Genomic DNA, 110298 nt, shown 5'->3' on the forward strand with positions numbered 1-110298 from the left:
CCGAGAAGTCGGTGCCGCTGTCGACATCGCTGGCGTCGAGATCGCCGATTGCCGGCGAGGTGCCGGCCGTGCCGTTGGCAACGCCGGAGGCTTCGGTCAGCGAGCCGCTGGCATCGCCGGTGATCTCCGCCGCGTCATTGGCGCCGTTGATCGAGATGACGATGTCCTTGGTCGTGCCGTCCGAGGTCTGCACGGTGATGGTGTCGGTGAGTGCCGGATCGCCGGTGTTGAGCGCCTGGACGGCGGCGTTGTTGTCGTCGAGCGTATAGCTCCAGGTGCCGTTCGCATCGATGGAGAAGGTGCCATAGGTCTTGGCGACGGCGGCTTGTGGGTTGAAGGTCGCCGCATTGTCGACATCGGTCGCATTGAGATCGCCGAAGGCTGAGGCATCGCCTGGCGTGCCGTTGGCGACACCGCTCTTTTCCGTCACCGAGGTGTCTTCGGCACCGTTGACCGTGATCACCGCCGCGTCATTGGCGCCGTGGATGGTGATGTCGATCACCTTCTGGGTGCCGTCGGCGGTCGTGACCGTCACCAGCTCATGCAGCGTGGTGTTCGCTCCGGTGCTGTTGAGCGCCTGGACGGCCGCGTTGGTGTCGTCGAGCGTGTAGCTCCATGCACCGCTCGCATCGATGGAGAACGTGCCGTAGCTCTTGGCCACGCCGGACTGCACGGTAAACAGCGCTGAGCTGTCGACGTCGGTCGCGTTGAGATCGCCGGAAGCCGTCGCGTCGCCGGGCGTGCCATTGGCGACGCCGCTCTTTTCCGTGACGGAGGTGTCTTCAGCGCCGTTGACCGTGATCACCGCCGCGTCGTTGGCGCCGGTGAACTGAATGGTAGCCGTGGCCCAGCTTAGCGTGCCATTGCCGAGCTGAATGGCGTAGGTCACTTTGTCGGTGAGAACCTGCCCCTGCCCAAGTGCCTGCACCTGGGCGTCGATATCTGCCTTGTTGTAGTGGATCGTACCATCGGCGCTTATCCAGATGCGAGCGCCTAGAAGGCTCGTATTGGCGGTCGCGGGGAGCGCGGCGAGCGCTGCACTATCACTGGAGTATGTGATGTCGCGCACCAGTAGATCTGCCGGAGCATATGTCTTCGTTGCGGTCGACGCACTGATTGTGTCGTCGATGGAGTAGAGCTGTTTGGCCGCTCCTCCCAGATCGTTCGCCAATACATTCAGGATCAAGACGCCAGCGGCATCTTCCAAATAGGCAAGAAGATCGTCCTTCGCCTGCGGCGTGTTCGAGAACGACGTCGTGGTGCCGCCGGCACCGGTGACCTGAGTAGCCATATTTCACCCCCTGTTGTTTAACGACAGACGCCCCAACGCCTGTTTATTGACCGCCCTGAAAGACCAACTGCTCCTCATCGCACGATCGGCACACAAATTGGGGCGGAGGTGGATGTCAGCGCATCATCCAAGAAGCCGCAGCGCTACGAGCGGCCCGCCTAAGCTGGCCGTTTACAGACGGATGGCGGCTCGACGATGATGATGGCTGCGACGACATTGGTCGTCGCGCTGCGTTTCCCTACCCCACTACCCCAATTGCGTCGACCAACTCGTTGTTTTCGCATCACAAGTTTTAAGAAGACGCTAATATTAGGAGATTGTTAACTCTACCAGGAGCAAGCGTCAACGTCCAACTTGACGGAACAGTTAACAGTCCAAGTCAAAACATCCGCACGGTCCTAGGTAGCCGGCTGTATTTGCCGCTGACACTTGCTCTGTGGACTGGCCAGCGCCAGGGTGACCTGCTGCGCCTGACCTGGCAGCAGTATGACGGCAAGCTGATCCGCCTTCAGCAATCCAAAAACGGGAACGCGCGGGGTCATTCCAGTCGGCACGCCGTTGAAAAGCCGCGCTCGATGCAAAGCGCGGCAAGGCTGGCCAGGTCCTGCTCAACAGCGACGGCGTGCCCCAGAAATCGCGGCAATCACTGGTCTCAGCCTGCGCGACGTGAATGCAATTCTTGATTCCAACTATCTAAACCGCGATCCGGCGCTCGGCGAAGGCGCCATTCGCAAGCTCGAAACGGGAACAAGAATTTCCCGACCGCGCGTCCGACTGACACGAAATGTTCTAATGATGAAACGGGAAAATCGCTTTAAAATCAATTGGCTGGGGAACCTGGATTCGAACCAGGACTAACGGAGTCAGAGTCCGTGGGTCTACCGTTAACCTATTCCCCAGCAGGCGTGGTTTTTAGAAACCACGCAGGCGTGGCAGCCGACTGGCCGCGCGTGCCTTGTAGCCGCCGACGGAAAATAGTCAAGCCTGCCGAGCGTTTCAATCACCGGGTTTCGTCAGTCTGTTTCAGGTAGGCGCTTCAGGCAGTGCCTCAATCCGCAATACGCCCAAACTGTGAGCGTTCGAAGAACAGCACGATGCCGAGCGCGATCAGCAGCGGGATGATCAGGTAGAACAGCCGGAACACCAGCAATGCCGCCAGCACGCCGACCGGATCCATATGAGACAGGCCTGCCAGGAAGACGACCTCGAAGACGCCGAGCCCGCCCGGCGCATGCGAGATCTGCGCGATCGAGAACGACACCAGGAAGACGCCGAGCACTACAAAATAGCCGGGATTGCCTGCGGGTAGCGCAAAGAAGATGATCGCCGCTGCCGCCAAAAGTTCGATCGGGCCGATCAGCAATTGCCGCGCTACGATCGGCAGTGCCGGGTAGTGCAGCTGAAAACGGCCGATCGTCAGCGGCTTGAGATGCAGCCAGCTGCCGAAGATGTAGGCGCCGACCAGGATCAGCATGGCGAGGCCGGCGGCGATCGCCAGCCCATGGTGTGGGGCGCCGGAAAAGCGATCGATGATCTCGGGCTCCAGCACCAGTACGATGCCGGAGACGAAGATCGTCGACAGCATGAAGGTGATCCAGCAGATCGCCACCAGAATGCCGACATCCTGTCCGGTCAGGCCCCTGGTGCCGTAGGCGCGGTAGCGGATCACCGCGCCTGAAAACACCGAGCCGCCGATATTGTGCGACAGCGCATAGGTGGTGAAGGAGCAGAAGGTGACGAACAGCCACGAGACCTTTTTGCCGAGGTGCAGAAGCGCGATGTGGTCGTAGCCGGCGAGCGAGGCATAGGCGACCACCGAACTCAAGGCTGCCAGCACCCAGCCACGGGTGGGGATGGCGACGATGCCGGCCCAGACATCGTCGAGCGAGATGCCGCGCAATTCGTGCCAGAGCAGCAGCAGCGAAAAAATCACCGCCGCAATGCCGATGGCCGGCCAGAGATAGCGCCTCCAGTTCATGGCCCTCATGGCAGTGTCGTCATGCGTTGCAGCTCGGTTTCGGGTCGGGGCGCAAAGACGTGATCAGTTATTCACCCCTTCACTTGAGAAATGCCTTATTGAAGCCGGCTATTCAACCAGCAACACCTTGCTGCTGCCTGACGCCGGCAAAATTCGCCCCTTGCACTCTTGGTGATCCGGCCCGGCGCTGTTACTCTGGCCGCAACTTAAAACACATGAAAGCGCCTGCTGCGTCCGCCCCCCGGTTCGCGCGGTGCCGGAAGGAACTGAAGTGGAAGACCACGACACCGGCGTTGGCGCGCCGGAAGTGGGCGTGTCCAGGGCTTCGCCGCCGTCAGGCCAGGCAAGCCCATCCGCCGGGCGGCATCACGACCGCCGAGCGGGTCCCCAGTCCGGAGACGGGCAGGCAGGAGACGCCCAACATCAGAAGGGCAAGACGAGAAAGCGGCGCAAGCGCCGGCGCGGGCGCAAGGTTTTTGCGCGCGACGAAAATCAACCCGCAGGCCTCTCGGCGCCAGCCGCTATTATCGTCCCAGCCATCCAGCCGCCCGTGGCGGCCCCATTGCCTGCAACCCCGCCGGCAAGGCAGGAGCAGCGCGACTACCGGCCGCCGATGCAGGAACTGCCGGTCTTTGCCGCGCTCGATCTCGGCACCAATAATTGCCGGCTGCTGGTCGCGGTGCCGACGCGCCATGGCCAGTTCCGCGTCATTGACGCCTTCTCGCGCATCGTCAGGCTGGGCGAGGGGCTCACCGCCAATGGTCGGCTCGGCCAGCCGGCGATGGATCGTGCCGTCGAGGCGCTGAAAATCTGCGGCGACAAATTGCGCAACCGCAAGATCAGGAAGGCCAGGCTGATCGCCACCGAGGCCTGCCGCACCGCCGAAAACGGCATCGAGTTCCTCGACCGTGTCGAGCGCGAGGCCGGTCTGAAGCTCGAGATCATCGACCGCCAGACCGAGGCGCGGCTGGCGGTGTCGGGCTGCGGCTCGCTGGTCGAGCGCGACACGCAAGGTGTCGTGCTGTTCGACATTGGTGGCGGCTCATCGGAAATCGCGCTGATCGACCTTACCGGTCATCGCTCGCCACGGCTCGCCAACCACATCGTGTCGTGGACGTCGCTGCCGGTCGGCGTCGTCTCGCTGGCCGAGCGTTTTGGTGGCCGCACGGTGACGCGCGAGATCTTTGCCGCCATGGTCGAGGATGTCGCCGTGCGCCTGCGCGCCTTCGACGGCCGCGACCGGCTGGCCCACGTTCTGTCCAGCCCGAAATTCCATCTGCTCGGCACGTCCGGAACGGTGACGACGCTGGCCGGCGTTCACCTTGACCTCGAACGCTACGATCGTCGCCGCGTCGACGGGCTGTGGATGGACCGTGACAGCGTCGACCGCATGGTCGAAAAACTGGTCGGCTGGGATTTCCAGCAGCGCGTCGCCAACCCGTGCATCGGCGCCGACCGCGCCGATCTGGTGCTGGCCGGCTGCGCCATACTGGAAGCGATCCGCGCGGTGTGGCCGTCCGAGCGGCTGCGTGTCGCTGACCGAGGCTTGCGCGAAGGCATATTGAGCGAATTGATGGCCGACGACGGCGTCTGGCGCAACAGTGGGCGGGGCCGGCAATGACGAAGAAACCGGAGAAACCTGGGTCTGCCAGCATTCGCGTGCTGAAGACGCGGATCAAGAAGAAGAGCGGCCTGAAGGAATCGTCGCGCCGCTGGCTGCAGCGCCACATTAACGATCCCTATGTCCAGCGCTCCAAGGCCGACGGCTACCGCTCGCGCGCGGCCTACAAGCTGATCGAGATCGACGACAAGCATCATCTCTTGAAGCCGGGCATGAAGGTCATCGACCTCGGTGCCGCCCCCGGCGGCTGGTGCCAGGTGGCCGCGGCGCGGACAAAGTCGAGCGCCGAGAACCCGCATGTCGTCGGCATCGACTATCTCGAAATGGCCGCGGTGCCCGGCGCGCCGGTGCTGTTGATGGATTTCCTTGACCCCGAGGCGCCGCAAAAGCTTGCCGAGACGCTGGGCGGCCCACCCGACATCGTTCTGTCCGATATGGCGGCCCCGACCACCGGCCACAAAAGGACCGACCACATCCGCACCATGTATCTGTGCGAAGTGGCGGCCGATTTCGCGCTGGCTGTGCTGAAGCCGGGCGGCCATTTCCTCGCCAAGACCTTTCAGGGCGGCGCCGAAAACGAGCTGCTTTCCCTGCTCAAGCAGAATTTCCGCACGGTCCATCACGTCAAACCGCCAGCGTCGCGGGATGAGTCGGTGGAGCTGTATTTGTTAGCGAAAGATTTTAAGGGGCGAGAAGCTGGTCCGCCGCCAGGCGGATCGGAACGTCCAGTGGACGTTTCGAAAGCTTCGAGCGCCCGGAGCGATAGCGAAGGGCGGGGAGAGCCCGAAGCCTAAGCCAGCCGCATCAGTTTCCGGGCGGGCTCACCGGCTCCAGTTCCTTGGGCGTTGTCAGCCCGCCATGCCCCGACACTGCGTTGCCGGCATCGGGCGCCAGCCGCATGAACGACAGCGATGCCGCCGCCGAGACCGCCGCGACGACGAAGAAGGCGGTGTGGAAGTCGCTCAGCGTCAGCGGCCCGCCATGGACCGTCTGCGACACTTCCAGGATGCCGCCGGCCAGCGCCACGCCGAGCGCGATCGACAATTGCTGGAAGACGGCTGCGATCGGCGTCGCCTTGCTGGTGTCGGCAGCCGAAACCTCGGCGTAGGCCAGCGCGTTGACGCCGGTGAAGAACATCGAGCGGATGAAGCCGCCGGCCAGCAGCATGGCCAGGATCAGCGCATAGGGTGTGTCAGGCGTGAACAGGCCGTTGACAGCGATCGACGCCGCGGCGACCAGCGAACCGACGACGAGCACGCGACGGAAGCCGACGACCCGAAAAATCAGCGCAGTGACGAATTTCATGCCGATGGCGCCGATCGCCGAGACGAAGGTGATCATGCCCGACTGGAATGGCGTCAGCCCAAAGCCGATCTGGAACATCAGCGGCAACAGGAAGGGCACGGCACCGATGCCGATGCGGAATAGCCCGCCGCCGAGCACCGAGGAGCGGAACACCTGGTGGCGGAACAATTCGAGCGCCAGCAGCGGGTTTTTCGCATGGCGCGCATGCAGGAGGTAAAGCGCGCCCGAGGCCAGACCGACGGCGACGGTGATGAAGCCGGCCATCGGCGGCAACGCCGGCAGGCTGACGACCGACAGGCCGAAGACGACGCCTGAGGCGGCGAGCCCGCTCAGCACAAAACCGATGAAATCGAGCGGCGGCGTCTCGGTCGCTTCGGTTTGCGGCAGGAAGCGAGTGGCCAGCCAGATGCCGACCAGCCCGATCGGCACATTGATCAGGAAAATCCAGTGCCAGGTGAAATAGGTGGTGATGAAGCCGCCGATCGGTGGCCCGACCAGCGGTCCGACCAGGGCCGGAACGGTCAGCCATGACATGGCGGCGACCAGCTCGCTCTTGGGTGTCGCCCGCACCAGCACCAGGCGACCGACCGGGGTCATCATGGCGCCGCCAATGCCTTGCAGGAAGCGCGAGACCACGAAAGCCGGCAGCGAATCGGAGGCGGCGCAAGCGACCGAGCCGACGATGAACACGCCGATCGCGGCGCGAAACACGTTCTTGGCGCCGAAGCGGTCGGCCATCCAGCCACTGATTGGAATGAAGATCGCCAGCGACACCAGATAGGCGGTCAGCGCCAGCTTGAGCGCGATCGGGCTGGTATGGATGTCGATGGCGATCGCCGGCAGCGACGTCGCGATGACGGTCGAATCCATGTTTTCCATGAATAGGGCGACCGCCAGGATGAGCGGAATGGTGCGGTTCACAAAACGCGTCCGGACTTGATTCTTTGTGTCGTCGAACTTGATTCTTCGTGCCGTCGACTGGGGGCAAGCCGATATGAGGGGCGGTTATCATGGCTTAGCCCAGATGTCGCATTAAATTGCTGTCACGTTTGTGCGACCGGCAACCAGAGGTGGTGCATTTTTCGGCAAAATGTCACCTTTCCGGGAGCGTGCAATCATCGGCTTTTCATCGGCGCCGCGACGTGTTACCAGCCAGCGCCAATCCTGAAAGGGAAGAAACGAGTCGGCGCTGTCCATTGCGGTCCAGCGCTTTTTTGTATTCGAAGGACTGGCCATGGCAAAAATCATCGAAACGTCCACCGGCGCGCTGGCGCTGACCTTTGACGACGTGCTGCTGCAGCCCGGTCATTCCGAGGTCATGCCCGGCGAGACCGATATCCGCACCCGCATTGCCGGCGACATCGACCTCAACGTGCCGATCCTGTCGGCCGCCATGGACACCGTCACCGAGGCGCGGCTGGCCATCGCCATGGCCCAGGCCGGCGGTATCGGCGTCATCCACCGCAATTTCTCGCCGGCCGAACAGGCCGAGCAGGTGCGGCAGGTCAAGAAATTCGAATCCGGCATGGTGGTCAATCCGGTCACCATCGGCCCCGACGCCACGCTTGCCGACGCGCTCGGCCTGATGCGCACCTATTCGATTTCAGGCATTCCGGTGGTTGAGAATGGCGGCACAGGCGGCCAGAAAGTCGGCCGGCTGATCGGCATCCTGACCAACCGCGACGTCCGCTTTGCTTCCGACCCGGCGCAAAAAGTCTACGAGCTGATGACCCGTGAGAATTTGATCACGGTGAAGGAGAATGTCGACCAGGACGAGGCCAAGCGGCTCTTGCACCAGCACCGCATCGAAAAGCTGGTCGTGGTCGACAAATCAGGCAATTGCGTCGGCCTGATCACCGTCAAGGACATCGAGAAGTCGCAGCTCAACCCGCACGCCACCAAGGACGCGCAGGGACGCCTGCGCGCTGCCGCCGCCACCAGCGTCGGCGATGACGGTTTCGAGCGCGCCGAGCGCCTGATCGATGCCGGCGTCGACCTTCTGGTCATCGACACCGCGCATGGCCATTCGCAGCGCGTGCTCGACGCGGTGACGCGGGCGAAAAAACTGTCCAATTCGGTGCGCATCCTGGCCGGCAACGTCGCCACCGCGGAAGGCACGCTGGCGCTGATCGATGCCGGCGCCGACGCCGTCAAGGTCGGCATCGGACCCGGCTCCATCTGCACCACCCGCATCGTCGCCGGTGTCGGCGTGCCGCAGCTGTCGGCGATCATGTCGGCGGTCGAGACCGCGCATCGGTCGGGTGTCTCGGTCATCGCCGATGGCGGCATCAAATATTCCGGCGATCTCGCCAAGGCGCTCGCCGCCGGCGCCAGCGCTGCCATGATCGGCTCGCTGCTGGCCGGAACCGATGAAAGCCCGGGCGAGGTCTACCTGCATCAGGGCCGCTCCTTCAAGGCCTACCGTGGCATGGGCTCGGTCGGGGCCATGGCCCGCGGCTCGGCCGATCGCTACTTTCAGGCCGAGGTGCGCGACACGCTGAAGCTGGTTCCGGAAGGCATTGAAGGGCAGGTTCCCTACAAAGGACCTGTGTCTGGCGTGCTGCACCAGCTTGCAGGCGGCCTGAAAGCCGCTATGGGTTATGTCGGCGGCCGCGACCTTGCAGACTTTCGCGAACGCGCCACCTTTGTGCGCATATCCAATGCCGGACTTCGTGAAAGCCACGCCCATGACGTCACGATTACCCGCGAAAGCCCGAACTATCCCGGCGGAGCCTGATCAGCCCGTTCAGTATGCGCTCTGGCGCGGCCTGACGGGCATGATCCTGCGGCTGTCGCGCCATGCCGCCGCACTCTGTGTGGTTTCAGCGGCGGTCTTCATCGTCATGACCGCCATGGAGTTCTTCTATTTTCGCCGGTTGAGCGGCGGGCTGTCGTCGCTCGACCTGCGCTTTGCCGGCTTCACCCCGGACGAGGGCATGGCCTGGCTGACGGCGCTCGGCCGGCGCGGCAGCGAGATCATCCTGGTCTGGCACTATCTCACCTTCGACCTGTTGTTCCCGGCGCTGCTGTCGGTGACCATGGTCAGCCTGATCCTCGCCACCGGGCGGCGGCTGAAGAATTTTCGTGCCTTGCCGACGCAGCTGCAATCGCTGGTCGCGCTGGTTCTGGTGCTGCCCTACACGCTTGCCGACTATGCGCAGAACATCGCGGTTGCGCGGCTTTTGTCCGATTTCCTGTCGGCCAATCCGGATTCGCTGTCTTTCGCCTCGTCGCTGATCGTCACCAAATTCGCGCTTCTGGCGGTGCCGGCGATCGTCATTGCAGCTTTAACCCTGGCCGGCCAGCGGCGCCCGGCGTGAGCCAAGATCTAACAGGGCAGGGAATATTCCATGAACCAGACCGCGATCTTCTGGCCGATGCTGGCGCAGGTTCTGCTGGTCTATCTCGTCTATCTTGTGATGGCCCGGCGCCGCTACGGCGCGGTCAGATCAGGCGAGGCCAAGGTTGGTCAATACAAGGCGCGTACGACCGAGCCGGCGTCCAGCGTCACCGTCGCCAACAACCTCATCAACCAGTTCGAACTGCCGGTGCTTTTCTACGTCCTGTGCCTGGCGCTGCATCTGACCAATGGCGTCAACTACCTGACGCTGGCGCTGGTGTGGATTTTCGTGATTTCCCGCTATGCCCACGCCTGGGTGCACCTCACCAGCAACAATCTCCGCTTTCGCAGCCGCGCCTTCTATGTGGGCGCGGTGGTTCTGTTGCTGGCATGGATCTGGTTCGCGCTGCACCTGCTCGGAGCGGTTTGAGCAGTTGTTACCCTCCCCCTTGTGGGGAGGGTCGTTCCGCAGAGCGGAGCGGGGTGGGGGTTCAGTGCCTAAAGGTCGAACACCGCTATCTTGCGCTTGTCGAACTTGATGCCGATCTCGCCGCGCACCAGCTTCAGCGCGCTCTCGCCGAACACGGCGCGCCGCCAGCCCTGCAGCGCCGGCACGTCGGCGGCCTCGCCCTCGGCGGCGATGCGGTCGATATCGTCGCTGGAGGCCAGCACCTTCGAGGCGACGCCTTCCTTTTCGGCGACGATGCGCAGCAGCACTTTCAGCAGTTCGGCCGCAGCGCTTGAGCCTTCCGGCGGCTGAAAACTCTTGGGCAGCTTCGGCATCTCTTCCCTGGGCAAGGCGAGCGCCGTGGCGGTCACGCCAAGCAGCGCCGTTGCCGTCGACGAGCGTTCCCAGCCCTTCGGCGTGGTGCGCAGCTTGCCAAGGGCTGCCGCATCGCGCGGCGCCTGCTGGGCGATTTCGTAGATGGCGTCGTCCTTGAGCACCCGGCCGCGCGGCACGTTGCGTTCGCGCGCCTCGCGCTCGCGCCAGGCGGCCACCGCTTGCACGATTGCCAGCTCCTGCGGCTTGCGCAGCCGCATCTTCAGCCGCTTCCAGGCATCTTCGGGATGCGGATCGTAGGTCTCGCGCGAGGTCAGAACCTCCATCTCTTCGTTCAGCCAATGGGCGCGGTTTTCGCGCTCCAGTTCGGCGCTGAGGTGCCGGTAGACATCGATCAAATGGGTGACGTCGGCCAGCGCGTAGTCGAGCTGCTTGTCGGACAGCGGCCGGTGGCGCCAATCGGTGAAACGCGAGGACTTGTCCAGCCTGGCACCGGTGATCCGCTGCACCAACTGGTCGTAGGAGACGCTGTCGCCGAAGCCGCAGACCATCGCCGCCACCTGGGTGTCGAACACCGGATGCGGCACCAGATCGCCGAGATGGACGATGATTTCGATGTCCTGGCGCGCCGCATGGAAGACTTTGACCACCGCCTCATTGGCCATCAGCTTGAAGAAAGGCTTCAGGTCGATGTCGGGCGACAATGGATCGATCAGCGCCGTCACGCCCGGCGCCGCCATCTGGATCAGGCACAGGATCGGCCAGAAGGTCGTCTCGCGAATGAACTCGGTGTCGACGGTGACGAAATCCGCCTTTTCGAAAGCGGCGAGAACGGTCTCGAGTTCATTCTGGGTGGTGATGACGTGCATCAAATCGCTTTTGGCAAGGGTACGGTCTCTTTCAATTTCAGCCGCGCGGCCTTTCGTCAAGCCGCAGCCCCTTGATCAGGGGTCCGCGGAGCCGTCGGAATCGCCGCTGCGCCTCGCCAACCGGGCGAAAACCGTCGATGTGCGCAAAAGCGCGATGAACCGGCTGCGGTGATCGGCCGGCACGCCGGAGCGCACTTGCATGCGGTAGAGGATGACGACGATGAAGACGGCGTAGACGGTGGCGCTGAACACAAACAGCGCGCTTGGCCCGAAATATTGCATCGCCGTCGAGGCGGCGAACGGCCCGCCAATGGCGCCAAAGGAATAAAAGAGCATCAAGGCCGCGTTGATCAGCACGAACTCGCCCTTGTCGGCGCGGTCGTTGGAATGCGCCGCCGACAGCGAATAGAGCGGCATGGCAAAACAGCCGAAGATGAAGATGATGATGAAGTTCAGCGTCGGGTTGGTGCCCGCCACAAATACCAGTGCCAGCGCCGCAAACATGGCGCAGCAGGTGGTGATCAAGAGCACCCGGCGCCGGTCCCAGCGGTCGGAGAGATAGCCGAGCGGATACTGGATGATGGCGCCGCCGAAAATGCCGACGCTGACAAAGGTGACGACATCGGCGACCGACATGCCGATCTGTTCGGCATAGACCGGCGACAGCGTCCGAAAGGCGCTGTTGGTGACGCCGACGGCGATGCAGCCGAAGCAGCCGAGTGGCGAAATCCGCCAGACCCGCGCCAGGTCGAGCTTGACCTCTTCGGGCGGCGCCGGGTTGGAGCGATCACCGAGCGAGACCGGCACCAACGACAGCGTGATCATGATCGACATGATGGCGAAGATGGCAAAACCGCCGGCGCCAAAAATCGGGATGAGGAACTGCGCGCCGGTCACCGAACCGATGTCGACCATGCGGTAGATGGCCAGCACCCGTGCGCGGTCCTTGTTGGCGACCCCGGAATTAAGCCATGCCTCCATGATGGTGAACAGCCCGGCAAAACAGAAGCCGCCGGCAAAGCGCACCGCGCACCACATCACCGGATCGATGACCAGCACCAACAGCAGCGTACCGGCGGAGGCGATCGCGGCCAGCGCCGCGAAGGCACGCACATGGCCGACGGCCTTCATGATGCGGGTGACGGCGAGGCAACCGAGCAGGAAGCCGGCGAAATAGAAGGTGCCCATCAGGCCGATGGACGAGGCCGGAAACCCTTCCTGCGCGCCGCGCAGCGCGATCAAGGTGCTCTGCAACCCATTGCCGCCAAGCAGGATGCCGGCGGCGAGAAGGAGCGGGATCAGCGGGCGGATCGAGGACATGAAGGACCGCGGTTGGATGGCTATGCTTTTCTGAACCATCGGTGCGGCCATTGCCAGCGGCTTATCCGCCAACAGGGCGTCTTGTTGCGACGCCCCCGGCCTTTACCTGCGAGCCTCGTTCATGCCTCGCCGACCTCAGCCGGCATTTTCCGCCGTGCCGTGCCGGACGCCTCACCCGATGGCGTCGAGGACTTGTCCGACGGCGCCCGTCGGCCAAGCGATCCGGCGGTCAGCAGGCTGAGCACGATGAACGGGATGCCGATGGCAAAGGCCGAGCGGATGCCCCAATGCTCCGAGACGAAGCCGAGCAGCGGCGGACCGAGCAGGAAGGCGACGAAGGAGATTTGCGACAGCGCTGCGACATTGATTGCCGCGGGGCGATCCGTCCGCTGGGCCGCCGCGGAAATCGCCAGCGGAAAGAGCGCGCTGCTGCCGATGCCCAGAAGGGCAAAGCCCAGCATGGACAGGAACGGGGCAGGCGACAGGACGACCAGCAGCACGCCCGCCGCCATGCTCGCCAACAGCACGCGCGCCACGCCGCTTGGCGAGTGGCGCTCGACGAAGCTATCGGCGAAGAAGCGCGTGGTTGCCTGCGAAAAGGCAAACAGCGCCACCGTGAAGCCGGCGACGAAAGGGCCCGATTCGAAGACGGTGCGCATATAGATCGCCGACCAGTCCATGCTGGCGCCTTCCATCAGCATTGCCGACAGCGTCACCGCGACAAGGACGAGGATCGGCAGCGTCGGGCGCGCCAGCATCGGCGCCTTGTCGCCATTGCCGGCAAAGCGGCTTGGCGCAGGCTGGTAACCACCGAGAAACAGCGCCATCGATATCGCCACCATCGGCACGACCATCGCCAGGTGCAATTGTGGCGACACGCCGAGATGCGCCAGCGCCGCGCCGAACAGGCCAGCGCCGAAGAAGCCTATGCTCCAGAACGAATGCGCCCGGTTCATGATCCGACGTTTCAACAGGAATTCGGTCCTGTCGGCCTCGACATTGAGCATGATCTCGATGCTGCCGATCATCAGCCCGACCGGGAACAGCATGAGGAACAGGGAGACCGGCCCCGGCGCATGCACCGCGATGGCGTAGGCGACCGTCAGCAGCGGAACCAGACCTAGCAGCGCGCGGCGGAAGCCGATGCGCTCCAGTATCGGCGTCGCCAGCGTCAGCGCGGTCAAAGTGCCGATCGGCGTGCCGATCAGGCTGAGCCCCAGCGTGCCGTCCTGGATGTCCATGGCGTGCTTGATGTCGGGCAGCCGCGGAAAAATGTTGCCCATGCCAAACGAATAGATCGCAAACCCGGCGTAGACCCGGTGTTGGGGGGCGAGGCTGAGGCCAAAAATCATCGCGATGCTTTCAATGAAGGAGAGGCCGCCGGCTGGCTTGTCCAACCGTAGGCGCGCCTCGCTTCTTGCATAAACATGCAAAACATGCAAGAACGTGTATAAAGAAACAGGATCACGCAATGCTCACCGATGAACGGCATCAGCTTATCCGCGACCGGCTTGCGGCGCAGGGCAGGGTATTGGCCGGCGAGCTAGCAACCCGCTTCGGCGTTTCGGAGGATACGGTCCGCCGCGACCTGAGGGAGCTGGCAAAGGCCGGGCAGTGCCGCCGCGTCTATGGCGGCGCGGTCGCTCCGGCGCCCTTCGCCGCGGCGCCTGTCGGCCTGCGCGGTGGCCATGCGGTCGAGGAGAAGATGCGGTTGGCGAGCGCGGCGGTGACGCTGCTCTCCAGCGGGCAGAGCCTGTTCATCGATGGCGGCACCACCAACGCCGCGATCGCCAGGGCCATTCCGCGCGACCTCGAACTGACCATAGCCACCAATTCGCTTGGTGTCGCTTCGGCTCTCTCCGATCATCCCCTGGTCGAACTGATTGTGTTGGGCGGCAGGTTCGACCGCGAGCTTGGAACTTGCGTCGGCGGCGATACGCTGGCCGCCATCGCGCAGCTTGGCGCCGACCTGTTTTTCCTGGGTTCCTGTGGTCTCGATGCCGCACGCGGCGTGACGGCTTTCGATTCGGCGGAGGCCGAAGTGAAGCGGGCGATGGCCAGGAACAGCGCCGGCATCGTCATTGCGGTCACCAACGACAAGCTGGCCACCGCCGCACCCTACCGCGTCGCCGGGCCCGAAGCGATCCGCCATCTGGTGGTCGAAAAGACCGCGCCGGCCGCGATCCTCGCCGATTTCGAACGGCAGGGCGCTGAAATCCACTTCGCCTGAACAGGCAGCGCCCCAGTCCGCTTGCCTTGACAAAGCTGGCCTCTCATGCGCTTTTCGCGCAAATTTCGAGCCGGGCCATCGGCCCGCAACCCAGCATCCGGACTTAATCCCTATGACAATGCATCGTTACCGCAGCCATACCTGTGCCCAATTGCGAAAGAGCGACGTCGGCGCTTCCGTTCGCCTGTCGGGCTGGGTGCATCGCGTGCGCGACCATGGCGGCCTGCTGTTCATCGACCTACGCGACCATTACGGCCTGACCCAGATCGTCGCCGACCCGGATTCGCCGGCTTTCAAGATCGCCGAGACCGTTCGCGGCGAGTGGGTCATCCGCGTCGACGGCGAGGTCAAGGCGCGTTTGCCGGAGACCACCAATGCCAATTTGCCGACCGGTGAGATCGAGATTTTCGCCCGCGAGATCGAAGTGCTGTCGGCGGCCAAGGAACTGCCGCTGCCGGTGTTCGGCGAACCGGATTATCCGGAAGACATTCGCCTGAAGTATCGCTTCCTCGATCTGCGCCGCGAAACGCTGCACAAGAACATCGTGGCACGCACCAAGATCATCGCCGAAATGCGCAAGCGCATGGGCGAGGTCGGCTTCACCGAATTCTCGACGCCGATCCTGACCGCGTCGTCGCCGGAAGGCGCGCGCGACTTCCTGGTGCCGTCGCGCATCCATCCCGGCACCTTCTACGCGTTGCCGCAGGCGCCGCAGCAGTACAAGCAATTGATCATGGTGTCGGGCTTTGACCGCTACTTCCAGATCGCGCCGTGTTTCCGCGACGAGGACCCGCGCGCCGACCGTCTGCCGGGCGAATTCTACCAGCTCGATTTGGAGATGAGCTTCGTCGAGCAGGACGATGTTCTGTCGACCATGGAACCGGTGATGCGGGGCGTGTTCGAGGCTTTCGCCAACGGCAAGCCGGTGACGCAAAACTTCCAGCGCATCCCTTATGACGTGGCGATGCGCAAATACGGTTCCGACAAGCCCGACTTGCGCAACCCGATCGAGATGCAGTCCGTCTCCGATCATTTTCGCGAGTCCGGCTTCAAGGTGTTCGCCAACATCCTGGCCAACGATCCGAAGGCCGAGATCTGGGCCATTCCAGCCAAGACCGGCGGTTCACGCGCCTTCTGCGACCGCATGAATTCCTGGGCGCAAGGCGAGGGCCAGCCGGGTCTTGGCTACATCTTCTGGCGCAAGGAGGGCGAAAAGCTCGAAGGCGCCGGGCCGCTGGCCAAGAACATCGGCGAGGAACGCACCGAAGCGATCCGTCTCCAACTCGGCCTTGCCGACGGCGACGCCGCTTTCTTCGTCGCCGGCGACCCGAAGAAGTTCGTCTCCTTCGCCGGTGCCGCGCGCACGCGCACCGGCGAGGAACTGAACCTTGTCGACCGCGAGCGTTTTGAACTGTGCTGGATCGTCGACTTCCCGTTCTTCGAATGGAATGAGGACGAGAAGAAGATCGATTTCGCCCACAATCCGTTCTCCATGCCGCAGGGCGGCATCGACGCGCTCAATGGCGACGACCTGCTCGGCATCAAGGCATTCCAGTACGACATGGTCTGCAACGGCTTCGAGATCGCCTCCGGCGGTATTCGCAACCATCTGCCAGAGACCATGGTCAAGGCGTTCGAGACGGTCGGGCTGGACCGCGCAACGGTCGAGGAGCGTTTTGGCGGCCTCTACCGCGCCTTCCAGTACGGCGCGCCGCCGCATGGTGGCATGGCGGCGGGTGTCGACCGCGTCGTCATGCTGCTGGTCGGGGCCAAGAACCTGCGCGAAATCACCATGTTCCCGATGAACCAGCAGGCTTACGATTTGCTGATGAACGCGCCCTCGGAGGCGAGCCCGCAGCAGCTTCGCGACTTGTCGCTGCGCGTCGCCGTGGCCAAGAAAGAGGTTTAAAAACCTCGCACAAGCGATTCTATTGATTCGCAAAAGCAGTATTCGATCCACAAAAAAGCCCGGCATCGCTGCCGGGCTTTTTGCATTTGAAAGCGCGCGTCTATCAGTCTTCGTTCGCCTTGACGTGGACGCCGAGCGTCTTCGGCAGGTCGTACGGGTTGGACATGGCGCCCGCCATGATCAGCGCGAACGGCACCGATGCCGGCGGCTCGGCCGAAATCTCGATGCTCTGCGGATCGTCGAGATATTTGTTCACGGCGGCCGACACCTCAGCCGTCAGCTCGGGATTGTTGAGCTGCGCCATGCCGAAGGGCACGATCGCCTTGGCCTGGTTGGCGATGTCCTTGCCGGACATGCCTTGCTGCTTGCCGAAATAATCCAGCAGCTTGCCGGTCAGCGAATCGTCGTCGAAGCGGATCGAGGTGCTGTTGAACGAAAGCTGCTGCAACAGGCCGAGCATGGCCATGCCTTGCGCCGAATTGTCGGCGCCTTCGGGCTGCGCCGCCATCTTCTTCTGCATTTCCTGCATCGACTTGACGAAATCGAGCGTGTAGCCGCCGAGATCGAAGGTGAAGCCGAGCGTGCCGGCATTGTCGACGGAGATATCGGATTTCGACAGTTCCATCTTGCCGTCGGCAGGCTGCCAGGTGCCGGCCATTTCGATATTGCCTGATATGTTCTGGTAGCCCAGCGCTTCGATCGCTGCCTTGGACTGGGCATCGTCGACGAGGGAGAGGTCGCCGTTGAATTTTTCCGTGGTCATGGAGAATTCCATGGCCTTGCCGTCGGCCGGCGGGGTCATTTCGACAGCGAGCCCGTCCATCGAGAAGGCTGTCTTGTCGGCGACTTTCACCGTCATGTTGGCGAGTTCGGCCGATTTGTACATCATCAGCGAACCCAGCGGGCCGGTGGCGCCGTCGGCCGGAACGGACATGTCGTGGATCACGAAGGGGCTGAGATCGAGCGTGACACCATCCTTGCTGTGCGTGAACGCCGAGGTCGAGACGGTCCCGATATCGAAGCCGCCATTGGCCTCGGTCACGCCTTCAAGTTTGACGTCGCCAATCGGCAGCGCTTCCTTTTCTGCCGCCGGTTTCACGGAGACGCCCTGCAGCACCATGTTTGAGTCGTCGCCGGTCACGCCGGTCCAGGTGATGTCGACGCCCTGGGCGGCGGCCAACGCTTTCAGCCGGTCGGCGACCGCCGTGTTCTGTGCAAGGGCCGCGTTCAGAGGCAGCGTCAGCAGGAAGGTCGAAAGAGCGAGTTTGTAAAATGAGCGTTGGATTGTCATTGCAAGTCCCCTGAGATGTCCTGGAAAGAATGGTTTCATTCGTTGCGCCGTCACCATTCCGTGACGAACTGGACCGGATAAAGGCATTTGTCCATTAGAATGGCCGAAAATCACGGCGAAACGCAAACCCGATCCTCAGCCTTTGCGTGATGCGGTGAATTTGTCATGAAGATCGGGCTCCGCGTCGTCGCGTCATGCCTTAGACAGCGCGTGTAACAGGTTGATGTTGGCAGGCGCCCGCACCGCTTCCGATGCTGTTGCACATCGTCGGCAAATTGGAGTGCCCGCGCCGGCAAATCAGTGAAATCCATCACACTGGGTGGTGGAATGGCGGTGCTGCCGTGCCGGAACCTGGCCTTGTATGCCGTTTAGGGTCGCGCCCATGCGGATTCCCACACCGGTGCCTTGCCGCGAATCACCCGCTCGGCTAGTTCCAGCCCATGGGAAAAAGGCTTTTGCCGCCTCAAGATGGCGGCGGCGATCACATTGAACCGGTCGATCTGAAGAAGGCGCTGGAAGAGCGCTACCTCGCCTATGCGCTGTCGACCATCATGCATCGCGCGCTGCCGGATGTCCGCGACGGGCTGAAGCCGGTGCATCGCCGCATCATGCATGCCATGCGGCTGCTGCGGCTCAATCCCGACCAGGGCTTTGCCAAATGCGCCCGCATCGTCGGCGAGGTGATGGGCAAGTTCCACCCGCATGGCGACCAGTCGATCTACGACGCGCTGGTGCGGTTGGCGCAGGATTTTTCGATGCGCTATCCCCTCGTCGACGGGCAGGGCAATTTCGGCAACATCGACGGCGATAACGCCGCCGCCATGCGCTACACCGAAGCGCGCATGACCGATGTGGCGACCGAGCTTTTGTCCGGCATCACCGAGGATGCGGTCGATTTCCGCGCTACCTACAATGAGGAGGACGAGGAGCCGGTTGTCCTGCCCGGCGCCTTCCCGAACCTGCTTGCCAACGGCTCGTCCGGCATTGCTGTCGGCATGGCGACGTCGATTCCGCCGCACAACGCCGCCGAGCTCTGCGACGCTGCCTTGCATCTGATCGAGCATCCCGATGCACCGGTCACCAAGCTGATGGACTTTGTCCAGGGACCGGATTTCCCGACCGGCGGCATCATCGTCGACAGCCGCGCCTCGATCCTCGAAGCCTACGAAACCGGACGCGGCGGTTTTCGCGTCAGGTCGAAGTGGAGCCAGGAGGACCAGGGCAGGGGCACCTGGAGCATCGTCGTCACCGAAATCCCCTATGGCGTCCAGAAGGCCAGGCTGATCGAAAAGATCGCCGAGCTGTTGATAGCGCGCAAACTGCCGCTGCTCGAAGACATCCGCGACGAAAGTGCGGAAGACATCCGCGTCGTGCTGGTGCCGAAGAGCCGTTCGGTCGATCCCGGCATTTTGATGGAATCGCTGTTCAAGCTGACCGAGCTCGAAAGCCGCTTTCCGCTCAACATGAACGTGCTGTCGCGCGGCAAGGTGCCGAACGTCCTTTCGCTGAAGGGCGTGCTCAAGGAATGGCTGGAGCATCGCCGCGAGGTGCTGGTCCGTCGCTCGAAGCATCGCCTCGGCGAGATCGAAAGACGGCTGGAGATCCTCGGCGGCTATCTGATCGCCTACCTCAACATCGACGAGGTGATCAGGATCATCCGCGAGGAGGATGAGCCCAAGCAAGTGATGATGGCGCGTTGGTCGCTCACCGACACGCAGGCCGAAGCCATCCTCAACATGCGGCTGCGCGCCTTGCGCAAGCTGGAAGAATTCGAGATCCGCAAGGAATTCGACGGCCTCTCCACCGAGAAGAAGCAGATCGAGGCGCTGCTTGCCTCCGACGCCAAGCAGTGGTCGACGATCAAGTGGGAAGTCACCAGCATTCGCGACAAATTCGGACCGGAGACCGAGCTCGGCAAGCGCCGCACCCAGTTCGCCGACGCGCCCGAACACGACCTGACCGACATTGCGCACGCCATGATCGAGCGCGAGCCGGTCACCGTGGTGGTTTCGGAAAAGGGTTGGCTCAGGGCCATGAAAGGCCATCTGACCGACTATTCCACCTTGGCCTTCAAGGAAGGCGACAGCCTCAAGCTCGCCTTCCACGCCCAGACCACCGACAAGGTGCTGGTGTTTACCACCGGCGGCAAGTTCTACACCATCGGCGCCGACCGGCTGCCGGGTGGTCGCGGCCACGGCGAGCCGATCCGCATCATCGTCGACATGGACAACGACCAGGACGTCGTCACCGCCTTCATCCATGATCCGAAGCGCAAGCTGCTCCTGGTGTCACACGACGCCAACGGCTTTGTCGTGCCGGAAGAAGAGGTCGTCGCCAACACCCGCAAGGGCAAGCAGGTGATGAACGTCAAGACGCCCGACGAGGCCAAGCGCTGCGTGCCGGTCACCGGCGATCATCTCGCCATCATCGGCGAGAACCGCAAGATGCTGGTCTTCGCGCTCTCCGAGATTCCGGAAATGGGCCGCGGCAAGGGTGTTCGCCTGCAAAAATACAAGGATGGCGGCGTGCTCGACCTGAAAACCTTCACGCTGGAGGCTGGCCTGTCCTGGCAGGATTCCGCCGACCGCACCTTCACCAAGTCGCGCGAGGAACTCGCCGAATGGATCGGTGCGAGAGCCTCGGCAGGCCGGATGGTGCCGAAGGGATTTCCGCGGACGGGGAAATTTGGGTGAAGCTGCCATCTCCCCCCAAGTGGGGGAGATGGCCGGCAGGCCAGAGGGGGGCGCTGTCCCGCCGACTATCGACCATCACAATCGCACACTTTTCCTGTTCTTGGGTCGTCGCGCGTCAAACCGAAAGTTTGCGTTCCTTCACGCCCCCCTCTGTCCTGCCGGACATCTCCCCCACGAGGGGGGAGATTGGCAGCTTCACCATCACCGTTTGGACTATCGTCACGATTGCGGCACTATAAGAGTGCATAAACGCTGGATGGGTCGGGGAGAGATGGGCGTTTGAAGGAAGCAAGAATCCAGAAACCGGAACGGCATCAGCGCCTGTTCGGCCTGTCGACGCCGGTGAGGTCCGCCGTCATCCCGCCGCTGTCGGCGGCGCGCTGGCTGCTGGTGTTGATCGTTGCCGCCGGCGTCTACTTCTTCCATGGCTTCCTGTTTCCTGTATTGGCTGCTCTGGTCATCGCCTTCGCCAGCTGGCCGCTCTACCGGCGGCTGCTCGCCGGCGTCGGCGGCAACCGCACCATCGCCGCGACCTTGGCGATCCTGTTCATCCTCACCTTCCTGGTGGTGCCGATCGCGCTCGCCGGCACCTACGCCATCAACGAGGTGCGCGAATGGGTCGGCTGGGCGATCGAGACCAACCGGCACGGCGCGGTGACGCCGCACTGGATCGCCACGCTGCCCGCGGTGGGCGAGTGGCTGAACGAGCAGTGGACGACCAATATCGGCCATCCCGGCGGCATCGGCGAACTGATCCAGCTGGTCAGCGGCGCCAATATAGGCAGCATCTATCGCGGCGTGCTGGCGGCTGGCGGCAGCGCCTTTGGCCTGCTGCTGACGCTGCTGTTCATGATGATCGCGCTGTTCTTCGCCTATCGCGACGGCGAGCATTTCGCGGGCCAGGTCGACCGTCTCGGCGAGCGGATCCTGCCGACGCGATGGGAGCGGATCTCGCGCGTGGTGCCGGCGACGATCTCCTCGACCGTCACCGGCATGACCGTCATCGCCATCGGCGAGGGGCTGGTGCTGGGCATCGCCTATTGGCTGGCCGGCGTGCCGTCGCCTGTGACGCTCGGCGCATTGACCGGCGTCATGGCGCTGATCCCCGGCGGTGCGCCGCTGTCCTTTACCCTGGTGTCGATTTACCTCGCCGCCAGCGGTTCGCCGATGTCCGGGCTGGCGCTGTTCCTATGGGGCGCAGTCGAACTGTTCATCGTCGACAAGACATTGCGTCCGAAGCTGGTCGGCGGGCCGATCAAGCTGCCCTTCCTGCCAACCTTTTTCGGCCTCATCGGCGGCGTCAAGACGATGGGCTTTCTCGGCCTGTTCATCGGCCCGGTGCTGATGGCGCTGCTGGTCGCTATCTGGCGCGAATGGTTGCGCGAGGTGGAGCTGGTGGACGAACTTGCCGCCGTGCCGCCCGAGGAACTGGAACTGGCGGGCGGCCCACCGCAGATCGAAATCGTCGCCGAGAAGAAAACTCAGGCCGGGTGACTGACGGCAAGCGTGGCGCGGCGCTTGCGCCCCTCGTGCAATTGCCACAGCGAATGGGCGACCAGCGTGACGATCAAGATCGCGCCGCCGATCAGGCTGTTGCGCGATGGCGTTTCGGCAAAGATCGCCCACACCCAGACCGGCGCCAGCACGGTTTCCAAGAGATAGAACATCGCCACTTCCGGGCCGGAAATGTATTTCGGGCCGTTGGCGAGGCAGAAGAACGAAATCGGCATGATGACGGCGCCGTTGAAGATGATCCACCACGGCGCGTTCACCTGAAAACCGATTCTCGAGACCATCAACGCGGCGACCGCACAGGGCAGGATGACGCCGATCAGCGCGGTAAAACCCATGTCCTTGCCGCTGGCGCGCGAGATGGTGATGGCGGCGGCAATCATGAACGCCGCGCACAGCGCCATCAGGTCGCCGAACAGATGCCCAGTGCCGATCGAATCGCCGACGATGATGGCGACGCCGACGATCATCAAAGCGAGTGCGGCGAGCGTGATCGGCCGCGGCCTCTCCTTCAGGAACAGCCAAGACAGCAGGGCTGAAAACATGGTGGTGAAGGCCAGGATGAAGACAAGGTTGGCGGTCGAGGTGTTGAAGACGCCGGTGACGAAGCAGATCGAGCCCAGCCCATAGAGCGCGGCGACAACCAGCCCCGACCTGCCGGGGATGAGCTGCGGCGCGTCCTTGCTCAGCGAGCGCCAGACGGCCCAGATGACCAGAGCTGCGAGAAAAGTGGTGCCGGTGCGCAGCAAGAGGATCGTCCAGGCGCCGCCGTCGGCGAGCCGGATCAGCGGAATGTCGAAGGTCAGCGCCAGCCCGCCTATGGCGGTGATGAGAAGGCCTTTCTGGTGGTCGTGGTGGGCCGACATGCGGGCAGGTCTCGCAATGAATTTGAAGCGGCCGTAGAATCGGCCCAGCGCCTGTCTTTCCAGCCGATTGATCGGAAGACCAGCGGCATCCCTATTGAAACAGTCTAAGGATGAACGGCGAAAGAAAAAATCAGCGTGAAACCGCTTCGTGATCGTAGCGCTCCCAGCCTTTCGGGCCGAGATGCTCCTGCGGCATGAAGCGCATCTTATAGTTCATCTTGCGCGAGCCGTTGACCCAGTAGCCGAGATAGACATGGGGCAGGCCCATGGCTCTGGCGCGGGCGATGTGGTCGAGGATCATGAAGGTGCCGAGCGAACGGTCCTCGAAGTCGGGATTGAAGTAGGAATAGACCATCGACAGGCCGTCGGCCATCTTGTCGGTCAGCGCCACGGCGATCAACTCGCCCTGGCCCTTGCCGGTGATGAAGGTGTCGGGGCCGCGTCGGCGATATTCGATGACCTTGGTGTCGACATGGGTGTCCTCGACCATCATGGCGTAGTCGAGCACCGTCATGTCGGACATGCCGCCACGGCGGTGGCGGGCATCGAGATAGGAGCGGAACAGCGAGTACTGCTCGGTCGACGGTTGCGCGTCATGCATGGCGCCGACGAGATCCGAATTGTGCTGGATCACCCGCTTCATGTTGCGGCTGGCGGTGAATTCCTGAGCCAGGATGCGCACTGAGACGCAGGCGCGGCAGGTCTCGCAGGCCGGCCGGTAGGCGATGTTCTGCGAACGCCGGAAGCCGCCTTGCGTCAGAAGGTCGTTCATCTCCGGCGCCTTGTCGCCGACCAGATGCGTGAACACCTTGCGCTCGAACTGGCCCTCAAGATACGGGCACGGCGACGGCGCGGTCAGGAAGAACTGCGGCGACTGGGTCGGATGCTGCGTCATCGAGTCTTGGAAACACTCCTGCGAATCGTCCTACCTTTGGCGCGGACGGCGAAAAATTCAACAGGATTATAGACGCTTGGTTGACCGGACGCCTTCACATTTATGCAAAAGCGGCTCCCGGGACTCGCAAAAAGCTGTTTCAACGGTCGCTGCGGCTGACCACCGTGCCGAGCAGCAGATCGTGCAGCGTGCGCTTGCGATCAGAAAACAGGGTCACCAGAAGCACCAGCGGCGTCAGGATGACGTTGCCGGCCCAGAACAGCACCGAATGCACCACGGCGGTAAGCCCGTCGATGCGGGTGCCGTCAAGGCGGTCAAGCCGGATGCCCATCATCTTCATGCCCGTCGTCGCCTGGTCGATGCTGCCCAGCGTGTTCCAGATGTAGAGGATGGCGACAGCCGGCACGAGGACGGAAAACAGCATCCAGCCGAGGCCGAGCGTCAGCAGACCAAGCAGGAACACCAGGATCGCGAACGGAATGGTCAGCAGCGCGACGATGCAATAGTCGATGATGAAGGCAAAGATGCGCCGCGAGCGCACACCCTCATAGGCGCGGACATCCTCGAGCCTGCTGGTGATGATTTCGCCGTCAAGTACGCGCGCGTTCATGTCATATCCTCGTAATCGGGGCCGCAATAGGCTGCGGACCTGGCTGGTGATGAAATGGTGAAGGCCTGCCGCATAATCAAGATCGGGCCTCTCGGCGGCATCGATGACGAAGCTGCGCCGGCGCGGTGCGAATCGGTTGAATTCACCGCACGGATGGCGTTAGCTTGCTGCGGCGCAACAAAGGCTGTCAGGCGCCAGGGGCGAGGGACGGGGCAAATATGGATTATGACATGCTGGTCATCGGCAGCGGCCCTTCCGGGCGCCGCGCCGCAGTGCAGTCGGCCAAGCTCGGCAAATCGGTGCTGGTGGTCGACAGGGGGCGCCGCCTCGGCGGCGTGTCCGTGCATACCGGCACCATTCCGTCAAAGACGTTGCGCGAGACGGTGCTCAATCTTTCCGGCTGGCGCGAGCGTGGCTTTTACGGACGCGGCTACCGGGTCAAGCAGGACATTTCGATTGGCGATCTGGTAGATCGCCTGCACAAGACGCTCGATCACGAGGTCGAGGTGCTGCAGCACCAGTTCATGCGCAATGCGGTCAAGAGCGCGCGCGCCACGGCGAAATTCCTCGGCCCCAACAAGATCAGCCTGACGGCCGACAATGGCGACTACTCGGAGGTCGGCTTCGCCAATGCGCTGATCGCGGTCGGCACCAGGCCGCATCGGCCGCGCGATGTGCCCTTCGACAAGGTCCGCGTCTTCGACAGCGACGAAATGCTGGAACTCGACCATCTGCCGCGCACGCTGACGGTGATCGGCGCCGGCGTCATCGGCGTCGAATATGCGACGATCTTTTCCGCTCTCGACGTGCCGGTGACGCTGGTCGAGCCGCGCAACACCATCCTCGATTTCGTCGACCGCGAGATCGTCGACGACTTCATCCATCAGATGCGCGACCGCGGCATGACCATTCGTCTGGGCAGCACGGTCAAGGAAATCGCCTCCAAGCCCGACTATGCCGAAGTGACACTCGCCGACGGCCGCACCATCCGCTCCGAGATCGTGCTTTATGCCGCCGGCCGCAGCGGCAATCTCGGCAGCCTTGGCCTCGACGTGGTCGGCATCGAGGCCGACTCCAGGGGCCGCATCAAGGTCGATCCGCAGACCTTCCAGACCAGTGCGCCCAACATCTATGCCACCGGCGACGTCATCGGTTTCCCCAGCCTGGCCTCGACCTCGATGGAGCAGGGCAGGGTGGCCGCCTGCCACGCCTTCGGTGTGCAACTGCCGCCGCCGCCGGAAACCTTTCCCTATGGCATTTACGCCGTGCCCGAAATTTCCACCGTCGGCCAGTCGGAGGAACAGGTGCGCGAGAGCGGCGCCGCCTACGAGGTCGGCGTGGCGCGGTTCCGCGAAACCTCGCGCGGCCATATCATGGGCGTCAACACCGGTTTCCTGAAGCTGCTGTTCTCGGTCGAAACGCGCCGCCTGCTCGGCGCCCACATCGTTGGCGAGGGCGCCACCGAACTCATTCACATCGGCCAGGCAGTGATCAACCTCGGTGGCACCGTCGATTTCTTCGTCAACAACACCTTCAACTATCCAACGCTGGCCGAAGCCTACAAGATCGCCGGGCTCGATGCCTGGAACCGGATGGGGCAGGGCTAGTTAGGCGGGTATCTGCTCAGCCGTCCATCTGCGCGAGCAGCGGCAGCATGACGTCGGCTGGAGGCATCGGCAGCAGCGCCTCGATTTCGGCTGGACGCACGCCGGCGGTCTTCATCGCAGTTATCCTGCGCTTCTCGAAAGTCGGATTGCATCTCAATCCGGGTCTTCCGCATACACATCTTTCAGCCGGCTTACTGTTTCCAGTGGCTCGCTGGGGCGCTATGTGAATGGACAGGGTCGTGGAAGCGCGACGGGAGGTCGAGATGCTGGGCTGGTTCCGCAAGCTGCTACCGCGCGAAGATCGCTTCTTCGACCTGTTCGAGCGGCATTCCCGCACCGTGGTCGGCGGTGCCGAGGCGCTGGAACAGCTTCTGCAGGGCAGGGACATCGATCGCTGGTGTCAGAAGATCATCGATCTCGAGGATGAGGCCGATCATATCACCGCCGAAGTCCTGCTGGCGGTGCGGCGCTCCTTCATCACGCCTTTCGATCGCGGCGACATCAAGGACCTGATCCAGTCGATGGATGATGCCATCGACATGATGCACAAGACCGTCAAGACGGTGAAGCTGTTCGAAAAGAAGGAATTCGACCCGCTGATGCAGGAAATGGGCGGCGTCATCGTCGCTGCCGCCAAGCTGGTTGCCGAGGCGATCCCGCTGCTGAGCAAAGTCGGCACGCACTCCGTGCGCCTCAACGCCATCGCCGAAGAGGTGATGCGCGTCGAAAGCCGCGCCGACGATCTGCACGAGCAAGGGCTGAAGGACCTGTTCAAGCGGCATGGCCGCAGCGACCCGATGGCTTACCTGATCGGCTCAGAGATCTACGGTCAGCTGGAAAAGGTGGTCGACCGTTTCGAAGACGTCGCCAACGAGATTAGCGGCATCGTCATCGAGAATGTTTAGGTGATGGAAGCCACCATTGCCTTTCCCGTTCTGGTCGGCCTTGTCGCCGTGGCGCTGTTCTTCGATTTTCTCAACGGCCTGCACGATGCCGCCAATTCCATCGCCACCATCGTCTCTACCCGCGTGCTGCGGCCGCAATATGCGGTTCTGTGGGCGGCTTTCTTCAATTTCATCGCCTTCATGTTCTTCGGTCTTCATGTCGCCGAGACAGTGGGGAAGGGCATAGTTGACGTCTCTATCGTCACGCCGGCAGTGATCTTCTCAGCCCTTGTCGGCGCCATTGCCTGGAACATCGTCACCTGGATTGCCGGCATCCCCTCCAGCAGCTCGCATGCGCTGATCGGCGGGCTGGTCGGCGCCGGCGTTGCCAAGGCGGGCGTCGGCGCCATCGTCTGGACGGGGCTCGGCAAGACGGTCGCCGCGATCGTCCTGTCACCGGCGACCGGATTTGTTCTGGCGCTTGTCCTGATCCTTGTTGTTTCCTGGCTGTTCCTGCGCCAGACGCCGTTCGCCGTCGACAGCACATTCCGCGTCCTGCAGTTCTTTTCCGCTTCGCTCTATTCGCTGGGACACGGCGGCAACGATGCGCAGAAAACCATGGGCATCATCGCTGTACTGCTCTATTCGCAAGGTATGCTCGGCGCCAATTTCTACGTGCCACTATGGGTCGTCCTCACCTGTCAGACGGCACTGGCGCTCGGCACCTTGTTCGGCGGCTGGCGCATCGTCCACACAATGGGTTCGAAGATTACCCGGCTGAACCCGATGCAGGGCTTCTGCGCCGAGACCGGCGGCGCAATCACCCTGTTCGCCGCCACCTGGCTTGGCGTTCCAGTGTCGACCACGCATACCATCACCGGCGCCATCATCGGCGTCGGTGCCGCCCGCCGCGTTTCTGCCGTACGCTGGGGCATCGCCGGGAACATCGTCATCGCCTGGATCGTCACCTTGCCGGCGACGGCCGCCATTTCGGCCCTCACCTATTTTGTCACGCGCCTCGGCGGCTGACGCGGAGCAGGCGCGTGCCGTATTTCTTGACCAGCATGGCGTAGTCGATCTCGCCGCCGCTTCAAGGTATGCCCTTTGGCGGTAGTGTCTCAGTTTAAGCAGCCTTAGACATGAGCATTCAGCCAACCCCGGCAATGTGCTATGATTCGCATCATGGGGAAGAAGGCGAAACGGAAAGCAAAACAGGAGATTGAAGCGCCACTAGAAGGCGCGCTTGAAGCGGAAGCTGCCTACTATGCCCGCAAGGTCGGCATCACCAGAGACGAAGCCGCCAAGATCATCCGGGAAGCCCACGCACCGAAGCTCACAATCGTCGGCAAGGACGGCGTGAAGGGCAGGTAGCCTCTACGCAATCTTCTTCTTGTATGGACCGCGCTGCCGGGCTTCGGCGCAGCCGCGTCCATCTTCTCGCAAAGGACTTCCATCGACCAGAGCGTCTTGGACACGCCGGTGGCCATTGGCGGTGTCATTTTCAGCGTCTTGTGCATTCTCCAGCCGTTTCGCCCGCCAGCCACTGCCGCACAATCGCCGCGTCCGGGTCGCCAAACTCGTGGCCCGAAGCAACAATGCGCGCATCGACCGCGGCGCCGTGCTGACTGAGCAGCGTCACCAGCGCCGGCGCGAAAGGCGCGTAGGTGAGGTCGGCGGCGCCGGCGATGATCAGCACGTCCGTTCCGCCCAGATCCACCGCCGGCACCGCGTCCAGCACCGGCATTGGCCTCAGCAACACCGCGCGCCGGACAAGGCCCGGATGAAGCAGCATCAGGCTCGAAACCAGATTGGCGCCGTTTGAATAGCCGAGAAAGACGGTGCGGGCGGGATCGAGCCCATGGCGCTTTGCGACAGCGCCGACAAAGCCGGCGAAGGCGTCCGTCTCGGTGCGGATGCTGTCCTGCTCGAAGCACGTCGGCGTGATGCGTGTAAACCAGCGGAACCCGTCCTCCTGGGCGATACGACCGCGCACCGCTAGCAACACCGCGCGTGGCGCGATCTGCCTTGCCAGTGGAACCAGGGTCGTCTCGTCGACGCCGGATCCATGCAGCAGAAAAAGCACTTCGCCGGTTGTATCGGCAGGCGTGTAGAGGCGGTAGAAAAAGCCTAGGTCGCGCCTCAGCAATCCGTCTTCGGCGGCCTCTTCAGTCATCATCACATCCTTTTGATTTGATGGCACTTTTGTTCATTTGCCGGCTTCAAAACGGAATATTTTCATGCTCCGTGAAAGTTGATTGAACCAGGCTAACTTCAGTCCGTTTCTGCGGCGATACACTCTCTCACGGGAGGAATCGAAGCGGTGCGTCGGGGGTCGCATTGCCCCAATGAACGACCAGCTTTGAGGCCTTTTGTCGATGTCCATGCCAGTTTCGTCCGAACGCGACACGCGTATCGATGTGTTTCGCGCACTCGCGCTGATCACAATATTCATCGACCACGTGCCGGGCACCGCTTTCGAAACCCTGACCTACAAGAATTTCGGCTTTTCGGACGCGGCGGAGGCCTTTGTGCTGATCTCCGGCATGTCCGTCGCGCTCGCCTATGGCGGCAAGTTCCAGCCGGGAGGCCGGCCACTCGCGACACTAAAGATGTGGCGGCGGGCGGGTGTGCTCTATGCCGCCCATATCGTCACGACGATGGCGGTGATGGCGATGTTCTGCGCGGCGGCGGTGTTCGCCCAGCGCCCGGAACTGCTGAAACTGATCAACATCGAGCCGCTGATGAAAAACACGCCGGAGGTGCTGATCGGCATCGTCACGCTCGGCCATCAGCTCGGCTACAACAACATCCTGCCGGTCTATGCGGCGCTGCTGCTGATGGCGCCGGTCTTCCTGCTGTTCGTCAGCTACCGGCCGCTGCCGGCGCTCGCCGTGTCCGGAGCGCTGTGGCTGGTGGCCGGAATCTACCAGATCGCTCCGGCCAATTATCCCGAGCCGGGCTTCTGGTTTCTCAATCCGCTGTCGTGGCAGTTCCTGTTCAATATCGGCCTGGCGGGCACGCTGCATGTCAGGCGCGGCGGCACCATTCCGGTCAATCGTTGGCTGGTCGGCGCGGCGGCAACCTATGTCGCGGGCGCGCTTGTCTGGGTGCACAGCCCGCTCTGGGGTCACGTGTCGTGGCTGGATCTGCCGGTGGTGCTGACCGGCTTCGACAAGACGTTCCTGTCGCTGCCGCGGCTGCTGCACATCCTGGCGGTGAGCTATTTGATCGTCGCCTTTCCGGCCATCTCGAACCTGTTTCGCACCGCCCGCGATCATCCACTGGCGATACTCGGCAAGCGGTCGCTGCCGGTTTTCATCGCCGGCACGGTGCTCGCAATGGCAGCGCAGGTGCTGAAGCTGATCAATCCGGGCGGCCTTGCCTATGACAGTCTTTTGATCGCTGCAGGCATCGCCATGCAGTTCGCACTCGCCTTCTATCTCGAATGGTTTTCGAGCATCGGTGCATCCGGCAAGCGGCCGACGCGCAGCGAAGCAGCCTCCGGGCGGGCGTCTTTCCGCGCGCAGCCGGCGACGGCAGGCGCCAACCGATAGAGCGGGATGCTCAAGCTTTTTTGGGCGGCCCGGCCGAAGCCCGAACGATCAGCTCGACATCCAGTGTGTCGCGCAGCACCTTGCCGTCGAAATCAAGGATCGCGCGTGCCGCCCGGCGGCCGATCTCGGCAATCGGCTGAGCGACCGTGGTCAGCGCAGGATCGCAAAGGGCTGCGCCAGGCACGCCGTCGAAACCGACGATGGAGACGTCGCCCGGCACCGCAATACCCCGTGCAGCCAACCATTCGATGGCGATCATGGCCATCCGGTCCGACATCGCCAGGATGGCTGTGGGCTTTTCGCTGCCGGCGAAGATGGTTTCGAGGCCGGCTCTCGTGCTGGCTTCGTCGTTTTCGGTCTCGTAGACCGGCACCTTGGCGGTATCGACGCCGAAGCGGGAAAGCACCTCGAAATAGCCGGCAAGGCGGTCACGCGTGCCGGTGTAGACCGCCGCCGCAACTTGGCTTGGCGAGACAAGGCCCGTGCTGCCGTCGGCGAACTGCAGCGACAGTACGGCAAAGCGGCGATGGCCAAGCTCGGCGAGATGCCGCGCCGCCATGCGGGCGCCGGCGGCATTGTCGACGCCGATTGCCGAAACCGTATCGTCCTCGAAGCCGAGTTCGAGCGCGACGAAGGGCAGCTTGCGCTCGCGTGTCAGCTCGACAAGGCGCGAGCCGCCCTCGATGCAAAACAGGATGAAACCGTCGACCAGCGCGCTCTGGATGTTCCAGGCAAGCTTTTCCTCATTGCCTGCCGACACCAGTGCTATGCCGGCGCCGGTGGCGTCGCATGCCGTGGAAATGCTGGCCATCATGGCGCGGGCATAGGGATCGTCGAAGAAATAGGCGAGGGGTTGGCTCGTGGCGACGCCGATCGCGTTGACCTTGCCGGCGCGCAACAGGCGGCCCTTGGGGTCGGGCCCGGCATAGCCCATCGCCTCCGCCGCCGCCTTGACCCGCTCGCGCACTTCCTCGCGCACGATCTCGGGACGGCTGAAGACATTGGAGGCAGTGCCGTGCGAAACCCCGGCGGCTTTGGCGATGTCTGCCAGCCGGATGGGTCTTGTGCTGCCTTCGCCGCGTAGCGCCATTTTGTTTGCCTCCATCTCCCATCTAGCACGTTCGCTGGGCGCATCTAGCATTTTCGTTGGATCGATTCAAACTATTGCTTGACATTGGCCCGGCAAGGCTTATCTTTGAATCGATCCAAATGTGCCAATTGTGGTTGGATCGCTTGAAGAGGAGGGTGCCATGCATCCCGTCAACTATCTGTTTGAAGACATCTACGGCAACGACTGGGGTATCGCCTCTGTTGCCTCCGCCCAGAAGCGCCACGTCAAAACGGGGCCGTGGAAGCGCGATCTGCGTTTCCTTGTGGATCGCAAGCGGGGCTGATCGGCGCGGCATTCTTGAGCTGATCGATTGAATCGATTCAAGTTTCAAAACAGGGAGAATGCGATGCATCCCGTCAATCGTATCTTCGAAGAAATTTTCCGCAATTATTGGGGCATGTCGCCGGCCTCCGATCGGCCGGAGCGGCGGCGTGCCGCCGAGCCGGCCACACGCGGCCGTGAGTTGTTGGTCCGGCTTGAGCGCCGGCAAGTGAGATCTGGCGAACGCGAGCGTCAGGAAGGCTGACACTCACAACAGAGCGCACCTCAGGGGCGTGGACGCAGCAAGGCGGAACCGGCAATCACCAGCCAGCCCGCGATGAGCAAGGTGCCGCCGATCGGCGCCGACATCGGAAACAGCCTTGAGCCAAGGAAGTCTCGGGCGAGAAGATCGCCCGAGAACAGCAGCAGCCCGGCGAGCAGGATGAAGCTTCCGCATCGCAGCATCCGGTTCGCGCCGATAAGGCCGATGGCCAGAAACACCGGCGCATGCATGATCAGGAACGATGCGGCCGTTCCGACGAAGGCGCCGCCCAGATGCGCCGCCGCGGCGGACAATGCCACGCCCGCCGCGCCGCACAGGCCGCCGGCAAAAACCAGGATGCGGCCACCCGCAAGGTGCTCGGCCATACCAATGTCTCCGTGATCTCAATGAAATAGCCTGTGTCAGGATTTGCCTGATAGCACCAGCATGTCACGTTGCCGGCGTGACTGGACCAGCCAGTTATACACCGCGCCGCCCGCCATCAGCACCGATGTGCCGAGAAACACCGCCCGCATGCCGAAATGACCGCCGACGAAGCCGCCAAGCAGCGGCCCGGCGACCTGGCCGACATATTGCGCCGAAATCGACAGGCCAAGCACATTGCCACCGACGCCGTCAGGAACATTGTGGCGGATGACGCTGGTGATGCAGGGCAACAGACCGCCGAGCGCCAGGCCCATCAGGAAACGCAAGCCCACCAGCTGCCAGCCCTCGGTGACGAAAGCCTGCGGGATGAGCAGCAGCGCCGAGACGGCGAGCGCGCCGACGACAACGTTCCAATGGCCGATGCGGTCGGCGAGCTTGCCGAGCCGAGAGGCCGACAGGATGGCGCCGAGCGCGGCCGCCGACATGACGACGCCGGAGATCAGCGTGACCCGGCTCTGATCCTCGATGAGCTGCTGCACATAGACGGTGATGATCGGCTCGATCGACATGGTGGCGAAACTCAACAGCATGCCCGTCGCCAACATGGCGACGACAGGGCGCTTGTCGGGTATCTGCGCCCAGCCACCTCTGGGTTTCTCCTTCGTCCTGGCGTGTGTTGTGGTCGGGCGAGGGTTCTCCTTGATGAGAAAGGTCGTGGCCAGGAAGGCCAGAAAAATGACGCTGCCAGAGATGAGGAAGGTGGTGCGGATGCCGATCAGCGGCGGCAGCACGCCGCCGAGCAAGGGACCGACCAGCGCGCCGGCGGTGATGCCGGCCGACATCACGCCGAGCGCCCAGCCTGAGCGCTCCTTCGGTGTCTGCATGGCCACCAGGATGGTCGAGCCCGAGGAATAGCCGCCGGCAAAACCGATCAGCAGGCGCAGCAGCACCAGTTGCCAGACCGTCTGCACCATCCCGGTCAGCGACATGCAGATGGCCATGCCGAAGCTGGCGCGCACCAGCATCAGCTTGCGACCGTAGCGGTCGCCCAGCCGTCCCCACAGCGGCGCGACCAGTGCTGCGGCAAAGAAGGTCGCGCCATAGGCGATGCCGGACCATTGCACGATTGCCGCGTGGCCCTTGGCGCCGAGTTGCTCGACATAGAGCGGCAGGAACGGCAGCAGCAGCGTCATCGCAATGAGCGTGCTGAACGAGCCGGCAACGCAGACGAACAGATTGCGCCGCCAATGGGCGTTGTATGTGCCTGCGCTGTCTTGCGGCATGTCATTTGTCCTGTCCCGGCAGCCGATGGCTTGCTGCGGGTACCATTTTGGGATACCAAGCTGGTATCCGTCATGGACGCAAGTCTGGCTGCTGTCAATGCGGCCTCCTCAAACGGCCGGCCGGTTGGTCCCAGTCACAAGGACAACGGAATAAAAATGTCGCAGATGCAGAATGTCGAAAAACAGCTTCGCGAGATGATCCTCGGCCTCGAGATCGGTCCCGGCGAGCGGCTGACGGAGCGCTGGATCGAAAGCCGCTTCGGCGCGTCGCGCACGCCAGTCAGGGCGGCTTTGCTGCGGCTGGAGACGGAAGGGCTGATCTGCCGCGACGGGCGCGGCTGGACGGTGTCGCCGATCAACCTTGCCGAGCTCCAGCAGATCGCGGTCTATCGCGAGGCGGTCGAAGTCGCGGCGCTGCGCCTGACCTGCGCCCTAGAGGACAGGAGCGCCATCGATGTCATCGAGGCGATGCTCGATTCCTGCGATGCCGGCACTCCGCGCGAGGAATGGCATCGCGTCGGCATGGATTTCCACATCGAGCTGGCACGTCTGTCCGGCAACGAGTTTCTGTTCAGGGCGGTGCGCGATGCGATGACCCGCCTGTCGCGCGCCCGCTGGCTCGAGGTCCGCGACGAGGCAGCCCTTGGCCGTGCCTGGGCCGAGCACCACGCCATTCTGGCCGCAGTGCGGGCTGGCGACGCCGACGGCGCGGCAGGCCGGCTTTCAGCCCACATCGTCGGCAGCCGCGACCGGCTGGTGACGTCGCTGCACAATGACCGGCGCGGCCTGCGCGCCAGGGGATTTGCCGTCGTCGCCGCGTAAGGCGCGTTCATCACGAAAAGGGCAGAACGGACAGTGCAATCACTTTCGGCCTCGCTTCGCGAACGCCGATGGCGTAAGAGCGGCCATGGAAAACAACCGATTTGAAACACCCGTGACCGTCAAGTCGGCCACGGAGGGAAGCACTCAGCTCTTGCGTACGGCGCGCGAGGCTTCCGATTATCTGCTCAACAGCTGGCCCGGCAAGCGCAGCATGAAGCACCGCGAAGCGCTGCAGGCCTGTCATGACGCGCTGGCCGGCGACAAGCCGGCGATGAACGCGAGGCGCGCCTTCATCGCTGCCGCGCGCGAAGTCAACGTCTTCATCAGCGACAAGACGCCGGCCTGAGCACGGCCGATCTGAGCACGGCAAGCGCCGGCTCGAGCACGGCGCATCCCTTGGTGTAACCGGGTGACGTAACCCGGTCTGCCCTATGCCGTTCTATTCTGCCGTTTCGGTCTCGGTTTCAGCGTTGGTTTCGTTCTCGGGTGTCGAACGATCCTTGGCCGCGACCTTGGCCGCCAGCTTCTCCGCCTTCTTGGCAGCCTTCTGCCGGTCACGCTCCTTGCGTTCCTGTCCGTAGTTCGGTGGTCGTGCCATATCGGATCCTTTCTCTAAGACTTGCCCCTGCCTAGGAGCATTGGGCCGCAAACACAACACCGCAGGGGACGATCGGCATCCATAGATGCTCGGTGGTGAGCTTCCCGGTGGTTCCGGGCTTGCAAGATAGGCGGCACAATGGTGTAGGAAAGACTTGAGGCGCCGAAATGCTGGGGCCGCCAGTCTGTTTTGATCAAGTGACCGATGGCCACAGTCCTACGCAACGCAGTCAAGGTGTTCTACTACGCACGCAACGTCGTGCGCGATTTGGCGCCGCAGGCATTGTTCCGCAGCAGGTTGGCCGGCCGGCTTCGCCAGGCAAGCCTTTCCGACGCGTCGGTTCGCGAACGGCTGGACTACTACAACAAGCTGCAGCATGCCTTCGTGCCGAGCCCGGGTGCGGTGCCTGTCCGCCGGATACCATTCAGGCCGAGCATGTATTATTACGACCTGAAGGAATTCGCCCGCTATTTCGATCCCGGCCTGCTGATCGACCTGGAATTCGGCGATGTCATTGACGTGCCAAAGGTGCCGTCGATCGTCAAGGATCGACCAATCCAGGACGACAACAAAAATGCCGTGCTGATGAAGCTCGACAAGTTTCGCCATTTCAACATGCCCGCCGACTCTATGCGTTTTGTGGACAAACGTCCGGCCGTGGTCTGGCGCGGTGAACTCAACAATCCGATCCGCACGCTGTTCCTGGAGGCGGTGCGCGATCTGCCGTTCTGCGATGTCGGCTCACCCAAGTCGACCGCTGCGGCGTACCGCAAGCCATATCTCAGCATCGAACAGCAGCGGCACTACCGCTACATCGTTTCGCTCGAAGGCAATGATGTGGCGACCAACCTCAAATGGATCATGAGTTCGAATTCGCTCTGCCTGATGCCGCCGCCGACATACGAGACCTGGTTCGCCGAGAAGCAGATCGAAGCTGACATCCACTATGTGCCGCTCGCAGCAGATTTCTCCGATCTTGCCGAAAAAATGCGGTATTTCGAGCAGCATCCGGCGGAGGCAGAACGCATCATTGCCGCCGCCAACGCCTATTGCCGAAAGTTCTGCAACGAGCAGGCAGAGCAGGCGATCTCGCTGCTCGTGCTCTACAAATATTTCGTTCTCAGCGGCCAGGTGGAGCCCGATCCCGAGGTCTGGCGCTATATCTCGGGCTAGATCGTCTCGGCCATTGCTTCTGCAGGATCCTACTTCTTTGTGCAGAGTCTCCACTCTGCTTCTGAAGTGTCCCAGCAATAGCCCTTGGCCTTCAATTGAAATCCGAGGGCATCAAGAATGATGCAAAAGCGATCGCTCGCCGCTTGCGAAATCGGTTGGCCGTCAAGTTCTGCTTGACGGCATGCTGCTCTGACATCTGCGTAGACCGAAGCCACCTTTTCACCGTCAAAATCGCCGCACACTGCGCCGGTGGCAGACGAAAGAATGACGACCGCGCAATAGCACGCGGTTGTTTGCATGCGTGAGACTGCGTGCATTCGCGACATCGGTGAAGCATCGCTCACCGGCATCGCGGACGCAACCTTTCAACCGGGCGGTCGCGTGGCATCGATTTGACGCCGGTCAGATGCCGCTCCGGTCGATAACCAGATCGGCGGGACCGAACCGATCCTTGGCTGTCAACTGCTGGTGCCAGTAGGGATAGAGCAAGGGCGGCCTGCTGACCACGTCGAGGCGGCTGCGCTCGTCCTCGGAAAGCACCAGGCTTGCCGCGGCGATGTTGTCCTTGAAGTGGGCTTCGGTCCTGCCGCCAATCACCAGCGAACTGACTGCCGGACGGCCGAGCAGCCAGGCCAGCGCCACCTGCGCGGCAGACACGCCGCGCGCCTTGCCGATCTCGACCAGCACGTCGACGATCCGCCACAGCCGATCCTCGTCGCGGATCGGCGGCTCCGACCAGCCGCTGAGCTGGCGGGCCGTGGGGCTGTCGCGATTGTACTTGCCAGATAACAATCCGCCGGCGAGCGGGCTCCACACCAGCACGCCGAGCCCTTGGTCGACCGAGATCGGCAGCAGTTCGTATTCGGCTTCGCGCGCCTCCAGCGTGTAGTGGATCTGCTGGGTGACGAAACGCGGCTGGTGATTTCTGTCACTGATGCCCAGCGCCTTCATCACCTGCCAGCCGGAATAGTTGGAGCAGCCGACATAGCGGATCTTGCCCTGCGCAACCAAGGTGTCGAGCGCGGCGATGGTTTCCTCGAGCGGCGTCACACCGTCCCATTCGTGCAGGAAATAGATGTCGATGACATCGGTGCGAAGCCGCTTCAGGCTCTTCTCGCACTCGCGGATCAGATGATAGCGCGACAGGCCTTCGTCGTTTGGCCCCTTGCCGATCCGCATGCGCGCCTTGGAGGCGATCAGCACATCGCCCTTGCGCTTGCCGCCGAGCGCCTCGCCGATGATCTCCTCGGAAATGCCGTTCGAATAGACATTGGCGGTGTCGATGAGATTGATGCCGGCATCGATGCAGCTGTCGATAATACGCCTCGCTTCCGAGAGATCGGAATTGCCGACGGCGGCGAACGGCCCGGCGCCGCCGAAGGTCATGGTGCCGAGCGTCAGCGTCGAAACTTTCAGGCCGGAACGGCCAAGCGTGCGGTATTCCATGTCAAATCCTCGCAATTTCGGTGGGGAGGGCAGGGCAGCCCGAGGGGTTCGGCATTTGTAGGACAATTCGAGCGGCTTGTCGCCATGCCACGGCGGCGGATCGACCATGCCTCGCGGATTTGCGGCGTCCGGTGGCTGCAATAAAACCGTCATTGCCGGCCTATATCAAGTCGGCTCAGGGTTTCACTTCAGCCGGCAAGCGGAGCAGCGCAAATGACCGAGTTAAAACAGAATTCTCCGGCCAGGGATTGGCTTGAAGCGGAGCTGGCCGACACGCTCGACGAAGACTACGAGCTGGAAATGTCGGAACCGGCGCTGTCGATGGAGATCGCCAAGATCTACAAGAACGCGCATCCGCCATCGATCGATCGCATGCAGTATTTTCGCGACCTCATCACCTTGCAGTCCGAGTTGATCAAGCTGCAGTCCTGGGTCGCCTATCACCAGAAGAAGCTGGTGGTCATTTTCGAGGGCCGCGACTCCGCCGGCAAGGGCGGCGTCATCAAGCGCATCACCCAGCGGCTCAATCCGCGCATCTGCCGCGTCGTCGCACTGCCGGCGCCGACCGAGCGCGAGAAGTCGCAATGGTATTTCCAGCGCTACGTGCCGCATCTGCCGGCCGGTGGCGAGATCGTCCTGTTCGACCGCTCCTGGTACAACCGCTCCGGCGTCGAGCGGGTGATGGGCTTTGCCGAACCCGATCAGGTCGAGGAATTCTTCCGCGACGTGCCGGAATTCGAGCGCATGCTGGTCCGCTCCGGCGTCACGGTTGTCAAATACTGGTTCTCCATCACCGACGAGGAGCAGCAGATGCGCTTCCTGATGCGCATCCACGATCCGATGAAGCAGTGGAAGCTGTCGCCGATGGACCTTCAGTCGCGCGTGCGCTGGGAGCAGTACACCAAGGCCAAGGAAGAGACCTTCGCGCGCACCAACATTCCTGAGGCGCCGTGGTACATCGTCGAGGGCAACGACAAGAAACGGGCGCGGCTGAACTGCATCGATCATCTGCTCAAGCAGATGCCCTATGAGGAGGTGCCGCATGAGGAGATCACGCTGCCCGAGCGCGTCTTCAACCCCGAATATGAGCGCCAGACCCTGCCGCGCGAACTTTACGTGCCGGAGAAGTATTGAGCGTCTGCGCTGAAGACATGAGGGGACGGCATTCTTTCGCGCCCCCCTCTGTCCTGCCGGACATCTCCCCCACTTGGGGGGGAGATCAGACGACACGTTGGTCTTCGCCAATCACCGACGTTGCAGGAATAGCGCCTTCCACGAAGCTGCCAATCTCCCCCCTCGTGGGGGAGATGTCCGGCAGGACAGAGGGGGGCGCGACGGATCGCTGCTTTCCCGACTGTGATGAGGCCTACCCCCGCTTGATCGTAACATGCGTGGCAAGCGCCGTCGCCACCTGCTCGGTGCACTGATAGCCGAGCTCAAGCATATCCAGGCCGGCAAACAGGTTCTCACCCTTGCCCAGCAGCATCGGCGACACCGCCAGATGCAACTCGTCGATAAGCTTCTCCTGCAGATATTGCCGGATGGTGGAGACGCCGCCGCCGACGCGGACATCCTTGCCACCGGCCGCGGCTTTCGCCTGGTCGAGCGCATCATGGATGCCGCCGGTGACGAAGTGGAAAATGGTGCCGCCTTCCATTTCGATCGGATCACGCTTGTAGTGGGTCAGCACGAAGACCGGCACATGATAGGGCGGATTGGTGCCCCACCAGCCTTTCCAATTGTCGTCCGGCCATTCCCCGCGGATCGGTCCGAACATGTTGCGGCCGAGGATCCAGGCGCCGACATTGTCGAAGCTGCGGACCGTGAAGCGGTCGTCCACATCGGTGGTGCCGCCATCCTTGCCGACCATTTCGTGGAAGGTGCGGGTGCCGATCATCCATTTGTGCAGCTCTTCGCCACCAACGCCGAGCGGGTTTTGCAGGGTCTGGTCAGGACCGGCGCCGAAACCGTCGAGCGACAGGGTGAATGCATTGACGCGCAGCTTGGACATGAAGGGTTCTCCTCGATAACTGGTTGTATTTTGCAATCAGTTAGCCAATCTGCTTGCATTTGGCAAGTAGATTTTCGAAGGGTAGACCAAAGTCTGCGGAATCCGTGAGTTTGACGGCCTAGGCCGCGGCACGCTTCGGCATCACCGCAAAGGGGCTCAGGCCAAGCCAGATCTGCATTTTGGCGGCGATATCGAGGTCGCCGGTCAAGCTGATCTTGTCGCGTTCCTTGTGCACGGTCGTCAGCCCCATCCAGATCGACGTCATGGTGCACAGGTCCGTCGACACGTAGAGATCGACGTCAAATCCCGGATCGTACCAGCAGAGATCGACATCGCCCTGCTTCTCGACGATCAGCCACCAGGACCGCTTTGTCGCCGGCAGGTCATGGTACAGGAACTGTATCACGGTGCGTCCGTCCGGCAGCGGACTGGGGTTCAGATTGCGGCGCATGTCCCACATCAGCAGCGATGGATCGAGGTTTTTCAGCGACAGCCTGGCCTCCACCCATTTCTGCCCCCAGAAGCCCATCGCTTCGACCACTGGGCGCAAATCCCTGCCGGCTTCGGTCAGCCGGTATTCGAACACGCCCTTCTCGGATTTGACCTCCGTGCGCTCGACGATGCCGCCGGCTTCGAGGTCCTTCAGCCGTTGCGACAGAAGGGTTGGCGACATTTTCGGCACACCGCGGCGCAGGTCGTTGAAGCGGGTCGATCCCGCCACCAGTTCGCGCAGCAGCACCATGGTCCAGCGAGTGCAGAGCAGTTCGGCGGCCATGGAGAGCGGGCAGAATTGTTTGTATCCGGCCTGTGTCATGTGGTGGTCTCCAACAAAAGATGGCCGACCTTACCCAGAAACCGATCGTCGGGCCAGTACAGAACCTGTACTGGGCCCCCTGGTACAGTTCGGTGACTGGAGGGATGCGCCATCGCCGTGGGAAGCAGCGGTCACGTCACCGGGCAGTCCGGTGCCGATCAATGAGGAGCAGACAATGACCGCTTATGTGATCGCAGACATCAAGGTGAAGGACGACAAATGGGTGCCGGCATATGCCGCTTCGGTGCACGATCTCGTGCACAAGCATGGCGGCAGATATCTGGCGCGCAGCGGCAATGTGAAGACGCTTGAGGGCAAGCCGCTGGACACCAGCCTCATCGCCATCATGGCGTTTCCGTCGGCTCAGGCCGCCGAGGCCTTCACCACCGATCCGCGGTACGCGCCGTTCGTGGCGGCGCGTCAGGCCGGCAGCGACAGCCGCTTCCAGATGATCGACAACACCGATCTCGCAGGAACGATTCCCTACCTGCCCAAGGCGTAAGGAACAGCCGGAACCCGGCGTTTCCGGGTTCCGGCCATCTCTTCAGCGTCTCTGTCCCAGTGGGGCAAAACTATTCCATCGACAAGATGAGATTGCGCACGGCCGGATAGATTTCGCGCTCCCAGCGCTTGCCGTTGAAGACGCCGTAGTGGCCGACATTGGCCTGCAGATGATGGCGCTTCAGATGCGGGCGCAGCGACCGGCACAATTCATGCGCGGCCGAGGTCTGGCCAAGCGCGCAGATGTCGTCACGCCCGCCCTCGACGGTCAGCAGCGCCGTGTTGCGGATCGCGCCCGGGTCGACCGGGCTGCCACGGTACGTGAACGTGCCGGTGGCGAGCTCCGCCTTCTGGAACACCCGGTCGATGGTTTCGAGATAGAACTCTTCGGTCAGGTCGAGCACCGCCAGATACTCGTCGTAGAAGGTCTTGATTTTCTCGGCCTCGGCTGTCTCGCCGGCCGACAGATGGTCATGCAGCTTTTGGTGGGCCTTGTTGTGGCGGTCCATGTTCATGGCCATGAACGCGGCAAGCTGGAGAAAGCCCGGATAGACCCGGCGTCCGCCGCCGGCATGCCGCCACGGCACGCGCGAGATGACGGAGCTCTGGAACCAGGCCAGTGACTTGCTGACGGCGAACTCGTTGACCTTGGTCGGGCTTTCGCGCGGATCGATCGGCCCCGCCATCAGCGTCATCGAGCGCGGTGTCGCGGGATGCCTGTCCTCGGACATCACGGCGACGGCGGCGAGCGCCTGGACGCAGGGCTGGCAGACCGCCAGTATGTGCGCGCCCGGGCCGATCGCCTCCAGGAAGCGGATGATGTAGTCGACATAGTCGTCCACGCCGAAACGGCCGGCGGAAAGCGGCACGTCGCGCGCATTGGCCCAGTCGGTGATATAGACCTCGTGGTCGGCCAGCAGCGTTTCCACCGTGCCGCGCAGCAGCGTCGAGAAATGACCCGACAACGGGGCGATCACCATCACCTTGGGCTGGCGCGTATCCATGTCCTTGGCAAAGCGCAGCAGCGTCCCGAACGGCAGCTCGAGCGCCGTCTCGACGGTGACCGGCACGTCGCGCTTGCCGACCTTTACCGATTTGATGTCGAAATCCGGCCGCGCATGGGTGAGCTTGAAGCGGCCGATCATCTCCAGCCCGGCGGCAAGGCGCTGCTTCACGCTGTCGCCCGAAACCATGCTGCTCATCGCCGAGCGTATGAGATCGGCGAAAAAACGCGACGGAGCGATGAGGTCGTCCTGTAGCTGGTAGGACTGGTACAGCATCGAGATGCATCCCGTTCCAAAGCCGCCATGTGGCAGTGCAAAAAAATCTAGTGCAAAATTTTGTGCATTGCGAGAGGATTGTTGCCGGCAAAGGGGCTCGGAGGGCCGGACGGCATGACCAAGGCGACATTGACGATCTCGTCGAAGAATTATTCGTCCTGGTCCCTGCGTGGCTGGTTGCTCTGCCGCATGGCCGGGCTGGAGTTTAAGGAGAAGCGCATCGATATCGATGACCCCGAGCAGCGGCAGGAATTGCTGCTTTTGTCGCCATCGGTGCTGGTGCCGCGGCTGACCCATGACGGGGTGACGGTGTGGGACACGCTGGCGATCGCCGAATATCTGGCCGAGACCATGCCGGATGCCGGGCTGCTGCCGGCCGACCGCGTGGCGCGCGCGCATTGCCGCGCGGTATCAGGCGAGATGCATTCAGGCTTTCACAATTTGCGCTCCGCGCTGCCGATGAGCCTGAAAGCCCGGCACAAGAGCTTCAAGATCTTTTCCGGCGCGCGCCCGGATGTGGAGCGGATCAAGACAATCTGGTCGGAATGCCTGGCGACCTATGGCGGGCCGTTTCTGTTCGGTGCGTCACCGACAGTGGCAGACGCGATGTATGCGCCGGTCTGCACCCGTTTTCGCACCTATGCGGTTGAGCTCGAACCACCGCTCGCAGCGTATTGCGACAGGATCCTTGCATGGCCGCTGATGCAGGAATGGACGCAAGACGCGCTGGCCGAACCCGAGGACATCATCGAACTCGACGTGGAGTTTTAAGGCTGGAGCAGGGCAGCCGCGACGCCGCTATCCCTTCAGCATCGCCGCCACTTCAGGCGCGAAGTAGGTGAGGATGCCGTCGCAGCCGGCGCGCTTGAAGGCGAGCAGGCTCTCCAGCATCGCCTTCTCGCCATCGATCCAGCCATTGGCGGCCGCCGCCTTGATCATCGAATATTCGCCCGACACCTGGTAGGCGAAGGTCGGCATCTGGAACTCGTCCTTCAACCGGCGGATGATGTCGAGATAGGGCAGGCCGGGCTTGACCATCAGCATGTCGGCGCCCTCGGCGATATCCTGCTCGGCCTCGCGCACCGCCTCGTCGGAATTGGCGTGGTCGATGTAATAGGTCTTCTTGTCGCCCTTGAGCAGGCCGGCCGTGCCGACCGCTTCGCGATAGGGGCCGTAGAAGGCGGAGGCGAATTTGGTCGCGTAGGACATGATCGCCACATCCTGAAAACCGTTGGCGTCGAGCGCATCGCGGATGGCGCCGATGCGGCCGTCCATCATATCCGACGGTGCGATGATGTCGGCGCCGGCCGCCGCCTGGATGACGGCTGCCGCCGTTACCTGTTCCACCGTCTCGTCATTAACGATGATGCCGTCGCGCAAAATGCCGTCATGGCCGTGCGAGGTGAACGGATCGAGTGCGGCATCGGTGATGATGCCGATCTCCGGCACCGCGTGTTTTATCGCGCGCGTGGTGCGGTTGATGATGTTTTCCGGGTCGAGGATGTGTGAGCCGGTCTGGTCGCGCAGGCCGAGTTCGACATTGGGGAAGGTGGCGATAGCCGGAATGCCGAGCTTTGCCGCGCGCTCGGCTTCTTTCACGGCTAGGTCGATCGACAGGCGGAAGACGCCCGGCATGGCGGCGATCGGTTCGCGGATGTTCTTGCCGTCGACGACGAAGATCGGCCAGATCAGATCGTCGACCGAAAGCCTGTTCTCCTGAACCAGGCGGCGCGACCAGTCGGCCTTGCGCATGCGCCGCAGACGGCGGCTGCCGGTGATCTCGTCGACGCTGCGTGCGCCGGCAGCTTTTGCCGGCGCGAATTTGTTCGTTGCAGGGGTGAATTTGTTCATTGCCAGAACTCCGGATCGGCGGCTTTTACCACGAGCCCTTGCCGCTGACCAATGCGACACGATTGTGCCAGGCTCTCTTCTCCCCGTTCACGGGGAGAAGGTGCCGGCAGGCGGATGAGGGGCGGCGCCGACCTCTCAAGGCTGTCCATTGCCCGACAGCACCTGCGCCGCGCCCCTCATCGCAACACGAAACGCCTCGTCGAAGCTGACGCCGCGCACCTGCCATGTGAAGGTCTTGCCGCCCATGGCCAGCCGCCAGTCGGCGATCCAGCCCAGATCCTTGTCGCTCCATACGATGCTGCCGGCGAGTGCCTGGTCGGCGCCGGCTTTTTTTGCCAGTTGGTCCAGCGTCGCCAAATCGGCATGGCGCAGTGTCTCGTCGTCGAGACCGGCACCAGAGAGCAGCGATGCCGAGGGAAATGCGATCCGCATCACCAGCGGGCCGGTGGCATTGGCGAAGGATTCGCGCATGGCTTGGCCATGCTCCTCGTCGGCACTCAGTGCGAAATGCCTTGTGCCTTGCTCCGCCGTCAGAAACACCGCCAGGCGCGGCCGTTCGCCAAGCCATGGCTTGCTGCCAAGGGACGCCAGGACCGGATCGATCGCGGCCGGCTTGTAGAGGCAGGTGAGGTCGTGCGGCCGGTCGTGCGTGCCTTGTTCGTCATGGACCGGAATGCCTTCCAGCCGGTCATGGTAACGGAACGTGTCGACGAAACTGCCGGCCTTGTCGCGCAGATTAGCCATTTCCGGCTTTTTCGGCAGGCGCTGATCCCCGGAAACCCGCACCAGAACCGAGTCCAGACAGGCCTTGAAGCCGATCTGGCGGTTCACCTCGCCCTGCCCGGTGACGATGGTCTGCGCCTGATAGAGTTCGTCGACGCTTGCCGCGACAGCGGAACAAGGCATCGAACCGAGCAGGCCGATCATCACCAGCGCGAGCCGCGAAAATCCAGGCATGGCTTAGTGTCCCCCGAAGCCCGTCATCGCCATGGGTCGATGCCGCGATGGTCGGCGGCTTTGTAGCATTGGCCGGCGGCGGTGGCCAAGGCGGGAAGCGGAGGCGAATGTGGCTACGGATTCGGCGGCCAGGCCAGATCAGGGCCGGTTTTGAAGAACGACACGTTGTTGGTGAAGATGCTGACCGGGGCAAGCCGGATCATGCGCCCGTCCGGATGGTCGATCTGCGCCACATTGTCGATGAACCACGCATTCCAGTCTGCTTGCGGGCCGAGATATTTGTGCAGCAGCCGTTTGAAGCGGTCCGGCACCATCGGTTCGATCGTGGCGAGGCCGCGCAGTCCCAGATGCAGCAGGATGCCGGCATTGCTGTCGAAGTGAACGATTTCCACCGCGCAGCGCGGGTCTCTTTCAAGATGCTTGACCGCACTTGCCTCCGATGAGCCGAGCAGCCAGATCGCACCGTCCTCCCAGAGGAACCACATCGGTGCGTTGCGTGGCGCGCCGTCCGCGGTGACGGTCGCCAGATTCGCCATTAGCGGGCGACTTAAGATATCGTCCGGGTCGAACTTTCGCGGCATCGGAAAATCATATCCTGACGCTTCGGGTTCAAGGACCATGCGTTCGCCTTCGAGTTCATTGCTGGATAGATGGAGTGTTTGGCATTCGCTGACAACGTCGCGCCGACGCAAAGCACGGCCTCTTTCCACCCCGGATTGGCCACCGGCATTGACGCACCCATGCGCCACGCTTTAGCACTTCAGTCCCGCAGGCGCGGGGAGGGATTCTTTCACGATGGATTTTGGCGGAGGCGACGAGATTCGCTTCGAACGGTTGGGCAGGGCTGGCGTCGTCACGCTGACGCGGCCGCAGGCGCTCAATGCCGTCACCCATCGCATGGTCCAGGCGCTCGACAAGGCGCTGCGCGCCTGGGAGCGCGATGACAGCGTCGATGTCGTCGTCGTCAAGGCCGAAGGCAGGGCATTTTCGGCCGGTGGCGACATCCTCCACATCTACGAGGCCGGCCGGGCGGGACAGCCGCCGGTCGAGTTCTTCGCCGACGAGTATCAGCTGAATGCCCGCATCAAGCGGTTCAAAAAACCCTATGTCGCGCTGATCGACGGGATCGTCATGGGTGGTGGCGTCGGCATCTCGTTCCACGGCTCGCAGCGCGTGATGACCGAGAACGCCCAGTTCGCCATGCCGGAAGTCGGCATCGGCTTTTTCCCCGATGTCGGCGCCAGCCATCTGTTGCCGGACCTTGGCGGCAGCTTTGGCATGTATCTGGCGCTGACCGGAAACCGCATCCGCTATGGCGACGCGTTGTGGTCGGGTCTCGCCACGCACACCATCAAGGCCGAGGACCAGGCCGGCTTTCTCGACCGGCTGGCGGCGACCGGCGATCCGGAATCGGTGCTGCGCGGTTTTTTTGTCTCCGCCCGGCGCGAGACCGACAGGCCTACGCTGGCGGCGATCGCTCAGCATTTTGCGCAAGCCTCGCTCATTGATATCGTCGACAGCCTGGAGCGGGCGGCGGGTAGCGACGAATTCGCCGCCAAGACGCTGGCAACGATCCGCACTCGCTCGCCGACCAGCCTGCATGTCGCCTGGCGCCAGATCAGCGCCGGCCTGACGCTGTCGATGGACGAATGCATGAAGATGGAGTTCCGCATCCTCAACCGCATGCTTGCCGGCCGCGATTTCTATGAAGGCATCCGCGCCGCTATCATCGACAAGGGCTCGAAGCCGCATTGGCAGCCGGCCAGCATCGATGCAGTCGGCACTACCGACATCGATGCCTATTTCGCCCCGCTCGAACGGGAGCTCGATCTGTGAGCGAGGCCGCGTCGAGACGCATCGTGCTGCAGCCTTCCGGCGTCGAAATCATCTTCGCCTGGTTCCAGCGCGTCATTGCCGGCTACTGCCTACTGTTCGGCATTCTCTACTGGATCCGCCTGATCGGCTTCTATCCCGGTCCGCTGTGGCGCTTCGATCTGATGCCGGTGCACTGGCAGGTGGCGGCCGTCGTGCTCGCCGTGTTCTTTCCCTTTGCCGCCGCCGGCCTGTGGATGCTGGCGTCCTGGGGGCCGGTGATCTGGTTCATCTGCGCGGTCACCGAAACCATCATGTATGCAGGATTCCCCGATCTGTTCGGCCACCGGCCGCTGATCATCCTTTCGCACGTTGCGGTGGCGCTGTTCTATGTCGTCTTCCGCGTAGTGATCTGGATGCGCAAGCGCCCGGCGCGGGCCTAAGCCCTGGTTGGCCCGAAACCATTGGCTAAATCTTTAGGTTAATTATCCTTGCTCGGGTGACCGTTCGTTAAGCCTCTTGCGAAACCTATTACCGGTAAGCTCTTGTTAGCCCTAGCGTTTAAGTCGAATTTTATGAGTATTCGATAGTGTCGCGATCAAGGTGAAAAACAAAAAATCACCAGGGCGACAAACGAGAGGCAAAGACAATGATCAATTCGCGTCCGGCGGCGAAGACCGCCAACGTATCCGACGACCGCCGCGAGGCGATCCGTTCGCTGTACATGGAATCGCTGCAGCTGGTGGAGCGTCTGCACCGCCGTCTGCTTGATGTGATCAAGGACGAATTCGACCGCAACGGCCGCTCCGACATCAATGCCATCCAGGCGCTGCTGCTGTTCAACATCGGCAATTCCGAGCTGACCGCCGGCGAACTGCGCTCGCGTGGCTATTATCTCGGCTCGAACGTCTCCTACAATCTGAAGAAGCTCGTCGATCTCGGCTTCATCAACCACCAGCGCTCGCGCATCGACCGTCGTTCGGTCCGCGTTTCACTGACGCCGAAAGGCAATGAGGTGGCGGAAGTCGTCGCCGGTCTCTATGAGCGCCATGTCGGCTCGATCGAGCAGGTCGGCGGCATCAACAGCGAAGAGTTCCAGCAGATGAACCGCGCTTTGCAGCGGCTCGACCGCTTCTGGAACGACACCATCGCCTATCGGATGTAAGGCGCATCCCTGGCATCAGGATCGGAGCCGCGCCAAAAAGAAGCGCGGCCGGGGAAGAAGGAAATCAAGGACCGGCGCCGGGGGGCACCGGTCCTTTTTCTTTTCGTGGTCTGGAAACCTCGCCCAAAGCTCAGCCGCCTCGTCGGCAGCATCCTTGGCAGTTTTGCGGCAACGGTGCTTAATTATCGCGGCCTGGAGGGAACGCATAATGGACCTGGGAAAACGCTCGACGATTTGCTCGCTTGCCGCGGCACTTTTGTTGGTCTCGCAAGCAGCGTTCGCTGAGGAGTGGTGGAAGGATTCCTTTGCCGCGCAAGGCAGCGCCCCATGCGACTACAACGACTCGATCGTCACATTCACCGACAAAGCGGTGGAGATGTGGGAAGTCCGCTGCACATTGCACAAAGTTCAGAAGATCAACCGCATGGACGCGATCATTCTGGACATGAGTTGCACGGACGGCGAGGGCAGCCCGGACACGAGACGGGAGCTGCTGCTCAAACTGGAGGATAACAAGGTCCTGCGCTATCCCCAGAATGAGGTGTTGGAGCGATGCTCGGAATTGAAGGCGCCGCCAGGTCAGGATCCGAAGGGTTAGGCTTCGGGCTGAAGGTGCCGAAAAGCACCGGTGATCGCTTTTCGCCGCTCGGGCCAATCCAAATTCGGGCAACAGCCACGTTGCCGCCATATTCCCGGTGAAAGCGAGGATACGGGTGATGCTGCGGTGAAAGCCAAGAGTTCAAGGCAAGTGGTCACCCGGAACTGGCATCGCACCCGTGCGTTTCACGCCTAAGTGATGCAAGCCATGGTTGGCTAATTGTTAAGATTGCCAATCTTAAAGTGCGGGCGAGATCGCCCGGTGATCCGATTGCTACAAGAATGTCTGGAACGTCCATGAGAACCAGCCGCCGTTTCTTCCTTTCCGGAGCCTCCGCGCTCGCCGTCGCAATGGTTGCGAACAGTGCCAGCGCGCAAGATGTGATCGGCGATATCCTGAAATCCTCGGCCCGCGGCAATTGGGACGACCAGTTCGATGCCCGCGCCTCGGAAGGCGGCAAGGTCGCCTCGACGCTGCCCATCTTCAGCCTGCAGACCGTTGCCTTCACCGAGCAGGCCGTCGCGCAGTATCAGAACATCGTCGCCCAGGGCGGCTGGGTCGAGGTTCCCGCGACCAAGAAGCTGCAGCTTGGCGTCGATGATCCCGACGTGGTGCCGCTGCGCAAGCGGCTGATGATGTCGGGCGACCTGGCGCAGAGCGCCGGCATTTCGACGTCCTTCGATTCCTATGTCGACGCGGCCGTCAAGCGCTTCCAGGCGCGCCACGGCCTGCCTTCCGACGGCTCGATGGGCAAGTACACCTATGCGGCGATGAATGTTTCGGCGCAGATCCGGCTTGGCCAGCTGCAGACCAACCTGCAGCGGCTGCGCGAAAAGGCCGGTACGCTGGGCAATCGCTACGTGCTGGTCGACATTCCCGGCGCCCAGATCGAGGCGGTCGAGAACGAGCGTGTTGTGCTGCGCCACACCGCGATCGTCGGCAAGATCGATCGCCAGACGCCGATCGTCAATTCCAAGATCAACGAGATCATCGTCAACCCCTACTGGAATGCGCCGGTCTCGATCGTGCGCAAGGACATCATTCCGCTGATGCGGAAGAACCCCGACTATCTCAAGGACAGCCATATCCGCCTGTTCGCGCCGGATGGCAGCGAAGTCGATCCGATGACCGTCGACTGGTCGACCGACGATGCAGAAAAGTACCGCTTCCGCCAGGATCCGGGTTCCGGCAACGCCATGGCCTCGGTCAAGATCAACTTCCCGAGCCCGGATGGCGTCTATATGCACGACACGCCGCAGCAGAGCCTGTTCGGCAAGATGATGCGTTTCGATTCCTCGGGCTGCGTGCGCGTGCAGAATGTGCGCGACCTCGTCACCTGGATCCTGCGCGACACGCCAGGCTGGGACCGCCAGCATTTCGAGGCGGCGATCAAGACCGGCGAGAACACGCCGGTGCAGGTGACCAATCCGGTGCCGGTGCATTTTCTCTATCTCTCGGCATGGTCGACAGGGCCAGGCGTCGTGCAGCTGCGCGACGACATTTACGGCCTCGATGGGGCCAGCGAGCTGCAGATCACTTCAGCGCTGTAAGCGACTGATCTTATTGCTGAAAAGGCCGCCGGTATGGCGGCCTTTTGTTTTTCGAATTCCCGGTCGGCGCGTCTGTTTTTTGCCGACTGGACGGATCGGCCGGCTTTGCGCATGGTCGGCAACAACGCGTCTGGAAACGCAGCATGGAAGTCGCCGTCTTCATCCTTGTCGTGCTCGTCTTCGTCGCCGTGTCCGGCGCGCTGGTGCGGCTGGTGCGAGTGCCGCTGCCGGTGCTGCAGATTGCCATCGGCGCCGCACTTGCCTGGCCGATGCGCGGCCTGCATGTCGAGATCGACCCCGAACTGTTCCTGCTGGTGTTCATTCCGCCGCTGCTGTTCAGCGACGCCGCGACCGCCCCGAAGCGCGAACTGGTTGCTCTGCGCGGGCCGATCCTCGACCTTGCCATCGGGCTGGTCTTCTTCACCATCGTCGGTTTCGGCTACGCCTTGCACTGGCTGGTGCCGAGCATCCCGCTTGTCGTCGCTTTCGCGCTTGCCGCGGTGCTGTCGCCGACCGATGCGGTGGCGGTGTCCTCGATCGTCGACAGGAATGTGGTGCCGGCGCGGCTGATGCACATTCTGGAGGGCGAGTCGCTGCTCAACGACGCCTCCGGCCTGGTCATGTTCCGCTTCGCCGTGGCGGCAGTGCTCACCGGCAGTTTTTCTTTCGCCGCCGCATCGCTGAGCTTCTTCTATGCCGTGGCGGCCGGCATCCTGGTTGGCGTCGCGGCGTTGTTCGTCGCCGCCAAGACGCTTCAGCTCCTGAACCGCATCGGCGGCGTGCCGGCCGAGGCGCAGGTGCTGGTCATGATTCTGATCCCCTTCATCGCCTATCTCGGCGCCGAACATGCCGGCGCCTCCGGCATTCTGGCGGCTGTCACCGCCGGTCTGCTCACCGGCGGCTCCGGCATTTTCCGTTACCTCGGCGTCTCGGCGCGCATGCAGACGATGTCGCTGTGGACGACGCTGTCCTTCGTCTTCAATGGCGCGCTCTTCATCCTGCTTGGCCTGCAACTCCCTGATATCATCCGAAAAGTGCCGCCCGAACTCTCGACCCGGCATTGGCTGATCGAGCCTGTTGCCACGGTATTGATCCTGACGCTGTGTCTGATCGCGTTGCGCTTCCTGTGGATCTGGGTCGGCGATATCGCCGCCGGCATCGCGGCGCGCCTGGGCAAGCGCAAGGCCGAGCCATTCGGGCTGCGCGTGCGGCTGGCCGGTTCCGTGGCCGGCGTGCGTGGCGCCATTACGCTCGCCGGCATCCTGTCGCTGCCGCTCGCCATGCCGGACGGTTCGCCCTTTCCGGCGCGCGACCTGGTGATCTTCCTCGCCGCCGGCGTCATCATCTGCTGGCTGATCATCGCCAGCCTGGCCTTGCCGAAGATCGCCCGCGGGCTGGTCGAACCGGGCGAGGATCCGGGCGCCGCCGAGGAGCGCCGGGCTCGCGTTGGCGCGGCCAACGCCGCAATCGCCCGCATCGAGAGCGTCGCCAATGACGGAAGCGAAGGGGAGGAGGCCGGCGCCCGCCTTGCGGTGGCTGACAGCATCGTTGCCGGCTACCGCCGCCGCATCGCCGCCTCCGACGAAGCCGATGAGGCCCGAGCCGAGGCTCGCGAAGCCGGGCGGCTGGAGCTGGAGCTCCGGTTCTCGGCCATCGAGGCCGAGCGCACCGCCGTGCGCGCCATGTTGCGCAGCGGCGAAATCAACGACCATACGGCACAGGCGCTCTTTGCCGAGATCACGCTCACCGAAGCTCTGTTGAAAGGCCGGCAGTCCAGGAAATAGCCACTACCCGGCTTTGCTGGCGCAAACCGGCCAGCAAATTTCGCGCCGCAAACGTGGCGAGGCCAAAACAACTGTGTTAATGGCGCGGCACTGCATGTCGCCCGGAGCCGCGCAGCGGTTTTGGGCCAATGATATGCAGAGGTAAATTGCCCCGAACCGGAGGATTTCAGGCCATGGCAACAGCAGCGGCAGTGTCGAACAAATTCGAATCCTTCTTCGAAACCACGCTGGAAGATGCCGATCCGGAGATTTTCGGCGCCATCCGCAACGAGCTCGGCCGCCAGCGCCACGAGATCGAGCTGATCGCCTCGGAAAACATCGTTTCCCGCGCCGTGCTCGAGGCGCAGGGCTCGATCATGACCAACAAATACGCCGAGGGTTATCCGGGCAAGCGCTACTACGGTGGCTGCCAGTTCGTCGACGTGGCCGAGGAACTGGCCATCGAGCGCGCCAAGAAGCTGTTCGGCTGCAACTTCGCCAACGTCCAGCCGAACTCCGGCAGCCAGATGAACCAGGCGGTGTTCCTGGCGCTGCTGCAGCCCGGCGACACCTTTATGGGCCTCGACCTTAATTCCGGCGGGCACCTGACCCACGGTTCGCCGGTCAATATGAGCGGCAAATGGTTCAAGGTCGTCTCCTACGGCGTGCGCAAGGAAGATCACCTGCTTGACATGGACGCGATCGAGAAGACCGCGCATGAGACCAAGCCGAAGCTGATCCTGGCCGGCGGCACCGCCTATTCACGCGTCTGGGACTGGAAGCGTTTCCGCGAGATCGCCGACGCTGTCGGCGCCTATTTGATGGTCGACATGGCGCACATCGCCGGCCTTGTCGCCGGCGGCGTGCATCCGTCGCCGCTGCCGCATGCCCATGTGGTGACGACGACGACGCACAAGTCGCTGCGCGGTCCGCGCGGCGGCATGATCCTGTGCAATGACGAAGACATCGCCAAGAAGATGAACTCGGCGGTGTTCCCCGGCCTGCAGGGCGGCCCGCTGATGCACGTCATCGCCGCCAAGGCGGTGGCCTTCGGCGAGGCGCTGAAGCCGAGCTTCAAGCTCTATGCCGAGAGCGTCGCCGCCAACGCCAAGGCGCTGGCTTCGAGTCTCAAGGAAACCGGCCTCGACATCGTCTCCGGCGGCACCGACAACCATCTTATGCTGGTCGATTTGCGCCCCAAGAACGCCACCGGCAAGCGCGCCGAGGCAGCACTTGGCCGCGCCAACATCACCTGCAACAAGAATGGCATTCCCTTCGATCCGGAAAAGCCTTTTGTGACCTCGGGCGTTCGTCTCGGCACGCCGGCCGGCACCACGCGCGGTTTTGGCCAGGCCGAGTTCCGCGAGATCGGCAAGCTGATCGCCGAAGTGCTGGACGGGCTGAAGGTGGCGAATTCCGACGAGGGCAATGCTGCCGTCGAGGCCGCGGTGAAGGCCAAGGTTGTGGCCCTGACGGATCGTTTCCCGCTCTACCCCTATCTCGGTTGACCTGACGCCGGGCGTCATCTCTTATCCTGCACTCTGCGCCGCTCCTTGATCGGGCGGCGCGGCTTACCGGAGACTGATGATGCGAACTTTCCGTCTTGCCATTCTGGCCCTTTTCGGCGGGCTTGCCGCCCTCGCTGTGTCAGGCGCGGTCGCCCAGGAGCAGACCCAGCCGAGCACGGATGGTCCGGCCACCAACACCTTTGGCAGGTGGACCACCATCATCGATGCGCTCGACACCGGCCAGGATTCGCACAAGACCTGTGCGGCCTCCACGGCATTCTTCGATGCGAGTGGCAATTCGGGCACGCTGACGTTGTCGATTTCGACCGGCGATGCGCTGCCGCCCGATGCCTACCCGGCCATTATGATCACCGTCGGCAACAAGGACCTGCCGATCGGCAAGAAGATCGCGGCGACCTTCGGCGATCCCGGCGTCAAGGTTTCCGCGACGGTCTATTCCAACGACTCCATCAACGGCCGCCCGAGCTGGTCCGTCGACAATCAAGCCAAGACCAGCCTCGCTTTGTTGCGCGCCATGCGCAAAGTCGTCTCGCTCGATGTCGTTTTCGGCAAACAGACTGTCACCAGTATTCCGATGGACGGCTTCACCAAGGCCTATCGCAATCTCGGCACATCCTGCGGCTTCCCGACCAAGGACGTCGCGCCCTGACATATCTGCCGGCGCTGGCAATCTTCCTCGCGCCTCGCTATCTCTGAGGCGCGGAAGGCTTTAAGCTTTTCGCTCACCAAGAATCTCGAACCGAAGGCTCTCCATGCGCTGTCCCTATTGCCAGTCTGAAGATACGCAGGTGAAGGATTCGCGCCCCGCCGAAGATGGCGCGGCGATCCGCAGACGGCGCGTCTGCCCTGATTGCGGTGGCCGCTTCACCACTTTCGAGCGCGTCCAGCTGCGCGATCTCGTGGTGGTGAAAAAATCCGGACGCAAAGTGCCGTTCGACCGCGACAAGTTGCTGCGCTCGGTCGAGATCGCCGTGCGCAAGCGCAATGTCGATCCCGAGCGCATCGACCGCGCCGTGACCGGCATCGTGCGCCAGCTCGAAAGCTCGGGCGAGACCGAAGTCGCCTCGGGTGAGGTCGGCCGGCTGGTCATGGAGGCGCTGAAGTCACTCGACGACGTCGCCTATGTGCGCTTCGCCTCGGTCTACCGCAATTTCCGCGAGGCGAAGGATTTCCATGACGTGCTGGGCGAGCTCAAAGGCGACGAAGCCAAGGGCGACGAGGAAGCCGGCTGAGCATGGCAAGGCCTGACAAAGCCGCGCAAGAGGTTCTTGATCGCCGCTTCATGGCGGCAGCGCTCAGGCTGTCGCGCAAAAACGCCGGGCGGACCTCGACCAACCCGTCCGTAGGCACTCTGGTCGTGCGCGACGACGGCGCCGGGCCGATGATCGTCGGCACCGGCGTCACCGCTGTCGGCGGCCGGCCGCACGCCGAGACCGAGGCGCTGGCCGAGGCCGGTGAACTGGCGCGTGGCGCCACCGCCTATGTCACGCTGGAACCTTGCGCCCATCACGGCCGCACGCCGCCTTGCGCCAACGCGCTGGTCAATGCCGGCGTGGCGCGGGTGGTCGGGGCGGCGAGCGACCCCGATCCGCGCGTCTCCGGCCAAGGTTACGCCATCCTGCGCGCCGCGGGTATCGAGGTGGTCGAAAAGGTGCTGGCGGAGGAAGCCTCCGAGCAGATGGCCGGCTATTTGATTCGGTCCCTCAAAAAACGCCCAGAAGTGATTCTCAAACTTGCGCTTTCCAGCGACGGCAAGATCGGCGTAGCAGGCGAGGGGCAGGTCTCGATCACCGGCGATATCGCGCGGCGTGAAGTCTACCTGATGCGGGCCGAGGCCGACGGCATATTGGTCGGCATCGGCACGGCATTGGAAGACGATCCGGCGCTGACCGTGCGGTTGCCGGGACTGGAGAACCGCTCGCCGGCGCGCATCGTGCTCGATCGCCAGATCCGGTTGCCGGAAACGTCGAAGCTGGTCTCCGGCATTGACCGGGTTCCACTCTATGTCGCTTCTTGCCTGGAGGCCGATCCGCAGCGGCGGGCAACGCTCGAACGCTCCGGCGTGCGCTTCATCGGCACCGAAACGCATGAGGGCGGCGTAGCCCTTCCGGAACTGCTCGAGGATCTGGCCGCACTCGGTATGGCCAGTGTCCTGGTTGAGGGCGGCGCCAAGGTTGCCAAGGCTTTCCTCGCCGACGGTCTGGTCGATCGCATCATCCTGTTCCAGGGGCCGGAAGCGATTGGCAAGGACGGCATTGCATCGCCCATCGACGCCAACCATATCCCGGCAGGATTTCGCAAGTTGCGCGACATGCAGTTCGGCGAAGACAGCTATGCCGAGTGGATACGAAGCTTCTAGGATCAGCATCGATGTTTACAGGAATTGTCACCGATGTCGGCACCGTCGCTGCCGTGAGGCCGCTGCGGGAAGGGGTCGGCTTGCGCATCGACACCGCTTACGACCCGGACACCATCGCTATCGGCGCCTCGATTTCCTGTGGCGGCGTCTGTCTGACGGTGACGGCACTGCCTGAAAGGGGCGCCAATGCGCGCTGGTTCGAGGTCGAGGCCTGGGAAGAGGCGCTCAGGCTGACGACCGCGATGGGCTGGAAATCCGGCACCAGGATCAATCTGGAGCGCGCCCTGAAGATCGGCGACGAGCTCGGCGGTCACATTGTCTCAGGCCATGTCGACGGCATGGCCGAGATCGTGACGCGCAAGGAGGAGGGCGACGCCGTGCGCTTCACGCTGGAGGCGCCGCGCGAGCTGGCAAAGTTCATCGCGCCAAAGGGTTCGGTCGCGCTCGACGGCACCTCGCTCACCGTCAACAAGGTCGAAGGCACGCGCTTTGACGTGCTGCTGATCCACCATTCGCTGACCGTCACCACCTGGGGCGAGCGTAACGTGAGCGACAAGGTCAACCTCGAGATCGACACCATGGCCCGCTACGCTGCGCGGCTTGTCGAGGCTGCGAAAGAGGGGCTCTGATGGCCAAGGACAGGGTAAATTCTACTTGGAAAGGCAAGCAGACTCACGAGCCAGTGGCTGATGGGGACATCGGCTCTGCTGTTAAGGAGCGCCAGCATCTCGATTTGTCGGCCAGCGACGCTCGCGTCTTCGTTGAGGCCTTGACCACACCGAGCCCGGTGAACGATCGTCTGCGCGATACCGTGCAACGGTATCGTCGAGCCACCGGCGAATGAGCTGAGTTCGGCAGGTCTCCGGCACCTCCAGCAATCTTCCGCTTGCGATCAAACCGGCTTCGGCCTAAGTCACCGGCTACCCCCGGAGACATCTATGGCTGGCACATCCCAACACGGCAAAGCGTTCATCCGTCCGAAACAGAAGGCGCACCTTCTGATCATCGAGGCGCGCTTCCACGACGATCTCGCCGACGCGCTGCTTGACGGCGCGACAAGCGCGCTGAAGGAAGCCGACGCGACTTATGACGTCGTCACCGTTCCCGGTTCGCTCGAAATCCCTGCGGTGATTTCCTTCGCGCTCGACGGCATGGCCGAAGGCGGCACAAACTATGATGGCTTTGTCGCACTTGGCACCATCATCCGCGGCGATACCTATCATTTCGACATCGTCGCCAATGAATCCAGCCGGGCGCTGATGGATATCTCCGTGCAGGACTCCGTCTGTATCGGCAACGGCATCCTGACCACCGAGAACGACGAGCAGGCCTGGACGCGGGCAAAGCGTTCGGAAGGCGACAAGGGCGGCTTTGCCGCGCGTGCGGCGCTGACCATGATCGCGCTCAAGCAGCAGCTGGGAGCCGGATCGTGAGCGAACCCGCTGCGCCCGGCCAGCCCGCGATCCGCCACGCCAACAAGCGTGGCGCCGCCCGTCTTGCCGCCGTTCAGGCGCTCTATCAGATGGACGTAGCCGGCAGCGGTGTCATCGAAATCACAGCCGAGTATGAGGCCTTCCGGCTCGGCAAGGAAGTCGACGGCGCGCTCTACCGCGAGGCCGACGCGCAATGGTTTCGCGCCATCCTTGCCGGCGTCGTCGAGAACCAGAAGAGCATCGATCCGATCATTCGCCAGGCGCTGACCGAGGATTGGCCGCTGTCCAGGCTCGACTCGACTCTGCGCGCCATCTTGCGCGCCGGGGTCTACGAACTGATGAAGCGCGAGGATGTGCCGGTGGCCGTCATCGTTTCTGAATATGTCGATATCGCCAAGGCGTTCTACGAAGACGACGAGCCGAAGCTGGTCAATGCCGTGCTCGATCGCGTGTCGCGCCGGGTGCGCGGCGAGGGGCGCGGCAAGGACGCGGTATGACTGTCGCCGCCGGGGTCGCAAGGGAAGCGCGCCGCACGGCGATCATTCTCGCCACATCGCAGGCGATCATCGGTTCGGCTGCGCCGATCGCCATTTCGATGGGCGGCTTGGCCGGCCAATATCTGCTTGCCGCCGACAAGTCGCTGGCGACCGCGCCGATCACCGGCTTCAATGTCGGCGTGGCGGTCGGTGCGCTGCCGGCCGCAGCCATCATCCGCCAGCTTGGCCAGCGCGGCGGCTTCATGACCGGCACCATCATCACCGCGCTCGGCGGGCTGATCGCCACGCTGGCGCTGTTTCAGGCCAGCTTCTGGCTGTTCGCGTTCAGTCTGGCCGTGATCGGCGTCGGCGGCGCCTTCGTCCAGCAATTCCGCTTTGCGGCCGCCGACAATGCGCCGCCCGAATTCAAGGCGCGCGCCATCTCCTTCGTGCTGGCCGGCGGCATCATCACCGCCATCCTCGGGCCGCAGATCGTCATCTTCACCCGCGAACTGTTTGCGCCGGTGATGTTTGCCGGCTCGTTCGCTGCCATTCTGCCGCTGGCCGCGGTCGGCGCCATCATCCTGTCGTTCCTGCGCATTCCGGCCAAGGCTGCGGGCAAGGCCGAAATCGCCGACAGCGATGCCCGGCCGCTCTCCGAGATCGTCACCCGGCCGCGTTTCGTTGCGGCGCTGTTTTGCGCCGTCGGCAGTTACGCGCTGATGAGCTTCGTCATGACCGGCGCGCCTCTGGCCATGGTTGGCTGCGGCCTGTCGACGGACGACGCCACGCTCGGCATTTCCTGGCATGTCATGGCGATGTTCGCGCCAAGTTTCTTCACCGGCTCGCTGATCCATCGCTTCGGCGCCGAACGGATCGTTGCCAGCGGCCTGATGCTTTTGATCGGCTGCGCCGCGGTGGCTTTGTCGGGCCTGCATCTGTGGCAGTTCTGGACGGCGCTGATCCTGCTCGGCCTCGGCTGGAATTTCGCTTTCATCGGCGCAACCGCCATGGTTGCCGACAGCTACCACCCTTCCGAAAAGAGCAAGGTCCAGGGCTTTCACGACTTCGTCCTCTTCGGCTCCGTCGCCTTCGCGTCGCTGATGTCGGGCATGATCTACAATGCCTGGGGCTGGGAGATGCTGAACTGGATCATCTTCCCGGTGACGGCGCTGTGTTTCGTCGCGCTGGGAACACTGAAGATCACTGGCTTGCGCCAACCCAGCTGACATCACGCTGTCGGGACTGGCCAAGCCGGATTCGCCTCTTCCGAACAAAATTATTGCGCTGATCGCTCGTCTTATGAAACCGTGTGCCCCGACTGGGCGTTGAAGCCATGCTCATATGCGGCCACCGGATTTCGGTTCACAGCAAGGGATTTTCATAATGTTTTCAATCAAGGCTCTCGCCGGCGCAGCCCTTGCGCTCGGCATCACCGCCGCCTCCGCCAGCGCCCAGGTGGTTGTATCCTCGAAGATCGACACCGAGGGCGGCGTGCTCGGCAACATCATCCAGCTGGTGCTGAACGCCAACAACATAAAGACCACAGACCGCATCCAGCTCGGCGGCACGCCGGTGGTGCGCAAGGCGATCACCGCTGGCGAGATCGATATCTATCCGGAATACACCGGCAATGCAGCCTTCTTCTTCGAAAAGGCCGACGATCCGATCTGGAAGGATGCCACGAAAGCCTATGACGCCGCGAAGAAGCTCGACTATGACGCCAACAAGATTGTCTGGCTGTCGCCGTCGCCGGCCAACAACACCTGGGCGATCGCGCTACGCAAGGAGGTTGCCGACGGCAACAAGCTGGCGACGTTGTCCGATTTCGGCAAATACGTCGCGGGCGGCGGCACGGTCGTGCTGGCGGCCTCGGCCGAGTTCGTCAATTCGGCGGCAGCCTTGCCGGCGTTCCAGACCACCTATGGCTTCGCGCTGAAGCCGGAACAGCTGATCACTCTGTCGGGCGGCGACACGGCGGCGACCATTGCCGCGGCGGCAAATCAGACCAATGGCGCCAACGCCGCCATGGTCTACGGCACCGATGGCGGCATCGCGCCGTCCGGTCTGGTCGTGCTCGACGACGACAAGGGCGTGCAGCCGGTCTACCAGCCGGCGCCGATCATCCGCGAGGCGGTGCTGAAGGAGCATCCCGAGATCGAAACGCTGCTGAAGCCGGTCTTCGCCAAGCTTGATCTGGTCACGCTGCAGGAACTGAATGGCCGCGTGCAGGTCGGCGGCGAGCCAGTCAAGGGCGTCGCCGAGGACTTTTTGAAGAAGAACGGTTTCCTGAAATAGGGCGATCGCGGCGCGCCGCATTCGTGGCGCGCCGGATCGACTGACGGGGGCAGGGCGTGAGCATCCGCTTCGACAAGCTCGGCGTGGTCATCGCCGCGATCGTTGCCTATGCGGCGTTCCTCGCCCCGTTCGCCACCTTTCGCGCCAACCGCATCGTTCCGGGCCAGGCGCGCTCCATCCTTGAAGCGCTGCCGGCAACAACCGGATCGCTGCTGCTGGCGATCGTCGTCGTCGCGGCGCTCATCGCATTGTTGAAAACGCCGCTGGTCCTGCGTCTTGCAGTCAGCGTGGCTTCACTCGCCGCGCTGACGTTGCTGATCGGCGCCGCCGGCACATTCCTGACCCCGGCGGGTAACACCTTCGCCCGCATCTCGCCGGCCTCGGGATTCTGGCTGCTGATTTTCGCCTTCACTCTCTTGCTCGCCGATGTGCTGACACGGCTGAGCCTGTCGCCTTGGGGACGGGTCGGCGTGCTCGTCGTCGCGGCTTTGGCCATCGGCCTGCTGCTGGTGTCGGGAAGCTGGGACAGTCTCTCAATCCTCAAGGAGTATGCCAATCGCGCCGACAGTTTCTGGGCCGAAGGCTCCAAGCATGTGACGCTGGCGCTGGGTTCGCTGGCGGCTGCGGTGATCGTTGGCCTGCCGCTGGGCATCCTCTGTCACCGCGTCGAACGGTTGCGCGCCGGCGTTCTCAATGTGCTGAACATCATCCAGACGATTCCCTCGATCGCGCTGTTTGGCCTCTTGATCGCGCCGCTCGGCTGGGTCGCCACGCACGTGTCCGGGGCAGCCGCGCTCGGCATTCGCGGCATCGGCACCGCGCCCGCCTTCGTCGCGCTGTTTCTCTACTCGCTGCTGCCGGTGGTGGCCAACACCGTGGTCGGCCTCGCCGGTGTGCCGCGCGCCGCCAACGACGCCGCGCGCGGCATGGGCATGACCGACCGGCAGCGCCTGTTCGGCGTCGAGTTTCCGCTGGCCTTCCCGGTGATCCTCACCGGCATCCGCATCGTGCTGGTGCAGAACATCGGCCTTGCCACCATTGCCGCGCTGATCGGCGGCGGCGGTTTTGGCGTGTTCGTGTTCCAGGGCGCCGGCCAGACGGCGATGGATCTTGTGCTGCTCGGCGCCGTGCCGACGGTGGCGCTGGCCTTTGCCGCCGCCATCATCCTCGACGCGGTGATCGAAATGACGACGACCAAACGCAGGGTTGAAACGGCATGATCGAGATCGAAGGCATTACCAAGCGCTATGATGCGACGACCGTCGTCGACGACGTGTCGATGGTGATCGAACCGCGCACGGTTTGCGTCATTGTCGGCACCTCCGGCTCCGGCAAGACGACATTGCTGCGCATGATCAACCGGCTGGTCGAGCCGACCGCGGGCGTCATCAAGCTCGACGGCGCCGACAACCGCTCGCTGCCAGGCTATCAGCTGCGCCGCAGCATCGGCTATGCCATCCAGGGCCACGGCCTCTTTCCGCACCGTACGGTGGCGCAGAACATCGCCACGGTTCCCGTATTGCTCGGCTGGGACGCGGACCGCATCAAGGCGCGTGTCGACGAGTTGATGACGCTCTACCAGCTCGATCCGCAAGCCTACGGGCCGCGTTACCCGCACGAACTGTCCGGCGGCCAGCAGCAGCGCGTCGGCGTTGCCCGCGCACTTGCCGCCGAACCCAACGTGCTTTTGATGGACGAACCCTTCGGCGCGCTCGACCCGATCATCCGCACCAAAGCGCAGGAGGATTTGCTGGCAATCCAGAAACGCTTCGGTACCACCATCATTCTCGTCACCCATGACATGGAAGAGGCCGTGCATATGGGCGACAAGATCGCCGTCATGGATGCCGGCAGACTGGTGCAGTATGCCAAACCGGAAGAGATCCTGGCGCGGCCGGCTAGCGCCTTTGTCGAAACCCTGGTCGGCGCCAGCGAAAAACCGTTCCGGCTTTTGTCGCTCGGCCGCGTGCGCGATGCGGTGGAAAAGGGCACCGCCGAGGGCGAAGCTATTCCCGGTGATGCCAGCCAGCGTGATGCGCTGGCAGAACTCCTGTGGTCGGGCCGTCCGGCGCTGCCGGTCAACGGCGCCGACGGCAAGCCGCTTGGCCGTGTCACGGTGGACGGGCTGGTCAAGCGCGCGGCGAGGCCGGCATGAAAGCCTGGCTGCCGTCACTGCTGAGGCCTGCTTTGGTGGTGCTGCTCGTCGCCTTTGTCACCAATCCCGGCTGGTTCGAACCGCTGCTGAAGCCGTTGACCGAAAATAACGCGCCGGCGATCTACAATCAGGGCAGCCTGCTGACGCTGACGTTGCTGCATCTGAGAACCGTGCTGATCGCCACCGTGGCCGCGACCATCGTTGCTGTGGCGCTCGCCATCCTGGTCACCCGTCCCGCCGGCGTCGAATTCCTGCCGCTGTCGCGCAGCCTGGTCAATATCGGCCAGACTTTTCCGCCGGTGGCGGTGCTGGCGCTGGCAGTGCCGGCCGTCGGTTTCGGCGAGAAGCCGACCTTGATCGCGCTGTTCCTCTATGGCCTGCTGCCGATCTTCGAAAACGCGCTGACTGGCCTGACGACATTGCCCGGGAATGTGGTCGAGGCGGCGCGCGGCGCCGGCATGACCGGCTGGCAGCGGCTGGTCAAGGTCGAACTGCCGCTCAGCGCGCCGATCATTTTGGGCGGGATCAGGCTGTCGGTGGTGATCAGCCTGGCCACCGCAACCATCGGCTCGACCGTGGCGGCCAAGACTTTGGGCGAGGTGATCATTGCCGGGCTGTTGTCGAACAACCTCGCTTTTGTCCTGCAGGGCGGCCTGATCGTCGCCGCCCTTGCGGTGCTGATCTATGACGGGCTGTCGGCGATCGAGCGCTACACAGCGCGCCGGATGGGGCGTGAGGCGGAGTAGTTCCGTACGGCGCCGGAGCCAATTTCAATCGATCTAATTGGACGGCGGCGCCCACAGGCGCGCTGGCTCATACGCCTTTTCGGTGAAAGCCGGGCAAAAACCGAACAATATCTTGACGTTCCGAGCCCTGTTTCGCATACACCGCTGCGAAGGGACGGATTCCGCGTGGCGGACCGCTCCCCGTCTCAACGGCCCAGGGAGGGGTTCTTTTGGGCCACCAATCGAGGAAAATTCGGCAATGACCATAATTTCCGCTGTCATCGCCTGCGGCCTGCTTTCGATCCTTTACGCCATCTGGGCGACGCGTTCGGTCCTCGCGGCCGATCAGGGCAATGCACGCATGCAGGAAATCTCCGCGGCCATCCGCGAAGGCGCGCAGGCCTATCTGGCGCGCCAGTACACCACCATCGCCATGGTCGGCGTGGTGGTGCTCGTGCTCGCCTGGTGGCTGCTCTCGATCACCGCTGCGGTCGGCTTCCTGATCGGCGCCGTGCTTTCGGGCGCCGCCGGCTTCATAGGCATGCACGTCTCGGTGCGCGCCAATGTGCGCACCGCGCAGGCGGCGTCGAACAGCCTCGCCGCCGGCCTGGATATCGCCTTCAAATCGGGCGCCATCACCGGCATGCTGGTGGCCGGCCTCGCACTGCTCGGCGTTTCAATCTACTACCTCATCCTGACCCACTTCATGGGCCTCGAGCCCAATGACCGCATCGTCATCGACGCGCTGGTCTCGCTCGGCTTCGGCGCCTCGCTGATCTCGATCTTCGCCCGTCTCGGCGGCGGCATCTTCACCAAGGGCGCCGATGTCGGCGGCGATCTCGTCGGCAAGGTTGAAGCCGGCATTCCGGAAGACGATCCGCGCAATCCGGCCACCATCGCCGACAATGTCGGTGACAATGTCGGCGACTGCGCCGGCATGGCCGCCGACCTGTTCGAGACCTATGCGGTGACCGTCGTTGCCACCATGGTTCTGGCTGCCATCTTCTTCGGCGGCACCGCCGCTCTGGGCGCGGCGATGCTCTATCCGCTCGCCATCTGCGGCGCCTGCATCCTGACTTCGATCGTTGGCACCTTCTTCGTCAAGCTCGGTTCCAACGGCTCGATCATGGGCGCCCTCTACAAAGGCCTGATCGTCACCGGCCTGCTGTCGATCGTCGGCCTCGGTGTCGCCACCTCGGCAACCGTCGGCTGGGGCGAGGTCGGCACCGTCGCCGGCATGGTCATTATCGGCAAGAACCTGTTCATCTGCGGCCTGATCGGCTTGGTGGTGACCGGTTTGATCGTGGTGATCACCGAATACTACACCGGCACCAACAAACGCCCGGTAAACTCCATCGCCCAGGCTTCGGTGACCGGCCACGGCACCAACGTCATCCAGGGCCTCGCGGTCTCGCTGGAATCGACGGCGCTTCCGGCCATCGTCATCGTCGGCGGCATCATCTCGACCTACCAACTCGCCGGCCTGTTCGGCACGGCGATCGCGGTCACCACCATGCTCGGCCTTGCCGGCATGATCGTCGCCCTCGACGCCTTCGGCCCGGTCACCGACAATGCCGGCGGCATTGCCGAAATGGCTGGCCTGCCCAAGGAAGTGCGCCACTCCACCGACGCGCTCGACGCGGTCGGCAACACCACCAAGGCGGTGACCAAGGGCTACGCCATCGGTTCGGCCGGCCTCGGCGCGCTGGTGTTGTTTGCCGCCTACTCGAACGACCTGAAGTTCTTTGCCGCAAATGGCGACAAATATCCCTACTTCCAGGGCATGGGCGACGTCTCCTTCGACCTCTCCAACCCTTACGTCGTCGCTGGCCTGATCTTTGGCGGCCTGATCCCGTATCTGTTCGGCGGCATCGCCATGACGGCAGTCGGCCGCGCGGCCGGCGCCATCGTCGAGGAAGTGCGCAAGCAGTTCCGCGAGGATCCGGGCATCATGGCCGGCACCTCCAAGCCGAACTATGCGCGCGCCGTCGACCTGCTGACCAAGGCGGCGATCCGCGAAATGATCATCCCGTCGCTGCTGCCGGTGCTGGCGCCGCTGGTCGTCTATTTCGGCGTTCTGCTGATCTCGGGTTCGAAGGCGTCTGCTTTTGCCGCCCTCGGCGCCTCGCTGCTCGGCGTCATCGTCAACGGCCTGTTCGTCGCCATCTCAATGACCTCGGGCGGCGGCGCCTGGGACAACGCCAAGAAGTCCTTCGAGGACGGTTTTGTCGACAAGGACGGCGTCAAGCACCTGAAGGGCTCCGAGGCGCACAAGGCCTCGGTGACCGGCGATACGGTCGGCGATCCCTACAAGGACACCGCCGGTCCGGCGGTCAACCCGGCGATCAAGATCACCAACATCGTAGCACTTCTGCTGCTGGCCGTGCTCGCGCACGGTTGATCAGTGCCCAACGCTGAAAGACAAAACCCGCGGGAGCGATCCCGCGGGTTTTTCTTTGCCGGTGTCGGGACGTTGATGTCCTCAACGAGTCCGGGGTCGCATGGAAGCCCTCCAGGGCTCGGAACCAACGATGATAGTTTGTTGTCTCAAAACAAAAACCCGTGGGATTGCTCCCACGGGTTTTTGGTCGCCTGAGATGGTGCTGCTTTCCCTTTGGGGGAACGCAGAATCTGATGATCAGGGCGTGCCGCCGCCGGGCAGGCCGGGCGCCAGCTTGCTGGCGCCGTTGATGATCTGGCTGAGGAAGTTCTGGTCCTTGCCGCCGGTCGGCGTGGTGCGTGAGATGAAGTCGAACACCTTGCCGTCCTTCAGGCCGTAATTGGCGATCTGGGTGACACGGCTGTCGGGGCCGAAATAGACCGCCAGCACTTTCTGATCGACCAGCCTCGGCTTGTCGAAGGCGACGTAACGCTTGCGCGTCTGTGAGATGTAATAAAAAGCCTCATTGTCGAAGGTCGCCGTCGTCGACGGCGTGCCAAGCGCCAGAAGCACCTGTTCGCGGCTGGAGCCGACCGGAACCGAGTCGACCGCCTGCTGATCGATGACATAACCCTGCGTCAGCGTCTCGCTCGGATTGAGATCGCCGATCATCTTGGACGAGTTGCAGGCAGAGAGCGCCGAAGCGATCACCAGCAGCGAGACCATGCCGGCAGGCCTGGGCAAAAAAGTCGACTTGAATTTCAGCGCGCGCAACTACAACTCCATAAGCCGGCCGCAACTTGCGCTGGGCCGCAAAACCGGTAAACCAGCTTGCTTGCCGATGCAACAAGGCCCATTCAACATACGGTCCCCAGGAGACCAACCCTCAATGTTCCAGCGCCTTTTTGGCCGCGAACGTCACGCCAACCGCGCTATCACCGAGGCGCTTTACGCACAAATCGTGGCAGCGGCGCGGCAGACTTTGTTTTATTCCGACTGGAATGTGCCGGACACGCCGCTCGGCCGTTTCGAGATGCTGTCGCTGCATATGTTCCTGTTTCAACACCGGCTGCGCGGCGAGAGCGGTGTCGCCGCGGAGGTTGCGCAGGTGCTGATCGACGAGTTTTTCCTGGATGTCGAGCATTCGCTGCGCGAACTCGGCATTGGCGACGTCGGCGTGCCGAAGCGCATGAAGAAACTGGCGAAAATGTTCTTTGGCCGCACCGCCGCCTATGACGACGCGCTGGAGCGCGACGACCGCGACGCGCTGGCTGCCGCGCTTGCCCGCAATGTCAGGCCCGACGCCGGCGCCTGGCCGCAAGCAGCGCTGCTGGCCGGCTATGTCGTCGATGTCGACCAGCGCCTGGCGGCACAGCCGACCGAATCGATCGTTTCCGGCACGGTGGTGTTTCCAGTCCCAGGCCAGACTGAAGGAGGAACCCAATGAATCCTGCGGATCTCCCAAGCCCTGTGTCTTTCAAGGCAAATGTCGCCCGCCTGCCGCACAAGGGCCTGATGGTGGTGATCGACGCCGATGCCGCGCAGCGTATCGCTCTGGCCGAAGAGCACGATCTGCTTTCGGTCGAGAGCTACCGCGCCGAACTGCTGGTGGCGCCGTGGAAGCGCAACGGCGTCAAGGTCAGCGGCCATGTGGTGGCCGACATCACGCAGGCCTGCATCGTTACCCTCGAACCGGTCGCAGCACATATCGACGAACCGGTCGATGCGCTGTTGCTGCCGGAGCAGTCCAAGCTTGGACGGCAGGGTTTTGACGGCGGCGGCGAAATCCTGCTCGATGCCGAAGGACCGGACAGTCCGGAGACATTTTCCGGCGACGCGATCGATGTCGGGGCGCTCGCCGAGCAGTTCTTCGGACTGGCCATCGACCCCTATCCGCGTAAGCAAGGCGTGTCGCTGGACGCCGTTGGCGATTCGGAGCCGGAAGAGAGCGATTTCCAGAAAAAGCTGCGATCCTTGTTGGGAAAATCCTAAAAGCCGATCCAATATTAGAAAAGTCGGTTGTGCGGCAGCCCAAAACCGCTATTTTCGCCGAACCTTCGCGAGCCCCGTAATTCGCGAGGCCGCCGGCCCCAAGCAAGTGAGATAAGCACCGCGTGATCAGGATTTCCATCGATGCCATGGGCGGCGATCACGGACCAGCCGTGGTCATCCCGGCGCTCATGACGGTCGCTACAAGGCGTCCTGACATCCGCTTCATCATCTACGGACGCGAGGACGTGGTCCGCCCCGAACTCGCCAAATTTCCCAAGCTGGCTGATGTCAGCGAGTTCGTCCATTGCGAGATATCCGTCAGGATGGACGACAAGCCGAGCCAGGCGCTGCGCCACGGCCGCTGGAAATCGTCGATGTGGAAAGCCGTCGAGGCGGTCAAATCCGGCACGGCGCAGGCCTGCATCTCCGCCGGCAACACCGGCGCGCTGATGGCGATGTCGAAATTCTGCCTGCGCACCATGGCGACCATCGATCGTCCGGCGATCGCGGCAATCTGGCCGACAATGCGCGGCGAGAGCGTGGTGCTGGACGTCGGCGCCACCATCGGCGCCGATGCCCACCAGCTCATCGATTTCGCCATTCTCGGCACCGGCATGGCGCGTTCGGTTTTCGGCATCGACCGGCCGAAGGTTGGCTTGCTCAATGTCGGCGTGGAGGAGATCAAGGGCCAGGAAGAGGTCAAGGAAGCCGGGCGGATGCTGCGCGAGGCCAATCTGGCCTCGATGAACTATCACGGTTTCGTTGAGGGCGACGACATCGGCAAGGGTACGGTCGACGTGGTCGTCACCGAGGGATTTGCCGGCAATATCGCGCTGAAGACGGCGGAAGGCACGGTGAGGCAGGTCGCCGGCTATTTGCGCGCGGCGATGAGCCGGACGCTGATGGCCAGGATCGGCTATGTCTTCGCCAAGGGCGCTTTTGACCGCTTGCGCGAAAAGCTGGATCCCGGCCGCTCCAACGGCGGCGTCTTCCTCGGGCTGAACGGCATCGTGGTGAAAAGCCATGGCGGCGCCGATTCGAATGGTTTTGCGGCGGCGATCGAGCTTGGTTACGACATGGTGCGCAACAATCTGCTTGACCGCATCGAGGCCGATCTCGATCTGTTCCATGCGCGCAACCCGCATGCCCAGGCAAACAGGAAATCCGACGTCGTTGTCGACGCGAAGGAATAGGAAAGAGCTTTGATCAGATCAGTCGTGCGCGGTACCGGTGCCGCGCTGCCCCGCCGCATCATGAAGAATGCCGACTTCGAAGGCATGGTCGAGACCTCCGACGAGTGGATTGCCCAGCGCACCGGCATCCGCCAGCGCCATATCGCGGCCGATGACGAGACGACGGCTTCGCTGGGCGAGGCGGCGGCGCGCGCCGCCCTCGACAGCGCCGGCCTGACGCCTGCCGATATCGACCTGATCGTGCTGGCGACGTCGACGCCCAACAACACCTTTCCGGCGACCGCCGTCGACATCCAGAACCGGCTCGGCATGCATCATGGCTTTGCCTTCGACATGCAGGCGGTTTGCTCGGGCTTCGTCTACGCGGTGACCACCGCCGACCTCTATATCCGCGGCGGCCAGGCCAAGCGGGTTCTGGTGATCGGCGCGGAAACCTTCTCGCGCATCCTCGACTGGAGCGATCGCTCGACCTGCGTCCTGTTCGGCGACGGCGCCGGCGCGATCGTCCTGGAAGCCGGCGAGGGGGAGGGCAGCATTGCCGACCGTGGCGTGCTGGCGATGAGCCTGCGTTCCGACGGCGTCCACAAGGAGAAGCTTTTTGTCGATGGCGGACCGTCGACCACCGGGACAGTCGGCCATCTCAGGATGGAAGGCCGCGAAGTCTTCAAGCACGCTGTTGGCATGATCACCGACGTCATCGAAGCGACGTTCTCCCAGGCCGGCATCACCGCCGCCGACCTCGACTGGTTCGTGCCGCATCAGGCCAATAAACGGATTATTGACGCTTCGGCCAAAAAGCTCGGGATAGAAGAGCGAAAGGTGGTGGTCACCGTCGATTTGCACGGTAACACCTCGGCTGCTTCCGTGCCGCTGGCTCTCTCAGTGGCGGTCGCCGACGGCCGCATCAAGAAGGGTGATCTGGTGCTGCTCGAGGCGATGGGCGGCGGCTTCACCTGGGGCGCGGTTCTCGTTCGCTGGTAAGTGCCGAACTGACGGGTTCGGTCCTTGACCTTGCCGGATCAATTACTTAGGCTCTGCCTTTGCTTGTATCGATTTATGTTTTTGAGCTGATGGGACGGTCGCATGGGGGGAAAGACACTTACGCGCGCCGACCTTGCCGAAGCTGTTTACCGCAAGGTCGGTTTGTCGCGCACGGAATCGGCTGAGCTTGTCGAAGCGGTTCTGGATGAGATTTGCGAAGCGATCGTTCGCGGCGAGACGGTAAAGTTATCGTCCTTTGCGACGTTCCACGTCCGCTCCAAGAATGAGCGCATCGGGCGCAACCCGAAGACCGGCGAGGAAGTGCCGATCCTGCCGCGCCGGGTGATGACCTTCAAGTCGTCGAACGTGCTGAAGAGCCGCATCTTGCGCTCCCACCAGAACAGCAAGGCCAAGGGCAGCAAATAGCCTCCGCGTCGAAGCTGGTTGAAAACGGTGGTCCTTTTTGACGCCGGGCTTGAATGTTGCTTCATAAACCGCTGAAATAAAGCTCGATTCGGCAAAATGGGCCGGATCGCCGTCCAGCGTGAGGATTCGCCCATGGACAAGAGCCCCGATGCTTTCCGCACCATCAGTGAGGTCGCCGAGGATCTCGACCTGCCGCAGCACGTGCTGCGCTTCTGGGAAACGCGTTTCAACCAGATCAAGCCGATGAAGCGCGGCGGCGGCCGCCGCTATTACCGGCCGCAGGATGTCGAACTGATCAAGGGCATCCGCCATATGCTCTACGATCAGGGCTATACGATCAAGGGCGTGCAGAAGCTGCTGCGCGAGAACGGCAATCATTTCCTGGTCGCCATCGGCAATGGCGACATGGCGGCGGTGGAAGCGATCTCGCAGCGCCGGCAGGCCGACGCGGTGCCGCTGACGCCCGCGGCCCAGCCGCGCGGCATGGACGACGAACTGGTCGGCCAGCCCAAGGTGAAGCCCAGCCGCCGCTTCTTCGGCCTCGGCAAGACCGACGACGAAGGCCCCGTCCAGCCGGATGCGTCGAAACTGTCGCGCGACAATCGCGCCTTGCTGCAGGAGGCGCTGTTCGACCTTCTGGAGTGCAAGCGCCTGCTCGATCAGGTGCGCTGACCGCAGGTCGATCGCTGCGTCGGCGCCCTGTTCTTCCAAAGCCGGAACCGGCTTTGCAGCCATGCGTTACCTGTCCTTCTGCAATGAAGGAAACACATCATGGCATCGCTTTCGAATCTCACCGACATCGACCTGGACAAGCAGGTCGCTGTCCTTTCCAAGGAACTGGCTGCGCTGCGCAAGGTCGTGGCCAAGCGGGGCGGCGCCTATTGCGAAGACGGGCGTGACGCCGCGTCGGACTATTACGCGCAACTCGCCGATCGCATCGGTGACGCCTTGCCTGCGATCAGGAAGCAGGGCAGGGCGATCGAAAGGACGGCGCGCGATCATCCGGCGACCGCCGCTGCCGTAGGCCTGGTGGTGGTCGGGCTTGTCGCCAGCCTGCTCTTCAGCCGCAGGTAGCGGCGTTCTGTTCCGGACATAAGAAAATGGCGGCCGTCCCGCGGACGACCGCCATTTCCTTGATCGGCGAATGATTTACTTCGCGAGCTTGATCTTGCCCTGCGGCGAAACCTGCGCCGTCTGGCTGCACTTACCATAGACGGTGCCGTTCTTGTCGGTGGCGTCGGTGTAGGTGCCCTTGCACTCGATCTCGAGCACCAGACAATGGCCTGCGCCCTTGCAAACCGCGCCACCGTCGCCGGTGGGATGCGTGCCATTGGCGAAAGCCGAGCCCGGCACGGAGACCGAGCCGATCGCCGAAATGGCGATGGCAGCGGCAAGGGACAGGCGCTTGAAGTTCGAATAGTTGGTCATTTGAGCATTTCCTTCTCTGGATCGTGGATCGCCGTTCTGGCGTCCTTCTGATTGGGATCGCCTTCTTGGCGTCCATGCCGACTTGGTGCGGCCCAGAGGGGAAAGGTTCACGCGACGGTTTCAAATTTTTGAGCCCGCAGGCATCGAAGCGTTTTCGCCGATTTCGATTTTCAGGCTTCGCAATCCGCCAATATCGGCTGCAAATGGCCAGGGTCGATCCTGCATTTGGCGAGCAGCGCGCTGGCATAGACGCGCGCCAGGCCTGTGTGCTGCCGGCGCAGATAGTGCGACTGATCGAGCCGCCAGAGCCGCTCGATTTCGCCGGCGAACGCCGGATTGGTGGTGGTGCCATAGCCAGCGCCGGGATAGACGACGATCTCGCCGGCGTAGAGACGATGATCGGTGACCAGGAAGTCGATGCGGATGTAGTCGAGGTTGCCGGCGAGAGCAGGGGAGATCGATACCGCCTGACGGACATAGTCGAGGAGCCGCGCATTGACGGGCACCGCCTGATCCTCGCGGGGATAGTCCGGATCGCGCCCGGGCAATGGATTGGCGTCCCGATCCAAAAGCAGCGAACGCCCCGCAGCCTTATCCTCGACCCAGGCATGCGTTACCACGCCGCCGCAAACATGCACCTTGATGTCGGTTGCGATCCTCGCGCCGGCGAGCGCCAGCCGCTCTTCCACGAAGACGGTGCGAACAATCGGCCAATAGGCCCATTCGCCATCACGGCGGCCATAGCTTGTTCTCAGCCAGCGCCTCGCTTTGGCGACGATGAAGCCGCGATCGGGGTCGCCGCCGGCAACGAAAATGTTCATCGCGCAGCCGTGGTTTGTCTTGACGACGACATCGCCGGCCAGCAGGTCGAGAGGAATGTCCAGGGGATCGCATCCGGACCAGAGCGTCCGTGGCAAGGCAAGTTCGGGGCAGGTGGCGCGGATATGATCTTTGGCCGCGAGCTTGTCGGTCAGTGTTACGAACAAAGGATTGCGGTCGATGATTTTTCGCCAGAGCAACAGCTCGTGATAGGTCTCAGGCGCAGCCGGATTGGGCAGATAGCCCAATTTCCAGACGAACCGCACGACAAGGGCCGGGTGGCGAAGCGTCAGCAGCAGGCGCGTGGCAGCCAGAACGAGACGGTGTCTGGCCGAGATGTTGGCCTTCATAGGGATACCTCTCAGGAAAGTCCCTGTCAGGCCGGCAAGCGGGCCGATCGACCCGATATCATCCCCGTAGCATACATCACCCAGGCCGCATCAAGTCCTGCTTTGGCGAGGCGAGCATGGCGCACAAAAAACCAGCAGAAAGGCAGCCTGGGTGGAGGTCCAAAGCCAGCCTTCCTGCTGGACAAGACGGATACTAAATCTTCTTCGCAACCACCTTCTTGTGATGATGATGATGGTGGTGATGATGGCTGTGATGCCAGTGATGCCAGCGGTGATGATGATGGTGGTGGTGGTGATGCTTCTTGTGCAGTGGTGCCGCATCGGCGCTGCTGGCGCCGATGACCGGCAGCGAGACAGCCAGGGCGAAAGCCAGGCCGAGGGCCGACAGGAGAGACTTCTTCATGACTTCGGTTCCTTTTCAGCGCGGACGCTTTTGAGGACTTGAGCGCCGCAATTGGAACTATCCTCCTGGATTTTTTCGACAGTTTTTCCCGACTGTAGAATTTTGTTTCTGGATCGTGTCCGCGGGACTCCGGGGTTCGACACCTCACATCGGCGGCACGATGCCGTTGTTTCCGACGACGACCCTGGCAGAGGTGAGCGTGCCGTCGCTGCCGCGCTCGGCGGTGAGGAACACCGTCGCACCGGACTTAAGGTCTCCAGGCGCGGCTGGGGCGAAGGTGACGATCGGCGTCGTTTGCGGAATGGCGATCTGCTTCTTCTGGCCATTGTCATAGGTAAGCGTCACCATCCGACCGTCGATGTCGGTGACATCGGCGACGGTGCCGTTGGTCATCCGGCTGTTGGGCTGCAGATCCCACGGGCGGTCGCCTTCGCCGGCGCCTTTCAAGGCGGCGGGAAAAACCACGACCTCCAGCGCGCCGCTGCCGCCATCGGCTTTCGAGACCGACGCGATGCCGAGGAAATCGCCCTGCTTGGTGTCCTGGGCGGATGCCTTGGCGACGCCGGAGATTCTCCACCCCTGTGCCAGCGTGATCGCGTCCATGTTGCCCTCGCGGGTCTTCACCGTCAGCGTCGATCCGGCAAGACCGACCACCGTGCCGCGCACGCGCATGGTGTCCGCCGCCTGCGCCGCAACAAGGCTGGTGCCGGCGAGGCTTGAAATCGTGCCGAGCACGATCGCGAATGTCTTCAAATTCATGGGTTCGGTCCTTTTGCGAAGGGCTGGCCGGGATGGTTGGCTTGCCAGCGACATCAGTTCAACGAACGAGAGGCTCAAAACCGTCGAACAATTCGATGCGCGGCCCTTCAAAAGAACTTGATCGGCAGAAGGCCGGCCCCGTGCGCAAAACGGCCATTCCCGAGTTGGTTCACGATGCCGTGACGCCTCCATTGCCCCTTGGCAAATAGTTAATGAGCAGGCATTCTCCCGCTCCTCAGGCAACACCCATGATTTGATCCAAACTCTTTCAGCCCACGGAGTTGCCAATGCCCCAAAATGCAAAACGCGAACCCCTTTCCGACCTGATGGCGACCGACATTGCGCATGACCACAGCGCGCTGCGTGCCATACGGGAAAGCCGAGGATACAGTTTGGAAGCGCTGTCCCTGACGTGCGGCCTGTCTACCCACGAGATTGCCAACATCGAGAATGGTACGGATCATGATCCGTCGAGGCTTCGGCGCGTCGCCGCGGCGCTTCGACTTCCGGAAAGTGCGCTGATCGATCCAGCAGCGCTGGCGCAACCCTCGGAAAGGAGAGCCGTCTCATAGCAGCGACGGCAAGCGTCTGCGAAACAAGCCCGCCATGGTTTGCCCTGGCGGGCTTTTTTGTGTTCGAGCGGCGTATCTCATTGCCGGCGTTGAAGAGCGGGAAGGTTGCCGCCGGTTGATGGGGGAGCTATCCAGTGAGCCTCAGCCCTCATTTCAAATGGAACAACGGCGACATGAGTCTTGAATCGGTCCGTGCCTTTCTCGCTGCCCGTGCCCCTGACGTCGAGGTCGTGGTGACGCAGGCCAGTTCGGCGACCGTGGCTCTGGCGGCTGAGGCGCATGGCGTGGAACCGGCGCAGATCGCCAAGACGATCTGCTTGCGCGTCGGCGATCAAACGATGCTCGTCGTCGCCAGTGGGATTTCACGGCTGGACAACCGCAAATTCAAGGACCGTTTCGGCGGCAAGGCGCGCATGCTGGACGCCGAGCAGGTCTTCGCGGCCACAAGCCATCCTGTCGGAGGCGTCTGCCCGTTTGGTCTGCCGGCGCCGCTTCCAGTCTATTGCGACGTGTCGCTGCGCGACTTCGACGAGGTGGTGCCAGCCGCAGGTGCAACCAACGCCGCCGTGCGGCTCAACCCGCAGCGCATGGCGCAAATAGTCGACGCCAAGTGGGTCGATGTCTGCCAGTAGGGTGATGGGCGGGACGGATGTTTCGTCCGCGCGTTAGAATCCGGTGCATAACATCCACGCGTCATCCATTAGTCCTTGCTGATGTATATCTCCCAGAGCTAGCGTCTTTCGGGGGCTTTCAGAAGGCGAAATGCTAAAGCGGATCGTAGCGCCGACCAAAACCAGTTCGCGCCAATTCAACTTTCTTGTTCCTGACGATGTCATCGACGCTGTCGCGCGGTACATCGAATGCTCTGCTCCCGGACGCATCATCTCAACGTTTTCGGCAGTTCAGTCAGTGCGGGATAAAGTCTGCGATTGCGAGCTATCGGACGATCAGATCGAGCGCTACGCGGTACTGTTCGCAGCAGACCAGGGCCTTGCGGTGCATTTCGATCGGAGAGGAAGCCAACGGGATCTGTTTTCGAGCCTGGCCAGGAGCCACTGGCGCCTCGTGCCGATCTGGAAAATCAAAAGCGCGGCGGCGTCGACGCACCTGGTTCACAGGTCGCCGTCAGGCGGTTTGAGCGCCTTTCGTTCCGAAAACAACAGGGTGCCTGCGGGTGTCGCGTTGATCCCCGCTATTGGGAGATCGCAGCGATGCCTGCCCAGGACGAAGACTATCGAACCAACAGAGCCGACTATCTGATAGCGGCGGACGGCCGAGCGATCCCGGATGGCGATCGCGATGAGCACCTGGCAAGAAAAAAGAAATCCCTGTGGCTAAGCGATCTTCGATCCGCCAAATTGGCTGCAAATCCTTCGGACAGCTCGCCCGAGCCGAAATCCAGACCGCGCGTCTAGCGACATGGCGCCAGCCAGTTCCACTCTTTTAATTTCCTTTGTTTGCAACGCGCTCCTTGCATCGCAACGACAAAACCCCGCACGTCGCGGGTTTCAAGGGTCGTGACGGCGGAAGACTTGGGGAGCGCAGGATCCGGGACTGGAAGCCGACTTTCGAGCGCAAAAAGTGATCGCGGAAGCATTTCGTAGCCCGCGCCTCCTACCTCAAACTGATAGGGACCAAGGTCTTAGATCTCTTAGGTGCAAAGTCTGATCGAACCTGTTCGGTTCTGGCAATGTCCATTGCACGTTCCGTAGTTTAGCGACTGCGCATAATGGTCATCGCCTCGGGGACCTCCAATCTACCTCATTGGGCCATCTTGCATTCCGGATTCGGCCTTGCACTCCATCGGCTGCGGCCCGCTTCGGGGAAACGCTCAAAGCCCATGGTTGACCAGAGGAGAGGTGACCAGGATTGTTCAAGAAACAAGTGTGTTTCCGCCGTGAAGAGGCTCGCCACCGGTAGGCGGCGGGCCAAATACGAGAGGAGAACGAACTTGGACACCTTGATAGCGCTTGCCGCTCTGGCCGTATCTCTGGTTGCTCTTGGCATGTCCGTCTACTTTTGGAGGCGCCAGTTTCGCCCGATCGTAACGGCTACGGTCAAAACTCACAGCGCCGGGAACAATGGGATCGCCTACAAGCTCGTGGTGCTGAACTCTGGATCAATTCCCGCGACAAATATCCGCCTGATCGTACACGACCAGGCTGGGCTCAAAGCGGCGCTCGGACTGGGTGCCAATGAGGATGACAAAAGGCGATGGCTGGCGTGCTTCAATCAGTCGACGGAAATTCCGCTCCTCCAAAACGGCGACCAGACGTCATGCTCATTTGGGATGACGCACACAGATCCGCGGCAAAGCTTTTGGAAACCGCAGGCGGTGTTTCCAATCCGCATTGAGTATCAGGACTGGTTCGGCGCCAAGTATGACTCGGACCCGCTTAACATGTTGCAGATCGCCGACTCTGACCGCTTCACCGCTGCTCGCCGGTGAAAAAGGAGCCGCCATCAACCCTCGCCACAGCAAAGGAGATCGGCGACAAGGTCCGGATCGAAGAGATCACCCCAACCTTGAAGCGCTGATCGCTATTCTGGATCGCGGAAAGCGCCCGGCGCCCTCCTTTTGACACTTGAACAAACCAGAGGGGCGCCGAGCTTTTTACCGACGACGCTTTGAGGGAAGCGCGCCGAGTGGTAAGTGTACCGTTCTCGCTGGAGTTGTGGGAATACAGCCTTTTGGACGATGGTCCGCAGCGAACGCTGGCGAAGATGGCCGGCGCCGCGAGGGCGCTTGTTGGGGTGCCTTAGGTGGGGGGCGCCGGCCAGGCGGAAAATGGGGTCCGCCGCCAAGATAGGCTAACAGACGGGCCGCAGCTGCATATGGTGTGATCGCGGAAGTCAGGGCCTCGCCGGCAGTGCCAACACCACAACCGCGAGAATAGTCAGCGCAAAAATCGAGCGACGGGCCTGAACCGCCGTCACCACGCCGCCTACGATAGAAACCCGCTTCGGCGGGGTTTTTCATGTACTGGCTACAGGGTGGCTAAATTTTTTATAGCCACCTCTGGGGAAATGACTAAGCCTTTGTTCTAAATGGTCGGAGTGGCCGGATTCGAACCGACGACCCCTTGACCCCCAGTCAAGTGCGCTACCGGGCTGCGCTACACTCCGGACCGGTCGCGATGTATCGTGATAAGCCGTGTCGGGTCAACCGAATTCGGCGGTTTTTCCGCCGGATGGAATTGCCACCGTTTGTGCAGACAGCGCCGCCGGCCGCAACAGCCGCTGGTGACGGTATTCGAGCGCGATGGCGCCCCAGATCAGGCCGAGCAGCAGATAGACGTGGCGCCAGTGGTCGATGTCGATGAAGGTGCCGAGCCCGATATTGCCGATGAAGGCGACATAGGCGCACAACAGATAGGGTTGCCACGGCCGGTCGCGCAGCAGGATGCGGAAGCCGGCAGCGATCGTCCACAAGGTCAGCGACAGGAACGACACGAAGCCGAGCCAGCCATAGTCCATCAGCGTCTTCAGCCAGATGTCGTGGGTGTCTTCGCCAAAGATCGTGCCGAAGACCAGTGGACCGATGCCGAACGGATGTTCCAGCGCCATCTGGAAGCCGATCGTGTAGCGGGCGAAACGGCCGAGGCGAGCCGTATCATAGCTCTGCTCCAGCTGGGCGCGGCTGGAAAACATCTCAGAGACACCCGGCAGCTGCAGGATGACGATCATCGCAATGACCAGCAGCGCGATTGCGGCGATGGTCATGACCACGACACGCAGCCGGAACCTGCCACTGTTGCTCTGCAGGAACAGGCAGCCGGTGAGCAGGACCGCCGAGACGGCGAACATGCCCCAGGCGCCGCGCGAGAACGAGAAGAAGATACCGGCGGTGATGATCAGCAGCGGCACCGCCAAGAGCGGCATGCGCGCGATCGACCCGGTCAAAATGAGATAGAGCAGATAGATGCCGGGTAGCACCAGGAACGGCCCGAACACATTCGGATCCTGAAAAGCGCCCTGGGCGCGGTCGTATCTGGTGAAGATATCGGCGCCGGGGAAAGCGTGGAAATAGCCGGCAATACCGAGCAGCGAGGTCACTACCGCGGAGACGACATAGGCGATGAAGATCAGCCGGTAGAGGCCGGGCTGCACCGCCGTCACCGAGGCGAAGAACACCGCGGTGAATGCGAGGAACAGCGACACCGCGAGATAGAGCGGTGTGTTGGCCAGCTCCGACATCTGCGTCATAGCGATCATGCCGCCGATGTTCATCGTCAGCAGCAGCACCAGCAGCGGCACTGCCGCGCGCGAGATGCGTAGGCCAAACAGGGCCCACACGCCGATCAGCCCGACCATGTAGAGATCGTAGGGCGCCGGCTCGTCGATGACGAAACCGGAGAGAAAGACGCCGAGGAAAACCGCGCTCGACGCAATCAGCGCGATCAGCTTGGCGTTAACCGCCGCAGGCGGCAACGTGTTGGCCGCGGCCGGCGACACCTCATGCGTGATGGCGCTCAATATGCGTTTTCCGTGTTGAGCAGCCGCACCGGCGTTAACAACAGGATGCGCAGATCGAACAGCAGCGACCAGTTCTCGATGTAGTAGAGGTCGTACTCCGTCCGCATGCGGATCTTTTCGTTGGTGTCCATCTCGCCGCGCCAGCCATTGATCTGCGCCCAGCCGGTGACGCCGGGCTTGACCTTGTGGCGGGCGAAATAGCCGTCGACCACCTCATTGTAGAGAAGGTTGTGCGACTGTGCGGCAATCGCGTGCGGGCGCGGACCGACCAGCGACAGCGAGCCGAGCAGCGAGTTGAAGAACTGCGGCAGCTCGTCGATCGAGCTCTTGCGGATGAAGCGGCCGACGCGGGTGACGCGCGGATCGTTCTTGGTCACCGTCTGCTTGGCGGTCGGGTCCGAGCGGTCGGTATACATCGAGCGGAATTTGTAGACCTCGATGATCTCGTTGTTGAAGCCATGCCGCTTCTGCCGAAACAGCACCGGTCCCTTGCTGTCGAGCTTGATGGCGATGGCCGTGGCCAGCATGACCGGCGAGAACAGGACGATGCCGATGATCGAGAAGATGATGTCGAAGGCGCGCTTGGCAACCGAATCCCAGTCGTTGATCGGCCTGTCGAAGATGTCGAGCATCGGCACCGAGCCGATATAGGAATAGGCGCGCGGGCGAAACTGCAGTGCGTTCGAATGCGCCGACAGCCGGATATCGACCGGCAGCACCCACAGCTTCTTCAACAGCTGCAGCACACGCGATTCGGCGGTGAGCGGCAGCGACACGATCAGCATGTCGATGCGCGCGATGCGAGCGAACTCGATCAGCTCGGAAATATTGCCGAGCTTGGGATAGCCGGCAACGATGGGCGGCGAGCGCTTGTCGTCGCGGTCGTCGAAGATGCCGCAGATGCGGATGTCGTTGTAGGGCTGCTTTTCGACCGAGCGGATCAGCTGCTCCGCTGCCTTGCCGCCACCGACGATGACGGCGCGGCGCTCCATGCGCCCGTTGCGCGCCCAGCTGCGGATCAGCTTCGACATCACCAGCCTGAGGCCGAAGATCAGCACGAAACCGACGACGAACCAGGCGCCGAAGAGCAGGCGCGAATAGTCCTCCGACATCTTGAAGGTGAACGCCGTCAGCGCCATCAGCGCATAGGTGCCGGCCCAGACCACCAGGATGCGGCCGAAATTGGCGACCGGCCGCATCAAGGCGACGATCTGGTAGCAGTCGCTGACATCGAGCAGCACCACGGCGACGAACGAGGCGGCGGCGATGGTCAGCGGATATTGCCAGGCGAGATAGTTGAAGAAGCCGACATAGTGGAAATAGAGCAAGAGTCCGGACGCGAACAGCAGGGCGAATTCGACCAGGCGCAAGACGCCGCTGACCATGATCGGCGACATCGTATCGCGCCGGTATTGCGAAGCGACCTGGCGGGCGACGTCGTTCAGGCTGCCGGGCGCATCACCTTCAGCAGGACTGTCGAATTTGCGCACCGCGTCGGCAGAAAAGCGGCGCGTGGGGTCGATCTCGTTCATGGAACTTCCCGCGGGATTCACTCAACTGCATAGCAAAAGAGAGCTAAGAAAGCCTTGAAGCAACAGGTGGCTTTGGAAAGGGTTTGGCGCCCGAGGGCTGTGAAGCAGGGTTTAGCGCCCGAGGGCGGCGAAGTAGGCTTTTTCGATCTCGGCCGCCATGACGTCGGCGCCGAAGCGCGCCTTGAGGTCGATGGTGCCGGGCATCAGGCTGATGTAGGCGCCGAGATCGGCCAGCGCCTCGCTCACTCTGTCGCCAAGCTCGCGCGGATCGGGCCGGATCAGGGCAGGTGAGTCGGCGCCGAAGATTTCCGGTATGCCGCCGACGGCGGTGGCGATCATCGGCTTGCCGGCGGCCAGCGTCTCCAGCACGATATAGGGCATGGCTTCCGCGCGGGATGGCACGATGACCACCTCCGCCAGCGTAAAGGCATCCCTTGCCGGCATCGGCGGCAGGAAGCGGACATCGCCGTCGAGCCCGAGCCGTTTCACCTGTGCATGGTAGCGCGGCAGGTCGTCGCCATCGCCGACCATCACGGCGCTCAAGCGGCGGCCAAGCTTGGTTGCGGCCAGCACCAGCGCGTCAATGAAAATGTCTGGTCCTTTGAGGTCGCGCATCATGCCGATGTAAAGCAGGTCGGCGGCGTCCGACGCTGTGTCGACCGGCTCGAACTCGGCGGCGCGCAGGCCGTTATAGACCAGCCTGTTGGGGATCGGCGGCTCGCCGACTTTCCGGCGATAGGTCCGCCTCTCATAGTCGGAGACAAACAGCAGGCAGTCGGTGAAGCGGCCCATGAAGCGTTCGAGGGCGAAGAACAGCTTTCCCGTGGCCGTGGTTTCGTCATAGTGGAGAGAGCCGCCATGCGGCGAATAAAGGCGGGCTACGCGAGACCTTGATACCCGCAACAATGAGCCGAACAAACGGGCATAGGCGCCACCCTTGGCGCCGTGCCCGTGAAGCACGTCCGGCCGCAATTCCTTGATGATTCTGTAAGTGCGCCAGGCCGAGGCGAGATCGCCCGGCCCGACATGGCGCTGCATCGGCGTGCGATGGATGCCGAGCGCCAGGCTGCCTTTCATCTGGTCGAACAGGTGTTCCTCGAAATCGCCGCCCGTCGTCGAATCGCAGACGATACCGACGGAATGACCGGCGGCGACCTGCGCCTCGGTCAGATCGCGCACATGCCGGAAAATCCCTCCGACGGGTGAGCGAAAACAGTGGACGATCCTGAGCGTGTCCGCCACGTGGTCTAGAACAGGCGTTCGCGGACGTAGACGGTGTCGCCGGGCAGCAGCGGGTCGGAGGTGACCACGCGCCCGGTCATCACCTTGCCGTTGATGTCGCGGGTGATGTCGACGCTCTCCTGATTGGCGCGCGGCGAGAAGCCGCCGGCAATGGCGATTGCCTTCTGCACCGTCAGGCCCGGCACGTAGGAATACTGGCCCGCTGCACTCACTTCGCCCATGACGAAGATCGGCCGGTAGCGGTCGATCTCGACCGACACATCGGGGTCGCGCAGATAGCCCTGGCGCAACTTGTCGGCGATCTCTTTCTCCAGCTGCACCGCCGTGTGGCCACGTGCCGGCACGGCACCGACCAGCGGGAAGGAGAGGTAGCCGGACTGGTCGACGCTATAGGTGTTGGTCAATCCCTCCTGCTCGAACACGGTGACGCGGATACGGTCGCCGGCGCCGAGGCGATAAGGCTGTTCGAGCACTTCGTGGAACGCCGCCGGCGTCGGCCGGTAGCTGGAGCAGCCGGCAAGCATCGACACGGCAAGCAGAGCGCGAAGGAGGGAAGCAGTGCTTTTCATGACCGGACACGAACCTTCATCACTCTGGCCGCCAGGACATCGCGGCAAACCTTAAGGGATCCGGGTTCGTTATCATCCCGTTAGGGTTAATGGCCGGTAAAGGGGCGCGGCCGATGGGGCGGCAATCGATAGAAACCGCCTCGTTTTCCAGTCTTTGTTTGCCGCCTGCGAGCCAAACCCCAACAGCTGCTTACAGCGTTCTTAACGGCTGAGTTACCATAGTTGTTTACGGTGCAATCTAGACTCAGTACCGGAGCAGGAATGCATGTCCGTTCAGTCCGCGGCCGCAGATGTCGATGTCGATCTCAGGCAGCTCTTCGCAAGTCTTGCGAGGAACTGGCTGCGTATTCTTGTGGTCGCGCTCATCGTCACCGGTCTCGCCTTCGCCTTCGCATGGCTTGCCACGCCGCATTACAAGGCGACGACCCAGCTGAAAATCCAGCCGAGCGAATCGACCTATACCCGGCCTGCCGGCACCAATGAAGACGACAAACCTGTGCTCGACCCGGAAGGCGTGGCAACCGAGGTCCAGGTCATTTCCTCGTCCGACATTCTCAATAAGGTGGCTGAGGATCTGAATCTGGGCGACCGGCCCGAGTTCAACGATGCGCTCGACATGTCGCCTGTGAGCCAGCTTCTGGTCATTGCCGGGCTGAGGAGTGATCCGGCAGAAATTCCGCTCAAAGAGCGCATGCTGAAGAAGATGCGCGACAAGCTCAATGTTTATGGCGTGGAAAAGACGCGCGCCATCGCCGTTGAATTTTCCTCCGAAGATCGCAAGCTTGCCGCCGACGTTCCGAACGCCATCGCAGCCGCCTACATCGCCTACCAGGCGAAGGTGAAGACCGATTCGAATTCCGCCGCCACCGCTTTCCTGGGGCCGCAAATCGATGAGCTGCAGAGACAGGTGAGGGATGCCGAGGCCAAGGTCGCCGCCTTCCGGGGCCAGTCGGACCTCTTGATGGGGGGCAACAATTCGGTGCTGGCGACACAGCAATTGTCCGAACTGTCGAGCGAACTGTCGCGCGCCCGCGCCAACCGCGCCTCGGCCGAGGCGACTGCCGAAAGGGTGCGCCAGGCCTTGCAGGACGGCAGTTCGCTGGACGCCGTGCCCGAGGTGTTGTCTTCCGAGCTGATCCAGCGACTGCGTGAGCGCCAGATCGAGCTGAGGACCAACATTGCCGATCTGTCCACCACTCTGCTCGACAACCATCCGCGCATCCGGGCGCTGAAGTCGCAACTTGCCGATCTCGACGGCCAGATCCGCAACGAGACGCAAAAAGTGATGCGCGGATTGCTGGCCCGGGCGCAGACAGCCCAGGCCAGTGAAAGCCAGCTGATATCGGACGTCAATGTGCTGAAGGCCGCATCGATCCGCGCCGGCGAGGAACAGGTCCAGCTGGATGCCCTGCAGCGCGAAGCGAGCGCCCGGCGCCAGCAGCTCGAATCCTATATGGCCAGCTTCCGCGAAGTGTCCTCGCGCAAGAACTATCTGCCCGTCGATGCCAGTGTGTTTTCCCCAGCGCAAATCCCGTCCGAACCCTACTTCCCGAAGGTCGTCCCGATCGTCGGCGCGGCCTTTGTCGGTTCGCTGCTGCTGATGGCGATCGTGACGCTGCTCCAGGAATTGTTCTCGGGTCGCGCCATGCGCCCGGCCCCAGGCGCCCCTTTTGAGAACATCGAGCAGGTTGCGATGCCGGCTGCCCGCCGGGAGCCGGCGATTGTCGAGATGGCGGAACAGGACGAGCAACCGGTTTTGGCTGAAACCGCTGCGGAGCCGGCAGCGGCCGTCGCGGCGGAAACGACCGCCGGGAAGGCCGGACCTGTGCGCTCGAGCCTCGGCGAGGTCGATGTCGAGAAGGCAGCCGAAAAGCTGATCGCCAGCGGCGCGGCCCGCGCCATATTCGTGTCGCCCGAAGGCGACGAAGCGGCTGCCTCGGCGGTGCTGGTGGCGCGCGAAGTCTCCGACGCCGGGCTGCGCGTGCTGCTGCTCGATCTCACCGCATCGGGTGCTGCCTCGCGGCCGATGCTCGACAGTGGGCTTTTCCCGGGCATCACCAATCTGCTCGCCTCCGAGGCGCAGTTCAGCGACGTCATCCATCCCGATCTCTATTCGGACTGCCACGTCATTCCCGTCGGCATCGCCGACCCGGTTCGCGCCATGCGCGCCGCCGACCGGTTGCCGATCATCATGCAGTCGCTGACCACCGCCTACGATCTGGTCATCGTCGAATGCGGCCCCACCGACGCACAAGGCATTAGCCGCCTGGTGGGCGAGGGTACCGAGGTCTTCCTCTCCATGCTGGAGCCCGCTGACGAGGTTGCGCAGGCAGCGGTCAAGCTGATCGAGAACGGCTATCCCGAACTGACGCTGGTGACGCCGATTGGCCACGAGACGCCGGGAACGCCGGTGCCGGGCGGCGGTGGTCGTCGGCCTGAGGCCGACATGCTGAGGCAGATGGCAATCGGCTAGTTGTCGTCTTCGCTAGCAACAGGCGCAGCCTGTCCGGCCGCCTTGCGGCGCAGCATCTTGGTCAGCCTCCAGATCGTCGGGCTGTTCTTGATGAAGGTTTTCAGCCGCGCGCCCTGCTGCAGGACCAGCGCCAGCGCACGGCCTTTCAAGGTCAGGGGGACCAGCACCTCGAAATGCTGGGTCTCGATATCGCACCACAACCGCTTGTAGGGTTCGTCGCCGACCGAGAAATCATAGACGCCGAAGCCTGTTTCGCAGGCCTCCTGGATGTTGTCGAAGAACAGGAAGTCGCCGGGGCTGGTGTGGCCGAGATCGTCCTCGGCGATCGCCCCGAATTCGCAGATCAGCCGTTTGCCCGAGCGGCTCGATCCGGTGATGGCGCGCAGCTTGCCGGCGACCTCGAGCCCATGCAGCACGAAGGCTGGGTCTTTCTCTTGAAGCGCTTCCACGAACAGCGCCCGGAAGAAGGAGCGCACTGGCGCATCGCCAAAGACATTGGCGATGCCCATCTTGCGGAAGCGGAATTCCTTCATCTCGAAGAAGGCGTCGAGCAGCCGGTTCACCTCGTCGGCCGTGCCGGCTTCGACGCGGCGGTAGCCGCCGACCGCTTCGAACTTGCGCGTCTGCGAACGGTGCTTCTTGCGCTTGCGCTTGCCGCTGGCGCGCGACAGCAAGGCATCGAAACCGCCTGCAAGGTCGACGGCGAGCGACAGATTGGGGCTCGGAAAATGCGGGAAAGCGGCAAGCGGATTGGCAACGCCGTCGAAGTTCGGCAACAGCCGTTCCAGCGCGATCAGGTCGATGTCGGGCCGGCTCTTGCCGATTGCCGCCAGCATCGAGCGAATAGCCGAACCGTCCGGCTTGGCCAGCCAACTTGGATCGGCGGCGGCGAAATTGCCATTGGCATGGCGGCCGGCCATGAAGCGGGCGACCCGAAACGGACCCGTGCGGGTAACCTCCAGCGCCAGCGCAAAGACCGGCCTGTCCTCGAAGCTCAGTGTTGCCACGACAGTGTCCGGGCCGGCCTGTGCCGTCCAGTTTCGGATCCACGAGGCGCTCTGCGCCGGAGCGAACAAGGCTGAACGGTTGAATTCGCTATAGGCCGCAAGGGCTGCGCCGTCGACGATCGAAACCGACAGGCCGGTCTGGTCGACCGGCACCGCGCTCGGCGAGGCCTCAGCTGCCGCAAGCCGATTGCCATCAAATGACGCGGTGGCGTCAACCATACCTCAATCCTTAGGGCGTATTCATCGCGATTTGGGGGTTCGCATAGGCGCGTTCCGTGCTTGGATGAGCCTAGGCGCAAAAGGTGAATGAATGATCGACGGAGGCGAGGCAATCCGGAAACTGGCGCTCAATGTCGCCCGCTATACCGGCCTTGCACCGCTGGCCAAGCCGTTCGTCGGCGGCATCGGCGCCATCCTCATGCTGCACCGGGTGACCGCGACGCCGGAGAAGCCGAACGGCGTCAACCGGCATCTCAACATCGCGCCCGACTTCCTCGACGCCGTGATCGCCGACATGAAGGCGAGAGGCTACGCCTTCGTCACGCTTGACGAGGCGATCGAGCGCATCAAGGCCGGCGGCAAGGGCGGCCAGTTTGCCACCATCACCGCCGACGACGCCTATCGCGACAACATGACCGAGGCGCTGCCGGTGCTGGAAAAGCATGGCGCGCCGATCACCATCTATGTCGCGCCGGGGCTGATCAACGGCGCCGCTGACCTGTGGTGGGACGTGGTCGAGGACATCGTCAACGCGCGCGATCGCTTGACGCTGCCGACGCCGGACGGCCCGGTGATCATCGATTGCTCGACCGCGGGCAAGAAGCTCCAGGCCAATGCGCACCTGCACAACTATCTGACGCTGGAGATCCGCGAGGAGGACCAGCGCGCAGTGTTGCGCGATCTTGCGGGCGCCAACGGCATCGAGCTAGACGGGCTGCGCTCGAGCACGCTGATGAACTGGGATGATATCCGCACCATGGCCGCGCATCCGCTGGTGACGATCGGCGCGCATACGGTCAACCACCGCAATCTGAAGCGGCTTTCCGAAGCCGATGCCCGCCATGAGATCGGCGACGTCAGGCGTATCTTGCAGGCGGAACTGGGCGAGGAGCCGCGCCATCTCGCCTATCCCTATGGCTATGCCAGTGCCGTCGGCTGCCGCGAAGTGGGTTTTGCCCGCGATGCCGGCTATGCCTCGGCAGTGACGACGCGGCACGGCGTGCTGCGCGCCGAGCATTCAGGCTTCCTGCAGGCGTTGCCGCGCATTTCGGTCAATGGCCGCTATCAGAGCGTCGCCCATATCCGCACCATGCTGTCGGGGGTAACGACGCCGCTGGCCAATGCCGGCAAAATGGTGGTGACCGTCTAGGCTGTGTCGATATTCAGGTGATGCCGGCCTGCAAATAGCTGACACCTGCGCTTCCGGTGCTCACGTACTTTGAGTACGCTCCGCTCCGGTTCTCGGCATCAGCCATTTTCGGCTCGGCCTGACCTGAATCTCAACACACCCTAATCCCAGCTCTTCAGCCTTTCGGCCGCGGCTCCAGGATCAGCCATTTGATGATGCCCATTGCCGGCAGTATCCAGAGCAGGCCGCTCAGCAGGAAGAACAGGAAATGCGCCAGCGGTCCCGACTGCGACAGCTGCGCCACCGCCACGATCGACGCGACAAGCGCGTAGATGATGACCAGCGCCACCAGCAGAAACGTTCCGATCAGCTTTTTCAGGCGAATGGGCATTGTCCGGCCTCTTGCAAGCGCCCTCGAATAAGCCCTGGGACGGCGGTGCGCAACCCGCGACAGGCGGCGCGACGGCGTGCCGCGCCGTCCGGTCTTGTCAGCCGGGTTGCGATGGTTCACCAATCCGCGACTTCAAACCGTTGGAACAAGCCCATGGCTGCCATACCAGCTGCCGCGCCTTACGAGGCCCACGACCGCGATCTTCGCAACCGGGCGCAGGTGCGCGGCTGGCTCTATGTCGTGCTCCTGGTGCTGGTCGCGCTGGTGCTGGTGGGCGGCGCCACCAGGCTCACCGAATCCGGCCTGTCGATCACGGAGTGGCAGCCGATCCACGGCGTCGTCCCACCGCTCAACGACGCCGAGTGGCAGGAGGAATTCCAGCGCTATCAGCAGATCCCGCAATATGCCGAGCTCAACAAGGGCATGAGCATCGAGGCGTTCAAGACGATCTTCTGGTGGGAATGGGCACACCGCATCCTGGCGCGCAGCGTCGGCCTGGTCTTTGCCTTGCCGCTGCTGTTCTTCTGGGCGACGCGCCGTATCGAGCGCGGCCTTGGCCCGAAACTGCTAGGCATTCTCTCGCTCGGCGGCCTGCAGGGCGCCATCGGCTGGTGGATGGTGGCATCAGGTCTGGTCGACCGTGTCTCCGTCAGCCAGTACCGGCTGGCGACGCACCTGACGCTTGCGGCATTGATCTTCACCGCGACCATGGTGGTCGCGCGTGGACTCGCCCCGCATTCGGAGCCCGCCGCCGACCGCTCGACGCAACGCCTGGCCGGCTTTCTCGTGCTGCTGGCGCTGATCCAGATCTATCTCGGCGGTCTCGTTGCCGGGCTCGATGCGGGCCTGAGCTACAACACCTGGCCGCTGATGGACGGCAAGATCGTGCCAAGCGACCTGCTGCTGCTCGAACCGGCTTGGCGCAATTTCTTCGAGAATCCGAAGACCGTGCAGTTCGTCCATCGGCTCGGCGCCTACACGCTTTTCGCCGTGGCGCTCTGGCACATCATCGCCACGCGCTGGCGTCTGCCTGCCACGACGCATGCCCGCCGCGCCACGCTGCTCTTTCTGCTGGTGCTGGTGCAAGCCTCGATCGGCATCGGCACGTTGCTGATGCATGTGCCGTTGCACATGGCGCTGACGCATCAGGGCTTTGCGCTGGTGGTGCTCGGCTTTGCCGCCGCGCACTGGCGCGGCACCAAGGGTGCTTATCCCTTGCCAAGCCGGATTGCCGTCAGAGGCTGACGGCGATCATTCAGGCTGGTTGGCGCGCCGACCGCCTTAGAAGCTGAGCCGCACCTTTCGGATCGCTTCGGCAACCGACAGCTCGCGGTTCTCGTCGGTCGCATTGTCGTCCTCGTGGTGCCATGCCGCCGACAGGCAGCCATAGGCGATGGCATGGTCGAGTATGGCAGCCGGCGTCTGGCCGAGCGTCACGGCAAAGACTTCGGCCATATGCGCGATCCGCTTCGGGTCCAGGCAGAGATCGTCGCGCTCGAGCGGGTTGTAGAGCATGTTCGCCGCGTCGAAACCAGGGTCGCCGAGCACGCCCTTCGGGTCGATCGCCAGCCAGCCGCGCGCACCGTGCAGGATGTTGTCGTGGTGCAGGTCGCCATGCAGCGGCTTGAGCGAATGCGGAGCATCGAGCAGCCGGTCTGCTATTCGAGCGGCCTCGACATAGAGGGTCGGCTCCCCGGCGTCGCGATCGGTCTTGGCCTTTTTGAACAGGCTGGCAAACCGCGTCCGCAGCGGTTGCAGGTCCGGCGGGGCAGGGTGTTTTGATGGTGAGAACAGTCTTGCCATCACCTCGGCCGCGATTGCGGTGGCGACGTTGTCGCCTTGTTCGTCAAGGACATGCGACAGCATCGTGTCACCGGCATATTCGAGCAGCATGCGGTGCCCGTCGCGGCCAAGCAATCGCACCGCGCCTTCACCGCGCCGCCAGGCCAGAAAATGCTCGCCGCGCAACTCGTCCTCGACATCGTCAAAGGGCTTTAGCGCCTTGACGATCGCCGGTGAGCCATCGGCGCGCAAAACCTTCCAGATGCGGCTGGAAAAGGTTTCAGCAATGAGTTCGGGCGCGCTGACCTGCCAGCGCGTTGGAAATGCCGGTGCGTCCATCAGAGCAATTCCAAAAAAAGTGTGAGCGGTTTTTCCGGGAAAAGCGCGTAGCGCTTTCCCTTGGGAATTGCTCCAAACAAAGAGATAGAGCGGTTCGCCGTTTCCACGAAACGGTGAAACGCTCTAGAGGCCGAGCATCAGGTCCATGTTCTGCACGGCCGCACCCGAGGCGCCTTTGCCGAGATTGTCGTAGACGGCAATCAGCAGCGCCTGCGCCCTATCGTCATTGGCGAAGACATGGACCTTCATGCGGTTGGTGCCGTTGTAGATCTCGGGATTGATCTCGGCCAAGCGCTCCATATGCGCGTAGGGCGCGACCTCGACGACGCCGCCTTTGATGGCCGCGAAATGGTCGGCGATCGCTGTATGCAGCTCGGCGCCGGTCGGCACATGATCGAGGCCGCCGAGTTGCAGCGGCACCACCGTGATCATGCCTTGCGCGAAATTGCCGACCGCCGGCTGCATGATCGGATCATGCGAGAGTTTCGCATAGGTCCTCAGCTCCGGCACATGCTTGTGCTGCAGGGTCAGCCCGTAGGGCAGGAACTCCGAGGCGTCCTCGCCCTTGGCGACATACTCTTCGATCATCGGTCGGCCGCCGCCCGAATAGCCCGAAATGCCGTTGACGGTGATTGGGAAATCCGGCGGCAGCAGCCCGGCCGCCACCAGCGGGCGCAGCGTCGCGATCGGCCCTTGCGGCCAACAGCCGGGATTGGCGACACGCTTCGCGGTGGCGATCTTCTTCGCCTGGTCCTTGTCCATTTCGGCAAAGCCGTATGCCCAGCCTTCGGCGACGCGATACGCCGTCGAGGCGTCGATCACCTTGGTGGTTTCGTTGGTGATCAGCGAAACACTCTCTTTGGAGGCTGCGTCCGGAAGGCACAGGATTGCGACATCGGCGGCATTGAGAAACTCGGCGCGCGCCGCGGTTTCCTTGCGGCGCTCGGTCGGGATCGAGATGATCTCGAGGTCGCCGCGCTCTGCAAGCAGCGCCCTGATCTGCAGACCGGTGGTGCCGTGCTCGCCGTCGATGAAGATTTTCGGTTTCATTGCCTGTCCAAATTCCCTGCTACTTCAAAACTATATGCCGCTTGCCTGATTTACTGCAGCATGATTGCCGTTGCCCATCTCTCCGAGCCGGGCCTTTCGCTCGGCCAGCAGGCCGAGATACTGCATGGCCACCATCGAACCGGCGATCGCCGTTATATCGGCATGGTCATAGGCCGGTGCAACCTCGACGACGTCGGCACCGACAATGTCGACCTGACCGAGCTGGCGCAATGTCGACAGGATCTTCGCCGACGACGGTCCGCCGGCGACAGGCGTGCCGGTGCCCGGCGCGAAGGCCGGGTCAAGGCAGTCGATGTCGAAGGTGAGATAGGTCTTCTTGCCGCCGGTGCGATCGACAATGGCGTAGGCGATGTCGGACGCCCGCATCTCCTCGATTTCATGGCCATAGAGGATCTTGATGCCGAATGTATCGGGCGCGTGGGTGCGGATGCCGATCTGGATCGAGCGGTCGGGGTCGATAATGCCTTCGTTGACGGCGCGGCCGACGAACGAACCATGGTCGATGCGCTTGCCATCGTCCGGCCAGGTATCCTGGTGCGCGTCGAACTGCACCAGCGCCAGCGGACCGTGGATGGCGGCATGCGCCTTGAGCAGCGGCCAGGTGACGAAATGGTCGCCGCCCAGCGTCAGCAGGAAGGCGCCGGATTTCAGAATCTTTGCCGCCTCGCGCTCGATCGTCCCTGGCGTCTTCTGGTGGTTGCCTGAGTCGAGCAGGCAGTCGCCATAGTCGACCACCGCGAGCTGTTCGAACAGATCGCGCGAAAACGGATATTGCGGGTCGTTGTCGAGGATGGCCGAAGCACGGCGGATCGCCTGCGGTCCGAACCGGGCGCCGGGCCGGTTGGTGACGGCAGCGTCGAAAGGAATGCCCCACACCACCGCGTCCGCGCCCTTCGCGTCCTTCGTGTATTTGCGCCGCATGAACGACAGCGCGCCGGCATAGGTCGGCTCGAAGGCAGCGCCCGTTTTGGAGCGGGCGGTGAAGGCGTGGTCGATGTTCTGGTTGGCCATGAAGCGATCTCCTATGCGTCGACGCGCACCTTATTGGACATAATTTTCAGAAATGCGACCCCTCCGACAACCCATGGCCGCTCGAGCCGGTCACAAATTCTTGCGTGCCAAGCGAACTGCAGTGCTGGCACGCAAATTGCGGTAGCAAGCCATGAAGACAACCGAAAGCAAGCATCCGTCCCGTCGTGGGACGGAATCGGCGGGGAACGGAACAGCTATGGGCGCGCCAGCGTTGCGGACTTCCGCCCGATCGCCGAATGTGGCGCGACCGGCACCAATCCGGTTCGAAGCGCTGGACAGCTGGCGCGGCCTCGCCGCGATCATGGTGGTGCTGTTCCACGCGCAGATCGTCAGCAACATTCGCCTCATCGGCATCGTCCGCTCGGGCGAGGCCTTCGTCGACCTGTTCTTCGTGCTGTCTGGCTTCGTCATCGCCCATGCCTATCTCGACAGGCTTTCCACCCCTCGGGACATGGGCCGGTTTTTTCTCTTGCGGCTGGGCAGGCTTTATCCGCTGCACATGTTCATGCTCGCGCTCTTCCTGCTGTTCGAGATCGGTAAAAGCTTCCTGCCGGGACTGGTCAACGCGTCCGATCCCTCGTTCTCCGGCACCAACGACCTCTCCTATCTCGCCAGCAACGCGCTGCTGCTTCAGGCTTTCTGGCCCGCGGATTCGCTGAGCTGGAACACGCCGTCATGGAGCATTTCGGCCGAATATCTGGCCTATGTCCTGTTTGCGGTCGCGGTCCTGACACAGCGCAAGCGAGTCGTTTTGTGGCTTGTCCTCGCCATGATCGCTGCACCACTCTTGCTTTGGCAGGCCTCGGCGCAAGGCATGGCCTCGGCATCGGGAACCGGCTTCCTGCGCGCCATCTACGGCTTTTCCATCGGCGCGCTTTTGTACGTGCTCTCCTTCCGCCAGATGCTGTTGCAGCATGCCGCGTCTTCAGGCAGCCGGACCGGCTCCTTGCGCTGGACCGCGATCGAGCTGGCGGTGACGGTATTGGCGGTTGTGGTCGCCTGGAAGACGCATGCGACCCCGCTGAGCTACGGCTTGCCCTTTGTTTTCGCCCTGCTCGTTTGGGTTTTCGCCCGGGAGAGGGGGATGGTCAGTCGCCTGCTGCGCCTGCGCCCCTTCCTTTTGGTCGGCACGCTGTCTTATTCGATCTACATGATCCACCTGTTCATCCAGTTGCGGCTGCTGAACGTGGCCCGGCTGGTGGATATCGTTGCCGGAATGTCCTTCATCCGCCAGGTCGGCCACACCGACCGTTATGGCGACGGCATCGATCTCGGCAGCCTGTTTGCCGGCGATCTGCTGGTTGTCGCCATGGTGGCGGTTACCATCGCGGCCAGCTACATCACCTATCGGCTGATCGAGCAGCCCGGCCAGCGCCTCTTCCGTCATCTCGCCGATCGTCTGTTTGGGCCGGTCGGCCATCAGGTCGACAAACGGCCCCTCCAGCCAGCATTGACCTGACCTTCCCCCGCTTTTCGAAGCCGGCTTCGTTCACCCGCCTGTCACGGGCATCGCCTATCCCCGGTTCGATCCGGCAAGGAGCGATTCTCGATGCGGACCATTTGGCTAAGCCTTTTGCTTTCAACCACGCTGGCGGTCTCCGTCGGCCAGGCCTTGGCGGGCGAAACCCGCGCAAGGCAAATCCTCGACCGCTTCGAGCACGCCAACCAGTGGCGCGACCATGTGTTGGTGGCCGCGCATCGCGCTGGCGGCATGCAGGCAGGCAAGACGCTCTATCCGGAAAATTCGATCGCCGCTGTCGAGGCATCGATCACCATGGGCGCCGAAATCGTCGAGGTCGACATAAGGCGCTCGAAGGACGGCCAGCTCGTCGTCATGCATGACAGCTGGCTCGACCGCACGACGACCTGCAAGGGCGAGGTGGTCCAGCATACGCTGGCCGAGCTCAAAACATGCCGGCTGGTGATTGAAGGCACCGGCGTTGCCACCAATGAGACGGTTTCGACGCTGCGCGACATGCTGATGGCGACCAGGGACAGAATCCTCATCAACCTCGACAACAAGCTCGCTGTCGGCGACCTCTCGGACATGATCGCGGTTGCCCGCGACCTCGGCATGGCCGAACAGGTGATCGTCAAGGAGACCTGTGGAACCAAGAGAGGATCGCCACGGTCAAAGCGGCCATGGATGCGATCGGCGGCGGCTTCCAGTTCATGCCTATCATCGCCGACGATGCCGTTCACGACGCCGCTTTTGCCGAGACCGTCAGCCACGCCTTCCAGTTACACGCCATCGAGCTGATCAACTGGCGCGCCGGCGCGGAAACACTGACCGAGACCGGTGGGCCGCTGTTCAGCCCGCATATGCGGGCGGAGGCTGCGCGGGGCGATTGGCACATCTGGGCCGACACCTACGCCATCGTCAACAAGCCGGGCGGCTTCCTGGCCGGCGGCCGTGGCGACGAACTGGCCGTCCAGGCCAGCCTGCCGCGCGAAGCCTGGGGGTTCTGGGTCGATCGTGGCGCCACCATCATCCAGACCGATGAGCCGAAAGCGGCGATCGGCTGGCTGGCGGAGAATGGGTTTCGGGTGCCTTACGCCGGCGAGGCCGAGCCGGCGCACACGGCGAGCATAAATTAGAGCGGGTGCTGACGCTGCCAATCTCCCCCCTTGTGGGGGAGATGCCCGGCAGGGCAGAGGGGGGCGCTGTCCCGCCAGCTTGTCAGTTGATTTGCATTAATTGAAATTGCTTTGGGTGTGTTTGTCGGCGTGCTTTGACAAGCGAAGGTAGCGATCCTTCGCGCCCCTCTCTGGCCTGCCGGCCATCTCCCCCACGAGGGGGGAGATTGGCTGGTCTCACGCAGCCTTCGCCACGCCATCCAGTTCATCGAGCACGTCCACCGATAGCTCCAGCTCCTCCGCCGCCAGGTTCTCCCGCAAATGCTCGACCGACGAGGTGCCGGGAATCAAAAGGATGTTGGGCGCGCGGCGCAGCAGCCAGGCCAGCGCCACCTGCAATGGCGTGGCGCCGAGGCGCGCGGCGACACCCGACAAGGTCGACGACTGCAGCGGGCTGAAGCCACCCAGCGGGAAGAACGGCGTGTAGGCGATCCCGTCGCGCGCCAACTCGTCGATCAACGCGTCATCCTGCCTGTGCGCCAGATTGTAGTGGTTCTGCACGCAGACGATCTCGGCGATACGGCGACCCTCCTCGACCTGCGCGGGGGTGACGTTGCTCAGGCCGATATGGCGCACGAGGCCCTTGCGCTGCAATTCGGCAAGCGCTGTCAGCTGCGCCTCGATCGAACCCTCGGACGGCCCCATCGTTCCGAACATGATTCTGAGATTGACGACGTCCAGCACCTCAAGTCCGAGATTGCTGAGGTTGTCGTGCACGGCCTGCTCAAGATCCTTGGCCGAATAGGCCGGCAGCCAGGAGGCATCGCTGCCGCGCCGTGCTCCGATCTTGGTGACGATGACGAGATCTTCACGGTAAGGCGCCAGCGCTTCGCGGATGAGCAGATTGGTGACATGCGGACCATAATAGTCTGAGGTGTCGATGTGGTTGACCCCGGACGCCACCGCCTCGCGCAACACGGCAATGGCTGCGTCATGGTCCTTCGGCGGACCGAAAACGTGGGGCCCGGCAAGTTGCATGGCGCCATAGCCGAGCCGCTTCACGGTGTGGCTGCCGAGGGTGAATGTGCCGGATTTTTGGACAGTGGACATGGTCGATCTCCTTTGAGGAGGCGAAGATAGACGCTGCTCAACCTCGGGATAATCAGGTACAATCCACACAGCCTGTGCGGAATTGCGAACAATGATAGACCTTGGTGATCTGAACGCCTTCGTGGCCGTGGCGCGCGCCGGCGGCTTTCGCGACGGCGCCCGCGCCAGTGGCGCCAGCGCCTCCGGCTTGAGCGAAGCGGTGCGTCGCCTTGAGGCGAAGCTCGGTGTCAGGCTGTTCAACCGCACGACGCGCAGCGTTGTCCCGACCGAGGCGGGCCTCAGCCTGCTGGGGCGGCTCGGCCCGGCGCTGACGGAGGTGGAGGCGGCCCTCGACGTTGTCAACGGCTTCCGCGATCGGCCGGCAGGCTCGTTGCGCCTCAATGTGCCGGTCAGCGCCGCGCGGCTCATATTGCCCGACATCATTCCGGGCTTCCTCGCCGCTTATCCGGGCATCCGGCTCGAGGTGATCGCCGATGAGAACTTCGTCGACGTTCTGGCGGCCGGCTGCGATGCCGGCATCCGCTACGACGAGCGCCTGGAACAGGACATGATCGCGGTGCCGATCGGACCGCGCGTGCAGCATTTCGCCACTGCTGCCAGCCCTGCCTATCTGGATCTCCATGGGCGGCCGCAACATCCGAGCGACCTGCTTGGCCATTCCTGCCTGCGCGGCCGCTTTGCCAGCGGTGCGATGCTGCCGTGGGAGTTTGAGCGCGACGGCGAAGTCGTGCGGGTCGACACGACGGGGCCGTTGATCGTGCGGATCGGCGGCGCGAGCGATCTTGCCGTCCATGCGGCGATCGCCGGCAGCGGCATCATCGCTCTCTTCGAAGGTTGGCTTCGCCCGCATTTCGCCAGCGGTGCGCTGGAGCCGGTGCTCGAGCCGTGGTGGCAGAGTTTTCCCGGACCGTTCCTCTATTATCCCGGTCGCCGCCTGGTGCCGGCGCCGCTGCGCGCCTTCATCGATTACATCAAGGCCGGCAAGTCCTGAGACCTGAACCTCAGCCAGCGCCATCACCCCACCCGGCGCTGCGCGCCGACCTCCCCATCAAGGGGAGGTGGGGCGCTAGGTTCTGGACCGCCCGCCGCGACCCCGATCGTCTCGACATTGCACTGGCACGGCGAAAACACGCGACCTTCTACCTCCCCTTGATGGGGAGGTCGCGCCGCAGGCGCGGGTGGGGTGACTGCCGAGCCGTAAACAAAAAGGCCGCCCGGAGGCGGCCTTTTCGACTGTCTGGAACATCGTAGCGCTTAGCGCTTCGAGAACTGGAACGAGCGACGGGCCTTCGCCTTGCCGTACTTCTTGCGCTCGACGACGCGGCTGTCGCGGGTCAGGAAGCCACCCTTCTTGAGCACGGCGCGCAGCGTCGGCTCGTAATAGGTCAGCGCCTTGGAGATGCCGTGACGCACGGCGCCCGCCTGGCCGGAGAGGCCGCCGCCGACAACGGTGGCGACGATGTCGTACTGGCCGGCGCGGTTGGAAGCGATGATCGGCTGGTTGAGGATCATCTGCAGAACCGGACGCGCGAAATAGGTCGCGAATTCCTTGTCGTTGACGATGATCTTGCCCGAACCCGGCTTCACCCAGACGCGGGCGATGGCGTTCTTGCGCTTGCCGGTGGCATAGGCGCGGCCCGACTTGTCGAGCTTCTGGACATGGACGGGGGCTGCCGGCTGGGTGTTGGTGTTGCCGGTGGCGGCGCCCAATTCTGCGAGCGAGGAAAGCTCAGCCATCTTATGCAACCTTCTTGTTCTTGGCGTTCAGCGCGCCGACGTCGAGGGTGACGGGCTGCTGGGCGACATGCGGATGTTCCGTGCCTGCATAGACGCGGAGGTTCTTCATCTGGCGACGGCCGAGCGGGCCGCGCGGGATCATGCGTTCGACGGCCTTTTCGACGACACGCTCGGGGAAGCGGCCCTCGAGCAGCTGGCGCGCGGTGCGCTCCTTGATGCCGCCGGGGTGTCCGGTGTGCCAGTAATAGACCTTGTCGGTGAATTTCTTGCCGGTGAACACCACCTTGTCGGCATTGATGACGATGACATTGTCACCATCGTCGACATGCGGGGTGAAGGTGGGCTTGTGCTTGCCGCGAAGATGATTGGCGATGACAGTGGCGAGACGACCAACGACGAGACCCTCGGCGTCGATCAACACCCACTTCTTCACCACATCCGCAGGCTTCTGCGAAAAGGTTGTCATGGATTTCTGCTTTCGGTTCGGACCTTCCGGAGAAGGCGTTTCTTGTTGCTTGGATTGGCGACTACCGCCAATAACAAAACGGCGGCCTTTGCGGGCCGCTGCTTCGTGAGGGCTTATAGGCGAGGGTGGTGATCGCGTCAAGGCGAGCGAAAAGCCGCGTGACGAGTAAAACAAAGCAAAAACAATGCTTTGGGTAAAAGGTATTATTTTACCACATCGATAGAGCGCTTCGGTGGGATCGAATAGGTGCCCGTGGCATGCGCCACCGTCTGTCCCTCCGGCCCGGCGACGATGTCGATGTCGAACACCATCAGGCTCTTGCCCAGCTTTAGGATGCGGCAATGGCCGTCGATCGGCCCGGCCTCGGCCTTGCGGACAAAGTTGATGTTGAGGTTGGTGGTCACCGAAAGCGCATCAGGCCCGGCGTGGCTGAGCACGCAGACATAGCCGCCGATGTCGGCCAGCGTGAACAGCGAGGGGCCAGACACGGTGCCGCCGGGACGCAAATGCCGCCCGTCGGCATTGAGCCGCACGGTGCAGCCGCCGGGAAACACCTCCAGCGCCTGATAAAAAGCGAACTGGTCGTTGAGCTCAGGATAGACGGTTGCCATCAACGTATTGACCTGCGCCGCATTCAGCACCGGCTTGAGATTGCTTTGGGCGGGCATGTCTGTCTCCGTTTGCGCCATGCCTGTATGAACGCAGCGCGGCATTTCTGGCAACACCTCGTCTGTCACCGCAGAGGGTGTTGGACGAAGCGAGGCGGCATACTAGATTAATCCCACCCAACCTGATCCAGAATCGCGGAGAAGCGACCCATGGCCGAAATCGTCGCCATCAAGCCGGCTGTCGCCGACGGTCCTGTTGTTACCAGGCTGGACAAGGGCGTTTTGCGCCTGACGCTCACCAATCCGCCAGCCAATGCTCTGTCGTTGGCGGTGATGGCGGCGCTGACGGCGGAGCTTGATCGCGCCAAGGCCGACAAATCCGTGCGCGTCATCATCCTGTCGGCAGCCGGAAAAGTGTTCTGCGCCGGGCATGATCTCAAGGAAATGACGGCGCGCCGCGCCGACGCGGATAAGGGCAGGGCCTTCTTCGAAGAGACATTTGCTGCTTGCGCGGCGCTGATGCAGGCGATCGTGCGCCATCCCCTGCCGGTGATCGCCGAGGTCGACGGCCTGGCCACCGCCGCCGGGCTGCAATTGGTCGCCAGCTGCGATCTGGCGATTGCTTCGCATGAAGCGACCTTTTGCACGCCGGGCGTCAACGTCGGCCTGTTCTGCTCGACGCCGATGGTGGCGCTGTCACGCAACGTCTCGCGCAAGCACGCGATGGAGATGCTTTTGACCGGCGAGACGATCGATGCGGCAACGGCCAAGGAATTCGGCCTGGTCAACCGCGTCGTGCCGCGAGAATACCTGAATCAGATCGTCACCAAATACGCGCAAACCATTGCTTCCAAATCATCTTTGGTGGTCAAGACCGGCAAGGAAGCGTTCTACGCCCAGGCCGAAATGGGGCTGGCTGACGCCTATGCCTATACCGGCCGTGTCATGGTCGAGAACATGCTGGCGCGCGATGCCCAAGAAGGCATCGGTGCCTTCATCGGCAAGCGCAAGCCGGAATGGCCTGAGGAATAGCCGTGGAACCGCGGATCTCCATCATCACCGTCGCCACCGACGATCTCGACCGTGCCGTACGCTTCTACGAGGCGATGGGATTGACCCGCCATGCCAGCATCACTGATGGCGTCGCCTTCTTTCAGATGGGCGGCGCCATCCTCGGCCTGTTCCCGCGCCAGAGCGCCGAAGAGGATTCGGGGGTCACCTTCGGCAAGGGGCCGTCGGCGGTCTACCTCGCCTACAACACCCGCTCCGACGCCGAAGTCGATGAAGTGCTTGCGATGGCCGAGAAGGCCGGCGGCAAGATCGTCAAGCCGGCCGGCCGCGCCTTCTGGGGCGGCTGGTATGGCTATTTCGCCGATGCGGACGGGCATGTCTGGGAAGTGGCGCACAATCCGGCTTTTCCGATCGCGGAAGACGGATCGATTTCGCTGCCGGATTGACGCTCGCCAGTGGCCTATCGCAAGCAGCTGACCCGGCTCAAGGCGCCCTATCTCAAGCGCATCCTGATTGACCCCGCGCGCGTCGAGGATTGGGAAAAGTATCCCTGGAACCTGCCGCTGTTTCGCGGCCGCGAGTTCGGACTCGAATTCACTACCCCGATCACCATCATTGTCGGCGAGAACGGTACCGGCAAATCGACCTTGCTGGAAGCGATCGGCGCGTTGGCCGGCTATGACGAAGCCGGCGGCGGCAAGGGTTACCGGCCGGTCGATCACTCCGCCGCCATCGACAAGAGCGGCGCGGCGCTTGCCAACACGCTGCGCGGTCACTGGCTGCCAAAAGTCACCGCCGGCTGGTTCTTTCGCGCCGAATCCTTTTACTCGGTCGCCCGTTACCTCGATCAGGCGGCGCTTGAAGACCCGTTCAAGCCACCGCCGCCGGATTTCCTGTCCTGGTCGCATGGCGAGGGTTTTATCCGCTTCTTCGAGGAGCGTTGCCGCCGGCAAGGCATTTACATCCTCGATGAGCCCGAAAGCGCATTGTCGCCGACACGGCAGATCGAACTGCTCAAGATGCTGCGGCGGATGGATCAGTCAGGCACGGCGCAGGTGATCATGGCGACGCATTCGCCGCTGCTGATGGCCTGTCCCGGCGCGCGCCTGTTCCGCATCAGCCGCTTCGGGCTCGATCCGACCGATTTCAGCGATACCGATCATTTTCGCATGATGCGCGACTTCTGCACGGACCCGCAGTCCTTTATGGAGGAAGCGCTGAGGGAGACCGACGAGTGAATCACGACGCCTACGACAATGCCTATATCGGCGGTATCCTCAATTCGGTGAAGACCATCGCCATGGTCGGCGCGTCGGCCAACGACGTGCGGCCGAGCTACTTCGTGCTGAAGTACCTTTTGGCCAAGGGATTTTCGGTGTTCCCGATCAATCCGGGCCATGCCGGCAAGGAAATCCTCGGCCGCACTGTTTATGCCAGCCTCGCCGACCTGCCGCAGCCCGTCGACATGGTCGACATCTTTCGCGGCTCGGCGGCGGTGCCCGGCATTGTCGACCAGATCCTGCGGCTCGATCCGCTGCCGAAAGTCATCTGGATGCAGCTTGGTGTGCGCAATGACGAGGCGGCCGCGCGCGCCGAGGCCGCCGGCATCAAGGTGGTGATGAACCGCTGTCCCAAGATCGAATATGGCAAGCTGTCCGGCGAGATCGGCTGGACCGGGGTCAACTCCGGCGTGCTGTCGTCGAAGAAGCCGCTAATGCGCCCGGGATTCCAGAGTTTCGGAGTGCGCCAGAAGTGACGCATGTCGCCGAAGCGCCGTAGGCGCAAAATTATTCCGGGACGAAATGGATTTCCTCGCGCGTTGATCGTAGATCGTCCGCCGAAAGGTATTTTCTTCTTTGCTTTCGCGCCCGGGCTTCGCCAAGAATGCCCGGCGATTTTAGACGTTTTCAGAAAGGGAGGTTTTCGATGACCCGCACGCCCGGTTTCAACACGCTCGCCGTCCATGCCGGCGCCAAGCCGGATCCGGCGACCGGCGCGCGCGCCACGCCGATTTACCAGACGACCTCCTTCGTCTTCGACGATGCCGACCATGCGGCGTCGCTGTTCGGGCTAAAAGCCTTCGGCAACATCTACACCCGCATCATGAACCCGACGCAGGCGGTGCTGGAAGAACGTATCGCCGCCCTTGAAGGCGGCACGGCTGCACTGGCCGTCGCCTCGGGCCACGCCGCGCAGGTGCTGGTGTTCCACAATCTGATGCAGCCTGGCGACAATTTCGTTGCTGCCACAAGGCTTTACGGTGGCTCGATCAACCAGTTCGGCCACGCCTTCAAGAATTTCGGCTGGGAGGTGCGCTGGGCCGACACCAACGATGTCTCCACCTTCGAAAGCCAGATCGACGGCAAGACCAAGGCGATCTTCATCGAGAGCCTGGCCAATCCTGGCGGCCTCTTCGTCGACATCGAGAAGATCGGCGACATCGCCCGCAAGCACGGCCTGCCGCTGGTCGTCGACAACACGCTGGCCTCGCCCTATCTGGTGCGGCCGATCGAGCATGGCGCCGACATCGTCGTCCATTCTCTGACCAAGTTCATCGGCGGTCATGGCAATTCGATCGGCGGCGCCATTGTCGACGGCGGCACCTTCGACTGGTCGAAGTCTGGCAAATATCCGATGCTGTCGGAGCCGCGTCCCGAATATGGCGGCATCGTTTTGCACGAGACCTTCGGCAATTTCGCTTTCGCCATTGCCGCGCGCGTGCTCGGCTTGCGTGACATCGGTCCGGCAATTTCGCCCTTCAATGCCTTCCTCATCCTCACCGGTCTCGAGACCTTGCCGCTGCGCATGCAGCGCCACTGCGACAATGCGGTGACCGTCGCCGGCTGGCTCTCCAATCATCCCAAGGTTGCCTGGGTGAACTATCCCGGCCTGCCCAGCGACAAGAACAACGCGCTGCAGAAGAAATACTCACCGCTTGGCGCGGGTGCGGTGTTCACCTTCGGCCTCAAGGGCGGCTATGCGGCCGGCATCAAGTTCGTCGAGGCGCTGGAATTGTTCTCGCACCTCGCCAATGTCGGCGACACCAAGTCGCTGGTCATCCACCCGGCATCGACCACGCACCGCCAGCTTTCCGACGAGCAGAAGGTCAAGGCCGGCGCTGGGCCGGATACGGTCCGGCTTTCGGTCGGCATCGAGGATGTCAACGACATCGTCGCCGATCTGGAACAGGCCCTCGCCAAGGTTTGATCCCCGGCAAACAAGGAGCGTCCATGACCGCGCCAAATTTCCTCTCCGTCGGCATCGGCAGCGTCGAAGCCGAGCATGGCGCGCCGGCGCCGGATCGCCTGATTGCGGGCGATCCGAAATTCCGCACCTGGAACGTCGAGGAACGCGATGGCGGGCTCTATGCCGGCATCTGGGAAGCGACGCCGGGCAAATGGCGTATCGAATATGACGAGTGGGAGTTCTGCCACATTCTGTCAGGCGTCTCGGTGATATCGGAGACGGGTGGCGAAGCGCGCACCGTCAGGGCCGGCGACAGCTTTGTGCTCAGGCCCGGCTTTAGGGGTAGCTGGGAAGTGCTTGAAACGACCCGTAAGGAGTATGTGATCAAGCTTTGATCACCGTATCACGCTGGCCCTACCGAAGCCGATCGATGTCGGTATCGGAAAATCCGTATCCGCTCATCATCGCCCTGTGCCAGGGACTGCCCAGCAGATCGCCCAGACCTGCATCAACGCGCTGACGAAGCGCTGCATTGCCTTTGGCGAGCGCGAAGGCGCCTGCGGCCGGCTGTTTCTCCGCTACCGGAACGTCGATCACCTCAAGCGACGCGTCGGGTTGCCTGCCCAAATAGCCGCGATGTGCCAGGGCGACACTGGCATAGGCATCGACCACGCCGGCAGCGACGGCCTCTGCCGCTTCCGCCTGCGTGGCAAAAATCCTTATCCGCTCGGGTGGAATGCCATTTTGCAAAGCTGTCTGATGCTGGACCTGACCAGATATGATGCCGATCAAGGCCGCCGGATCGCTTGCGATGGAACGATAACCCCTGAAGTCGCGCGCATTGCCTTTCGCCACCAGCAATCCGTCCTGCAACACCCAAATTGGCCGCGAGAAATCGACCAGCTTCCTGCGTTCGTCCGAAACGAAGAGGCCTGTGGTCATGTCCCATCGGCCATCGACCAGGCCGGGAAGCAAATTGGCAAACTCGGTTTCGATGGGCGAAAAGGCTTCCAGTCCCAGCGCCTGGCCGAGCTTTTCAGCGAGTATGGCGTCGCAACCGCGGAGATTTCCGGAAGCGTCGGTGAAGCAGAAGGGAGGCTCCTGCAAAAAAGCGAATCTCATTTTTTCGGTCATGCGATCTCGGCCCTGCGATGGCTTTGTCCTTGAGGCCCATGCCTACTTCGCTGGAAACTGGCCGAGGCAGGCTTCGGAAGCCTTGTCGTGCTTTGCCAGCAGATCGGCGTCTTCTGCTTCGACATCCGCATCGGAAATCTCGTCGCGATAGTACTGTGCCAACAGGTCCATTCCGACCTGCGTGACGCCCTGGGTTGGCATTTCGCGGGCAAGGCAACCGCATAGGCCAAGCGCGCGATCGGGCGAGCCGATCTTGCGGTTGGCGAGGATAAAATCCTGGCTTGGGCAAGCGTCGATGAAACCATCGAAGCTCAGTCTCTCCTGCTGCTGGTCGCCGTGATTGAAATAGGCCGGCTGCCATTGGCTCTTGCCGGCGACGACCTCGCAGCCGGTTGCGACATCGCCCGCGTCCTTGGAGACGGCCAGCCAGGCCTTCTCCTTGTCACCCGTGGGATAGTCGAAGTTCTCGCCCAGGGAGGCGGCATACTGGTCGAGGTCGGCCTGCGAGAAGCTGATGGCCTGAAACCGGTTGACCTGGCACTGGCATTCGCTGGCGACCTGTTCGGCCTCGCCTTCCTCAGGCTGTTCGCTCGATTTGCTCTTCTGGCAGGCGGCGATGAAGGCGGTACCGTCGAGCGACGTGGCGGGGAAGGTCGAGACGTCAGCATAGCGATCGCCGGTCCAGCCAAACAGTTTTTGGTCGAGTTGCACGTCGATGAAGCCGTTGCGCTTGAAGGCACCGAGCGCGACCCTGTCAGTGGCCGTCAGCCTGGCGCCTGGAATGTCGCCCAGAACCTCGCGGTAGCTGTCGCCTTCGAGCACGAACAGGAACAGCCCGCACTTCACCCCGTCGCAAGCGGGATCCGCGACATAGACATAGAGTTCGGAAAACCCGTCGAGATTGAAATCGACCTCATAGGCCCAGAACTTGTCCGCGGGCACGGCCGCACCCGTCTGGCGTTCGAGCAGTCTGCCGGCCATCGCCCTGGCTATGGCGTCGCTGTTTTCCTGCGGGATGTTTTCAGGCTGTTGCTGGGCGAACACGCCGGCGATGCCTGCGCACACCAGCGCCAGGGCGAATACCGTCGCCCGCGTCAAAGACAGTCTCATGTCGCGACCCCCGGCTCGCGAGATCAAAACCTGACGGCGAGCCTTTCCAGCCCATGGAAGTGATAAGTGTCGCGGAAGCGCGGCTGTTCGGCAAGATGCAACCGCGGATGCCGTTCGAACAAGGTCTTCAGCGACACCTGCAATTCCAGCCTGGCAAGCGGCGCGCCGATGCAGAAATGGATACCGGCGCCGAACGAGACGTTCTTCTGGTCGGCGCGGCCGGGCCTGAAGGCAGAAGGCTCGGCAAAGGCAAGCGGGTCATGATTGGCCATGCCGAGTAGCAGCGCGATCTTGTCGCCGGGCTCTAGCACGATCCCTGGCCCGACCTCGATCTTCTCATAGGCATAGCGCAGGAACATGTGCAGCGGCGCGTCGAAGCGCAGGCATTCCTCGACGGTTGCCGCGGTCGCCTCCGGCGAGGTGAAGAAGCGGCTGGGGTCGCCGCCTTGCGCCAGGATCGAGCGAACGGCATTGCCGGTCTGGTGGACGGTCGCTTCGTGGCCGGCGTTGAGCAGCAGGATGGCCGAGGATACCAGTTCGTCCTCCGAGAGTTTTTGGCCGTCTTCCTGCGCCGAGATCAGCAGCGACAAGAGGTCGTCGCCCGGCTTTTTGCGTCGCTCGACAACGTAGCCACGCAGAAAATCGGAAAAATCGCGGGCAGCCCGATTGGCCGTCTCCTCCGTCTCGCGTGTACGGCCATGCATGTACATGGCCACCATCTGATGTGACCAGTCGAGCAGTTGCGGCCCCATCTCGACCGGCACGCCGAGCATTTCGGCGATGATCGTGATCGGCAAGGGTGCGGCGAAGGCAGGCAGCAGGTCGACCTGGTCCGGTCCGAAACGGTCGATCAATTCGTTGGCGAGCGCCTCGACACGCGGCCTCAGCCGTTCGACCTGGCGCGAGACGAAGGCGCGGTTGACCAGCGTTCTGAGCCTGGTGTGCACCGGCGGCTCCAGCTCCAGCATCGAATTCGCCTCGATGCCGTCGAAGGCGGCGAGATGCGTGCGGTCCTGGCCGACGCCGCGGCTGTCGGGAATGCCTGCCGGGTTCTGGCGGCCAAAACGGCGGTCGCGCAACAGCCGGTTGACGTCGTCGAAGCCGCCAAAACACCAGAAGCCGTAGTCTTCCCAGAAGAAGGCGTTCGAAACGCCGTGCAAAAAGGCATAGGCCTCGTAAGGGTTCTGGAAAAAAGCCGGCTCGTGTGGATCCAATCGCACATGGCGGCTGGCTGGATCAAAGGCCAGGTAGGGTGGCGTCAAATCGGTCATTCCAGATCATTAGCGCGGCTTGCCAGACAGGCGCCAGACCGTATGTTGGCGCCCGACTGCCCAATGCGTTGAGCCAGCCCATGCTGCTGCGGAAAAGACGGTTTTGATGAATGTGATCGTGGTCGGCGCGGGTATTGCAAGTTCGGCGCCGCCGTCGGCAGGCGCGTGGCAAGGGCCATCGGCGACGGCGATGTCGCGGGTTTGAAGGCATAGCTGCGGGCAGAGGTGGCTTGAGCGCAAGCCAAGGTCGAAGCCTCACCGGTGGCTCAGCGATTGAGCTCGTCGGCGGCAGCAATGACTTCGGACACAATCGCCTGCACGTCATCCGGGTTCGTTCGATGATTGACGAAACACGCTCGCAGTGCGAACTGGCCATTGACCGTTGCATTCGACAGATACACGCGGCCTCGCGCGATCACGCGACGCAGGATCGCTTCATTGTCCTTCAAGCGGTGACGGAAACAGACAGCGCTTAGCGACACGGGCGCAAGCTGTTCCAGTTCCGGATGCGACGCGATTGTCTGCGCCAGCATTTGGGCATGGTGCAGATCGCGCGCGATGGCTTCGCGATAGGCGCGGCGTCCGTGATACTGCAGCGACATCCAGAGCTTCAACGCACGGAAACGGCGAGAGAGCTCGATCGACTCCTCAAAGAAAGCGAATGCTTCCAGGGGATCTTCGCTCAATGTCCTGACATAGTCGTCGCTGTGCGAGAAAGTTGTGCGCGCAATGTCTGGATGACGATAGAGCAGACAGCCACAATCGAGTGGCTGATACAGCCATTTATGGGCGTCGAGCGACAGCGAATCCGCCAAAGACAACCCCTGGAATTTCTCCGGTACGGCCAGCGCCGCCAGTCCACCATAGGCACCGTCGACATGCATCCACAGCGCCTCGCTCCGGGCGATGTCTGCAATTTCGGGGAGGGGATCGATGGCACCGGAGACGACGGTGCCGACCGTGGCCACGATGGCGATGGGTACGTTTCCGGCCTCGCGGTCGGCGGCAATCGCGGCCAGCAGGGCGTCCGGTCGCATTCTGAGTTTGTCGTCGACAGCAATCAGGCGAAGGTTTCTTTTGCCAATGCCCAGCAGGGCGACAGCCTTCGGAATGGACATGTGCACTTGCTCGGAGGCATAGACCACGCAGGGCCGTGTGCCTGTTTCGTTGGCTGGGAGCTTCGCTTCACGCGCCATCGCCAACGCCATGAGGTTGGCCGTCGAGCCGCCACCGCACAGGCTGCCTGTAAATTCGGCGCAGCCGACGGCTTGCGCCAACCATCCGACAACGGCGCGTTCGATCGATGTCGCCGCCGGAGCCGATCGCCATGACGTCACATTCTGATTAAGCACCGCAGCGAGCAATTCACCCACCGCGCCGATCGGTTCGCCTGAGCCGACGACGTAACCGAAGAATCTACCGGTAGCAGGTCGCACATGCTCTGTGATTGACTTGAAGTCCTGCAGGACCTCCTGACCCCGTCCATCCTCCAGCCAGGGCCGCGAGAAGAGTTCGGTCGTATGTTTGCCGCTGGTCGATGGGTATGCCCGACGTTCCTCAAGCGACGCCCAATAGCTTTTGGCGAGATCCAGAGCCTCCTCTGCAAAACCCGATAGTTGTTCATCGGAAATTTCGAGGTCGCCCATGTCCCTCAGCTCAACCGAAATCTTGCCGCAGCGCAGGCTACGCTCCGGGTAGAAATCCAGCAACCCTCATCATTAGGCCCGTGTGGTGGACATTGGATCGGCGTCTATCCAGTTAATACTGGCAGTGGTGCGGAATATGCACGCGGCGCCAGCTGGTCGAACCTTCCTGCACCACCACCCGCCGCGCCACCCTCTGGTATGACGGTGCAATCTCGGTGATGCGCCGCCGCTCCGGTCGCACCAGCACTTCATGGGCAACGCTCTCATATTCGGCTGGCAGGACAACCCGCCGGGTGCGCGCTGGTTCAACCACCACCGTTTCGGCGACACGCGCGTAGCGAGCCTTGCGCCAGACCTTGCACAGCACTTTGCGGCCGTGGATCACGCGCCATTCCCAGGCGTAGCCGCCATTGTCGACCTTGACTGTGTTGTAAACGGTGCGGGTGATGGCCGGCACCACCTCAAAGGTGACGCGGGGCGGCGCGATCTGCTCGACGCGCTCGAGCGTGCCATAGATCGGCGGGTCGTAGTCGACCAACTGCCCGCCCGGGCTGACCATTACGTCTTCATAGACGGTATCGTAGACAGCCGGACTGTGGACCGGTTCGTAGCATTCGACGGCGCGGCCGCCGGCCGCCGTGCTGGGGATGGTGCCGAGAACAGCCAGTCCGGCGATCGTGAAGGAAGCGGTTTTCCTGAACATCGTACTCCCCCTGTTTGAACTCCAGACGCAAGCTCAACGTTGAATTGTAGGGGAAGCCGGGCCGGCGAAAAGTGGTTTCGCCCGGTTTCGTTAAGCGATGCGGTTAAGGAATTGCTACCTGGCGGTGGTTTCGCCGGCTCGACGAGATGGCAGCGACGATGATAAGGCCATCGGTAGATCCTGCTTGGCAACCTTAATTCGACTTAACCGGATGGCTAGGCCGGTCGGCCTTGCGCAAGGGTGAGCCGACATCCTATTTACATCTCAACGATCCAGAACCGATTCTGCCCGACTTGCTCATCCCCCGGCGCCGGAATCCCACCTTCAAAAAGGGATAGTCCATGAAGAACCCCGTCGAAACCTATATGAACCTCGTTCCGATGGTGGTCGAACAGACCAATCGCGGCGAGCGGGCCTACGACATTTTCTCGCGACTGCTGAAAGAGCGCATCATTTTCATCACCGGCCCGGTCGAAGACGGCATGGCGACGCTGGTTTGTGCACAGCTTTTGTTCCTCGAGGCGGAAAATCCGAAGAAGGAAATCAACCTCTACATCAATTCGCCGGGTGGCGTCGTCACCTCCGGCATGGCGATCTACGACACCATGCAGTTCATCAAGCCGGCAGTGTCGACGCTGTGCATCGGCCAGGCGGCCTCGATGGGCTCGTTGCTTCTCACTGCCGGCGAGAAGGGTATGCGCTTTGCCACGCCGAATGCCCGCATCATGGTTCACCAGCCTTCCGGCGGCTTCCAGGGCCAGGCTTCCGACATCGAGCGCCACGCCCAGGACATCATCAAGCTGAAGCGCCGCCTCAACGAGGTTTATGTCAAGCACACCGGCAAGACCTACGAGGAAATCGAGAAAACCCTCGATCGCGACCACTTCATGACCGCCGACGAAGCCAGAGATTTCGGCCTCATCGACAAGGTCATTTCGTCGCGAGAGCCGGTCGAAGGTGTTGCCGCATAAGCGATCCGTGGCAGTTGGATGGCGGTATCAAGCGCTTTTGGCGCGGCTTGCGGCATTTCGGCCACAATTGGCTGTTCCCTCGACGGGTAGGATTGCCTACGTTAAGGCTATGTTGAGTTTCGACGGCTTAGCTTTGCGTGGGGTCGTTGCGAATCATTGCCACGTTTTCTGATTTGTGTTTCGTACTGAATACGTTGCGGGAGCCGGGACACTGGCGGCGGCGAATTCCCGCGATAGATTGAATATGCGCCCTTTCAGCCAGACCATCGGCGGGCGGCCATGAAAGGACATGAAAATGAGCAAGGTCGGCAACAACAGCGGTGATTCCAAGAACACGCTTTATTGCTCGTTTTGCGGCAAAAGCCAGCACGAAGTGCGCAAGCTGATCGCCGGTCCGACGGTCTTCATCTGCGACGAGTGCGTCGAACTCTGCATGGACATCATCCGCGAGGAGAACAAGACCTCGATGGTGAAGTCGCGCGAGGGCGTGCCGACACCGCAGGAGATCCTCAAGGTTCTCGATGATTATGTCATCGGCCAGCCTTACGCCAAGCGCGTGCTGTCGGTGGCCGTCCACAACCACTACAAGCGCCTCGCGCATGCCGGTAAGAACAACGACGTCGAACTGGCGAAGTCGAACATCCTTTTGATCGGCCCGACCGGTTGCGGCAAGACGCTGCTCGCGCAGACGCTGGCCCGCATCATCGACGTGCCGTTCACCATGGCTGACGCGACGACGCTGACCGAAGCCGGTTATGTCGGCGAGGACGTCGAAAACATCATCCTGAAGCTGTTGCAGTCGGCCGACTACAATGTCGAGCGCGCCCAGCGCGGCATCGTCTACATCGACGAGATCGACAAGATTTCGCGCAAGTCCGACAATCCCTCGATCACCCGCGACGTGTCGGGCGAGGGCGTGCAGCAGGCTTTGCTGAAGATTATGGAAGGCACGGTTGCCTCCGTGCCGCCGCAAGGCGGCAGGAAGCATCCGCAGCAGGAATTCCTGCAGGTCGACACCGCCAACATT

At 62.8% G+C, this 110298-nt stretch carries 113 protein-coding genes, 2 tRNA genes and 1 pseudogene (1 of these 116 only partly in view); 67 read left to right on the forward strand and 49 right to left on the reverse strand.

The window, feature by feature from the left end; all coding sequences use genetic code 11:
• From AC1DX6_RS21855 to AC1DX6_RS21865, 3 genes are all read right to left on the reverse strand, one after another.
• Window positions 1–1291 (reverse strand): VCBS domain-containing protein (locus tag AC1DX6_RS21855; protein WP_477317167.1); only part of this gene is annotated, 1291 nt, incomplete at its 3' end.
• Between the two features lie 825 nt (window positions 1292–2116).
• Window positions 2117–2190, reverse strand: a tRNA-Gln gene (locus tag AC1DX6_RS21860).
• Between the two features lie 149 nt (window positions 2191–2339).
• Entirely contained in the window at window positions 2340–3269 is a 930-nt protein-coding gene (locus AC1DX6_RS21865; protein WP_477317168.1) for a lysylphosphatidylglycerol synthase domain-containing protein, read from the reverse strand.
• A 271-nt stretch (window positions 3270–3540) separates the two neighbouring features.
• On the opposite strand from AC1DX6_RS21865, the gene AC1DX6_RS21870 reads away from it, so the two are divergent.
• Window positions 3541–4890, forward strand: a complete 1350-nt coding sequence (locus tag AC1DX6_RS21870) for a Ppx/GppA phosphatase family protein (protein ID WP_477317169.1) — start codon at window positions 3541–3543, stop codon at window positions 4888–4890.
• Entirely contained in the window at window positions 4887–5684 is a 798-nt protein-coding gene (locus AC1DX6_RS21875) for an RlmE family RNA methyltransferase (protein WP_477317171.1), read from the forward strand. Before AC1DX6_RS21870 ends, AC1DX6_RS21875 begins: the two co-directional genes overlap by 4 nt.
• Before the next feature lie 10 nt (window positions 5685–5694).
• On the opposite strand, the gene AC1DX6_RS21880 is transcribed toward AC1DX6_RS21875, so the two are convergent.
• Both AC1DX6_RS21880 and AC1DX6_RS21885 read right to left on the reverse strand, forming a co-directional pair.
• Entirely contained in the window at window positions 5695–7116 is a 1422-nt protein-coding gene (locus tag AC1DX6_RS21880) for an MFS transporter (RefSeq protein ID WP_477317173.1), read from the reverse strand.
• A gap of 111 nt (window positions 7117–7227) precedes the next feature.
• Complete coding sequence (locus AC1DX6_RS21885) at window positions 7228–7443, reverse strand: hypothetical protein (protein ID WP_477317175.1); 216 nt, start codon at window positions 7441–7443, stop codon at window positions 7228–7230.
• On the opposite strand from AC1DX6_RS21885, the gene guaB reads away from it, so the two are divergent.
• From guaB to AC1DX6_RS21900, 3 genes are read left to right on the forward strand one after another with little or no spacing between them, the layout of a single operon-like run.
• A complete protein-coding gene (guaB, locus tag AC1DX6_RS21890; protein ID WP_477317177.1) occupies window positions 7430–8932 on the forward strand; it encodes an IMP dehydrogenase in 1503 nt (500 codons plus the stop codon). The two genes, AC1DX6_RS21885 and guaB, sit on opposite strands and share 14 nt — an antisense overlap.
• A gap of 40 nt (window positions 8933–8972) precedes the next feature.
• A complete protein-coding gene (locus AC1DX6_RS21895; protein ID WP_477317179.1) occupies window positions 8973–9515 on the forward strand; it encodes a hypothetical protein in 543 nt (180 codons plus the stop codon).
• Between the two features lie 30 nt (window positions 9516–9545).
• Window positions 9546–9965, forward strand: coding sequence for an MAPEG family protein (locus tag AC1DX6_RS21900; protein ID WP_477317181.1), 420 nt, complete (start codon window positions 9546–9548; stop codon window positions 9963–9965).
• Window positions 9966–10033: 68 nt separating this feature from the next.
• Here the strand turns inward: AC1DX6_RS21900 and rnd are convergent, their stop codons facing one another.
• From rnd to AC1DX6_RS21915, 3 genes are all read right to left on the reverse strand, one after another.
• Window positions 10034–11185 (reverse strand): ribonuclease D, encoded by a 1152-nt coding sequence (gene rnd / locus AC1DX6_RS21905; protein ID WP_477317735.1) that lies wholly within the window; start codon window positions 11183–11185, stop codon window positions 10034–10036.
• Between the two features lie 75 nt (window positions 11186–11260).
• Window positions 11261–12505 (reverse strand): MFS transporter, encoded by a 1245-nt coding sequence (locus AC1DX6_RS21910; RefSeq protein ID WP_477317183.1) that lies wholly within the window; start codon window positions 12503–12505, stop codon window positions 11261–11263.
• Window positions 12506–12624: 119 nt separating this feature from the next.
• Window positions 12625–13902, reverse strand: coding sequence for an MFS transporter (locus AC1DX6_RS21915; RefSeq protein WP_477317185.1), 1278 nt, complete (start codon window positions 13900–13902; stop codon window positions 12625–12627).
• Window positions 13903–13976: 74 nt separating this feature from the next.
• Here AC1DX6_RS21915 and AC1DX6_RS21920 point away from each other — a divergent pair, with 74 nt between their 5' ends.
• Together AC1DX6_RS21920 and aspS are read left to right on the forward strand one after the other, a co-directional pair.
• On the forward strand, window positions 13977–14735 hold the full coding sequence (locus tag AC1DX6_RS21920) for a DeoR/GlpR family DNA-binding transcription regulator (protein WP_477317187.1): 759 nt from the start codon (window positions 13977–13979) through the stop codon (window positions 14733–14735).
• Window positions 14736–14853: 118 nt separating this feature from the next.
• Window positions 14854–16644, forward strand: coding sequence for an aspartate--tRNA ligase (aspS, locus tag AC1DX6_RS21925; RefSeq protein ID WP_477317737.1), 1791 nt, complete (start codon window positions 14854–14856; stop codon window positions 16642–16644).
• A gap of 103 nt (window positions 16645–16747) precedes the next feature.
• Here the strand turns inward: aspS and AC1DX6_RS21930 are convergent, their stop codons facing one another.
• Window positions 16748–17935, reverse strand: a complete 1188-nt coding sequence (locus AC1DX6_RS21930; protein WP_477317189.1) for a hypothetical protein — start codon at window positions 17933–17935, stop codon at window positions 16748–16750.
• 440 nt (window positions 17936–18375) lie between these two features.
• Here AC1DX6_RS21930 and parC point away from each other — a divergent pair, with 440 nt between their 5' ends.
• Both parC and AC1DX6_RS21940 read left to right on the forward strand, forming a co-directional pair.
• Window positions 18376–20628: a DNA topoisomerase IV subunit A gene (gene parC / locus AC1DX6_RS21935; protein ID WP_477317191.1), complete on the forward strand. Its 2253-nt coding sequence runs from the start codon at window positions 18376–18378 to the stop codon at window positions 20626–20628.
• A gap of 279 nt (window positions 20629–20907) precedes the next feature.
• On the forward strand, window positions 20908–22122 hold the full coding sequence (locus AC1DX6_RS21940; protein ID WP_477317193.1) for an AI-2E family transporter: 1215 nt from the start codon (window positions 20908–20910) through the stop codon (window positions 22120–22122).
• Here the strand turns inward: AC1DX6_RS21940 and AC1DX6_RS21945 are convergent.
• The 3 genes from AC1DX6_RS21945 to AC1DX6_RS21955 all read right to left on the reverse strand — a co-directional run bounded on the left by AC1DX6_RS21945 (window position 22110) and on the right by AC1DX6_RS21955 (window position 24511).
• Entirely contained in the window at window positions 22110–23006 is an 897-nt protein-coding gene (locus AC1DX6_RS21945) for a DMT family transporter (protein ID WP_477317195.1), read from the reverse strand. The genes AC1DX6_RS21940 and AC1DX6_RS21945 overlap by 13 nt on opposite strands.
• A 130-nt stretch (window positions 23007–23136) precedes the next feature.
• The gene (locus AC1DX6_RS21950) at window positions 23137–23901 is read right to left on the reverse strand and encodes an arginyltransferase (protein WP_107647332.1); all 765 of its coding nucleotides are present in this window, start codon (window positions 23899–23901) and stop codon (window positions 23137–23139) included.
• A 139-nt stretch (window positions 23902–24040) separates the two neighbouring features.
• On the reverse strand, window positions 24041–24511 hold the full coding sequence (locus AC1DX6_RS21955; protein ID WP_477317197.1) for an RDD family protein: 471 nt from the start codon (window positions 24509–24511) through the stop codon (window positions 24041–24043).
• A gap of 218 nt (window positions 24512–24729) precedes the next feature.
• On the opposite strand from AC1DX6_RS21955, the gene sthA reads away from it, so the two are divergent.
• The 4 genes from sthA (at window position 24730) to AC1DX6_RS21975 (ending at window position 28373) form a co-directional block, all read left to right on the forward strand.
• Window positions 24730–26118 (forward strand): Si-specific NAD(P)(+) transhydrogenase, encoded by a 1389-nt coding sequence (sthA, locus tag AC1DX6_RS21960; RefSeq protein ID WP_477317199.1) that lies wholly within the window; start codon window positions 24730–24732, stop codon window positions 26116–26118.
• A 263-nt stretch (window positions 26119–26381) separates the two neighbouring features.
• A complete protein-coding gene (locus tag AC1DX6_RS21965) occupies window positions 26382–27023 on the forward strand; it encodes a DUF47 family protein (protein ID WP_477317739.1) in 642 nt (213 codons plus the stop codon).
• Window positions 27024–27026: 3 nt separating this feature from the next.
• Window positions 27027–28031: an inorganic phosphate transporter gene (locus AC1DX6_RS21970; RefSeq protein WP_477317201.1), complete on the forward strand. Its 1005-nt coding sequence runs from the start codon at window positions 27027–27029 to the stop codon at window positions 28029–28031.
• A gap of 141 nt (window positions 28032–28172) precedes the next feature.
• The gene (locus tag AC1DX6_RS21975) at window positions 28173–28373 is read left to right on the forward strand and encodes a hypothetical protein (protein WP_477317203.1); all 201 of its coding nucleotides are present in this window, start codon (window positions 28173–28175) and stop codon (window positions 28371–28373) included.
• A 130-nt stretch (window positions 28374–28503) separates the two neighbouring features.
• On the opposite strand, the gene AC1DX6_RS21980 is transcribed toward AC1DX6_RS21975, so the two are convergent.
• Complete coding sequence (locus AC1DX6_RS21980) at window positions 28504–29175, reverse strand: alpha/beta hydrolase (protein WP_477317205.1); 672 nt, start codon at window positions 29173–29175, stop codon at window positions 28504–28506.
• Between the two features lie 202 nt (window positions 29176–29377).
• Here AC1DX6_RS21980 and AC1DX6_RS21985 point away from each other — a divergent pair, with 202 nt between their 5' ends.
• Window positions 29378–30556: an OpgC family protein gene (locus tag AC1DX6_RS21985; protein ID WP_477317207.1), complete on the forward strand. Its 1179-nt coding sequence runs from the start codon at window positions 29378–29380 to the stop codon at window positions 30554–30556.
• 10 nt (window positions 30557–30566) lie between these two features.
• Here the strand turns inward: AC1DX6_RS21985 and AC1DX6_RS21990 are convergent, their stop codons facing one another.
• Window positions 30567–31646, reverse strand: a complete 1080-nt coding sequence (locus AC1DX6_RS21990; RefSeq protein ID WP_477317209.1) for a LacI family DNA-binding transcriptional regulator — start codon at window positions 31644–31646, stop codon at window positions 30567–30569.
• 160 nt (window positions 31647–31806) lie between these two features.
• On the opposite strand from AC1DX6_RS21990, the gene AC1DX6_RS21995 reads away from it, so the two are divergent.
• Together AC1DX6_RS21995 and AC1DX6_RS22000 are read left to right on the forward strand one after the other, a co-directional pair.
• On the forward strand, window positions 31807–31950 hold the full coding sequence (locus AC1DX6_RS21995) for a hypothetical protein (protein ID WP_477317211.1): 144 nt from the start codon (window positions 31807–31809) through the stop codon (window positions 31948–31950).
• 63 nt (window positions 31951–32013) lie between these two features.
• The gene (locus AC1DX6_RS22000; RefSeq protein ID WP_477317213.1) at window positions 32014–32193 is read left to right on the forward strand and encodes a hypothetical protein; all 180 of its coding nucleotides are present in this window, start codon (window positions 32014–32016) and stop codon (window positions 32191–32193) included.
• 20 nt (window positions 32194–32213) lie between these two features.
• Here the strand turns inward: AC1DX6_RS22000 and AC1DX6_RS22005 are convergent, their stop codons facing one another.
• Window positions 32214–32576 carry a DUF423 domain-containing protein gene (locus AC1DX6_RS22005; RefSeq protein ID WP_477317214.1) on the reverse strand — a complete coding sequence of 121 codons (363 nt, stop codon included), beginning with the start codon at window positions 32574–32576 and terminating at the stop codon, window positions 32214–32216.
• A gap of 36 nt (window positions 32577–32612) precedes the next feature.
• The gene (locus AC1DX6_RS22010) at window positions 32613–33860 is read right to left on the reverse strand and encodes a multidrug efflux MFS transporter (RefSeq protein WP_477317215.1); all 1248 of its coding nucleotides are present in this window, start codon (window positions 33858–33860) and stop codon (window positions 32613–32615) included.
• 156 nt (window positions 33861–34016) lie between these two features.
• On the opposite strand from AC1DX6_RS22010, the gene AC1DX6_RS22015 reads away from it, so the two are divergent.
• Both AC1DX6_RS22015 and AC1DX6_RS22020 read left to right on the forward strand, forming a co-directional pair.
• Window positions 34017–34682, forward strand: coding sequence for a GntR family transcriptional regulator (locus AC1DX6_RS22015; RefSeq protein ID WP_477317217.1), 666 nt, complete (start codon window positions 34017–34019; stop codon window positions 34680–34682).
• Window positions 34683–34794: 112 nt separating this feature from the next.
• Window positions 34795–35028 (forward strand): DUF982 domain-containing protein, encoded by a 234-nt coding sequence (locus tag AC1DX6_RS22020; protein WP_477317219.1) that lies wholly within the window; start codon window positions 34795–34797, stop codon window positions 35026–35028.
• A 93-nt stretch (window positions 35029–35121) separates the two neighbouring features.
• Here the strand turns inward: AC1DX6_RS22020 and AC1DX6_RS22025 are convergent, their stop codons facing one another.
• Window positions 35122–35280 (reverse strand): hypothetical protein, encoded by a 159-nt coding sequence (locus AC1DX6_RS22025; RefSeq protein WP_477317220.1) that lies wholly within the window; start codon window positions 35278–35280, stop codon window positions 35122–35124.
• 204 nt (window positions 35281–35484) lie between these two features.
• Here AC1DX6_RS22025 and AC1DX6_RS22030 point away from each other — a divergent pair, with 204 nt between their 5' ends.
• The gene (locus AC1DX6_RS22030; RefSeq protein ID WP_477317222.1) at window positions 35485–36453 is read left to right on the forward strand and encodes a glycosyl transferase family 90; all 969 of its coding nucleotides are present in this window, start codon (window positions 35485–35487) and stop codon (window positions 36451–36453) included.
• 29 nt (window positions 36454–36482) lie between these two features.
• Here the strand turns inward: AC1DX6_RS22030 and AC1DX6_RS22035 are convergent, their stop codons facing one another.
• Window positions 36483–36752, reverse strand: a complete 270-nt coding sequence (locus AC1DX6_RS22035) for a hypothetical protein (RefSeq protein WP_477317224.1) — start codon at window positions 36750–36752, stop codon at window positions 36483–36485.
• A gap of 103 nt (window positions 36753–36855) precedes the next feature.
• Window positions 36856–37899: an aldo/keto reductase gene (locus AC1DX6_RS22040; RefSeq protein WP_477317226.1), complete on the reverse strand. Its 1044-nt coding sequence runs from the start codon at window positions 37897–37899 to the stop codon at window positions 36856–36858.
• A 213-nt stretch (window positions 37900–38112) separates the two neighbouring features.
• Between AC1DX6_RS22040 and ppk2 the strand changes: the two genes are divergently transcribed.
• On the forward strand, window positions 38113–39033 hold the full coding sequence (ppk2, locus tag AC1DX6_RS22045) for a polyphosphate kinase 2 (protein WP_477317228.1): 921 nt from the start codon (window positions 38113–38115) through the stop codon (window positions 39031–39033).
• Window positions 39034–39265: 232 nt separating this feature from the next.
• On the opposite strand, the gene AC1DX6_RS22050 is transcribed toward ppk2, so the two are convergent.
• Together AC1DX6_RS22050 and AC1DX6_RS22055 are read right to left on the reverse strand one after the other, a co-directional pair.
• Window positions 39266–39910, reverse strand: coding sequence for a dihydrofolate reductase family protein (locus AC1DX6_RS22050; protein WP_477317230.1), 645 nt, complete (start codon window positions 39908–39910; stop codon window positions 39266–39268).
• 118 nt (window positions 39911–40028) lie between these two features.
• Window positions 40029–40724, reverse strand: a complete 696-nt coding sequence (locus AC1DX6_RS22055) for a winged helix-turn-helix transcriptional regulator (RefSeq protein ID WP_477317232.1) — start codon at window positions 40722–40724, stop codon at window positions 40029–40031.
• Window positions 40725–40899: 175 nt separating this feature from the next.
• Here AC1DX6_RS22055 and AC1DX6_RS22060 point away from each other — a divergent pair, with 175 nt between their 5' ends.
• Complete coding sequence (locus AC1DX6_RS22060) at window positions 40900–41226, forward strand: DUF1330 domain-containing protein (RefSeq protein WP_477317234.1); 327 nt, start codon at window positions 40900–40902, stop codon at window positions 41224–41226.
• Between the two features lie 70 nt (window positions 41227–41296).
• Here AC1DX6_RS22060 and AC1DX6_RS22065 read toward each other — a convergent pair whose 3' ends face one another.
• On the reverse strand, window positions 41297–42505 hold the full coding sequence (locus AC1DX6_RS22065; protein WP_477317236.1) for a polyhydroxyalkanoate depolymerase: 1209 nt from the start codon (window positions 42503–42505) through the stop codon (window positions 41297–41299).
• 114 nt (window positions 42506–42619) lie between these two features.
• Between AC1DX6_RS22065 and AC1DX6_RS22070 the strand changes: the two genes are divergently transcribed.
• Window positions 42620–43276: a glutathione S-transferase gene (locus tag AC1DX6_RS22070; RefSeq protein WP_477317238.1), complete on the forward strand. Its 657-nt coding sequence runs from the start codon at window positions 42620–42622 to the stop codon at window positions 43274–43276.
• A gap of 27 nt (window positions 43277–43303) precedes the next feature.
• Here the strand turns inward: AC1DX6_RS22070 and hemB are convergent, their stop codons facing one another.
• From hemB to AC1DX6_RS22085, 3 genes are all read right to left on the reverse strand, one after another.
• Window positions 43304–44356 (reverse strand): porphobilinogen synthase, encoded by a 1053-nt coding sequence (gene hemB, locus AC1DX6_RS22075; RefSeq protein WP_477317240.1) that lies wholly within the window; start codon window positions 44354–44356, stop codon window positions 43304–43306.
• Window positions 44357–44491: 135 nt separating this feature from the next.
• Window positions 44492–45313, reverse strand: coding sequence for a DUF2066 domain-containing protein (locus AC1DX6_RS22080; protein ID WP_477317242.1), 822 nt, complete (start codon window positions 45311–45313; stop codon window positions 44492–44494).
• 113 nt (window positions 45314–45426) lie between these two features.
• Window positions 45427–46005 (reverse strand): pyridoxamine 5'-phosphate oxidase family protein, encoded by a 579-nt coding sequence (locus tag AC1DX6_RS22085; RefSeq protein WP_477317244.1) that lies wholly within the window; start codon window positions 46003–46005, stop codon window positions 45427–45429.
• 103 nt (window positions 46006–46108) lie between these two features.
• Here AC1DX6_RS22085 and AC1DX6_RS22090 point away from each other — a divergent pair, with 103 nt between their 5' ends.
• From AC1DX6_RS22090 to AC1DX6_RS22185, 20 genes are all read left to right on the forward strand, one after another.
• The gene (locus AC1DX6_RS22090) at window positions 46109–47149 is read left to right on the forward strand and encodes an enoyl-CoA hydratase/isomerase family protein (RefSeq protein WP_477317246.1); all 1041 of its coding nucleotides are present in this window, start codon (window positions 46109–46111) and stop codon (window positions 47147–47149) included.
• Complete coding sequence (locus tag AC1DX6_RS22095) at window positions 47146–47568, forward strand: DUF6163 family protein (protein ID WP_477317248.1); 423 nt, start codon at window positions 47146–47148, stop codon at window positions 47566–47568. The genes AC1DX6_RS22090 and AC1DX6_RS22095 overlap by 4 nt, the downstream gene beginning before the upstream one ends.
• 206 nt (window positions 47569–47774) lie before the next feature.
• Window positions 47775–48290, forward strand: a complete 516-nt coding sequence (gene ldtR / locus AC1DX6_RS22100) for a transcriptional regulator LdtR (protein WP_477317250.1) — start codon at window positions 47775–47777, stop codon at window positions 48288–48290.
• Window positions 48291–48498: 208 nt separating this feature from the next.
• Window positions 48499–48888 carry a hypothetical protein gene (locus tag AC1DX6_RS22105; RefSeq protein ID WP_477317252.1) on the forward strand — a complete coding sequence of 130 codons (390 nt, stop codon included), beginning with the start codon at window positions 48499–48501 and terminating at the stop codon, window positions 48886–48888.
• Window positions 48889–49184: 296 nt separating this feature from the next.
• The gene (locus tag AC1DX6_RS22110; protein ID WP_477317254.1) at window positions 49185–50438 is read left to right on the forward strand and encodes a L,D-transpeptidase family protein; all 1254 of its coding nucleotides are present in this window, start codon (window positions 49185–49187) and stop codon (window positions 50436–50438) included.
• A gap of 143 nt (window positions 50439–50581) precedes the next feature.
• The gene (locus AC1DX6_RS22115; protein WP_477317255.1) at window positions 50582–52222 is read left to right on the forward strand and encodes a Na+/H+ antiporter; all 1641 of its coding nucleotides are present in this window, start codon (window positions 50582–50584) and stop codon (window positions 52220–52222) included.
• A gap of 173 nt (window positions 52223–52395) precedes the next feature.
• Window positions 52396–53709, forward strand: a complete 1314-nt coding sequence (gene glyA, locus AC1DX6_RS22120) for a serine hydroxymethyltransferase (protein WP_477317257.1) — start codon at window positions 52396–52398, stop codon at window positions 53707–53709.
• Window positions 53710–53788: 79 nt separating this feature from the next.
• Window positions 53789–54379, forward strand: coding sequence for an invasion associated locus B family protein (locus AC1DX6_RS22125; RefSeq protein ID WP_477317741.1), 591 nt, complete (start codon window positions 53789–53791; stop codon window positions 54377–54379).
• 103 nt (window positions 54380–54482) lie between these two features.
• Window positions 54483–54962, forward strand: a complete 480-nt coding sequence (nrdR, locus tag AC1DX6_RS22130) for a transcriptional regulator NrdR (RefSeq protein ID WP_477317259.1) — start codon at window positions 54483–54485, stop codon at window positions 54960–54962.
• Window positions 54963–54964: 2 nt separating this feature from the next.
• Window positions 54965–56089 (forward strand): bifunctional diaminohydroxyphosphoribosylaminopyrimidine deaminase/5-amino-6-(5-phosphoribosylamino)uracil reductase RibD, encoded by a 1125-nt coding sequence (ribD, locus tag AC1DX6_RS22135; protein WP_477317261.1) that lies wholly within the window; start codon window positions 54965–54967, stop codon window positions 56087–56089.
• Window positions 56090–56100: 11 nt separating this feature from the next.
• A complete protein-coding gene (locus AC1DX6_RS22140) occupies window positions 56101–56718 on the forward strand; it encodes a riboflavin synthase (RefSeq protein ID WP_477317263.1) in 618 nt (205 codons plus the stop codon).
• Window positions 56718–56933 carry a type II toxin -antitoxin system TacA 1-like antitoxin gene (locus tag AC1DX6_RS22145; protein WP_477317265.1) on the forward strand — a complete coding sequence of 72 codons (216 nt, stop codon included), beginning with the start codon at window positions 56718–56720 and terminating at the stop codon, window positions 56931–56933. Before AC1DX6_RS22140 ends, AC1DX6_RS22145 begins: the two co-directional genes overlap by 1 nt.
• A 94-nt stretch (window positions 56934–57027) precedes the next feature.
• Window positions 57028–57522: a 6,7-dimethyl-8-ribityllumazine synthase gene (gene ribH, locus AC1DX6_RS22150; RefSeq protein WP_477317267.1), complete on the forward strand. Its 495-nt coding sequence runs from the start codon at window positions 57028–57030 to the stop codon at window positions 57520–57522.
• Window positions 57519–58019, forward strand: coding sequence for a transcription antitermination factor NusB (gene nusB, locus AC1DX6_RS22155; protein ID WP_477242830.1), 501 nt, complete (start codon window positions 57519–57521; stop codon window positions 58017–58019). Before ribH ends, nusB begins: the two co-directional genes overlap by 4 nt.
• Window positions 58016–59227: an MFS transporter gene (locus tag AC1DX6_RS22160; protein WP_477317269.1), complete on the forward strand. Its 1212-nt coding sequence runs from the start codon at window positions 58016–58018 to the stop codon at window positions 59225–59227. Before nusB ends, AC1DX6_RS22160 begins: the two co-directional genes overlap by 4 nt.
• A gap of 157 nt (window positions 59228–59384) precedes the next feature.
• Window positions 59385–60296 carry a glycine betaine ABC transporter substrate-binding protein OsmF gene (gene osmF / locus AC1DX6_RS22165; protein ID WP_477317271.1) on the forward strand — a complete coding sequence of 304 codons (912 nt, stop codon included), beginning with the start codon at window positions 59385–59387 and terminating at the stop codon, window positions 60294–60296.
• Window positions 60297–60352: 56 nt separating this feature from the next.
• Window positions 60353–61516, forward strand: a complete 1164-nt coding sequence (locus AC1DX6_RS22170; RefSeq protein WP_477317273.1) for an ABC transporter permease — start codon at window positions 60353–60355, stop codon at window positions 61514–61516.
• The gene (locus AC1DX6_RS22175; protein WP_477317275.1) at window positions 61513–62451 is read left to right on the forward strand and encodes an ABC transporter ATP-binding protein; all 939 of its coding nucleotides are present in this window, start codon (window positions 61513–61515) and stop codon (window positions 62449–62451) included. The genes AC1DX6_RS22170 and AC1DX6_RS22175 overlap by 4 nt, the downstream gene beginning before the upstream one ends.
• On the forward strand, window positions 62448–63197 hold the full coding sequence (locus AC1DX6_RS22180) for an ABC transporter permease (RefSeq protein ID WP_477317277.1): 750 nt from the start codon (window positions 62448–62450) through the stop codon (window positions 63195–63197). Before AC1DX6_RS22175 ends, AC1DX6_RS22180 begins: the two co-directional genes overlap by 4 nt.
• A gap of 238 nt (window positions 63198–63435) precedes the next feature.
• Window positions 63436–65577 (forward strand): sodium-translocating pyrophosphatase, encoded by a 2142-nt coding sequence (locus AC1DX6_RS22185; protein ID WP_477317279.1) that lies wholly within the window; start codon window positions 63436–63438, stop codon window positions 65575–65577.
• 237 nt (window positions 65578–65814) lie between these two features.
• Here AC1DX6_RS22185 and AC1DX6_RS22190 read toward each other — a convergent pair whose 3' ends face one another.
• Entirely contained in the window at window positions 65815–66330 is a 516-nt protein-coding gene (locus tag AC1DX6_RS22190) for an outer membrane protein assembly factor BamE (protein WP_477317281.1), read from the reverse strand.
• 115 nt (window positions 66331–66445) lie between these two features.
• Here AC1DX6_RS22190 and AC1DX6_RS22195 point away from each other — a divergent pair, with 115 nt between their 5' ends.
• From AC1DX6_RS22195 to AC1DX6_RS22225, 7 genes are all read left to right on the forward strand, one after another.
• Window positions 66446–67003 carry a ubiquinol-cytochrome C chaperone family protein gene (locus AC1DX6_RS22195; protein ID WP_477317283.1) on the forward strand — a complete coding sequence of 186 codons (558 nt, stop codon included), beginning with the start codon at window positions 66446–66448 and terminating at the stop codon, window positions 67001–67003.
• A complete protein-coding gene (locus tag AC1DX6_RS22200; protein ID WP_477317285.1) occupies window positions 67000–67548 on the forward strand; it encodes a YceD family protein in 549 nt (182 codons plus the stop codon). The genes AC1DX6_RS22195 and AC1DX6_RS22200 overlap by 4 nt, the downstream gene beginning before the upstream one ends.
• A gap of 122 nt (window positions 67549–67670) precedes the next feature.
• Window positions 67671–68741 (forward strand): phosphate acyltransferase PlsX, encoded by a 1071-nt coding sequence (gene plsX, locus AC1DX6_RS22205; RefSeq protein WP_477317287.1) that lies wholly within the window; start codon window positions 67671–67673, stop codon window positions 68739–68741.
• 9 nt (window positions 68742–68750) lie between these two features.
• Window positions 68751–69722, forward strand: a complete 972-nt coding sequence (locus AC1DX6_RS22210; RefSeq protein WP_477317289.1) for a beta-ketoacyl-ACP synthase III — start codon at window positions 68751–68753, stop codon at window positions 69720–69722.
• Between the two features lie 102 nt (window positions 69723–69824).
• Window positions 69825–70148: an integration host factor subunit alpha gene (locus AC1DX6_RS22215; RefSeq protein ID WP_477242842.1), complete on the forward strand. Its 324-nt coding sequence runs from the start codon at window positions 69825–69827 to the stop codon at window positions 70146–70148.
• Window positions 70149–70280: 132 nt separating this feature from the next.
• Window positions 70281–70820 (forward strand): MerR family transcriptional regulator, encoded by a 540-nt coding sequence (locus AC1DX6_RS22220; protein WP_477317291.1) that lies wholly within the window; start codon window positions 70281–70283, stop codon window positions 70818–70820.
• 99 nt (window positions 70821–70919) lie between these two features.
• Window positions 70920–71222, forward strand: a complete 303-nt coding sequence (locus tag AC1DX6_RS22225) for a hypothetical protein (protein ID WP_477317293.1) — start codon at window positions 70920–70922, stop codon at window positions 71220–71222.
• Between the two features lie 75 nt (window positions 71223–71297).
• Here the strand turns inward: AC1DX6_RS22225 and AC1DX6_RS22230 are convergent, their stop codons facing one another.
• The 4 genes from AC1DX6_RS22230 to AC1DX6_RS22245 form a co-directional block, all read right to left on the reverse strand.
• On the reverse strand, window positions 71298–71576 hold the full coding sequence (locus tag AC1DX6_RS22230; RefSeq protein WP_477317295.1) for a hypothetical protein: 279 nt from the start codon (window positions 71574–71576) through the stop codon (window positions 71298–71300).
• Between the two features lie 170 nt (window positions 71577–71746).
• Entirely contained in the window at window positions 71747–72745 is a 999-nt protein-coding gene (locus tag AC1DX6_RS22235) for an ATP-grasp fold amidoligase family protein (protein ID WP_477317297.1), read from the reverse strand.
• Window positions 72746–72938: 193 nt separating this feature from the next.
• Window positions 72939–73148 carry a hypothetical protein gene (locus AC1DX6_RS22240; protein WP_477317299.1) on the reverse strand — a complete coding sequence of 70 codons (210 nt, stop codon included), beginning with the start codon at window positions 73146–73148 and terminating at the stop codon, window positions 72939–72941.
• Window positions 73149–73292: 144 nt separating this feature from the next.
• Entirely contained in the window at window positions 73293–73907 is a 615-nt protein-coding gene (locus AC1DX6_RS22245) for a hypothetical protein (RefSeq protein WP_477317301.1), read from the reverse strand.
• Between the two features lie 287 nt (window positions 73908–74194).
• On the opposite strand from AC1DX6_RS22245, the gene AC1DX6_RS22250 reads away from it, so the two are divergent.
• The 4 genes from AC1DX6_RS22250 to AC1DX6_RS22265 all read left to right on the forward strand — a co-directional run bounded on the left by AC1DX6_RS22250 (window position 74195) and on the right by AC1DX6_RS22265 (window position 76928).
• Window positions 74195–74479 carry a helix-turn-helix domain-containing protein gene (locus AC1DX6_RS22250; protein WP_477317303.1) on the forward strand — a complete coding sequence of 95 codons (285 nt, stop codon included), beginning with the start codon at window positions 74195–74197 and terminating at the stop codon, window positions 74477–74479.
• A 173-nt stretch (window positions 74480–74652) separates the two neighbouring features.
• Window positions 74653–75111: a YbaK/EbsC family protein gene (locus AC1DX6_RS22255; RefSeq protein WP_477317305.1), complete on the forward strand. Its 459-nt coding sequence runs from the start codon at window positions 74653–74655 to the stop codon at window positions 75109–75111.
• Window positions 75112–75690: 579 nt separating this feature from the next.
• The gene (locus AC1DX6_RS22260; protein ID WP_477317307.1) at window positions 75691–75894 is read left to right on the forward strand and encodes a hypothetical protein; all 204 of its coding nucleotides are present in this window, start codon (window positions 75691–75693) and stop codon (window positions 75892–75894) included.
• 536 nt (window positions 75895–76430) lie between these two features.
• Window positions 76431–76928: a hypothetical protein gene (locus AC1DX6_RS22265; RefSeq protein ID WP_477317309.1), complete on the forward strand. Its 498-nt coding sequence runs from the start codon at window positions 76431–76433 to the stop codon at window positions 76926–76928.
• Between the two features lie 600 nt (window positions 76929–77528).
• Here the strand turns inward: AC1DX6_RS22265 and AC1DX6_RS22270 are convergent.
• From AC1DX6_RS22270 to AC1DX6_RS22290, 5 genes are all read right to left on the reverse strand, one after another.
• Window positions 77529–77605, reverse strand: a tRNA-Pro gene (locus tag AC1DX6_RS22270).
• 36 nt (window positions 77606–77641) lie between these two features.
• Complete coding sequence (locus AC1DX6_RS22275) at window positions 77642–78955, reverse strand: O-antigen ligase family protein (RefSeq protein WP_477317311.1); 1314 nt, start codon at window positions 78953–78955, stop codon at window positions 77642–77644.
• The gene (locus AC1DX6_RS22280; protein WP_477317313.1) at window positions 78952–80487 is read right to left on the reverse strand and encodes an undecaprenyl-phosphate glucose phosphotransferase; all 1536 of its coding nucleotides are present in this window, start codon (window positions 80485–80487) and stop codon (window positions 78952–78954) included. The genes AC1DX6_RS22275 and AC1DX6_RS22280 overlap by 4 nt, the downstream gene beginning before the upstream one ends.
• Before the next feature lie 111 nt (window positions 80488–80598).
• Window positions 80599–81729 (reverse strand): glycosyltransferase, encoded by a 1131-nt coding sequence (locus AC1DX6_RS22285; protein WP_477317315.1) that lies wholly within the window; start codon window positions 81727–81729, stop codon window positions 80599–80601.
• A 5-nt stretch (window positions 81730–81734) separates the two neighbouring features.
• Window positions 81735–82298 carry a polysaccharide biosynthesis/export family protein gene (locus tag AC1DX6_RS22290; RefSeq protein WP_477317317.1) on the reverse strand — a complete coding sequence of 188 codons (564 nt, stop codon included), beginning with the start codon at window positions 82296–82298 and terminating at the stop codon, window positions 81735–81737.
• A gap of 265 nt (window positions 82299–82563) precedes the next feature.
• On the opposite strand from AC1DX6_RS22290, the gene AC1DX6_RS22295 reads away from it, so the two are divergent.
• Complete coding sequence (locus AC1DX6_RS22295) at window positions 82564–84771, forward strand: GumC family protein (RefSeq protein ID WP_477317319.1); 2208 nt, start codon at window positions 82564–82566, stop codon at window positions 84769–84771.
• On the opposite strand, the gene AC1DX6_RS22300 is transcribed toward AC1DX6_RS22295, so the two are convergent.
• Entirely contained in the window at window positions 84768–85997 is a 1230-nt protein-coding gene (locus AC1DX6_RS22300) for a GNAT family N-acetyltransferase (RefSeq protein ID WP_477317321.1), read from the reverse strand. The genes AC1DX6_RS22295 and AC1DX6_RS22300 overlap by 4 nt on opposite strands.
• A gap of 91 nt (window positions 85998–86088) precedes the next feature.
• Here AC1DX6_RS22300 and AC1DX6_RS22305 point away from each other — a divergent pair, with 91 nt between their 5' ends.
• Complete coding sequence (locus tag AC1DX6_RS22305) at window positions 86089–87147, forward strand: polysaccharide deacetylase family protein (RefSeq protein ID WP_477317323.1); 1059 nt, start codon at window positions 86089–86091, stop codon at window positions 87145–87147.
• Between the two features lie 154 nt (window positions 87148–87301).
• Here AC1DX6_RS22305 and AC1DX6_RS22310 read toward each other — a convergent pair whose 3' ends face one another.
• Window positions 87302–87517, reverse strand: coding sequence for a DUF2842 domain-containing protein (locus AC1DX6_RS22310; protein ID WP_477317325.1), 216 nt, complete (start codon window positions 87515–87517; stop codon window positions 87302–87304).
• A gap of 153 nt (window positions 87518–87670) precedes the next feature.
• Here AC1DX6_RS22310 and AC1DX6_RS22315 point away from each other — a divergent pair, with 153 nt between their 5' ends.
• On the forward strand, window positions 87671–88762 hold the full coding sequence (locus AC1DX6_RS22315; RefSeq protein ID WP_477317327.1) for a COX15/CtaA family protein: 1092 nt from the start codon (window positions 87671–87673) through the stop codon (window positions 88760–88762).
• Window positions 88763–88798: 36 nt separating this feature from the next.
• On the opposite strand, the gene AC1DX6_RS22320 is transcribed toward AC1DX6_RS22315, so the two are convergent.
• The 3 genes from AC1DX6_RS22320 to speB form a co-directional block, all read right to left on the reverse strand.
• Window positions 88799–89641 (reverse strand): aminoglycoside phosphotransferase family protein, encoded by an 843-nt coding sequence (locus AC1DX6_RS22320; RefSeq protein ID WP_477317743.1) that lies wholly within the window; start codon window positions 89639–89641, stop codon window positions 88799–88801.
• A 120-nt stretch (window positions 89642–89761) separates the two neighbouring features.
• The gene (argC, locus tag AC1DX6_RS22325) at window positions 89762–90688 is read right to left on the reverse strand and encodes an N-acetyl-gamma-glutamyl-phosphate reductase (protein WP_477317329.1); all 927 of its coding nucleotides are present in this window, start codon (window positions 90686–90688) and stop codon (window positions 89762–89764) included.
• A 30-nt stretch (window positions 90689–90718) separates the two neighbouring features.
• The gene (speB, locus tag AC1DX6_RS22330; RefSeq protein WP_477317331.1) at window positions 90719–91720 is read right to left on the reverse strand and encodes an agmatinase; all 1002 of its coding nucleotides are present in this window, start codon (window positions 91718–91720) and stop codon (window positions 90719–90721) included.
• A gap of 259 nt (window positions 91721–91979) precedes the next feature.
• On the opposite strand from speB, the gene AC1DX6_RS22335 reads away from it, so the two are divergent.
• Both AC1DX6_RS22335 and AC1DX6_RS22340 read left to right on the forward strand, forming a co-directional pair.
• Window positions 91980–93200: an acyltransferase family protein gene (locus AC1DX6_RS22335; RefSeq protein WP_477317333.1), complete on the forward strand. Its 1221-nt coding sequence runs from the start codon at window positions 91980–91982 to the stop codon at window positions 93198–93200.
• Window positions 93201–93290: 90 nt separating this feature from the next.
• Window positions 93291–94339, forward strand: a pseudogene (locus AC1DX6_RS22340) (glycerophosphodiester phosphodiesterase family protein).
• 216 nt (window positions 94340–94555) lie between these two features.
• On the opposite strand, the gene AC1DX6_RS22345 reads toward AC1DX6_RS22340, so the two are convergent.
• Window positions 94556–95428 (reverse strand): aldo/keto reductase family oxidoreductase, encoded by an 873-nt coding sequence (locus AC1DX6_RS22345; RefSeq protein WP_477317335.1) that lies wholly within the window; start codon window positions 95426–95428, stop codon window positions 94556–94558.
• Window positions 95429–95519: 91 nt separating this feature from the next.
• On the opposite strand from AC1DX6_RS22345, the gene AC1DX6_RS22350 reads away from it, so the two are divergent.
• A complete protein-coding gene (locus AC1DX6_RS22350; RefSeq protein WP_477317337.1) occupies window positions 95520–96419 on the forward strand; it encodes a LysR family transcriptional regulator in 900 nt (299 codons plus the stop codon).
• 263 nt (window positions 96420–96682) lie between these two features.
• Here AC1DX6_RS22350 and rpsI read toward each other — a convergent pair whose 3' ends face one another.
• From rpsI to AC1DX6_RS22365, 3 genes are all read right to left on the reverse strand, one after another.
• A complete protein-coding gene (gene rpsI / locus AC1DX6_RS22355; RefSeq protein ID WP_023810272.1) occupies window positions 96683–97165 on the reverse strand; it encodes a 30S ribosomal protein S9 in 483 nt (160 codons plus the stop codon).
• A 1-nt stretch (window position 97166) separates the two neighbouring features.
• Complete coding sequence (rplM, locus tag AC1DX6_RS22360) at window positions 97167–97631, reverse strand: 50S ribosomal protein L13 (RefSeq protein ID WP_477242871.1); 465 nt, start codon at window positions 97629–97631, stop codon at window positions 97167–97169.
• 203 nt (window positions 97632–97834) lie between these two features.
• On the reverse strand, window positions 97835–98299 hold the full coding sequence (locus AC1DX6_RS22365; RefSeq protein ID WP_477317339.1) for a PaaI family thioesterase: 465 nt from the start codon (window positions 98297–98299) through the stop codon (window positions 97835–97837).
• A 150-nt stretch (window positions 98300–98449) separates the two neighbouring features.
• Here AC1DX6_RS22365 and AC1DX6_RS22370 point away from each other — a divergent pair, with 150 nt between their 5' ends.
• The 6 genes from AC1DX6_RS22370 to AC1DX6_RS22395 all read left to right on the forward strand — a co-directional run bounded on the left by AC1DX6_RS22370 (window position 98450) and on the right by AC1DX6_RS22395 (window position 102831).
• On the forward strand, window positions 98450–99271 hold the full coding sequence (locus AC1DX6_RS22370) for an enoyl-CoA hydratase (protein ID WP_477317341.1): 822 nt from the start codon (window positions 98450–98452) through the stop codon (window positions 99269–99271).
• Window positions 99272–99273: 2 nt separating this feature from the next.
• Entirely contained in the window at window positions 99274–99696 is a 423-nt protein-coding gene (locus AC1DX6_RS22375; RefSeq protein WP_477317343.1) for a VOC family protein, read from the forward strand.
• A 9-nt stretch (window positions 99697–99705) separates the two neighbouring features.
• Window positions 99706–100488, forward strand: coding sequence for an AAA family ATPase (locus AC1DX6_RS22380; protein WP_477317345.1), 783 nt, complete (start codon window positions 99706–99708; stop codon window positions 100486–100488).
• Window positions 100485–101006 (forward strand): CoA-binding protein, encoded by a 522-nt coding sequence (locus AC1DX6_RS22385; protein WP_477317347.1) that lies wholly within the window; start codon window positions 100485–100487, stop codon window positions 101004–101006. Before AC1DX6_RS22380 ends, AC1DX6_RS22385 begins: the two co-directional genes overlap by 4 nt.
• A 170-nt stretch (window positions 101007–101176) precedes the next feature.
• Entirely contained in the window at window positions 101177–102457 is a 1281-nt protein-coding gene (locus AC1DX6_RS22390; RefSeq protein WP_477317349.1) for an O-acetylhomoserine aminocarboxypropyltransferase, read from the forward strand.
• A 23-nt stretch (window positions 102458–102480) separates the two neighbouring features.
• On the forward strand, window positions 102481–102831 hold the full coding sequence (locus AC1DX6_RS22395) for a cupin domain-containing protein (RefSeq protein WP_477317351.1): 351 nt from the start codon (window positions 102481–102483) through the stop codon (window positions 102829–102831).
• A 19-nt stretch (window positions 102832–102850) separates the two neighbouring features.
• Here AC1DX6_RS22395 and AC1DX6_RS22400 read toward each other — a convergent pair whose 3' ends face one another.
• The 5 genes from AC1DX6_RS22400 to AC1DX6_RS22420 all read right to left on the reverse strand — a co-directional run bounded on the left by AC1DX6_RS22400 (window position 102851) and on the right by AC1DX6_RS22420 (window position 108300).
• The gene (locus tag AC1DX6_RS22400; protein WP_477317353.1) at window positions 102851–103570 is read right to left on the reverse strand and encodes a transporter substrate-binding domain-containing protein; all 720 of its coding nucleotides are present in this window, start codon (window positions 103568–103570) and stop codon (window positions 102851–102853) included.
• Window positions 103571–103612: 42 nt separating this feature from the next.
• A complete protein-coding gene (locus AC1DX6_RS22405; RefSeq protein ID WP_477317355.1) occupies window positions 103613–104680 on the reverse strand; it encodes a hypothetical protein in 1068 nt (355 codons plus the stop codon).
• A gap of 23 nt (window positions 104681–104703) precedes the next feature.
• Window positions 104704–105951, reverse strand: a complete 1248-nt coding sequence (locus tag AC1DX6_RS22410; protein ID WP_477317357.1) for a cytochrome P450 — start codon at window positions 105949–105951, stop codon at window positions 104704–104706.
• A 266-nt stretch (window positions 105952–106217) separates the two neighbouring features.
• Window positions 106218–107660, reverse strand: a complete 1443-nt coding sequence (locus AC1DX6_RS22415; protein ID WP_477317359.1) for a pyridoxal phosphate-dependent decarboxylase family protein — start codon at window positions 107658–107660, stop codon at window positions 106218–106220.
• 49 nt (window positions 107661–107709) lie between these two features.
• Complete coding sequence (locus AC1DX6_RS22420) at window positions 107710–108300, reverse strand: hypothetical protein (protein ID WP_477317361.1); 591 nt, start codon at window positions 108298–108300, stop codon at window positions 107710–107712.
• A 341-nt stretch (window positions 108301–108641) separates the two neighbouring features.
• Here AC1DX6_RS22420 and clpP point away from each other — a divergent pair, with 341 nt between their 5' ends.
• Together clpP and clpX are read left to right on the forward strand one after the other, a co-directional pair.
• Entirely contained in the window at window positions 108642–109271 is a 630-nt protein-coding gene (gene clpP, locus AC1DX6_RS22425) for an ATP-dependent Clp endopeptidase proteolytic subunit ClpP (protein ID WP_477317362.1), read from the forward strand.
• 295 nt (window positions 109272–109566) lie between these two features.
• On the forward strand, window positions 109567–110298 hold the 5' portion of the coding sequence (gene clpX / locus AC1DX6_RS22430; protein ID WP_023759839.1) for an ATP-dependent Clp protease ATP-binding subunit ClpX. It continues 543 nt past the right edge of the window; the window shows 732 of its 1275 coding nt (coding positions 1–732); its start codon is at window positions 109567–109569; its stop codon lies beyond the right edge, outside the window.

The organism is Mesorhizobium sp. P2_C4 (assembly GCF_056404575.1).

Bases quoted from the DNA above. Each gene is read 5' to 3' on its own strand.
- AC1DX6_RS21865 (WP_477317168.1), bottom strand. From the start codon at position 3,269: ATGAACTGGAGGCGCTATCTCTGGCCGGCCATCGGCATTGCGGCGGTG.
- AC1DX6_RS21875 (WP_477317171.1), top strand. From the start codon at position 4,887: ATGACGAAGAAACCGGAGAAACCTGGGTCTGCCAGCATTCGCGTGCTG.
- guaB (WP_477317177.1), top strand. From the start codon at position 7,430: ATGGCAAAAATCATCGAAACGTCCACCGGCGCGCTGGCGCTGACCTTT.
- AC1DX6_RS21885 (WP_477317175.1), bottom strand. From the start codon at position 7,443: ATGATTTTTGCCATGGCCAGTCCTTCGAATACAAAAAAGCGCTGGACC.
- AC1DX6_RS21895 (WP_477317179.1), top strand. From the start codon at position 8,973: ATGATCCTGCGGCTGTCGCGCCATGCCGCCGCACTCTGTGTGGTTTCA.
- AC1DX6_RS21900 (WP_477317181.1), top strand. From the start codon at position 9,546: ATGAACCAGACCGCGATCTTCTGGCCGATGCTGGCGCAGGTTCTGCTG.
- rnd (WP_477317735.1), bottom strand. From the start codon at position 11,185: ATGCACGTCATCACCACCCAGAATGAACTCGAGACCGTTCTCGCCGCT.
- AC1DX6_RS21910 (WP_477317183.1), bottom strand. From the start codon at position 12,505: ATGTCCTCGATCCGCCCGCTGATCCCGCTCCTTCTCGCCGCCGGCATC.
- AC1DX6_RS21920 (WP_477317187.1), top strand. From the start codon at position 13,977: ATGCTCACCGATGAACGGCATCAGCTTATCCGCGACCGGCTTGCGGCG.
- aspS (WP_477317737.1), top strand. From the start codon at position 14,854: ATGCATCGTTACCGCAGCCATACCTGTGCCCAATTGCGAAAGAGCGAC.
- AC1DX6_RS21930 (WP_477317189.1), bottom strand. From the start codon at position 17,935: ATGACAATCCAACGCTCATTTTACAAACTCGCTCTTTCGACCTTCCTG.
- parC (WP_477317191.1), top strand. From the start codon at position 18,376: ATGGGAAAAAGGCTTTTGCCGCCTCAAGATGGCGGCGGCGATCACATT.
- AC1DX6_RS21945 (WP_477317195.1), bottom strand. From the start codon at position 23,006: ATGTCGGCCCACCACGACCACCAGAAAGGCCTTCTCATCACCGCCATA.
- AC1DX6_RS21950 (WP_107647332.1), bottom strand. From the start codon at position 23,901: ATGACGCAGCATCCGACCCAGTCGCCGCAGTTCTTCCTGACCGCGCCG.
- AC1DX6_RS21955 (WP_477317197.1), bottom strand. From the start codon at position 24,511: ATGAACGCGCGCGTACTTGACGGCGAAATCATCACCAGCAGGCTCGAG.
- sthA (WP_477317199.1), top strand. From the start codon at position 24,730: ATGGATTATGACATGCTGGTCATCGGCAGCGGCCCTTCCGGGCGCCGC.
- AC1DX6_RS21965 (WP_477317739.1), top strand. From the start codon at position 26,382: ATGCTGGGCTGGTTCCGCAAGCTGCTACCGCGCGAAGATCGCTTCTTC.
- AC1DX6_RS21970 (WP_477317201.1), top strand. From the start codon at position 27,027: ATGGAAGCCACCATTGCCTTTCCCGTTCTGGTCGGCCTTGTCGCCGTG.
- AC1DX6_RS21975 (WP_477317203.1), top strand. From the start codon at position 28,173: ATGATTCGCATCATGGGGAAGAAGGCGAAACGGAAAGCAAAACAGGAG.
- AC1DX6_RS21980 (WP_477317205.1), bottom strand. From the start codon at position 29,175: ATGACTGAAGAGGCCGCCGAAGACGGATTGCTGAGGCGCGACCTAGGC.
- AC1DX6_RS21985 (WP_477317207.1), top strand. From the start codon at position 29,378: ATGTCCATGCCAGTTTCGTCCGAACGCGACACGCGTATCGATGTGTTT.
- AC1DX6_RS21990 (WP_477317209.1), bottom strand. From the start codon at position 31,646: ATGGCGCTACGCGGCGAAGGCAGCACAAGACCCATCCGGCTGGCAGAC.
- AC1DX6_RS21995 (WP_477317211.1), top strand. From the start codon at position 31,807: ATGCATCCCGTCAACTATCTGTTTGAAGACATCTACGGCAACGACTGG.
- AC1DX6_RS22000 (WP_477317213.1), top strand. From the start codon at position 32,014: ATGCATCCCGTCAATCGTATCTTCGAAGAAATTTTCCGCAATTATTGG.
- AC1DX6_RS22005 (WP_477317214.1), bottom strand. From the start codon at position 32,576: ATGGCCGAGCACCTTGCGGGTGGCCGCATCCTGGTTTTTGCCGGCGGC.
- AC1DX6_RS22010 (WP_477317215.1), bottom strand. From the start codon at position 33,860: ATGCCGCAAGACAGCGCAGGCACATACAACGCCCATTGGCGGCGCAAT.
- AC1DX6_RS22015 (WP_477317217.1), top strand. From the start codon at position 34,017: ATGTCGCAGATGCAGAATGTCGAAAAACAGCTTCGCGAGATGATCCTC.
- AC1DX6_RS22025 (WP_477317220.1), bottom strand. From the start codon at position 35,280: ATGGCACGACCACCGAACTACGGACAGGAACGCAAGGAGCGTGACCGG.
- AC1DX6_RS22030 (WP_477317222.1), top strand. From the start codon at position 35,485: ATGGCCACAGTCCTACGCAACGCAGTCAAGGTGTTCTACTACGCACGC.
- AC1DX6_RS22035 (WP_477317224.1), bottom strand. From the start codon at position 36,752: ATGCAAACAACCGCGTGCTATTGCGCGGTCGTCATTCTTTCGTCTGCC.
- AC1DX6_RS22040 (WP_477317226.1), bottom strand. From the start codon at position 37,899: ATGGAATACCGCACGCTTGGCCGTTCCGGCCTGAAAGTTTCGACGCTG.
- ppk2 (WP_477317228.1), top strand. From the start codon at position 38,113: ATGACCGAGTTAAAACAGAATTCTCCGGCCAGGGATTGGCTTGAAGCG.
- AC1DX6_RS22050 (WP_477317230.1), bottom strand. From the start codon at position 39,910: ATGTCCAAGCTGCGCGTCAATGCATTCACCCTGTCGCTCGACGGTTTC.
- AC1DX6_RS22055 (WP_477317232.1), bottom strand. From the start codon at position 40,724: ATGACACAGGCCGGATACAAACAATTCTGCCCGCTCTCCATGGCCGCC.
- AC1DX6_RS22060 (WP_477317234.1), top strand. From the start codon at position 40,900: ATGACCGCTTATGTGATCGCAGACATCAAGGTGAAGGACGACAAATGG.
- AC1DX6_RS22065 (WP_477317236.1), bottom strand. From the start codon at position 42,505: ATGCTGTACCAGTCCTACCAGCTACAGGACGACCTCATCGCTCCGTCG.
- AC1DX6_RS22070 (WP_477317238.1), top strand. From the start codon at position 42,620: ATGACCAAGGCGACATTGACGATCTCGTCGAAGAATTATTCGTCCTGG.
- hemB (WP_477317240.1), bottom strand. From the start codon at position 44,356: ATGAACAAATTCACCCCTGCAACGAACAAATTCGCGCCGGCAAAAGCT.
- AC1DX6_RS22080 (WP_477317242.1), bottom strand. From the start codon at position 45,313: ATGCCTGGATTTTCGCGGCTCGCGCTGGTGATGATCGGCCTGCTCGGT.
- AC1DX6_RS22090 (WP_477317246.1), top strand. From the start codon at position 46,109: ATGGATTTTGGCGGAGGCGACGAGATTCGCTTCGAACGGTTGGGCAGG.
- ldtR (WP_477317250.1), top strand. From the start codon at position 47,775: ATGATCAATTCGCGTCCGGCGGCGAAGACCGCCAACGTATCCGACGAC.
- AC1DX6_RS22105 (WP_477317252.1), top strand. From the start codon at position 48,499: ATGGACCTGGGAAAACGCTCGACGATTTGCTCGCTTGCCGCGGCACTT.
- AC1DX6_RS22110 (WP_477317254.1), top strand. From the start codon at position 49,185: ATGAGAACCAGCCGCCGTTTCTTCCTTTCCGGAGCCTCCGCGCTCGCC.
- AC1DX6_RS22115 (WP_477317255.1), top strand. From the start codon at position 50,582: ATGGAAGTCGCCGTCTTCATCCTTGTCGTGCTCGTCTTCGTCGCCGTG.
- glyA (WP_477317257.1), top strand. From the start codon at position 52,396: ATGGCAACAGCAGCGGCAGTGTCGAACAAATTCGAATCCTTCTTCGAA.
- AC1DX6_RS22125 (WP_477317741.1), top strand. From the start codon at position 53,789: ATGCGAACTTTCCGTCTTGCCATTCTGGCCCTTTTCGGCGGGCTTGCC.
- nrdR (WP_477317259.1), top strand. From the start codon at position 54,483: ATGCGCTGTCCCTATTGCCAGTCTGAAGATACGCAGGTGAAGGATTCG.
- ribD (WP_477317261.1), top strand. From the start codon at position 54,965: ATGGCAAGGCCTGACAAAGCCGCGCAAGAGGTTCTTGATCGCCGCTTC.
- AC1DX6_RS22140 (WP_477317263.1), top strand. From the start codon at position 56,101: ATGTTTACAGGAATTGTCACCGATGTCGGCACCGTCGCTGCCGTGAGG.
- AC1DX6_RS22145 (WP_477317265.1), top strand. From the start codon at position 56,718: ATGGCCAAGGACAGGGTAAATTCTACTTGGAAAGGCAAGCAGACTCAC.
- ribH (WP_477317267.1), top strand. From the start codon at position 57,028: ATGGCTGGCACATCCCAACACGGCAAAGCGTTCATCCGTCCGAAACAG.
- AC1DX6_RS22160 (WP_477317269.1), top strand. From the start codon at position 58,016: ATGACTGTCGCCGCCGGGGTCGCAAGGGAAGCGCGCCGCACGGCGATC.
- osmF (WP_477317271.1), top strand. From the start codon at position 59,385: ATGTTTTCAATCAAGGCTCTCGCCGGCGCAGCCCTTGCGCTCGGCATC.
- AC1DX6_RS22175 (WP_477317275.1), top strand. From the start codon at position 61,513: ATGATCGAGATCGAAGGCATTACCAAGCGCTATGATGCGACGACCGTC.
- AC1DX6_RS22180 (WP_477317277.1), top strand. From the start codon at position 62,448: ATGAAAGCCTGGCTGCCGTCACTGCTGAGGCCTGCTTTGGTGGTGCTG.
- AC1DX6_RS22185 (WP_477317279.1), top strand. From the start codon at position 63,436: ATGACCATAATTTCCGCTGTCATCGCCTGCGGCCTGCTTTCGATCCTT.
- AC1DX6_RS22195 (WP_477317283.1), top strand. From the start codon at position 66,446: ATGTTCCAGCGCCTTTTTGGCCGCGAACGTCACGCCAACCGCGCTATC.
- AC1DX6_RS22200 (WP_477317285.1), top strand. From the start codon at position 67,000: ATGAATCCTGCGGATCTCCCAAGCCCTGTGTCTTTCAAGGCAAATGTC.
- AC1DX6_RS22215 (WP_477242842.1), top strand. From the start codon at position 69,825: ATGGGGGGAAAGACACTTACGCGCGCCGACCTTGCCGAAGCTGTTTAC.
- AC1DX6_RS22220 (WP_477317291.1), top strand. From the start codon at position 70,281: ATGGACAAGAGCCCCGATGCTTTCCGCACCATCAGTGAGGTCGCCGAG.
- AC1DX6_RS22225 (WP_477317293.1), top strand. From the start codon at position 70,920: ATGGCATCGCTTTCGAATCTCACCGACATCGACCTGGACAAGCAGGTC.
- AC1DX6_RS22230 (WP_477317295.1), bottom strand. From the start codon at position 71,576: ATGACCAACTATTCGAACTTCAAGCGCCTGTCCCTTGCCGCTGCCATC.
- AC1DX6_RS22235 (WP_477317297.1), bottom strand. From the start codon at position 72,745: ATGAAGGCCAACATCTCGGCCAGACACCGTCTCGTTCTGGCTGCCACG.
- AC1DX6_RS22240 (WP_477317299.1), bottom strand. From the start codon at position 73,148: ATGAAGAAGTCTCTCCTGTCGGCCCTCGGCCTGGCTTTCGCCCTGGCT.
- AC1DX6_RS22245 (WP_477317301.1), bottom strand. From the start codon at position 73,907: ATGAATTTGAAGACATTCGCGATCGTGCTCGGCACGATTTCAAGCCTC.
- AC1DX6_RS22250 (WP_477317303.1), top strand. From the start codon at position 74,195: ATGCCCCAAAATGCAAAACGCGAACCCCTTTCCGACCTGATGGCGACC.
- AC1DX6_RS22255 (WP_477317305.1), top strand. From the start codon at position 74,653: ATGAGTCTTGAATCGGTCCGTGCCTTTCTCGCTGCCCGTGCCCCTGAC.
- AC1DX6_RS22260 (WP_477317307.1), top strand. From the start codon at position 75,691: ATGCCTGCCCAGGACGAAGACTATCGAACCAACAGAGCCGACTATCTG.
- AC1DX6_RS22280 (WP_477317313.1), bottom strand. From the start codon at position 80,487: ATGAACGAGATCGACCCCACGCGCCGCTTTTCTGCCGACGCGGTGCGC.
- AC1DX6_RS22290 (WP_477317317.1), bottom strand. From the start codon at position 82,298: ATGAAAAGCACTGCTTCCCTCCTTCGCGCTCTGCTTGCCGTGTCGATG.
- AC1DX6_RS22295 (WP_477317319.1), top strand. From the start codon at position 82,564: ATGTCCGTTCAGTCCGCGGCCGCAGATGTCGATGTCGATCTCAGGCAG.
- AC1DX6_RS22300 (WP_477317321.1), bottom strand. From the start codon at position 85,997: ATGGTTGACGCCACCGCGTCATTTGATGGCAATCGGCTTGCGGCAGCT.
- AC1DX6_RS22305 (WP_477317323.1), top strand. From the start codon at position 86,089: ATGATCGACGGAGGCGAGGCAATCCGGAAACTGGCGCTCAATGTCGCC.
- AC1DX6_RS22310 (WP_477317325.1), bottom strand. From the start codon at position 87,517: ATGCCCATTCGCCTGAAAAAGCTGATCGGAACGTTTCTGCTGGTGGCG.
- AC1DX6_RS22315 (WP_477317327.1), top strand. From the start codon at position 87,671: ATGGCTGCCATACCAGCTGCCGCGCCTTACGAGGCCCACGACCGCGAT.
- argC (WP_477317329.1), bottom strand. From the start codon at position 90,688: ATGAAACCGAAAATCTTCATCGACGGCGAGCACGGCACCACCGGTCTG.
- speB (WP_477317331.1), bottom strand. From the start codon at position 91,720: ATGGCCAACCAGAACATCGACCACGCCTTCACCGCCCGCTCCAAAACG.
- AC1DX6_RS22345 (WP_477317335.1), bottom strand. From the start codon at position 95,428: ATGTCCACTGTCCAAAAATCCGGCACATTCACCCTCGGCAGCCACACC.
- AC1DX6_RS22350 (WP_477317337.1), top strand. From the start codon at position 95,520: ATGATAGACCTTGGTGATCTGAACGCCTTCGTGGCCGTGGCGCGCGCC.
- rpsI (WP_023810272.1), bottom strand. From the start codon at position 97,165: ATGGCTGAGCTTTCCTCGCTCGCAGAATTGGGCGCCGCCACCGGCAAC.
- rplM (WP_477242871.1), bottom strand. From the start codon at position 97,631: ATGACAACCTTTTCGCAGAAGCCTGCGGATGTGGTGAAGAAGTGGGTG.
- AC1DX6_RS22365 (WP_477317339.1), bottom strand. From the start codon at position 98,299: ATGCCCGCCCAAAGCAATCTCAAGCCGGTGCTGAATGCGGCGCAGGTC.
- AC1DX6_RS22370 (WP_477317341.1), top strand. From the start codon at position 98,450: ATGGCCGAAATCGTCGCCATCAAGCCGGCTGTCGCCGACGGTCCTGTT.
- AC1DX6_RS22390 (WP_477317349.1), top strand. From the start codon at position 101,177: ATGACCCGCACGCCCGGTTTCAACACGCTCGCCGTCCATGCCGGCGCC.
- AC1DX6_RS22395 (WP_477317351.1), top strand. From the start codon at position 102,481: ATGACCGCGCCAAATTTCCTCTCCGTCGGCATCGGCAGCGTCGAAGCC.
- AC1DX6_RS22400 (WP_477317353.1), bottom strand. From the start codon at position 103,570: ATGACCGAAAAAATGAGATTCGCTTTTTTGCAGGAGCCTCCCTTCTGC.
- AC1DX6_RS22405 (WP_477317355.1), bottom strand. From the start codon at position 104,680: ATGAGACTGTCTTTGACGCGGGCGACGGTATTCGCCCTGGCGCTGGTG.
- AC1DX6_RS22410 (WP_477317357.1), bottom strand. From the start codon at position 105,951: ATGACCGATTTGACGCCACCCTACCTGGCCTTTGATCCAGCCAGCCGC.
- AC1DX6_RS22420 (WP_477317361.1), bottom strand. From the start codon at position 108,300: ATGTTCAGGAAAACCGCTTCCTTCACGATCGCCGGACTGGCTGTTCTC.
- clpP (WP_477317362.1), top strand. From the start codon at position 108,642: ATGAAGAACCCCGTCGAAACCTATATGAACCTCGTTCCGATGGTGGTC.